93 protein-coding genes and 5 pseudogenes (1 of these 98 cut by a window edge) are annotated in these 95619 nt (G+C 59.3%); 25 read left to right on the forward strand and 73 right to left on the reverse strand.

Translation table 11 applies throughout. The features are described from left to right. The 8 genes from RNZ50_24845 to RNZ50_24880 form a co-directional block, all read left to right on the forward strand. A protein-coding gene (locus RNZ50_24845) for a hypothetical protein (protein ID MDT8858195.1) crosses the window boundary here: on the forward strand, positions 1-639 show its 3' portion. The gene continues 267 nt to the left of window position 1, outside the view; only the last 639 of its 906 coding nucleotides appear in the window; the start codon falls outside the window, past its left edge; its stop codon occupies positions 637-639. After that, positions 633-875, forward strand: coding sequence for a hypothetical protein (locus tag RNZ50_24850; protein MDT8858196.1), 243 nt, complete (start codon positions 633-635; stop codon positions 873-875). The genes RNZ50_24845 and RNZ50_24850 overlap by 7 nt, the downstream gene beginning before the upstream one ends. Then, the gene (locus tag RNZ50_24855) at positions 872-2599 is read left to right on the forward strand and encodes a DUF2326 domain-containing protein (protein ID MDT8858197.1); all 1728 of its coding nucleotides are present in this window, start codon (positions 872-874) and stop codon (positions 2597-2599) included. The genes RNZ50_24850 and RNZ50_24855 overlap by 4 nt, the downstream gene beginning before the upstream one ends. Positions 2600-2866: 267 nt before the next feature. After that, positions 2867-3958: an IS630 family transposase gene (locus RNZ50_24860; protein ID MDT8858198.1), complete on the forward strand. Its 1092-nt coding sequence runs from the start codon at positions 2867-2869 to the stop codon at positions 3956-3958. Between the two features lie 707 nt (positions 3959-4665). Next, positions 4666-6204 carry an IS21 family transposase gene (istA, locus tag RNZ50_24865; protein MDT8858199.1) on the forward strand — a complete coding sequence of 513 codons (1539 nt, stop codon included), beginning with the start codon at positions 4666-4668 and terminating at the stop codon, positions 6202-6204. Positions 6205-6216: 12 nt separating this feature from the next. After that, positions 6217-6978, forward strand: coding sequence for an IS21-like element helper ATPase IstB (istB, locus tag RNZ50_24870; GenBank protein ID MDT8858200.1), 762 nt, complete (start codon positions 6217-6219; stop codon positions 6976-6978). A gap of 54 nt (positions 6979-7032) precedes the next feature. Then, a complete protein-coding gene (locus tag RNZ50_24875; protein MDT8858201.1) occupies positions 7033-8145 on the forward strand; it encodes a hypothetical protein in 1113 nt (370 codons plus the stop codon). An 8-nt stretch (positions 8146-8153) separates the two neighbouring features. Continuing rightward, on the forward strand, positions 8154-8918 hold the full coding sequence (locus RNZ50_24880) for a hypothetical protein (GenBank protein ID MDT8858202.1): 765 nt from the start codon (positions 8154-8156) through the stop codon (positions 8916-8918). A 3-nt stretch (positions 8919-8921) separates the two neighbouring features. Here RNZ50_24880 and RNZ50_24885 read toward each other — a convergent pair whose 3' ends face one another. The 11 genes from RNZ50_24885 to RNZ50_24935 form a co-directional block, all read right to left on the reverse strand. After that, positions 8922-9266, reverse strand: coding sequence for a DUF2190 family protein (locus RNZ50_24885; GenBank protein ID MDT8858203.1), 345 nt, complete (start codon positions 9264-9266; stop codon positions 8922-8924). Between the two features lie 2 nt (positions 9267-9268). After that, positions 9269-9478 (reverse strand): hypothetical protein, encoded by a 210-nt coding sequence (locus RNZ50_24890; GenBank protein MDT8858204.1) that lies wholly within the window; start codon positions 9476-9478, stop codon positions 9269-9271. 1 nt (position 9479) lies between these two features. Further along, positions 9480-11282 (reverse strand): Mu-like prophage major head subunit gpT family protein, encoded by a 1803-nt coding sequence (locus RNZ50_24895; protein MDT8858205.1) that lies wholly within the window; start codon positions 11280-11282, stop codon positions 9480-9482. Continuing rightward, entirely contained in the window at positions 11275-12684 is a 1410-nt protein-coding gene (locus RNZ50_24900; protein MDT8858206.1) for a phage portal protein, read from the reverse strand. The genes RNZ50_24895 and RNZ50_24900 overlap by 8 nt, the downstream gene beginning before the upstream one ends. Before the next feature lie 85 nt (positions 12685-12769). After that, the gene (locus tag RNZ50_24905; protein ID MDT8858207.1) at positions 12770-14347 is read right to left on the reverse strand and encodes an Eco57I restriction-modification methylase domain-containing protein; all 1578 of its coding nucleotides are present in this window, start codon (positions 14345-14347) and stop codon (positions 12770-12772) included. Then, positions 14344-15303 (reverse strand): XamI family restriction endonuclease, encoded by a 960-nt coding sequence (locus tag RNZ50_24910; GenBank protein ID MDT8858208.1) that lies wholly within the window; start codon positions 15301-15303, stop codon positions 14344-14346. Before RNZ50_24910 ends, RNZ50_24905 begins: the two co-directional genes overlap by 4 nt. A gap of 236 nt (positions 15304-15539) precedes the next feature. Beyond that, positions 15540-17276, reverse strand: coding sequence for a phage terminase large subunit family protein (locus RNZ50_24915; protein MDT8858209.1), 1737 nt, complete (start codon positions 17274-17276; stop codon positions 15540-15542). Positions 17277-17325: 49 nt separating this feature from the next. Beyond that, complete coding sequence (locus RNZ50_24920; protein ID MDT8858210.1) at positions 17326-17781, reverse strand: hypothetical protein; 456 nt, start codon at positions 17779-17781, stop codon at positions 17326-17328. Positions 17782-18256: 475 nt separating this feature from the next. After that, positions 18257-20470, reverse strand: coding sequence for a VapE family protein (locus tag RNZ50_24925; GenBank protein ID MDT8858211.1), 2214 nt, complete (start codon positions 20468-20470; stop codon positions 18257-18259). After that, positions 20467-20712, reverse strand: a complete 246-nt coding sequence (locus RNZ50_24930) for a hypothetical protein (GenBank protein ID MDT8858212.1) — start codon at positions 20710-20712, stop codon at positions 20467-20469. Before RNZ50_24930 ends, RNZ50_24925 begins: the two co-directional genes overlap by 4 nt. A gap of 25 nt (positions 20713-20737) precedes the next feature. Continuing rightward, the gene (locus RNZ50_24935; protein MDT8858213.1) at positions 20738-21193 is read right to left on the reverse strand and encodes a hypothetical protein; all 456 of its coding nucleotides are present in this window, start codon (positions 21191-21193) and stop codon (positions 20738-20740) included. A gap of 131 nt (positions 21194-21324) precedes the next feature. Between RNZ50_24935 and RNZ50_24940 the strand changes: the two genes are divergently transcribed. The 3 genes from RNZ50_24940 (at position 21325) to RNZ50_24950 (ending at position 23601) form a co-directional block, all read left to right on the forward strand. Further along, the gene (locus tag RNZ50_24940; GenBank protein ID MDT8858214.1) at positions 21325-22428 is read left to right on the forward strand and encodes a site-specific integrase; all 1104 of its coding nucleotides are present in this window, start codon (positions 21325-21327) and stop codon (positions 22426-22428) included. A gap of 589 nt (positions 22429-23017) precedes the next feature. Continuing rightward, positions 23018-23413, forward strand: coding sequence for a hypothetical protein (locus RNZ50_24945; GenBank protein MDT8858215.1), 396 nt, complete (start codon positions 23018-23020; stop codon positions 23411-23413). A gap of 17 nt (positions 23414-23430) precedes the next feature. Beyond that, positions 23431-23601 carry a hypothetical protein gene (locus RNZ50_24950; protein ID MDT8858216.1) on the forward strand — a complete coding sequence of 57 codons (171 nt, stop codon included), beginning with the start codon at positions 23431-23433 and terminating at the stop codon, positions 23599-23601. 656 nt (positions 23602-24257) lie between these two features. Here RNZ50_24950 and RNZ50_24955 read toward each other — a convergent pair. Continuing rightward, positions 24258-24470: pseudogene (locus tag RNZ50_24955) on the reverse strand (hypothetical protein). 201 nt (positions 24471-24671) lie between these two features. On the opposite strand from RNZ50_24955, the gene RNZ50_24960 reads away from it, so the two are divergent. Beyond that, the gene (locus RNZ50_24960) at positions 24672-25043 is read left to right on the forward strand and encodes a S24 family peptidase (protein ID MDT8858217.1); all 372 of its coding nucleotides are present in this window, start codon (positions 24672-24674) and stop codon (positions 25041-25043) included. After that, entirely contained in the window at positions 25040-26317 is a 1278-nt protein-coding gene (locus tag RNZ50_24965; protein ID MDT8858218.1) for a Y-family DNA polymerase, read from the forward strand. Before RNZ50_24960 ends, RNZ50_24965 begins: the two co-directional genes overlap by 4 nt. 89 nt (positions 26318-26406) lie before the next feature. Here RNZ50_24965 and RNZ50_24970 read toward each other — a convergent pair whose 3' ends face one another. The 13 genes and pseudogenes from RNZ50_24970 to RNZ50_25030 all read right to left on the reverse strand — a co-directional run bounded on the left by RNZ50_24970 (position 26407) and on the right by RNZ50_25030 (position 33214). Next, positions 26407-27105 carry a hypothetical protein gene (locus RNZ50_24970; protein ID MDT8858219.1) on the reverse strand — a complete coding sequence of 233 codons (699 nt, stop codon included), beginning with the start codon at positions 27103-27105 and terminating at the stop codon, positions 26407-26409. Next, positions 27102-27848 carry a DNA methyltransferase gene (locus RNZ50_24975; GenBank protein MDT8858220.1) on the reverse strand — a complete coding sequence of 249 codons (747 nt, stop codon included), beginning with the start codon at positions 27846-27848 and terminating at the stop codon, positions 27102-27104. Before RNZ50_24975 ends, RNZ50_24970 begins: the two co-directional genes overlap by 4 nt. Beyond that, positions 27841-28293, reverse strand: a pseudogene (locus RNZ50_24980) (DNA cytosine methyltransferase). The gene RNZ50_24975 and the pseudogene RNZ50_24980 overlap by 8 nt, the downstream one beginning before the upstream one ends. 71 nt (positions 28294-28364) lie before the next feature. Then, complete coding sequence (locus RNZ50_24985) at positions 28365-28646, reverse strand: hypothetical protein (protein MDT8858221.1); 282 nt, start codon at positions 28644-28646, stop codon at positions 28365-28367. Beyond that, complete coding sequence (locus tag RNZ50_24990) at positions 28646-28825, reverse strand: hypothetical protein (protein MDT8858222.1); 180 nt, start codon at positions 28823-28825, stop codon at positions 28646-28648. The genes RNZ50_24985 and RNZ50_24990 overlap by 1 nt, the downstream gene beginning before the upstream one ends. A gap of 826 nt (positions 28826-29651) precedes the next feature. Then, positions 29652-30596: a helix-turn-helix domain-containing protein gene (locus RNZ50_24995; GenBank protein MDT8858223.1), complete on the reverse strand. Its 945-nt coding sequence runs from the start codon at positions 30594-30596 to the stop codon at positions 29652-29654. After that, positions 30593-30868, reverse strand: a complete 276-nt coding sequence (locus tag RNZ50_25000) for a hypothetical protein (GenBank protein MDT8858224.1) — start codon at positions 30866-30868, stop codon at positions 30593-30595. The genes RNZ50_24995 and RNZ50_25000 overlap by 4 nt, the downstream gene beginning before the upstream one ends. Then, positions 30865-31281: a hypothetical protein gene (locus RNZ50_25005; protein ID MDT8858225.1), complete on the reverse strand. Its 417-nt coding sequence runs from the start codon at positions 31279-31281 to the stop codon at positions 30865-30867. Before RNZ50_25005 ends, RNZ50_25000 begins: the two co-directional genes overlap by 4 nt. Next, positions 31278-31658, reverse strand: coding sequence for a VRR-NUC domain-containing protein (locus RNZ50_25010; protein ID MDT8858226.1), 381 nt, complete (start codon positions 31656-31658; stop codon positions 31278-31280). The genes RNZ50_25005 and RNZ50_25010 overlap by 4 nt, the downstream gene beginning before the upstream one ends. Then, the gene (locus RNZ50_25015) at positions 31655-32233 is read right to left on the reverse strand and encodes a hypothetical protein (protein ID MDT8858227.1); all 579 of its coding nucleotides are present in this window, start codon (positions 32231-32233) and stop codon (positions 31655-31657) included. Before RNZ50_25015 ends, RNZ50_25010 begins: the two co-directional genes overlap by 4 nt. A gap of 208 nt (positions 32234-32441) precedes the next feature. Then, on the reverse strand, positions 32442-32717 hold the full coding sequence (locus tag RNZ50_25020) for a hypothetical protein (protein MDT8858228.1): 276 nt from the start codon (positions 32715-32717) through the stop codon (positions 32442-32444). Positions 32718-32729: 12 nt separating this feature from the next. Next, on the reverse strand, positions 32730-33080 hold the full coding sequence (locus RNZ50_25025; GenBank protein MDT8858229.1) for a hypothetical protein: 351 nt from the start codon (positions 33078-33080) through the stop codon (positions 32730-32732). Further along, the gene (locus tag RNZ50_25030; GenBank protein ID MDT8858230.1) at positions 33029-33214 is read right to left on the reverse strand and encodes a helix-turn-helix domain-containing protein; all 186 of its coding nucleotides are present in this window, start codon (positions 33212-33214) and stop codon (positions 33029-33031) included. Before RNZ50_25030 ends, RNZ50_25025 begins: the two co-directional genes overlap by 52 nt. 287 nt (positions 33215-33501) lie before the next feature. On the opposite strand from RNZ50_25030, the pseudogene RNZ50_25035 reads away from it, so the two are divergent. Then, positions 33502-34583: pseudogene (locus tag RNZ50_25035) on the forward strand (IS1380 family transposase). A 1005-nt stretch (positions 34584-35588) separates the two neighbouring features. On the opposite strand, the gene RNZ50_25040 reads toward RNZ50_25035, so the two are convergent. Next, a complete protein-coding gene (locus tag RNZ50_25040; GenBank protein ID MDT8858231.1) occupies positions 35589-36554 on the reverse strand; it encodes an IS1380 family transposase in 966 nt (321 codons plus the stop codon). Between RNZ50_25040 and RNZ50_25045 the strand changes: the two genes are divergently transcribed. After that, the gene (locus tag RNZ50_25045) at positions 36541-36996 is read left to right on the forward strand and encodes a hypothetical protein (protein MDT8858232.1); all 456 of its coding nucleotides are present in this window, start codon (positions 36541-36543) and stop codon (positions 36994-36996) included. The genes RNZ50_25040 and RNZ50_25045 overlap by 14 nt on opposite strands. Before the next feature lie 179 nt (positions 36997-37175). Here RNZ50_25045 and RNZ50_25050 read toward each other — a convergent pair whose 3' ends face one another. The 5 genes and pseudogenes from RNZ50_25050 to istA (RNZ50_25070) all read right to left on the reverse strand — a co-directional run bounded on the left by RNZ50_25050 (position 37176) and on the right by istA (RNZ50_25070) (position 41358). Then, positions 37176-37499 (reverse strand): hypothetical protein, encoded by a 324-nt coding sequence (locus RNZ50_25050; protein ID MDT8858233.1) that lies wholly within the window; start codon positions 37497-37499, stop codon positions 37176-37178. Between the two features lie 101 nt (positions 37500-37600). Continuing rightward, a pseudogene (locus tag RNZ50_25055) lies at positions 37601-38176 on the reverse strand (transposase). Between the two features lie 29 nt (positions 38177-38205). Next, the gene (locus RNZ50_25060) at positions 38206-38991 is read right to left on the reverse strand and encodes an IS66 family transposase (protein ID MDT8858234.1); all 786 of its coding nucleotides are present in this window, start codon (positions 38989-38991) and stop codon (positions 38206-38208) included. Positions 38992-39045: 54 nt separating this feature from the next. Further along, entirely contained in the window at positions 39046-39807 is a 762-nt protein-coding gene (istB, locus tag RNZ50_25065) for an IS21-like element helper ATPase IstB (protein ID MDT8858235.1), read from the reverse strand. Between the two features lie 12 nt (positions 39808-39819). Beyond that, positions 39820-41358, reverse strand: a complete 1539-nt coding sequence (istA, locus tag RNZ50_25070) for an IS21 family transposase (GenBank protein ID MDT8858236.1) — start codon at positions 41356-41358, stop codon at positions 39820-39822. Positions 41359-42033: 675 nt separating this feature from the next. Here istA (RNZ50_25070) and RNZ50_25075 point away from each other — a divergent pair. Next, positions 42034-42630, forward strand: a complete 597-nt coding sequence (locus RNZ50_25075) for a hypothetical protein (GenBank protein ID MDT8858237.1) — start codon at positions 42034-42036, stop codon at positions 42628-42630. 103 nt (positions 42631-42733) lie between these two features. Here the strand turns inward: RNZ50_25075 and RNZ50_25080 are convergent, their stop codons facing one another. The 4 genes from RNZ50_25080 to RNZ50_25095 form a co-directional block, all read right to left on the reverse strand. Next, on the reverse strand, positions 42734-43996 hold the full coding sequence (locus RNZ50_25080) for a site-specific integrase (protein ID MDT8858238.1): 1263 nt from the start codon (positions 43994-43996) through the stop codon (positions 42734-42736). Between the two features lie 525 nt (positions 43997-44521). After that, positions 44522-46642: a UPF0149 family protein gene (locus RNZ50_25085; protein ID MDT8858239.1), complete on the reverse strand. Its 2121-nt coding sequence runs from the start codon at positions 46640-46642 to the stop codon at positions 44522-44524. A 288-nt stretch (positions 46643-46930) separates the two neighbouring features. Then, positions 46931-49069 (reverse strand): ATP-dependent RecD-like DNA helicase, encoded by a 2139-nt coding sequence (locus RNZ50_25090; protein MDT8858240.1) that lies wholly within the window; start codon positions 49067-49069, stop codon positions 46931-46933. 29 nt (positions 49070-49098) lie between these two features. After that, positions 49099-49575: a thermonuclease family protein gene (locus RNZ50_25095; GenBank protein ID MDT8858241.1), complete on the reverse strand. Its 477-nt coding sequence runs from the start codon at positions 49573-49575 to the stop codon at positions 49099-49101. 176 nt (positions 49576-49751) lie between these two features. On the opposite strand from RNZ50_25095, the gene RNZ50_25100 reads away from it, so the two are divergent. The 8 genes from RNZ50_25100 to RNZ50_25135 all read left to right on the forward strand — a co-directional run bounded on the left by RNZ50_25100 (position 49752) and on the right by RNZ50_25135 (position 64511). After that, positions 49752-51131, forward strand: a complete 1380-nt coding sequence (locus RNZ50_25100; protein MDT8858242.1) for an exonuclease domain-containing protein — start codon at positions 49752-49754, stop codon at positions 51129-51131. 87 nt (positions 51132-51218) lie between these two features. Next, a complete protein-coding gene (locus tag RNZ50_25105) occupies positions 51219-52118 on the forward strand; it encodes a WYL domain-containing protein (protein ID MDT8858243.1) in 900 nt (299 codons plus the stop codon). Beyond that, a complete protein-coding gene (brxF, locus tag RNZ50_25110) occupies positions 52115-52573 on the forward strand; it encodes a BREX-3 system P-loop-containing protein BrxF (GenBank protein MDT8858244.1) in 459 nt (152 codons plus the stop codon). The genes RNZ50_25105 and brxF overlap by 4 nt, the downstream gene beginning before the upstream one ends. 13 nt (positions 52574-52586) lie before the next feature. Next, positions 52587-56318, forward strand: coding sequence for a DUF6079 family protein (locus tag RNZ50_25115; protein MDT8858245.1), 3732 nt, complete (start codon positions 52587-52589; stop codon positions 56316-56318). Between the two features lie 27 nt (positions 56319-56345). Next, positions 56346-58985: a DNA methyltransferase gene (locus tag RNZ50_25120; GenBank protein MDT8858246.1), complete on the forward strand. Its 2640-nt coding sequence runs from the start codon at positions 56346-56348 to the stop codon at positions 58983-58985. A 3-nt stretch (positions 58986-58988) separates the two neighbouring features. Further along, on the forward strand, positions 58989-61802 hold the full coding sequence (locus RNZ50_25125) for a helicase-related protein (GenBank protein MDT8858247.1): 2814 nt from the start codon (positions 58989-58991) through the stop codon (positions 61800-61802). Next, positions 61799-63787, forward strand: coding sequence for a BREX-3 system phosphatase PglZ (gene pglZ, locus RNZ50_25130; protein MDT8858248.1), 1989 nt, complete (start codon positions 61799-61801; stop codon positions 63785-63787). Before RNZ50_25125 ends, pglZ begins: the two co-directional genes overlap by 4 nt. 4 nt (positions 63788-63791) lie before the next feature. Continuing rightward, on the forward strand, positions 63792-64511 hold the full coding sequence (locus RNZ50_25135) for a hypothetical protein (GenBank protein MDT8858249.1): 720 nt from the start codon (positions 63792-63794) through the stop codon (positions 64509-64511). A 41-nt stretch (positions 64512-64552) separates the two neighbouring features. On the opposite strand, the gene RNZ50_25140 is transcribed toward RNZ50_25135, so the two are convergent. The 19 genes from RNZ50_25140 to RNZ50_25230 form a co-directional block, all read right to left on the reverse strand. After that, positions 64553-65476: an SPASM domain-containing protein gene (locus RNZ50_25140; GenBank protein ID MDT8858250.1), complete on the reverse strand. Its 924-nt coding sequence runs from the start codon at positions 65474-65476 to the stop codon at positions 64553-64555. A gap of 41 nt (positions 65477-65517) precedes the next feature. After that, complete coding sequence (istB, locus tag RNZ50_25145) at positions 65518-66279, reverse strand: IS21-like element helper ATPase IstB (GenBank protein MDT8858251.1); 762 nt, start codon at positions 66277-66279, stop codon at positions 65518-65520. A gap of 12 nt (positions 66280-66291) precedes the next feature. Then, positions 66292-67830, reverse strand: coding sequence for an IS21 family transposase (gene istA, locus RNZ50_25150; GenBank protein MDT8858252.1), 1539 nt, complete (start codon positions 67828-67830; stop codon positions 66292-66294). Between the two features lie 133 nt (positions 67831-67963). Next, on the reverse strand, positions 67964-68275 hold the full coding sequence (locus RNZ50_25155) for a hypothetical protein (protein ID MDT8858253.1): 312 nt from the start codon (positions 68273-68275) through the stop codon (positions 67964-67966). 117 nt (positions 68276-68392) lie between these two features. Beyond that, positions 68393-69154, reverse strand: coding sequence for an IS21-like element helper ATPase IstB (istB, locus tag RNZ50_25160; protein ID MDT8858254.1), 762 nt, complete (start codon positions 69152-69154; stop codon positions 68393-68395). A 12-nt stretch (positions 69155-69166) separates the two neighbouring features. After that, a complete protein-coding gene (istA, locus tag RNZ50_25165; GenBank protein ID MDT8858255.1) occupies positions 69167-70705 on the reverse strand; it encodes an IS21 family transposase in 1539 nt (512 codons plus the stop codon). Between the two features lie 74 nt (positions 70706-70779). After that, positions 70780-70989 carry a hypothetical protein gene (locus RNZ50_25170; GenBank protein MDT8858256.1) on the reverse strand — a complete coding sequence of 70 codons (210 nt, stop codon included), beginning with the start codon at positions 70987-70989 and terminating at the stop codon, positions 70780-70782. Then, entirely contained in the window at positions 70989-71618 is a 630-nt protein-coding gene (locus RNZ50_25175; protein ID MDT8858257.1) for a hypothetical protein, read from the reverse strand. The genes RNZ50_25170 and RNZ50_25175 overlap by 1 nt, the downstream gene beginning before the upstream one ends. Before the next feature lie 2 nt (positions 71619-71620). Beyond that, complete coding sequence (locus RNZ50_25180) at positions 71621-71908, reverse strand: hypothetical protein (GenBank protein ID MDT8858258.1); 288 nt, start codon at positions 71906-71908, stop codon at positions 71621-71623. After that, positions 71898-72644 carry a hypothetical protein gene (locus RNZ50_25185; protein MDT8858259.1) on the reverse strand — a complete coding sequence of 249 codons (747 nt, stop codon included), beginning with the start codon at positions 72642-72644 and terminating at the stop codon, positions 71898-71900. Before RNZ50_25185 ends, RNZ50_25180 begins: the two co-directional genes overlap by 11 nt. Continuing rightward, the gene (locus tag RNZ50_25190) at positions 72641-73546 is read right to left on the reverse strand and encodes a hypothetical protein (GenBank protein MDT8858260.1); all 906 of its coding nucleotides are present in this window, start codon (positions 73544-73546) and stop codon (positions 72641-72643) included. The genes RNZ50_25185 and RNZ50_25190 overlap by 4 nt, the downstream gene beginning before the upstream one ends. Beyond that, complete coding sequence (locus RNZ50_25195) at positions 73543-74136, reverse strand: tail fiber domain-containing protein (protein MDT8858261.1); 594 nt, start codon at positions 74134-74136, stop codon at positions 73543-73545. The genes RNZ50_25190 and RNZ50_25195 overlap by 4 nt, the downstream gene beginning before the upstream one ends. A 2-nt stretch (positions 74137-74138) precedes the next feature. Next, complete coding sequence (locus RNZ50_25200; protein ID MDT8858262.1) at positions 74139-75383, reverse strand: head decoration protein; 1245 nt, start codon at positions 75381-75383, stop codon at positions 74139-74141. Beyond that, the gene (locus tag RNZ50_25205) at positions 75383-75610 is read right to left on the reverse strand and encodes a hypothetical protein (protein ID MDT8858263.1); all 228 of its coding nucleotides are present in this window, start codon (positions 75608-75610) and stop codon (positions 75383-75385) included. Before RNZ50_25205 ends, RNZ50_25200 begins: the two co-directional genes overlap by 1 nt. A gap of 4 nt (positions 75611-75614) precedes the next feature. Then, positions 75615-75977, reverse strand: a complete 363-nt coding sequence (locus RNZ50_25210; protein MDT8858264.1) for a hypothetical protein — start codon at positions 75975-75977, stop codon at positions 75615-75617. Between the two features lie 132 nt (positions 75978-76109). Further along, positions 76110-76358, reverse strand: coding sequence for a hypothetical protein (locus tag RNZ50_25215; GenBank protein MDT8858265.1), 249 nt, complete (start codon positions 76356-76358; stop codon positions 76110-76112). Continuing rightward, positions 76355-77287, reverse strand: coding sequence for a TIGR02594 family protein (locus tag RNZ50_25220; GenBank protein MDT8858266.1), 933 nt, complete (start codon positions 77285-77287; stop codon positions 76355-76357). Before RNZ50_25220 ends, RNZ50_25215 begins: the two co-directional genes overlap by 4 nt. Before the next feature lie 112 nt (positions 77288-77399). Then, positions 77400-77723, reverse strand: coding sequence for a phage holin family protein (locus tag RNZ50_25225; GenBank protein ID MDT8858267.1), 324 nt, complete (start codon positions 77721-77723; stop codon positions 77400-77402). Continuing rightward, on the reverse strand, positions 77720-78244 hold the full coding sequence (locus tag RNZ50_25230; GenBank protein MDT8858268.1) for a tail fiber domain-containing protein: 525 nt from the start codon (positions 78242-78244) through the stop codon (positions 77720-77722). Before RNZ50_25230 ends, RNZ50_25225 begins: the two co-directional genes overlap by 4 nt. Between RNZ50_25230 and RNZ50_25235 the strand changes: the two genes are divergently transcribed. Then, positions 78228-78464 (forward strand): hypothetical protein, encoded by a 237-nt coding sequence (locus tag RNZ50_25235; GenBank protein MDT8858269.1) that lies wholly within the window; start codon positions 78228-78230, stop codon positions 78462-78464. The two genes, RNZ50_25230 and RNZ50_25235, sit on opposite strands and share 17 nt — an antisense overlap. Before the next feature lie 12 nt (positions 78465-78476). Here RNZ50_25235 and RNZ50_25240 read toward each other — a convergent pair whose 3' ends face one another. The 19 genes and pseudogenes from RNZ50_25240 to RNZ50_25330 form a co-directional block, all read right to left on the reverse strand. Continuing rightward, positions 78477-81023 (reverse strand): phage tail protein, encoded by a 2547-nt coding sequence (locus RNZ50_25240; protein ID MDT8858270.1) that lies wholly within the window; start codon positions 81021-81023, stop codon positions 78477-78479. A gap of 14 nt (positions 81024-81037) precedes the next feature. Further along, a complete protein-coding gene (locus tag RNZ50_25245) occupies positions 81038-81445 on the reverse strand; it encodes a hypothetical protein (GenBank protein MDT8858271.1) in 408 nt (135 codons plus the stop codon). Positions 81446-81448: 3 nt separating this feature from the next. Beyond that, positions 81449-81784: a hypothetical protein gene (locus RNZ50_25250; protein MDT8858272.1), complete on the reverse strand. Its 336-nt coding sequence runs from the start codon at positions 81782-81784 to the stop codon at positions 81449-81451. Between the two features lie 40 nt (positions 81785-81824). Next, positions 81825-82010, reverse strand: coding sequence for a hypothetical protein (locus tag RNZ50_25255; protein ID MDT8858273.1), 186 nt, complete (start codon positions 82008-82010; stop codon positions 81825-81827). A gap of 1 nt (position 82011) precedes the next feature. After that, the gene (locus tag RNZ50_25260; GenBank protein MDT8858274.1) at positions 82012-82434 is read right to left on the reverse strand and encodes a hypothetical protein; all 423 of its coding nucleotides are present in this window, start codon (positions 82432-82434) and stop codon (positions 82012-82014) included. Between the two features lie 162 nt (positions 82435-82596). Further along, positions 82597-82812, reverse strand: a complete 216-nt coding sequence (locus RNZ50_25265; GenBank protein ID MDT8858275.1) for a hypothetical protein — start codon at positions 82810-82812, stop codon at positions 82597-82599. 13 nt (positions 82813-82825) lie between these two features. Beyond that, positions 82826-83332, reverse strand: a complete 507-nt coding sequence (locus RNZ50_25270) for a phage tail tape measure C-terminal domain-containing protein (GenBank protein MDT8858276.1) — start codon at positions 83330-83332, stop codon at positions 82826-82828. A 1701-nt stretch (positions 83333-85033) separates the two neighbouring features. After that, a complete protein-coding gene (locus tag RNZ50_25275; GenBank protein MDT8858277.1) occupies positions 85034-85228 on the reverse strand; it encodes a hypothetical protein in 195 nt (64 codons plus the stop codon). Positions 85229-85269: 41 nt separating this feature from the next. Further along, positions 85270-85707, reverse strand: a complete 438-nt coding sequence (locus RNZ50_25280; protein ID MDT8858278.1) for a hypothetical protein — start codon at positions 85705-85707, stop codon at positions 85270-85272. Beyond that, entirely contained in the window at positions 85704-86645 is a 942-nt protein-coding gene (locus RNZ50_25285; GenBank protein ID MDT8858279.1) for a phage tail tube protein, read from the reverse strand. The genes RNZ50_25280 and RNZ50_25285 overlap by 4 nt, the downstream gene beginning before the upstream one ends. A gap of 26 nt (positions 86646-86671) precedes the next feature. Then, the gene (locus tag RNZ50_25290; GenBank protein MDT8858280.1) at positions 86672-87088 is read right to left on the reverse strand and encodes an acyl-CoA transferase; all 417 of its coding nucleotides are present in this window, start codon (positions 87086-87088) and stop codon (positions 86672-86674) included. After that, positions 87088-87717, reverse strand: coding sequence for a DUF6441 family protein (locus tag RNZ50_25295; GenBank protein MDT8858281.1), 630 nt, complete (start codon positions 87715-87717; stop codon positions 87088-87090). Before RNZ50_25295 ends, RNZ50_25290 begins: the two co-directional genes overlap by 1 nt. A gap of 320 nt (positions 87718-88037) precedes the next feature. Continuing rightward, a pseudogene (locus tag RNZ50_25300) lies at positions 88038-89062 on the reverse strand (major capsid protein). A 92-nt stretch (positions 89063-89154) separates the two neighbouring features. Then, positions 89155-89535, reverse strand: a complete 381-nt coding sequence (locus RNZ50_25305) for a head decoration protein (GenBank protein ID MDT8858282.1) — start codon at positions 89533-89535, stop codon at positions 89155-89157. 96 nt (positions 89536-89631) lie between these two features. Next, positions 89632-91083: a S49 family peptidase gene (locus tag RNZ50_25310; protein ID MDT8858283.1), complete on the reverse strand. Its 1452-nt coding sequence runs from the start codon at positions 91081-91083 to the stop codon at positions 89632-89634. Next, on the reverse strand, positions 91083-92597 hold the full coding sequence (locus RNZ50_25315; GenBank protein MDT8858284.1) for a phage portal protein: 1515 nt from the start codon (positions 92595-92597) through the stop codon (positions 91083-91085). Before RNZ50_25315 ends, RNZ50_25310 begins: the two co-directional genes overlap by 1 nt. After that, positions 92597-92806 carry a hypothetical protein gene (locus RNZ50_25320; protein MDT8858285.1) on the reverse strand — a complete coding sequence of 70 codons (210 nt, stop codon included), beginning with the start codon at positions 92804-92806 and terminating at the stop codon, positions 92597-92599. Before RNZ50_25320 ends, RNZ50_25315 begins: the two co-directional genes overlap by 1 nt. Positions 92807-92816: 10 nt before the next feature. Then, positions 92817-94859, reverse strand: coding sequence for a phage terminase large subunit family protein (locus tag RNZ50_25325; protein ID MDT8858286.1), 2043 nt, complete (start codon positions 94857-94859; stop codon positions 92817-92819). After that, entirely contained in the window at positions 94807-95346 is a 540-nt protein-coding gene (locus RNZ50_25330; protein MDT8858287.1) for a hypothetical protein, read from the reverse strand. The genes RNZ50_25325 and RNZ50_25330 overlap by 53 nt, the downstream gene beginning before the upstream one ends. Between the last annotated feature and the right edge of the window lie 273 nt (positions 95347-95619).

The following is a 95619-nucleotide window of genomic DNA, read 5'->3' on the forward strand; positions in this document are numbered from 1 at the left end:
GTTGAATACTGGCCAAACCTTAAGGACTGGGTATTCATCCATAACAACATAGATGGCATTCCAACAAGTGTAAGCGATAAACTGGAAGAACTAAGAGAGCAGTATCCTGTGCTCAAGCTGGTGACCGCTACGCGTAATTTCTTGAAAGATGAATTACACGACAAACTTACTTTGCAGCAATTGATAGATGTCTATCCATCGGCAAGCCTAAATTTCAACGCCGTGCACATGGAGCATATCCGGCCTTTGTTGAAGGGTATAATTGAGGCTCGCACAGTTCATCCTGATCCAAACAACTTTGGTGATATTCCAGACGAGCTTAAGCTTGACTTCAATAGGCTCAGCCCAGACTCAAAACATGATATCCGGCGTGCCCGACCACACCTTGATGTAGTTGATCGTTTCCTTGTAGGTATGAGTAATCCTCAAAACGCCTCTGTTATCCAGGCTGAAATGCGCGCCAAGTACCTTGAGTTGAAGGACCTTGGATATGATCCTGATGATATCTTGGGAAAACTGCTCACCTTTTGCGGTGGCGGCGATAACGCCACCGTGACAGCCGCGGCCTATGTGATTGTGGCCTATTACCTTGATGCTTGCGACGTTTTCGAGAACGCTCTAGGTGTAACGTTATGCTAATGCCTACAAAACACATAAAGACGGAGAATGCGCTGATAGGTGTTGGTGCGGAACTTCTTGCGCTTTTGGACATGAGCAAAACTGCCTCGCGTTTGTTCCATGACCTACAAGAAGAACGACGCAGAAATGAAATTACAACGATTCATTTTGATTGGTTTTTACTCGCTGTGGATTTTCTCTTTACTATCGGTGCAATCCGTTTTGAATCCGGTCTGATAAAGAAGATGAACCAATGATTATCGAACTGACAAGTAATCTTGGAACATTTAAGACTCTTAAATTTAAAAGTGGATTAAATATTCTTGTTGCAGAGCGTCATGAAACTTCGGGCGCTAAAGAGACACGCAACGGAACTGGTAAGACAAGCTTTGTCGAACTCGTGCATTATCTTCTGTCAGACAAACGCAACGCTGATGATGACTTTCATAAACCGGAAATCATCGGCTCAGATTTTTGCGGTAAATTCTCAGACAATGGATCACACTTTTTAGTTTGCAAGAAGAGCAGTGCAAATACCGATGTACTAAAGAAAGACGGCAAAGAAATCACGCCAAAGAATCTGCGTAAAGAGTTAGGTTTACGATGGTTTGACTTAAGCGATGAAGATTCCGCGCCGACTTACGGACCGAAATTTGGTGCACTGATTGCATACTTTGTGCGAAAAGAGAGAAATGGTGGATTTGCTAGTCCTATAATGAACAGCACATCGCAACAGGGATGGGATAGTCAAGTTAGTCTGTCTTATCTTCTTGGATTTGACTGGCGGCTTCCGCAAAAGTTGCAGGTCAAGAAAGATGAGAAGAAAGACGCCGATACTTTGGCGAAGATGATTAGGAGTGGATATCTGACTGACGGTGCGCTGGACGTTAATAAGATGCAGTCACGTCTGGACTTGCTCGACACTGAGGTTGACGCGAAGCGCAAGGAAGTCACTTCCACGTCTGTATTAGATGGCTATCGTCGGCATGAAGTAATTGCGAATGACCTTACAGGTCGAATTCGTGATTTGAATGAGGCGAACCTTGAAGACCTTGACCTTGTTGAAAGTATCGATCTTGCGCTGAGGGAGGTCGAAGACGCGTCAGTTGCTGATCTCAAAAGTATGTATGAGCAAGTGGGAATTTTCTTTTCGGATCAGGTGAAGAAAAGGTTCGAACAAGTCGAGACGTTTCATAAGCAGGTAGCAAGGAATCGGGAGGCACACCTCAAGCGGGAAAGAAAGAACGCAGCAGAACGTCTTGCAAGCCGTAAGAAGGAAATAAATGAACTTCAAATCGGCCTTAGTGATAAACTAGCTTTGCTGCGCTCTGGCATGGCGATTGAACGTCTGACATTTTTGCAATCTGATTTAAACCGACTGGAAGCAGAACAGACGGACCTACGCCAACAGCTTCCACGTTTTAGAAATGTTGAGGAAGACCGCAAAAGGTTGGGGCGCGAAATAAACGATCTTGTTGACTTGATTGGTCAGGATGTTCTCGAGCGTGAGGGACCACGAAAGGCAGCGGTGCAGATATTTGCTGAGACTTCGCAGTTTCTTTATGATGAACCCGGCCAACTTATTGTCGGAAAGTCAAGCGGTGTTGCTGGGTTATCCATTGAAACAGATATTGTTGGAAAGAAGAGCGGCGGTAAAAACCATATGCAAGTCTTCTGCTTTGACTGGTTGCTGGTCGAAGCCGCTATAAAGAATGATCGGTTTCCTGGTTTTTTAATACATGACAGTCATATTTTTGATGGTGTAGATGGAAGGCAGATTGGGTTAGCTTTGAGTCTCGCAAAGGCTAAATGTGAAAAGCTTGGCATACAATACGTGGTGGCCATGAATTCGGATGATCTACAGAAGATTAAGAGCGAAGAAGAAGTGAGCGGCGAGGCTATTTTCGATCCCACCGACTTTATAATGGAGACGCGACTGTCGGATGAGCCGAACGGTGGTCTATTTGGCATCAAGTTCTGACCATCCAATTCATGTAAACTGACATTTTTTTGTTTGGGCCGTCGGGTAATGGCTTCTAGGTCACGTCGCATGCTCCTGCCAAGATGCTTTCCGTTGACTCATTGATGGAGATTTTCGACACATATTTTTTCCCTACCTTGATCGGAGACCGACCCGCGAAATGGCGATGGCGGCGTCGCAATTTTGCAATGAGCCGACATCGACGTTCTAGTGTTCCCCATCTGACGTAAGATTCCCATTTGAGTTGGCATGTGTCATTGTCGGGGCATGAGACGCGATGACATTTGCCTTTACTTGGCCCCGAATGACCGTGCGCAGCTTCAAGCTCTGCTCACCGACCGCAACACCTCGCGCAAGCTTGTCTGGCGGGCCCAGATCGTGCTGGCGACGGCAGACGGCTGCGGCACGAACGCGATCATGCGACGCGCGAACACTTCAAAGCCCACCGTTTGGCGCTGGCAGGCGCGTTACCTTGATGAAGGTATGGACGGCCTCAGGCGCGACAAGACCCGCCCCTCGCGCGTCCCGCCGCTGCCACGGGAAACGCGCCTCAAGGTGATTGTAAAAACGGTGCAGGAGACCCCGCCCAACGCCACCCACTGGAGCCGCTCGGCCATGGCCGAGGCCGTGGGCATTTCGCCGTCGAGCGTTGGGCGTATATGGGCCGAGGCAGGGCTGAAGCCGCATCTGACGCGCGGCTTCAAGGTCTCGAACGACCCGATGTTCGAGGAGAAAGTCACCGATATCGTAGGGCTTTACCTCGATCCGCCGGAGCGGGCCGTTGTGCTGTGCGTTGACGAAAAGTCGCAAATTCAGGCGCTTGACAGGACCCAGCCGGGACTGCCGCTCAAGAAGGGCCGCGCGGCTACGATGACCCATGATTACAAGCGCCACGGCACGACAACGCTGTTCGCGGCGCTCGATGTGAAGTCGGGCATGGTTATCGGCGAATGCCTGCCGCGCCACCGTGCGAAGGAGTTCCTGCGCTTTTTGCGCCGCATTGACCGTGCCGTCCTCAAGCCGCGCGACGTGCATCTCGTGCTCGACAACTACGCCACGCACAAGACGCCCGAGGTCAAAGCCTGGTTGGAAAAACATCCGCGCTTCAAGCTGCATTTCACGCCAACCAGCGCGTCATGGCTGAACCTTGTCGAACGCTTCTTTGCCGAGATCACGTCAAAGCGCATCCGTCGGGGCAGCTATACCAGCGTCGACGATCTGGAGACCGCCATCTATGACTATCTGGCCAAGCACAACACCAAGCCGAAGCCCTTCACCTGGACCAAAACGGCTGAGGATATCCTCGCTCGGGAACGACGCGCGCTGGACAAGCTCGATGAAATCAGAGGAAACAGGTAGCAAGCGTCAGACTCAGAACACTAGGTTGAGAGGCGTTCACGGTTCACATGATCATAGTTCTTTGGGCAGCTGCTCCACGCATGTCAACGCCATGTCAACCCGCATACGCCATTTTAGCGCCGTCGGTAACGGTGAATGCGGGTTAATGTCGGGCGTTGTCGGATTGGTAAATGCGCGAAATCAAAGGCTTAGCCGATAAGTCACTGAAATCACTAAGCTATTGGAATCGCTAGAGCTTTGGCTCATAACCTGAAGGTCGTAGGTTCAAATCCTACTCCCGCAACCAAAAAATATAGCAATATATCAAAAGCTTAGGCCGATGCAGGGCGCCCAATGGGCGCCCTTCTTGCGTTGCAACACAGAACAACACGTTTCTTTGCGATTCCAAATGCTTACAGCCGTTCCCGTTTCTTCCGTGCAACACACATGCGACATGGGAACCGAGGATGTTCGCGCGATGTTCCGTGTGTGAAACCTGTTGCTTGCTAGGCATCCTGTCTGACAGAGTGGCCTAGACGTCCCATAGGTTGTGTCCTTCATGCCCATTTACGAATTTGCTGCGTGTTTCGCTTGATGGTGGGCATCGATTTCACGGGATCATGGGCAGTCATTTCGCGTGAAGCTGGGCACTGATTTCGCGGGATCGCGGGCAGGTCTGGTCGGCAAATTGAGGATAGTTGCGCCTTCAGGAATGAAGGGGTGGCTTGATGCCGACAGGACGATTGAACATGCGCCGGATACGAGATGTTTTGCGATTGAAGCTTGGGCAAGGCCTGAGCGAGCGGTCCATTGCCGCTTCCCTCGGTCTGAGCAAGGGGAGCGTCGGAAGCTACACCCAACGGGCGCGTCATGCCGGGCTCACGTGGCCCTTGCCGGAGGGGATCGATGACGACAGCCTTGAACTTCTTTTGTTTCCAGCCCCGCCCACGGTGCCGGACGCGGAGCGGCTTGTGCCCGACTGGGCGGAGATTGACCGCGAGTTGCGCCGCCCTGGGGTGACGCGGATGCTGCTCTGGGAAGAATACCGTGCCGCGCACCCCGGGGGTTTTGCCTATACTTGGTTTTGCACGCATTACGAGGCTTGGAAGGGTCGGGTGCGCCCGACGATGCGCCAGACACATGTGGGCGGCGAGAAGGTGTTCGTTGACTTTGCCGGCGACACCATCGACGTGATCGACCCCACGACCGGCGAAGCGCGGGCCATGAAGCTGTTCGTGGCGGCAATGGGGGCATCGAATCACACCTATGCCGAGGCGGTGGCATCGGAGGGGTTGGAAGATTGGATCCTCGCGCATATCCGGATGTTCGCCTTTCTGGGCGGCGTGCCAAAGGCGGTGGTTCCGGACAATCTGAAGTCCGCCGTGATCAAGGCAGACCGGTTTGATCCGGGGCTGAACCGGACCTATGCCGAGATGGCGGCGCATTATGGCACCGCCGTTCTGCCCGCCCGGCCGCGCAAACCCCGGGACAAGGCGAAGGTGGAAGTGGCTGTCCAAGTGGCACAACGCTGGATTCTGGCGCGGCTGCGGAACCACCGGTTCTTCTCATTGGCCGAGTTGAACGTGGCGATCCGGCGGCTGCTGGACGAGTTGAACATGCGCGTGATGCGCGGCTATGGCGCCAGCCGCGCCGATCTGTTTGCCACTTTGGATCGGCCCAATCTTCAGCCCCTACCGCCCGAACCTTATGTCTTCGCCCGCTGGAAGCGCGCCCGCGTGGCACCCGACTATCACGTTGAGGTCGACAGCTCATGGTATTCCGTGCCCTTCGCGCTGATCAAACAAGAGGTCGATGTTCGCACAAGCGGCCAGACGGTCGAGATATTCCATCGTGGTCAGAGGGTTGCGAGCCACGTGCGCACCCCGGGGCGGCGCAGCCATGTCACCGTGGCCGACCATATGCCATCGGCCCATCGTCGCTTTGCCGAATGGACCCCGGCCAGAATGCTGGCGCAGGCAACCAAGACCGGCCCCGCCGTCGCCGCCTTTTGCGAGATGGTGATGGCTGACCGCCCCCATCCTGAACAGGGGTTCCGCACCTGCCTGGGTGTGCTGGCCTTGGTCAAAACCTATGGGCCGGAGCGCGTTGATGCGGCCTGCCAGCGGGGTGTGACCATCCGGGCCCGCACCGTCACCTCCATTCGTTCGATCCTCAAGACCGGCCTCGATCGCGCCTTCCTGGAAGGCTCCGAAGAGGTCGCCCCCCTCCAGCACGCCAACATTCGTGGCGGCAGCTATTACCATTGAGAAAGGACTAAAATGCTGACCCATCCCACCCACGACCGACTGTTGGCGCTCGGCCTGACCGGCATTGCATCGGCGCTCGAAGAACAACGCAGGTCAACCGCCTTCGACGCCCTCTCGTTCGAAGAGCGTCTCGGCCTGCTGGTCGACCGCGAGGCTGCAGAGCGCGACACCAAGAAACTGGCCTCCCGGCTCAAGTTTGCGGCTCTGCGCCAAGATGCCAGCGTCGAGGATCTGGACCTGCGCAGCCCACGTGGTCTTGACCGCAGTGTCATGGCGCATCTTGCCGATGGCGGCTGGATCGCCCGGCACGAGAACCTGCTGATAACCGGGCCGACCGGTTTGGGCAAAAGCTGGATCGCCTGCGCCCTTGGCCACAAGGCGTGCCGGGATGGGCGGCCCGTCCTCTATCAACGTGCGCCGCGCATGTTCGAGGCCCTTGCTCTGGCCCGTGGCGATGGCCGCCATGAACGCATCCTCAAAACCATCGCCCGCATGGATGTGCTGATCATTGACGATTGGGGCCTCGCCGTCCTCACCGCCCCGGAGCGCCGTGACCTGCTGGAAATCCTCGAAGACCGCCACGGCCGCGCTTCCACCATCGTCACAAGCCAACTCCCCGTTGACCAGTGGCACGAAGCCATCGGCGACCCAACGCTCGCAGATGCCATCCTCGACCGCCTCGTTCACAACGCACACCGCCTCACCCTCTCAGGTGAAAGCCTGCGCAGGCGCTCCGCCGTCACAAAAAAGCTTGACCAAATCGTTCAAGCCTGACTCCATGAAAGCGTCGGCCAGCCTGCCCACGATCCCGTGAAATGACTGCCCAGAATGGCGCGAAACGCGTGCCCACGATCGCGCGAAATCAGCGCCCATTCTCCGCGAAATCCGCAATTTGCGCCGGATCGTATCCAGCCCCTTAGCAAAACTACCTTCAGCGCCATGCAATTGCATGAGCGGCGTGATCTGCAGCGCTTGCTACGCGAAAATATCGGCGTCATTGCGCCCGACACTTTGGTGATTGCCGAAGAATACGGTGAATGGGACGAGTCACGCCGTCGCATCGATCTGCTCGGGATCGACCGCGATGCCAACCTGATAGTCATCGAACTGAAGCGCACCGAAGATGGTGGGCATATGGAACTGCAGGCCATCCGCTATGCGGCCATGGTCTCGACCATGACCTTCGATCAGGCGGTCGACGGGTTTGACCGTTACCTGCGCCAGATCGGCCGTGATGATGCTGATGCCCGGGCCGAACTTTTGGCCTTCCTGGGATGGGACGAACCTGACCACGACCAGTTTGCGCAAGAGGTGAAGATTGTTCTCGCCTCGGCCGAGTTCTCGTTGGAACTGACAACCGCCGTCCTCTGGCTTAACCAGCGCGATCTGGATATCCGCTGTGTGCGCCTGCAACCCTATAACCTATCGGGCCGGGTACTGGTCGATGTCCAGCAGATCATCCCACCGCCCGAGGCCGCCGAATACCAGGTTCGCGTGCGCGAGAAGGTGCGCAAGGAGCGTGAGGCGCGGACCAGCGGTGCCGACTATACCAAGTATGACCTGCGGCTCGGGCAGCAGGACTTCCCCCGAGAATCCAAGCGGTGGGCCATCTTGCGGACGTTCCGATACCTAGTGGAAAGCGGCATCGCCCCCGAAACCGTGGCTGAACATTGCGGGCCTCGAGCGGGCCGGGCCCTCCGGTCGGTTGATGGTGAAGTCGGGCATGCTGACTTCGTTCGATTGGCCACAGCGTCCCGCGCCGAGTTGGGCAAACGCTTCGATCCTATCCGGTGGTTCTGCGGTGACGATGAATTGCTACTCGTCGGCGGGCGCACCTATGCCTTCTCCAGCCAATGGGGTGGGACCGACTGGCTGGAAGCCATGACCAATCTGCGCGACGCCTTCCCGGATCAGGGGATCGTGTTCGTGCCCTCCGAATAGAGGCATTCATGCAGTTCCAATGGCAGGTTGAACAGAATGACGTCGCTCGTGTGAAGGCGTTTGTCGCTTCCCATGCCGACAACCCCTTTGTCGGGGTGCGGGTTGAGAGAAACCTCGCCGGAGCAAAGCCAGCAATTGATCGCTCCGAGTTCTGGAAGCAGATGGTCGGCATGCGGATGACATCTGTTCAGCGGTCGGGTCCGAATAGTGCCGTTGCTCGGTTCTTGCGCAGGGCGCCGTTCCCCCTCTTGTACAATCAGGTTGCCAGCAAACCTGAAGCGACCGACAGGCGTGATCTGATCGCGTCGACCCTCCGCGCACATGGCGGCATCCGCTTTCCAGATAGGATAGCCGAAGACTTGTCCAAGAATTTCAACAAGTTGAATGTAGATCAAGGTTGGGATACTGCGCTAGCGAAGGTGAATGTTCTCTTGTCGCCTGCGGAAGCAGGAGCAGAACGAGAGGTGGCCAGGTTTCTCCAGAACCTGCTGCACGGCTTTGGTCCCAAGCAGTCGAGAAACCTGCTTCAATCCTTGGGATTGACCCGATACGAAATCCCTATCGATAGCCGCATAACAAGGTGGCTGAACGACTTTGGCTTCCCCGTAACTTTGACCGCGACCGCGCTGGCAGATGCGGGATACTATGAGTTCGCCCTCGATGGCATCCAAGCACTTTGTTTCGCCAGCGACGTCTTTCCCTGCGTCCTCGACGCTGCGATTTTCGCATCTTTTGACGGCGATGCGTGGACGCAGGAGAACACCATCTACTGAACGTTACGCTGCCACCGTCCCCACGCCATCCAGCCGCACGACGACACTGGTGATGCCGTTCCCGGCAGCCTCCGTCGCGATGCCTACCGGGAAGCGCCCGGTGCCCGGCACGTTGATGTTTTTTGCCGTATTGTCCCAAGCGACCCGCGCGCCGACCGTCAGCACGGCGGCGGTGGCCTTCGGCAGCTGATAGACGCCCGTCGCTGCCAGTTCGAGCGGATCGCCCACGGCGGCCGCATAGGCGGCGATTCCGAAAATGTTGCCGACGATCATCCCCTCGCCAGAGGCGATGCCGCCTGCGGGAGCGGGCACGGTGATGAGGTCGCCGTTCTGGATGTAGGTCTTCATGGTCAGAGCCCTTTCGATGATTGGATGCGGACCACGGTGATGCGCGCCGTGGTGCTGGTGATCTGTCGGTTGAGGTCGCCCAGCGCGGCTGCCATCTCGGCGTCGCTGGCATATGTCACCCGCTTGCCGTCGTATTCGACGACGCGGATGCCCTGATAACGCGCGGCCATCAGGGCGTCGCGCCAGGCGGTGAGTTGGGCTAGGTCAGCCACGTCACACCCCGGCGTTCTGGAACCAGCCACGGTGGTCGATGAAGCCTGCGCCGAAGTCCAGGATCACCCGGATTTCTACGCCGTCAACGTCCCAGCCGGAGCGGCTTTCCACCTGCGGGCCTTCGTTGCCCGAGAGGTAGGCAAACTCCAAACCGTCGATCTCACCGGGATCTGCGGTGACATACCAGCGGGTGGCGCTGGAGAGGCGCGGTTCCACCACCAGCGACATTGCGCCCGAGAAGGGGTTCACGTCGGCGGCTGTGGCGGGTGCGATGGTTGCCAGCCACTTCTCGGCCACGGTTTCCAGAGCGGGCGGGACCAGAAGGTTCTTCGGCGTCACCCGGATGATACGGCCATCGATGCCCTTCTGGGTGCGCAGCGCCAGCCGGGCGGCGGACAGGGTGGCATCGGAGATCACCGCGCCGCTCGCTGTCTTGTTGCCGTGATCGACATGGAACAGTGCCTTGGTGTCCGACAGCGTCGGGCCGTTGCCGCTGTTCGCCTCCAGCAGGGTGACGAGGATCCGGGCCTCGGTCTCGGCGGCCCCCTGGCCCATGCGGCGCGCGAGGTCCGAGAAGGCTCCGAGGTCATCGTTCACCAGCACTTGCCGGGTAATGCCGATCTTCTTGGCCCAGGTCTCGATTTTGTAGGCCTCTCGCGCCTCGGCCATGGTCCCGGCCTTGATCTCGCCGTGCTCGTTCAGCTTTTCCAAGAGCGGAGCCTCGCCCAGCATGATCTTGTTCACCGAGCGGAAATCCCGGGCCGAGGTTTGGCGGCCAAGACGGCGGATTCCGGAGGGGGCGGCTTGGTAGGCATCGCGCAGCACCCGGCCCACGGCGTTGCCGAGGATGATTGGGAAGTCGGACGTCGTGTGCAGGGCGCGGGTGACCAAGCTGGCGGGCGACAAGGCCATGGTGGACTCGCCGCGCAGGGTCAGCAGTTCCTTGGCCATATCGACCGGCGTGGCATAAGCGTAGCGGCGCGCTGGTTCGGATAGCTCGTGGCGTGGATTGATCCGTGCGTAAAGCGCCTCGCCCATCTGGCGGGCGCGCAGGGCCGGGTCGTCTTGGCTCTCGCCCATCTCGACGCGCACCTGTTCGGCGCGGATCGTGGGCGCACTGCGCCTGGCCAGCGCCTCGAATGCGGCACGGCGGGCGGTATCAGCATCAGCGGCGGCGTCGATCTGGCCGTCGACCCAAGACTGGTCCAGTCCGGCGATACGGGCGATGGAGCGGATTTCCGTGTTGATCGTGGCGCGATTCTGCGCCTCGGGCGGAGTGGTGGTGATGGTCGTGTCGGGCATATTGGTCTCCATGCGGATGCGGGCACCCGGGTCAGCCGGGGTGGGGACAAGAGAAATCTCGTGGGGCGTCCACCGCACGGCGGTCAGCACCCGCACGCCGTTCTCGGTCGTCTCGGCCCATTCCTCGACCGAATAGCCGACCGAGACATGCCGCAGGATGCCCGACAGAACGTCCTGCCAGAGCGGTTCCACCTCTTGTCGGGCCGAGAACCGGATCAGCGCTGTGCCGCGCTGGCCATCGACGGCGGCGGATTGCACGCTGCCCAGCACATCACGCACGGCGGATTGACGGTGGGCATCCAGCACGCTGGCCCCTTGCAGGCGCGACAGGTCCACCGCTTCGGGCGCAAGGCTGAGGCGTTCGATGTATTGGCCCGCCATGTCGCGGCGACGTACAGGTGCCCCGGTGGACCAGATCACCTCGACGGTGCGGGCATCAGGGTTGGCGCTGGTCGGGGCCAGGTCGGCGCGACGGGTCAGCAGGACGATGGTATCATTCACTGGGGAGGTCCTCCTTGGCAACAGGTGGTGCACTGAAGCTCAGGCCCAGTGCATCGGTGCGTGCCTTGTCGGCGGCAATCTCGGCATCGACCTGTTCGGCGTCGTAGCCCCGTTCGGAAATTGCCTGCCTGCGGCTCTTGAGGCCTGCGTTGATCGCGAGGATCTCGGCTTCCACATCCTTCTTGGGATCGACATAATCGAACTTGGGCGGTAGCCATTCGCAGGCGAGATACGCCGCAGGGTCGCGGTCGAAATCGCGGGCGGGTAGATCGCCAGACAATACCGCCAGCCGCACGAAGCGTTCCCAGACCGGGCGGCAGAACAGATGAACGACGACGTTGTGCTGCAACTGCTCCACCCGGCGGCGAAACTCGATCAGCCCAGCGCGGATGGAAGAATAGGTCACGCCCTCCAGATCGCCCGACACCAGTTCGTAGGGCAGGCCCATCCCGGCTGCGACTGCACGTAGGTGGTTCTTGACGAAGGGGCCGTAGGCGTCACTCTCGGTCGGATTGGAAAAGCGGATGTCGGTGCCAGGGGGCAGAGGGATCAGGCTGCCGGGTTCCATGCCGACCGTCAGCGCGCCGTTGTTGTTGGTGCCGGTCAGCCCGCCCGCCGTGCCATCCGGGTCGGTGATGAAGCCGGTGAACAGCGCCGCCACCTTGGCCTTCACCAGTGCGGCATCCTCGAACTGGTCCAACTCATGCAGGCGCAACAGCACCGGGGCCAGCCAGGTGATCCCACGCAACTGTCCAGCAGACAAGGGCTTGAACAGGTGCAGGCAATCGGTGGCGGGGATGCGCAGCGGTTCCAGCCGCAGGGAGGTCAGTGGATCGTCTGGCCGGTCCCGCATCACCCAATAGGCGGTGCGCTGCCCAGTGCCGTTGAATTCGATCCCCGCCCGGATGCGCGCGCCACCACCGATGTCGCGGTGCAGGTCGAGCGGCACTTGGTCCCGGTCCAGCAGGTCAATGTGCAGTGGAACAGACGTGGCATCGGCAACGACCCGCAACCGAGCAAAACTCTCGCCGCCCTCAACCATCGCTCGCACCGCCATGGCCTGCAGCCCGTAGAAGTCGGCCAGCCCGCCCGGATCGGCATGATCGGTCCAGCGCAGCCAGAGCACCTGCAGCCGTTCGCGCACGGCCCGGTCGGGATGGGTGGATTGCGGCTTGATCCCCGCACCGACGACATTGCCTACCAAGCTGTCGACCGCCGCCGACACCCATGGATTGTTCCTTGCATACCACCCGGCCCGACGCGCCGCCGTTGACGCCCCCGACAGGATTGCCGTGTTCAGCCCATCGACAGTGCGCTGACCCTCCCAACGCCGCCCACCACCCGCAGCGTCAAACGCACGGGTGCCGGGGCGGCCGAACAGGCGGTGGAACAGATGGCGCATGCGGGGAGATTCGCATGACGGGGTTATAGAAAGCTATTGGGAATCTTTGGGAATGGCTTATGAGGGAGGCTAGGTCCGCGAATGTTCAGGCTACCTGTCGATTGAACGAATTCTCATGATTTGGTGAGGCAACCTTCAAGCCGAGCAAACTCATCAGGTCTTGTGCTGGGAACCCTCGCAGTTCCATGGGCTCCAGTTTGTGAAGTCCCCCACCATAGACGCGACCGTGCCCGAGAAGTTCTTCTGAATTGATAGAATTCAAAAAATCCCAGGCAATTCGTATGATATCCGGCCTCTTTACAACTTCCGCAAGCAATATGGGCTTGGGGTAAAGCATCAAGAAAACATTGCAGGCTGTCGCATTAGAATGGTTCAAGATAAAGCGGAATGGCTTTTTACCTGGCCGCCCCCTGCCCATGTAGGTGCAAATAATCGGTGCCGCGGGCCGACGCTCCTGCGAATACCATGACTTCCGTGATCGGCAAAGATACCCTTCGGCTGCGGGCTTTTCGCCCTTTTTGCCAGAATCCAAATAGGCCTTAAGGTCAGGATAGAGCCGAGAAATATCGTCTTCCGGAAGATCGGTATCGAGAAGAAAGAGTTGCTTCTCAAGCAATGGCAAGCCGTCTTCATCGGCCAAAATCTCGTTCTGTGGGATATGGCGCGATCCTGGCAGGACCGGACGGAAGCACTCCATCGGCAGTCCATTTGCTTTGATCTGCGCGCGATCCATGATGAAGAAGCTGTTGTCGCCGGTCGCCAGACCGCGCTTTATGTCGAATAGGTCACCGAGGGTAATTCCAGCCTTCGGTGTGGCTTCGCTCGCCTGTGGGTAGCGTGTCCATTTTTTTTCGTCGGCAAGTTCTGCGGCGGGAACATCACGCGTAATTGCGGGCGCCGAGAGTGTGCCGCCAAAGGAAAAAGTGACATCGTGATCTTTAGGTGGCGGAGTGTTCTTGATCCAGACCACGGCTGAGGAAACGAGTGCATCCTCAAACTGTACGTCTTGAGGGTCGTATCGGTGGATTTGCAGAAGCGTGACCTTCTCAAGCAGATAACGTTTAATCATCCGGCCATAATTCACGCCCATGAACTCGCTCGGTATCAGCCACCCAGCGATGCCGTCCTCGGCCATCCAGGCGTGCGACAACCCCATGAAATAGCAGTAAAGGCCGGACAGGCCGTTGATTTTCACGCCGCAAGCGCTTTCGGTCTCGCGCTGCAGTTCAGCTTTTTGTGCAGCATCCAAATGGTGATGGCGAACATAAGGTGGATTACAGATAAGCAGGTTTGCCCCCGGCGAGTCCGGTTTGGCCAGAGTAAAGTCTTCGAGACGGATATCGAGACGTGCATCTCTCCATATGTCGCGGGCTGGGTTTCCATAGTGCCGATCAATTTCATACCCTGTGGCGCTCTTGATTCGATCTTGAGGTGTGATCCTACGCAGGGCGGAATAGAAAGAGCCGGTGCCGAAGCCTGGATCTAGGAACCGGATCTGCTGGTTATCCGGCAGTAACCGGATCCCATGAGCCAGAATTTCTTGTGCGAGTGCTGTTGGCGTCGCAAACTGGCCCATGCGGTTGCGCTCTTCAGCAGATTTCTCGCTGTCCAACTGGGCCTGTACCAAGAGGCGTTTAGCTTCAATGTCTTGGTCAGAGATCATAGATCGAACTCCTCCAAATCGTCGATGCGGTGCTCCCACACCCAATCGATGCCCTCGGCGGCTTCATAGCCGAGATACCCGCCATCGAAGTATCCGCACAGGAACAGAATGAATTGAATGTCCTGTCCGTAGGTGTGGCGCAGTTGGTTAACTTTCTGGGCTTCTTCCTTTCGACGCTTGTTAGTGTTGGTAAAATCGCCTGCCGATTTCGCCTCGACTAAAAGCGGAAAATCCCCGTCTTTGGCAGTTTGGCGCATGATAACGGCATCTACCGGCATGTTGATCGTGTTGTTGCCGTTGTCTCCGCCAACGGGCACATTCATGCGGAATGAGTAAGTGCCGGGGGGCATGTTGCGGAAGTTGCCGTTAAAGCCATCTGGAAGCGTCTTGTATCCTCGTGCCTCAAGCCAATGTGCGATGTATGCAAGTTGCCGCCGCTCTTGAGCATTCCGGATGATCGGGTTGGCAACGCTGCCACAGAGCCTGTCCGCAACGATGGTTGCAGCTCGGTGTATTTCAACTTCCGTGGCGGGTTCATCGCGTTTGATCCAGACAAAAATATCAGGGTCTGCCATCTTCTCGATAATGTCGCCGATCATGGAAAGCTCAGTATCGAGTAAAGCGCGATCCATCCTAGCCGGAAGTTTGTCCTGTTCTAAGCTTTTCACAAGATTGGTCGATACACCGGCAAGCCCGATGAGTCGATCAACAGCCAAAGGCGGGCAAGTTGACATGCGGAGGGTTGGCAGAACGCCCGGCCACTTCTTGAGTATGTCGGGCCGCACATCCGTCAGATTCGCGGTATTCGCTAGGGCAGATTCAACGTTTTTCGTCGCCTCAATGCGGGTATCCCGGAAAGCTTTGGGCGCAAACTCCATGAACCATTTGTTATACATATCGACTGACCGCGCGATGTCAGCCTTCCAATTCAGCGGTTTGTCTAGGTTGACGGCCATTAGGTTTTTTGGTTCATTTTGTAAAGTTCCCACATTTCTTCAAAGAGCTTGCGCAATGATATGCCCCTTCGGGCGGCCTCTTCTTTTACTTCGACCGCAAGGGTAGGGTGCATAGAAAACCCAATGATCTTGCGAGGTGTTGAACTCTGTTCTGGCATAGCTGCCTCCCGTGTTCGTGACATTGTCGACATGTCGAATGCCAATGTCAATGTGAGCACAACATGTGGTGGCTAGTCTTATCGCGTCAGCCATTTGGATTTGATCGTCACTCCCGTTGCGGTCATTGTCGAGCTTGGCTGATTCTGCATACCCTCCGCCTCCTCGTTCAATCGCATCCCCATGCTGATCAACCCATGCAGTGCGGCGTGGGCGTAGACGAAGGTGTCCAGCGCCTCATTGCGTTCGCCGTCGCGCTTTGGCTGCCAGGAGCGGATCGGGCGGCCCTTCTCGAAGCGGGTGACGACGCGTTCGGCAGTCAACTGGCGGAAATAGTCGGCGTCGAGTCGGCGGGGGAAGTGGATCGCGCCGGGGCCGGGTTCGGTCAGCTTCAGGCGGGCGTAGACGGAGTCCTTCACGGAATCGACGCCGACGATGAACAGGGGGATTTTGCCTTTGTTCGTCCGCGTCGGGCGGCGTGGCCAGACGGGAATGCCAGGGCCACCACGGCCCTTGATCGCCCAGATGCGCCGGGCAAGGCGGGTGCGACAGAACTCGTAGGCCATCTTGGTGTGATGGCCGCCGGTGTCCACGGCGACGGCGCGCACGGGCAATTCGCCATAGGTGCCGTTTAGCACGCTATCCAGATCAGACCAGAGGCGCGGGCCGGAAGGATCGCCCCAGAGGACGCGGTAATCGATCACCCATGCCTCCTCATCGCGGCCCCAGCCGACAACCTGCACCTCGAGCCGGTCGCCCTGCACATCCACGCCAGCCGTCAGCACGGCCACGCCGGGGGCGAGGTCTTGGCCCCAATCCTCCCGCCGAGCCATAAGCGGATCGGCGGGAACGGTATCGCCCGCCTGGTCCTCCCACGACTCGCCCAGCTTGGTGTTGACCCAGACCTGCAGGCGGGCCGGGTCCTTGGCGACGCGCGCATGATCCATTGCAATTTCGGCCCATGTTTCCCACGGCGAATACAGCGACGACAGGTGGAACCCTGCCGTGCGGCCATCGCCCAGCGATGTCGGACGCCATTCGCCAGCGACCAGAAGCCGAGGTTTTTCGTGTTCGTGATGCACGCCTCCACAGGCATCGCAGATCATATAGGCGGCGTCGCGTTGCCCCTCGGGCCATCGGATGCGCGCCCAAGTGATCGGAGCCATGTCGCCGCAATGCTGGCAGGGGACGTGGAAATAGCGACGGTCGCTGTCCTCGAACGCAGCCTCTATCCGGGAATGGCCCTTCAGGGTGGGTGTGGACACCATGTAAATCTTGCGCCGCCCCCGGAAGGTGGTGGTGCGCTGGATCGCTAGATCGACCGGGTCGCCTTCGCCATCGGCATCGCCGGGATAGCCGTCCACCTCATCGAGGAACAGATAGCGCACCGGCGTCGAGCGCAGGCCGACAGCTGAATTGGCGCCGGTCATCACCAGCTGGCCGCCGGGGAAGGATTTGCGGAACAGGCTGTTCCCGGCATCGCGCGACCGGGGCGCAGAGACCAGATCGCGCAGAGCAGGCGTGGCTTCAATCAGAGGGTCGATCCGCACGGTCGTATTTCGGCGCACCATGTCGAGCGACGGCATGACCAGCATGGCGATGCCAGGGGCGTTCTGGATGATGTAGCCCAGCCAGTTCAGCCCGGCTTCTGACCCACCGGTCTGCGCGCCCTTCATCAGCACGACCCGTTCATACGGGCTGGAGGTGGACAGAGCGTCCATCACCGCCCGCAGATAGGGCGTGCGGTCGGTGCGCCAGCGCCCCGGTTCTGCTGACGTGGGTGGCAGGATGCGGTTGCGGTCGGCCCAGTCCGACACGGGGATGGGTGGCTCGGGGCGGATGCCGCGCCGCCAGGCGAGGTCGATCTCAGGAACCATCGCCGAAACTCCCCAAGGGCATGTCGGCCAGATATTCCAGATGCTCGCGCATCATCCGGTCGAGTGCTGCAAAGGTTGCGCGCGGATCGGCTCCGACCTCAGCGGCCAGCAGAGGAGCGGTGCGCTGTACCCATGCCATGTGCGCGTCGCGTTCGGCCCGGGCGCGGGCAAACACCGTGCGGGTGGCGGCAGCGGTTTCGATCAATTGACCCTGCTCTCGTTCAAAGGCCAACTTGGCGCGCTGCACCTTTACGATTTCATGCAGGCGTTTGGCTTCGGCCAGCGTGATGCCGCTGCGAGCAGGAGCGACAGTCCCACCTTTGTTGCGGCGGGAGGGATCAAGATTGTCCTCGATCCATGCCAAGCCCAGCGCCACGTCGATCTGACCATCAGCGCGCACCGGCAGACCCTCGGCCAGCAGTTGCGAAATGCGGCCCTTGGTCAAACCGACGCGTGTGGCGAAGGCGGTCTTGCTCTCTGAGGTGTTTAGTTTAGTCAATTCTGCCCCCTGACGCTGGAGGGGTCATGCGCTGTGCTCCCCCGCATACAAATCGGCCCAAAAGGAACCACCGCTTTCCCGACCCTTGCCAAACTGTCTGGCTTGACGTGCCCGTGCATCGTGGCGTCGCCGCGCGAACGCAACCGTGGGTCCGGGTTGCGCCGGTGTGGGTCCGGGTTGGGTCCGGGTTTGTGTGCGCTGCAACCCGTTGAAATTGTTGAGTGGGTCCGGGTGGTCCGGGTGGGTCCGGGTCTAATCGCTACCTTTTCATAGCGCGCGCGTTTTCCCCATTCTGAAAAGGTTTCTGGAAAAGACCCGGACCACCCGGACCCACCCGGACCCAGCATTGATTTTGTTGGGTTATTTGAGATGTGCAGACCCGGACCCAACCCGGACCCAAAGCTGACAGACCCGGACCCGCTCATGCCACCTGCTCTTTGTCGAGGCTGTCACGCCGATACCGACGTTCGCGCTGGGCGTCATTGCCGTGGCCACCAATGCGAGCGCGGAACTGCCGAAAGCCCATGCTGGTCAGGGTGCGTACGACCCGGTTCTGGTCTGCCTGCGTCCAGCGCCCCCTTTCCATGCCCAGCGCTTTTTCAAGGACCTCTGCCACGGACACGCCATCCTGCTGTGCTGTGGCGATTTCGAGATAGCGGCGGATGGGATCGTCCCAGGCATCGCCCTGATAGCGGTCTGCCTGCTGCTCGGCGGCCAAGGCTTCGAGGTTTTGATCATCCAGCCACCAAGGGTCGCCCGCCCGAAACCGCACACAGGCCTCTGCCCACAACTGGTTGCGGTCTCGCTCCACAGCAGCGATGTCGATGGCACCGCAGGCAACAGGCCAGAACCGGCGGCCGCCGGTGGCGTCTTTCAGATATCCGCCCTCGGGATTAACGCTGCCCGCGAACACACACTGGCGTGGCAACTCCACCAACCGCTTCCCATAGGGAGGGCGAAAGCGATCAGTGGTTCGGCTGATGAAGGCCTTGATGGTTCCGACCTCGGCGCGCGTCATCGTGTCAAGTTCGGCGATTTCAATGATCCAGACGCTTCTTGTCTCCATTGCAGCATCCTTGCTGCTGAGGTCGGACAAACGGTCGGCGAACCATGGGTGGCCCATGATTTGCAGGGCGGATGACTTCTTGATGCCTTGAGGGCCTTCAAGGATCAGGGCGCAGTCTACCTTCGCGCCGGGGCGGTAGATGCGCGCCACAGCTGAAATCAACCAGCGTGGGCCGACCACACGGGCGTATGCGCTGTCCGCCGCCCCGAGATAGGTCGAAAGCCAACCGTCGATCCGTGCTACGCCGTCCCAACGAAGGGCGTCGAGATATTCTCTGACGGGATGGAACAGGCGGTCGTGCGCCACCGCCTCGACCGCCTGGCCTGCGATAGAAGCTGGCACCAGGATACCCTTATGCTGAAGCCAGTCCGCCACCAGCAAGTCATAGCGGTCAGACCAGTCGGTCCTTTTCCATGTGTGCTGTTTGGGGTGCCAAGGCGGCGGATTGCGTGCGACAGTGGTGGACGCGAATTCATCATGCCAGAGGACGCGCTTCCATTCCGGCGCGTTGCGCAGCGCCAGAATGGCATTTGCGAGAACGGGCCGGGGCTCGCCATCCCGGTTGACCAAGAGATCGCCGCGCCAGTCGGTGGAAATCGCGGCTGCGGGGATGGATCGCTGGATCAGGTCGCGGACGGCCTCCTCTCCACTTGCGCGCAACACATCGTTGAAATCCGAGCCTGCTGGCGGATCCGCGACCCCCACGTCATGGCCCCGTGCGCGAAGCGCGGTGATTGCACTTCGGCGCTGATGGTTGGCCTTGCTATCCAATGCGTCACCGTCGCCAGCGATCATGACAGGTTTTCCTGCGGGGACCGGCGCGCGCGCAATATTGGAAATGCCAAGGCAGGCCCATGTTTCCTGCCCTGTGGCTTGCCAGATGGACAGTGCGTTCTCGACGCCTTCGCACAGGATCAGCGGCTCGATCCCCGGCAAGCGGACGGCAGCGCGATCAGACCACCCATCCACAGCCTTGTTGGTGCGCTTCACGACATCCACTGGAGCCTTTCGGCCATCGTCGGTGAGATAAACCTGCTGAACAGCGAGCACGTCTCCGGCCTCGTCCGTGGCAAGGGCGACCAGCGCGCCATACTGGCCAGCGGCAAAACGGCGGAACCTGATACCGGCTGGTGGGCTTGCGGTGATGCTGCGGTTGCGCAGATAGGCCTCAGCGGGACTCGCCTCGATCCCCTTGGAACTCGCGACGATCTCGGCCACGGATGTCTTGCGGTCCACGGTCCTTGGTGCCAGCGTTGTTGATGGGGCAGGCCGGTGTTGAATGTCACCGAGCCAATCCCGCGCCCAGCGCCGGGCCTCTGCATCTGGCAAGCCCTTGTGGTGCTTGATCAGCTCCAGCCCATCGCCACCGATCCCCGCCTCGTGGTCATACCAACGCCCAGCGCGTGGGCCTGAAATTTCAACCGCGAGGCTGCCCTTGCTGCCGTAACGCAACTGGGATTTCGTCGTGTGTCCGAGGTTTGGGTCGCCCAGAAGCGTCTGCGCCAGATCGGCCACCCGATTGTTGACGCGCGCGGCCAGGTCGGCGACCGAGGTTGGGTTGCTGATCAAAGACCACGCTCCTGCGCCTCGATCCACTCGATCAGCTTGCTTTTGCGGGCGCAGATAACATTGCCGATCCTGAACACCGGCATCCGCACCTTGGCGTCACTGGCGTAGTAATAGACCTTGCGTCGATGGCGCACGTTGCCGAAGACAAAGATGGCGATGGCTTCCGCGCCGTGCAGGAGGTCGTCGGCAAGCGATGGGCAAGCGTCTGCTGTCGCAGGGGTGACCTGCGTTTGAATGTTCATGGCTGTCTCCGTTAAGGCTGGGGGGTCAGTCGCTGCCGAGGGCTTTTGTAATCCGTCGCTCGATGTCGTTGAGGTTAACGACCGAAAAGGAGCGAACCTCCGGATCTGTCGCAATCTCCGGCAAGCGTTGGGGCGAGATGATCTTTGATGCAGGGGCGGGAATGTCGGAGTCCATAAAGGCTGCGTCGTCTTGCGACGAAAGCCTGATCGGACCTTCGTAGATCACTAGCAGGGCGTCACCGTCGGCAACGCCGTGCAGGTTGTTGATATGCGGCGCGACCCGGGCGGGTTCGAACCCAAGACGAGCGAAATTCGCGATGACACCAAGGGCGATGGCATCCCGCATGGTGAAAATCCGGGCCTTGCCACGTTCGCAGTCGTTTTGCGGAACAAGATAGCCGCGCGAAATCCAAGCGTCGATTTGGTACCGGCCAACATTGAAGGTGTCGACCAGTTTCTGGATCGTAATTTCTTGTGCCACTTCACTATCCTTTGACAGTACGCATGATGTATGGATATATAACCTCGTGCACTGCGTCAATGCTATTAGTAATCTTTGATAATCGAGGTTCACGGCGAGTTATTGATCCCAAGTATGGGAGTGAGGGCAAGATGGCTACCATTCGCAAACGGACGCTGCCTTCGGGGCTTGTGCGCTGGCAGGTGGATTTCTCTGACCAGGCTGGCAAACGCCGGTCCAAGCTGTTCCCGCGCCGCAAGGATGCGGATATCTATCTGGTCAAGGTTCGCTCGCTCGTGGCCAACCACACCTATTTGGCCGACAGCGACAGCACGACGGTGGCCGAGGCCGCGAAAAGCTGGCTCGATCATTGCGAGGTGCGCTGCAAAACGGGGCGGCGGATGGAACGCTCGACCCTGCGCGGCTACAGCGACTATGTTCGGCTGCATCTGAACGCGCCGGTGGTCGGGATCGGGGACAAGCTGATCGCCCAACTGACCCGTCGCCACGTCAACGAACTGCGCGACCGGCTGCTGCTGAATGGCCGATCCGAACACCTGACCCGCCGCGCGATTTCGGTACTGAAGCTGGTCCTCGACCATGCCATCGACAATGGCCAGTTGTTCACCAACGCTGCGCACGGCGTCCGGGTGATCAAGTCCAGTCGGATCGAGCACAAGGCCCCAGTGCCGTCGAAGGAGGCGATCCGCGCCCTGATCGAGGCCGCCGACGAGGATTTCAAACCGCATCTGATCGTTTCGGCGCTGGGCGGGTTGCGCGCCTCCGAACTGCGGGGCCTACGCTGGCAGGACGTCGATTTCGACAGGGGCTTCATTTACATCCGCCAGCGCGCCGATGCCTACAACCAGATGGGCGAGCCAAAATCGCGGGCAGGGTTCCGAGACATCCCGGCCGGGCCGATGGTGCTGAACGCCCTGCGCCGCTGGAAACTGATGTGCCCAAAAAGCGAACTGGGTCTGGTATTCCCCGCGCCGCAGGGCGGGATCCTGCAACACACCCGAACGCAGGGCCGCTTCCGAAAGCTGCAGGAAAAGGTGGGGGTGACGATGCGCTGGCACGACCTGCGCCACTTCGCCGTGTCGCTCTGGATCGAGCAGGGCTTTTCGATCAAGGAGATCATGACCTTCGCGGGCCATTCATCGATCCAGATGACCATGGAACGCTACGGCCACCTGTTCCCATCGCCGGATCACCAGAAGGCCATGGCCGAGGTCGAGGCGAAGTTGCTGGGATAACGAGTGTTCGTCACCAAACACAGGATTTTCAATGGTGAACTGGTGTGCCCTGCTTGCATCATGCTGCGCGATGCCATGTATCGTCACCTTGGCAAAACAGCTTTTTAAGAAAAGACGGCCTGAACGGCCATCACCCGTGCGTGGAATCAATGCCGAAGGCCGCTGCGCACGGCTGTTCCGTTCGTACTGCCGCCACTAAATCCGCTTGGCGACCCGTCAAGTTTGACCAAAAGTGTCAGATGACGGCTGAGAGCCCAAACGCGACTGTCGGATTGCACCCAATGCTGCAAGTGCAGCGAGCAGGTGCCAGCCCTTTGCCGCTGGTCGTCGTCCTGCGTGTCCTTTCACGTATAATAGTCACAAAGGTCGGGAACCGGATTCTCGCGATTTAAGAGTGTCTCGAAGAGGCGGGCTATTTCCACGCGATCCGGCTGGCTTTGCGGTCCAATCTACCTACCTTCGAGCGCTCCAGCGACAGCAGACGACGCTTGGATGGCAAATCACTTGATCTGCAGGCTTGATTAGGCAAGATTAACGTCAGGTGGCAGGAAACTTGGGAATGCCGGAGATAATATCTAGGAGCGCGACCATGTTTGGTAGAATGAAAAACCAATGGAAGGAAGCACGAGCGGATGTGGTGCGTAAAAGTGTTGAGGATATTCTCAAGCGTTATAACGGGTACGGCTGGTATGAACGCTACGAATTACTATCTGCTTTCGACTATACGAAGAGAGACTTGGAGGTAGAGCACGGTGCTATTTCAGAGTGGCGGCAAGAAACACAAAGCGCATTGGTTAAGCAGCTTTTTGGGGCAGCGAAAAAAGGTTTTGAATCTGCACCCTATGGAGCAAGTGGCATGGCATTGCTTAGTATGTACATCGACTCTCATACTATACCCGGGGAAAACGCTGCTCGACTTAGGAGTGAAATCGAAGCTTGGCATAGAGTAGCCGCGCAAACAGACCTTAAATCTCCAGATCCGTAGAATGAAGAGGAGCGACAATGTGGTATTTCATTGCAGGAGCAGTGCTTGGCGTGGTTTCTCTAATAGCTAAAAACCCGATTGCTTTTCTTCAGAGTAACCATCCCATACAAGGCACGGCCTTCGTAGCCGTTATTGGTGCTGCCATTTATGGAACAATATTTTGGATCATCGGAAATTGGGTTTTTTGAAATGAATGGCGGCTGACGAAGTAGCATGTTTTTGTCCTCTGAATGGCCGGTGTGCGCCGATCGCGCCATCGCACTCCGCATGACGACTGTGATTTTGCAAAGGTCACTACCTGCGCATTGCCGACGCTCTGGTAAGCCAGCGTTGCATCCGCAGCTAATTTCCGAAAAGTTCCCATTGCTGACGCTCGCTCCCTCCTCGGTGAGTCCAGATCGGAAGCAAACAGGTCCGATCCGATGTCAACGAAGACCAGATGAAGTAGAAGATCAGGTCTCTGGAGCATCAGAAAGCCATGGCCCAGGTTGAGGCGAAGCTTCTCGGATGATCGGATTCCTGTTTCCTCCCAACGGTTTGCGGCAGTTCCGTGCGACACGACGCCGACGTTGCGATATTGAAATCAGGCTAAAGTACTGAAATAACGTAGTTATTCTGGGTTCAGGGGTTACCCTCATAACCTGAAGGTCCTAGGTTCAAACCACATCCCTCCAAGCAAAGAAGAAGCCTGTTCCGGCCAAGTAGCTTGGGCAGAATGATGCAAGTATCTGTTTTTGAAAAGTAATATTATCATTGTGACCTGTCCAACGATCGACCTTCGATCATAACGAGTTTCCTTGGGTTTGGTGGGCTGAGCTGTGGTGGATAAAATGACCATGTGTGTGGCGTGTTCGCCCTCGCTAAAGACACTGTTTGTGATCTCACGCAAAAAGCTGAAATAGTGGTTCAGGGTGCCAACATTGCCCCAGTCGATCTTGTCGGGATTTGTCTCGAAATGATCATCGCTGAGGGCTTTCAGGCGAGCCAGCATTGCGTCGATCTCGCATTTGGTGGCGAGAAATGCGTTGAGGACTTTGCCGTTATCGGCGGCGGCCAATGGGGCATTGGCGTGGCTCCCAGTCTGTGTTGCATCGTTTTTGTATGACAATGATCGCTCTGATAGAATCGCTTGGATTGACACCGCAATCTGATAGGGATGTTCGAAAGCAGAACATATCAAGAACAGTGTGGTCCTATGCCAGTTCATCGAATCGAGAATCCAGTCCGTCTGCCTGGCGCGCCTCAACGGCTCGCGCTGATGACGGCGAGCGCAGGGTTTCCTTCGCCTGCAGCGGACGATCTTGAGGAGGAGATTGACCCGATCAGTTGGGTTGTGCGCCATCCGACGTCCACTTTCTGGTGGCGGGTAGAGGGAGATTGTTTATGGGATGCGGGTATTCGGGACGGAGATTTGATTGCTGTGGACCGGGCGGGTAAGCGCCGGGTCGGCCGAGCAGTTCTGGCTGTGGTCGAGGGGGCTGTGACCGCAAAGATCCTGCGCAGGGCCGCCAACCGCTATTATCTGTCCAGCGCCAACGCCAAAGAGCAGTTCCCGGACATAGAGCTTACCGCAGACAGCGAAATCTGGGGAGTGATCGCGGGCGTTGTTCGGCGTTACCCCATCGAATGACCCGGCCTATCGCAATTTCGGACAGCGCCAACTTCTACGTCAGCGCGGAACGGATCTTTGACCCCTCTCTCAAGAACGTCCCCGTGATCGTCCTGTCCAACAACGACGGCTGCGCTGTCGCCCGCTCGGACGAGGCAAAATCGCTCGGGATCAAAATGGGGGCCCCTTTGCATTTGATCCGGGACAAGATCGCAGCGCATGGGATTCGGGTGTTTTCGTCCAATTACACCCTGTACGGCGACATCTCGCGCCGGGTGGTTGAGGTCTATGAGACCTTCTCTCCGGTGGTGGAAGTGTACTCGATCGACGAGAGCTTTCTTGACTTTGGTGGTATCCGGGACCGGGATGCGCACGCACAAGCCATGCGGGCGCAAGTCCTGTTGCAGGTCGGCGTGCCGGTCCGCGTCGGGATAGGCCCAACAAAGACCCTTGCGAAATGCGCCAATGAGGTGGCCAAACGCAACCCGATCTTCAAGAGCGTGCTGGACATGATGGACCGGCACATGGCGGATTGGGTATTACCGCGCGTCCCGGTGGGGGACATCTGGGGGGTCGGCGGTAAGACAAAGGCCAAGCTTGCCCTGCTTGGCGTTCACACGGCGGCAGATTTGCGGGATTTGCCCGCTCGCCAAGCGCGCTCCCTGGGGTCCGTGGTTCTGGAGCGGACGGTTCGGGAGCTGCAAGGAGAGCCTTGCCTCGCACTGGACGAGGCACCGCCGCCGCGCAAGGGGATGGCGGTCACACGCTCCGCCGGCGCGCCGATGCGGGATATAGAGACGGTTATGAGCGCGCTGGCCGCGCACGCAACCCGCGCCGCTGAAAAGCTGCGCCAGCACGGGCTGGTTGCTGGTTCCATCACGGTGTTTTTCTACACCAGCCGGTTCAGCACCGGCAAGCCGCAGCATGCCGCGTCCAGAACGGTGACCCTCACCCCGATGACGTCTGATGCAATGGACCTTGTGCGAGTGGTTCGGGCCTGCGTGGAGGCGGCCTGGCCGAAACAGGGCGGACCCTACGCCTTCGCGAAGTCCGGCGTGATGCTGGATGATCTGGTGGCCGAGGCGGACCGGCCCCGCACCCTGTTTGACGTGATCGACGTGTCCACTGAGCGGCAGCGTGCGGTGATGCAGGCGCTGGATGCGGTCAATGCCCGGTTCGGCAAAAAGACGATGGTGCTCGCCTCCGAAGGTATGGATCGCCCTTGGGCGATGCGGTCTGCACACCGTAGCCCACGCTATACGACGCGTATTTCTGACTTGCCGGTAGTGCGGTGAAAATAGTAAAAGCAGGGTGCTGATAGTGCTTTTATTACATTTCCACATGATTGGCGTCAGTAAGCTGCCGCATTTTGCGTGTTAAGTTTTTATGATGGATCAAGGGTTGTCATTTTGGGCTGTCTCACGTGCTTTGATGTCCAAGGCCGTACCTTTGGCATTGCCGCCCCCACAAGCGTCTCCCGCAGCATCCCGCCTGCCACCAGCCCATCCCGCACCCAATCCAGCGCTTGCCACCAATCCTCATACCCGCGACGAGCGGAGGTGATCTGCTCCGGATGAGGCCGCCAGGTGACCGGACAGGCGCGCACTTCGATTGTCCGCCATTTGCCACTGACCATCACCCTTTCCGTTCCGACAGCGACGCTGACGGCACGATCTCCATGGCGGTTGCGTTTGATGTCGACGGGCACGCAGTGCGGCACAGCGCCGGGCATCCAGTTGGGCGTGATTCCGGCTTGGGCCATTTCTGCCAAGCTGATTGCCATCCGGATGCCGCCGAGGCTGTCAGGCATTCCCGCGACGGTGGCGGCGATCACCTCTGCGTCGGCATGGGTGTAACTGCCCATCTTGTGCTGCCCGCCGTCGACCTTGCAGCCCAGCGCTCCGCGTTGCAGCAAGACATATTCCAGCCCAAAGCCAAAGCCTTCATCTGAGGTATTCTTTGGCACCGGCAACTCCAGCTGTGCCCTTTCCACCCGAAACGCCCATTCCAGCGCCGCTTGTACGCCAAGCGGGCGTTTCAACTTTGTGCCGCCGATCCGGCCGATCCGTCCCTGCATGCTCATGGCTGCAATTCTTCAAAAAGGATCATCTGCGCTGGGCTTTTCGGTCCTTCGCTTGGTCGCCAGATCCACGGGCCCAAGGCCATGGGCAGCTGCGAGAGTGCGCCACGCATGCGCTGCTGCCAGAGGGTGAACTCCGTTGCCGAGCAATCGCAGAGCGCGTGCCCGATAGGCCATCCCATCAGCCATCCGACGAAGAGCGGGTTCAGCCGCCGCCGCGCCCGGGCTTTGAGGATCCGCCGCGAGACGACCCGCCCATGCGAGGCAATCATTGAAGCCCACAGCGGGCGCGAGATCGGGGCGTGCAGCGAGGACCGCCGCCCATCCGGCATGATCACTGGGGCAGGGGGGATGAAACCCTGTTCGGCCCGGTAGTGCAGGATATCCATCCGGGACTTGCCATCCGCCCGCGTGATGCTGGCTTTGCTCGATCCCTTCCAGTTCTGCGCGGCTGGTGTTGGCCACTGGATCGCTTGTGCGCTGAGCTTCGACTCGCCCCTGCTGTTGATCTTGCCACGCAGCCGGTCGACTTGATCGTCCGCCACTGGCGTTTGCCACTGCGCCGCCTGTGCAGGCAGGGGTGGTGCTCCGCCCGAGCCATAACTCTGACCTGGACCACCCTTCGCGCCGTCCGTGGCTTTCGGCGTCGACCAATTTGTGATGCCCAGCGCCAGCGCTTCCGCTTTGCGGGTAAAATCGCTGTTCCCCGCCGGGTTGTAACTCGCCGTGCCCGGATGCAGGCTCATCGGTGTGGGCCAGGATGAAGATCCGTAACCGCTGGTGCGGCGCGCCGACTTCAGCCGCGCTGAACAGGCCTGCCGCAGGCGTGTAGCCCATGCTCCAAAGGTCTCGCAGGACGGTTTCAAGGCCGAGACTGACGTGACCTGCGACGTTCTCAACAAAGACCCATTCAGGTTGGCACTCGCCAATGACGCGGGCGACATCGGGCCAGAGGTGGCGGGGATCATCGGCGCCGCCGCGTTTACCAGCCGCGCTGAACGGCTGGCAGGGATATCCGGCGAGAACCGTATCGAATGCACCGCAGAAAGGCCGGGCGTCAAAGCTGCGCAGGTCGTCCCAGATTGGCGCGGGGGCAAAATATCCAGCGCGCTGGGCGGCAATGAGGACAGTTCGGGGCCAGTCTTCCCATTCGACAAAGGCGTGGGTGTGATAACCGGGCTCGGCGAGCATGAGGCCCAGATCAAGGCCACCGCCGCCTGCGCAGAGGGATAATCCATGCCGGGGACGTGACACCAAGCCATTCACAGCCCCTTTCGCAGCAGAGGTTGCTCGCGAATGACCAGATCGCCCAGCAGCATCACGTCGCCTATTGCGGCTCTCCCAGCGGGATTGCTCCGGCCGGATGGTTGCACCGGGTGCAGCGGGCAGGGCGATTGTTGAACTTTCGGGGAGCTCGCGAGAGATTGCCCACCATAGCGCGCGGGTAGATTTTCCAGCGTGCGCGCCGGACCGTAGCCCCAAATATTCAGATGATCTTGATTGTGGGGCGCGCGGCCTTCGATCTGCGTCATCTTGACCAGCATCAAAGCGTAAACTCAGGTTCGAGGGCACCGATGGACTTCAATCGATCCACGATTGGCTTCAGATCGGCGGCGACCTTGTCCATGTCCAGCGAGGAGAGTGATCTTAAAAGTTCGGCTGAATCCCATGGGGAAAACAGCAAGCTTTTGATTTCATCCGACGGCATCATCTCGATTGGCAAGGGCTACTCCAAAGAAAGATCGCCGATGCCTTTGAAGCAACGGGCTGTGATGTGAGGCTAGCAGTGGCCTGACGGGAAGATTTAAAGCTGGTGGCAACCCAGAAATGCAAAGGTGGCACTCCACCCCGGAAACCCAGACAAGCTGTGATCGTTTGAGACCTGGCGCTCTAAAGCCCGCTCCATGCGTTGTTGGCCACTGGGAAAAGAGAGCCAAGGTCTTGGGCTGGGGACAAAAGAGGCCACGATGATCACCTGTCGTTCGATACCCTAAAACTAGACCGAAACGGGGAGTTCTGTCGCGCTCAATGTTCGACGTTTTGCGCCGTCATAACAACGTCTTGACCACGCTTTCGCGCGGTTTCGCAACGGCTTCATCCGTGGCATTTTGTCCTGCAAGAAAACGAATCACTTATTTCACGTTTATATTCAGTTGGTTAACTGTGTTTTGCACTGCTGCCACACAACGCCTCCAAGCCTTCTGCTGAACGCAGCCTGCTTGGAGGCGGATCTGCCGCCAGCGTGCGACGTGACAGTCCGCGCAAAGCCCGCGCGCAGCCAAGCAATGCGCGCATCCTCTGGGGCAACGAAGCGAAGCCAATCGGCGCAGCCCTTCATCCCTAGGATTTCGTCAGGGCTCGGGATCACACGCAGGGGCGTCTCATGGTTGCCGCAGGTGTGCTTGGCGTCGTGCATGCACCCCGGCCAGGACTGACCCGCAGCCCTTTGGCCCCGATCCCGGTGGGTTTGGTAGGCGGCGCAGCGTGCGCGCTGTTTCCTCCATGCGGTCCTTGATGGTGCGTAGGGTAAATTCCATTTGTTGCATTTTTCAGTAAACGCCCAGCTCGCGTAGCCGTTCACGCGTAACCAGCTTTAACCCAATGAGTGCGTCGCGTTTGACATTGCTGACCGCGCTTGATGGCACGGGCTGCCCAGAGTTGATCCAATCTGCCAGCTGCCTGAGAGCCGCTTCGGGATCGGGTGGAACAGCTGCAGGCGCCGTCTTGCCATTCTCAGCAATTCTCGCCGTCTCCGCTTGGCGCAGGCGTTTGGTTTTTGCGCTTCGCAAGGCATCGCGAAAGTACGTCCAACTCGTGATGCGCTGGTCCATCGGCCTTGGCACTTCGGTCCTTGCAACCAACAAAGGGATCACGTCCGCATCGAGGTCGTAACCTTCGCGTTTCCAGATCGCCAAGAGCTCGTGATTGGATGCCAGTGCGGCAGCATCGACCGCATGCGAGTTGACAGCCTCCAAGCATCGGTCAAGCCAGGGCTCGCGGGTGCCACGCGCGCCAGTAGTAGTTATTGAGGGTTCTAGTGACGGTTCAAGGGGGGCACCACGTGCCGGGGGGTCCGGCACCACGTGCCGGTTGAGACCCGGCACCACATGCCGGTTGAGACCCGGCACCACGTGCCGGGTGATAGTCGAAGGCGTATCGTCAGGCACAACATCTAGTAGAGCCAAGATCGGGTGTTCGTCCGCTGAAAGGGGGATTTTACGTTCTGAAAAACCGACGAGAAGCACCGCGTCCGATCTCCGGGAGCCATTTTTTCGGCGCCTTTGAATGCGCTTTATCCAGCCTTCGGCTTCAAGTGATTTGAGGCTTTCGCGCAGTTTTCTTTCCGAGCATGCGCATGCAGCGATTAGCGTGGATTGTGACGGCCAGCAGACGCCATATTCGTCGGCGTAATTTCCTAAAGTGACCAGAATGAACTTCTTGATCGGATCCGCGACGCTTGCTTGGAACGCCCATGTTATCGCTTGCACACTCATGGCAAACGCCAAATAAACGAGAATGATCGGCCATATTTGACGACGTTTAACGGGCCAATTGGCAGCTTCTTAAGTTTCCGGCATTCGGGAACTGATTCAGCTTCGCCAGCAGCAAATCCATGGTGCGCGGTACATCGGTGCCCGCTGATTTCAAAGTGTGATCCACAAGGGCAATCTGACAAGGCGAACAGGAGCCTGAATTCTTCATGGAAAAGAAATCTGCCCAGATGAACCAAAATGCTCATTCCAGCTGATGTTTTGTGGTCAATCATCGTGTTCGCCTCTCTTTTTGGGACGAAGTGGCGTTGGCATAAGTGGGCGAGAGGCTTTGAGGCGTGGAGATGCGCGGAAATTCATGGAAATTTTTTGCCGTGCCACTCAACCAGTTTAAAAAATCGGAATGGGCCAAATAGTTGCGGGGGCTGCGCACAAGGCCATTTCTGTGTCTGGTCCAGTAAGTTGACGGTAAGCAGCAAGAAGCATGCTGTTGCGCGTGCTGGGCGGAGCGGGCAGGCTGCACCGCGTTCATGTCTTTGGATTCGAGCCCTTGCGCGACAGCCGACCGCGCTACCCCAAGACTTCGCGCGGCCTCGTTGTGTGCTATACTGGCATCCAAATCCGTGTAGAGCACATCCGTCGTGACCTTGCGCCGCGTTTGGTGCGCCTTGATGAATGCTGCGATCATGGCGTCCCTGCGATCCGTGTAGAAACGCCGTAATGGCGTAAAGCCACCAAGGCATCGTCCACCGAGCGGACGAGAGCCCAGCCAAATCCCAGCTTGATAACGTCGTCGCGGAAAGCCTCCTGTGCCGGGCGCAGCCGACCCGAAGAGCTCTTTACCTCAAGAAACACCACTTGGCCCTGTGCGAGCACCACCAAATCAGCGAAGCCGGGATGCACGCCCATGCCCACGAGGATGGCTTGGCGCATGTGCCCAGCGCGCCCGCCCGAGGCAATCTCGTTGACCGCGTGGTGAACGATTGAGCCCTTCGGCAGCACCGCCCGCAAGAAGCTCACGATGGCCCTCTGAATGTCTGCCTCCGGCGTGCCGCGCTTTTTCACCAAACGCCCCCATTACCGAGGCCGGGGATCAGCGCGTCAATGCCTTGCCGAACGCAGGTGAACTGGATTGCCACCACTTCAGGATTGTCCGCCCAGCGCTCACTGGGTTTGTCGTGCTGTTCGTCCCATAGAAATGAAAACGCGCGACGCGGGTCTCCTCCCGCCGCCTCAAGGTGCTGTGTGGCACCGACGCATTCATCGTCGCACTGGCGATCATCGATGTGCTGCAGCCGCTCTTCATGGACCTGGACCACACGTAGCGTCAGGCGTGAGAGTTCTCGCGGCATGAAACTCGGTATGCGTGGGCCCGGCAGCGGCTTGGCCAGACGCTTTGGCCATGGCAACTCTCGCTCGAGCGCATCTGCACCATAGGAAAATACCAGCCGCCCTGGTGTGACTTTGGCTCCAGTAATATGGATTGCTTCACGCACCCACAGAAGGTCGCCAGGCCGCAGGCGCGCGAGTGAGGGCGAAGCCAGCCTGCGCGTCGTGGTCTTGCATCGATCCTGCAGCGCGAGGACCATCGGTCCAGAAAACATGATTGGAAGGATGCGTGATGGTTCAGGATGCATCATGGCTTATTCCCCGATGTTCGTTGCCGGATGGCGCGCGCGGTAGATGAGGCGCGGGCAATCTGTCCGGTCGCAGAACGGACACCAGGTCCGATGCCCGGACCCATCTGGCGTTATCAGCTGATGGCAATCCGCGCAGCGCTGGTCGATCGGTGCCTGCGGCGCTTCATTCGATCCGCCGACTGAGTTGAAACCGTCGTCCTCGACATTCTCATATTTTGGCATTGTGATCACTCCAACTCAGCTGTGCGCGAGAGCCGGGTCGGCGATCCGTTTCCACCGCCGCAGCGGTGGCGATTTGAGAAAAATGAGCGTGACGTTGGTATTCTGCCTTGAACGGCAGTTTGATCGTCAGACCACCATTGCCGCTGGTGCGCCGGACCGTATCCAATAATTCACTGAACTGCTCGTTGGCGTTGCTGTTAGGCTCACCGCAATTAAATCGCCGTAAAAATTTAACAAAGGAAAGTTCGTCTTTGGCGGCCATGTTGGTCTCCGATCAACCGGGGGTGAAAAGCAGGAAAATGTAGAGGATGCCAAAAAGGATGGCTGCGCCGATCAGGTCGCCCGCGATGGCCATTCCGCGCTGGATGCGTCCCTTGCGATTGATGTCTGCGACAGCATCCTGAACGATGGTGGCGTGCAGTGCTTTCGCGCGCTCGCGGTCCATCCTGTCGCCATAGGTTTGCAAGTGCTCGCAGGCATCCAGCACAGATGCCGCGTCTTGATGATCTGGATGAGCAATGATTTGCCGCGCGTTGGCAGTATCAATAGTTGGGAGCCGAATTGGTGGGGCGCTCATTTGCGGCGACTCGATCTGGCGTGCAGGTGCTCTTGCTGGCGTAGCCATTCCTGTACTGCAGTGCGCCGATAAAGAACCTTTCTGCCTATCCGGATGCAGGGAGGGCCGTTCCGCCGTGTTTCCCAGCGCGCCAGCGTGTCAATCGAAAGGTCCAGATCGGCTGCAAGTTCCGATCTGGTCATCCACTCGTCCAACACCCCAGGCTTATGCTGATCTGGTAATTCTTTAATTTGTTCCAATTTTTACCCTCTGTGCTTCCGCCCGATTGCGGCTGTGATTGAGGGCCACCAAACACCATCAACAGGCGATGCGACGAGGCGCGGAAATGTGTGGAAATGCGTGGAAATGCGTGGAAAAAAAGCGCACACATCTGAACCCGCATTCCCCAAGTAAATCTATGATTTCGCTGTCCTGAACTCGTTACTTCCCATATAAATCATAGTGTTGATGGCCAAGAGGGGCGTGTTTTATGGATCACCCAGAGGGTGCGGGTTCGGATCGAGGTCATCGGGTCGATTTCGACCGCCGCGTGCGGCTGGAGTTCCGGGGTGCGCAGATCAGTTCGGACGGCGGTTTGCTGGTGATGCGCGAGCTCGATGACGCGCTCGGGCTGTCGGGCCTTGCGTCAGAGGCGCTACGCGATAACCGCACCGGCAAGACACCGTCCATCGGCTCGACGGGCTGTTCCGGCATTCAGTGTTCGAACGGCTGGCCGGATACGAGGACGTCAACGATGCCGACCGTCTCGCGCTCGATCCCGTGATGCGTCAGGTTGTCGGTGGCCGGGCTGTCGATGCGCAAGCGGCCTCAGCAACGCAGATGGGGCGATTTGAGACCGAGACCTTGGCCTCGCCCACGAACCGGGCGGCGCTGGCAGACCTGAACGGCCAATGGATCGACCGCTTCCACGACAGCAACGGGCTGAAGTATATCGTGCTGGACATGGACAGCTCGGTCGGCCCCACCCATGGCGATCAGGAAGGGTCCGCCTGGAACGGGCATTTTGACTGCACCTGTTAACACCCGAATTTCCTGTTCAACCAGTTCGGCATGCTGGAACGTTGTGCCCTGCGTAATGGCAACGTCCACAGTGTTGACGGCTGGCGAGATGTGCTCGATCCTGTCATCGCCCGATATGCCAAGCGCGACCTCATGCGCTTCTTCCGTGCCGACGCCGCCTATGCGATCCCGGCGATCTACGCGCGGCTGGAAGAAGCGGGCTATTTCTATGCCATCCGGCTGCCCACGAACACGGTGCTCAAGGAAAAAATCGCGCACCGGTTGACGCGACCGGCAGGGCGGCCGTCGCTGACCACGGTCAAACGCTTTTACGAGGACTTCGAGTATCAGGCGGCGTCCTGGGACAAGCCGCGCCGCGTCATAGCGAAGATCGAATGGCACCCGGGCGAGCTGTTCCCCAAAGTCGGCTTCATCGTCACCAACCTGCCGATGGAGCCCGATTGGGTCGTGCGGTTCTATAACCAGCGCGGCACCGCAGAGCAGCACATCAAGGAAGGCAAGTATGCCTTTCGCTGGACGCGGCTGTCATGTCATGTTCCTTGCTACATCAGCCGCGCTTTGTCAGATGCCTTGAAAAACAATTGAAAAATATGCCACATCATGCAAGAACGAAGAAAAACTAACACAATAGGACAAGAACAATATGAGGCTAAGTTTAGTATTTGCAGCGTTTTTGCTGGTTGGTTGTGGTGAAGCTGATGCAGCAGTGACGCAGGTTGGTTACTTCAAATCATCAGTAAATGATAGAATTTTCACGGCACGCCTTTCCAGCGATGCAAGCGAGGAAGATGCGCGCATATTTGGCGAAAGCCGACGGCATACCGCAGGCCAGATGACCGCAGTCTACATATACGAAAACGAAGCAGTGATACCCGCTGACGGCGTGACTCTTGCGAATTCTGTTTCCGAAGTGAACGATGTCTTAGAGCTTCCAAATCTCAGTTCGTGGAGGTTCGTGTATATGAGATATCGGAACGGAAATTTTGAGTTTGTTGATTGCGAATCTACCACTTCAGTTCTTTGTCGCTAAACTGCATGTAAGCCTTTAAGGCTTTGATTCAGCATATCGGTTTCCTGCGGTATCAACAGGCTGAGGGAATAAAGATGGGTAAGTTTAGGGCTTGCCGGGGCCAAAGTTGCTATCTGTATTGCGTCCGCTTTTACGGGTCATATCGCCTCCTGTTCATCCGCCAAAGCCACCAGCGCTTCGAGGTCAGCATCGTAAAGGCCACGCGGAAATGTGCCTTGTGCCTTTGCCGCATGATGCGCGCGGCCAAATCAGGGGCAAGCCCTTTTATCCCCGCTTATTCATCGAATCCCCTTTTCGGCGTCCCTCGGGGCCGTTTTGTGGCTTTGGGGCCGGTGCGCTGCGTGCGATGAGCGGCGGCGGCGGGCATTACTGTGGCCAAAGCCCTCGGGGAGGCGGCCGTTCGGGGAGGGCGGCTCTCGTGAGGGGCTGTCCGGCGTTTGCGGCGCATGACGACGCCTCGCCCATGGGCGTTTCGCGTCTGTCGGATGCGGTTTTCTGGCCGGGCGCTACGGGTCGGCCCAGTGCAGCGCCAGTATTCCTGGCCAGAGAGCCTGCCAAAACGGTGCTGCGGCCGAAGAGATCGCCAGCGTCATGCGGCGCCCCGAGATCGTCAGCCGTGCCCCCGCCCGGAGCACCCGCTCACGCAGACGGCGTAGGCTCCAGCCCGTGCCGGTCGCCTTGGCCAGGACGCGGCGGGCGATGTGCATGACCTGGTAGACGAGGCAGGCGATAAGCAGCCTCACCTCGTTGCAGGAGAAGGCATCCACCGCAGGCGTCTTCGACTTCAGCGGCTTGCCGCGCCTGTGCGATTTCGCCCGGTTGGTCGAGGACAGCGCCGGCGCCAGCACGTCCTTTAACTCGCCCATGTGGCCCTCGGCCTTGCCCCGTTCGCGGTAATGCGCCAGCACCTCATGGCATAGCTTTACCGTCCAGCTGAGCGAGGTCACGAGGAAGAAACGGTCGAGCAGCAGATCGCCTTCGCGTTCCTTCACCACCAGGACCACCCGGCGCGGCTTGCCCCACGCCTCGGCCTGATAGCGCAATTCGTAAAGCCACACGCGCGGTTCCGCAGGCCGTCGCCCTGGCGGCCGTTTCATGCAAGGCTCAGCCAATCGGTCGAGCACGGCGTTGGCCCGCAGCCGCGAGACGTAGTCGATACCGCGCGCCTCAAGTCCGGCCAGAAGCGTGGTCGAAGGAAAACCCGCATCGATGTGCACCATCGCGACGTCGCACAGGCTCTTCTGCGCGCGGTCCACAACGTCGAGGATGACATCGAGCGCGCCGTCGGCGGTGCCAACATTGCCCGCCCGCAGACGGGCATCCAGCATGTCGCCGGTCTCGGCAATCGAGATGATCAGCGGATGGTAGATGCGGGCGTTGTAATGGCCGTTCCACTCCGCCTTCGGCTGGTGGCCGTGCACTTCGATCGGGGCGCTGTCGACGTCCAGAGTGATGCACTTGGCGCATGCCACCCCGCTCGGCCCGGATGCCGCGCTCGGCCATTTCCAGGACCGCTTCGCGCAGCACCTTCAGGTTGGCAGGTTCCGCCATCAATGCCGTAAACCGCGACAAGGTCGGCTGGGATGCCAGCCAGCCTCCGTGGGCAAGCGGCGTCAGTCCCGCCGAGGAACTTGCCGCAAGTCGCAACGCTGGATCGTGGCGCAGCGCATCCGCATCGTCATGGTCGCGCCACCCTTGCGCGACCAGCAGCAGGCTAGTGCGGATCAGAGAGGCGAGATCATGCGTGACGTCGACCTGGCTGCGCGGATCCTGCAGGTGCGCCGTCATCCAAGCCACGATGCCGCTCCGTTCCAGTATCTCGCGCAACAGCACCGCGCCGGGGTCGCCAGTCAGCCGGTCGGCGCGGCTTTCGATGCAAAGAGAGCGGTTGAACGTCGGGTTGACAGTCTGTAACGTTTCACCCATGGTCGCGTCCGATGCTGCTGCAGGTTTCTGTCTAGAACCTTGAATCTACAGCATTTTCAGGCGCACGCTACCAATATCGCCGATTTCCATGAATAAGGCGGGATGAGAATGGCCGACATCAGGAAACGTGCGCACCGGCTACTCCTTGATTGATTAACTGCCGGAAATTATTTGCACCGGGCTATGCGCTGCTCTAACGCAAGGACTTTACCTTTTGATGCCCCTAGTTCTCCAGCAACATCGCCGCCAGTAAGTTTGGAGACGGGCACAAGAATAAGAAATACACCAATTGCGTCGCCAGTTGCTGCGCTATTTTGCTGTTTTTCAAGCCGAGATAGATTCACTCTCTCCGTGGCCAAGCTGTTTTTGGCGCTAGAACAAGACATGCCATCAAATGCGCCAGTCATTGACACTGGTGGAATGGCATCTGGGCGCTCTGAACATGCTGATATTGAAATCAAAACAGCGGCAGTCATTAATATTTTCTTCAAGATGAGTGTCCATTCTTTTGATGAATTTTAGTGTCAAAAATTTCTCACACGTAAATGTGATAGCGTCAACAGATATATGGGCGAAAGTTGGTGATGCCTGATCAGGCGGCATTTTGAAGTTGGCGGATCCCATCGCGGAACTCAACCCCTTCGATGATCTCGGGCAGGCGGTTCTGTCCGTCGAGTTTGCGCAATCTCTTCTGCGCTGACATCATCAGATTGAAGGCCATGGCTAGCCCGGTCTTGCGGCTGAGGCATCCTTTGGTGCGTTTCGTGCGGTGCCGGACCGTGGCGAAGGTGCTTTCGATTGGGTTTGACGTCCGGATGTGTTTCCAGTGTTCCGCAGGAAAGTCATAGAAGGTCAGCAGCGCGTCCCGGTCCTTGACCAGCTTGGCGACCGCCTTGTCCCATTTCACGCCGTAGGTTTCGGCGAAGAAGTTGAAGGCAGCGTTGGCCTTGGCTTTTGTCTCAGCCTACCAAATGTCGTGCAGATGACCCTTGGCCTTGGCTTGCACGGATTGCGGCATCGCGTTCAGCACGTTCATGGTCTTGCGGACCCAACAACGTTGCTCCCGCGTCTTGGCAAACACCTCGCTCAGGGTTGTCCAGAACCCTAGGGCGCCATCACCGATGGCCAGCTTAGGGTCCTGCTTCAGGCCACGCCGCATGAGATCAAGCGTGTCCGTCCGGTCTGACTGGTGTTGACTTATTCGGCTGTCCAGTTCCACGGCATGAGCTCCTCGAGGCGGGTCATTTTGTGGTCTGCGACGCGGGCGAGAACCCAGCGAAGCAAGGCCTCTGGATCGACCTTGTTCATGCGGGCGGTCTCGATGAGCGTGTAGGCGATGGCCGCGGCCTCTCCGCCACCTTTTGCCCCCATGAATAGGTAGTTTTTCCTGCCAAGTGTTACCGGGCGGATTGATCGCTCGCAGATATTGTTGTCCGACTCAAGTTGCCCGTTTTCAAGATAGGCCTTGGCTTTTGGCATGCGGCCGAGCGCGTAGCGAATGGCCTCGGCCAATGTCGACTTGCCGGAGATCTTGGGCAATTGCAGCTGCAGCCATGCCTCGAGTCCCTCGAAGACCGGCTTTGCCTTTTCCTGCCGCAGGGCGGCGCGCTCTTCGGCAGGCTTGTAGCGCGCCTCTTTCTCCACGGCATAGAGGGCAGCGATCCGTTTGATCGTCTCCTCGGCGATGGCAGAGCCTTCGCGCTCGTAGATCTCGACAAATTTGCGGCGCACATGGACCATGCAAGCCTGCTCGCTGGCCTTGTCGTTCCCGAACAGACCGTTGAAGCCGGTATAGCCATCGGCATGCACGACCCCTTTGTAGCCAGACAAATGGCTGACCGGACACTCCCCCTCTCGTGCAGACCGCAGCGAACGACCGCTCAAGGCCCTTAGTGCCAATATGTGCATGCTGCGGCATCGGTGCGGATTTCGCGGAGAATGGGCGCTGATTTCGCGCGATCGTGGGCACGCGTTTCGCGCCATTCTGGGCAGTCATTTCACGGGATCGTGGGCAGGCTGGCCGACGCTTTCATGGAGTCAGGCTTGAACGATTTGGTCAAGCTTTTTTGTGACGGCGGAGCGCCTGCGCAGGCTTTCACCTGAGAGGGTGAGGCGGTGTGCGTTGTGAACGAGGCGGTCGAGGATGGCATCTGCGAGCGTTGGGTCGCCGATGGCTTCGTGCCACTGGTCAACGGGGAGTTGGCTTGTGACGATGGTGGAAGCGCGGCCGTGGCGGTCTTCGAGGATTTCCAGCAGGTCACGGCGCTCCGGGGCGGTGAGGACGGCGAGGCCCCAATCGTCAATGATCAGCACATCCATGCGGGCGATGGTTTTGAGGATGCGTTCATGGCGGCCATCGCCACGGGCCAGAGCAAGGGCCTCGAACATGCGCGGCGCACGTTGATAGAGGACGGGCCGCCCATCCCGGCACGCCTTGTGGCCAAGGGCGCAGGCGATCCAGCTTTTGCCCAAACCGGTCGGCCCGGTTATCAGCAGGTTCTCGTGCCGGGCGATCCAGCCGCCATCGGCAAGATGCGCCATGACACTGCGGTCAAGACCACGTGGGCTGCGCAGGTCCAGATCCTCGACGCTGGCATCTTGGCGCAGAGCCGCAAACTTGAGCCGGGAGGCCAGTTTCTTGGTGTCGCGCTCTGCAGCCTCGCGGTCGACCAGCAGGCCGAGACGCTCTTCGAACGAGAGGGCGTCGAAGGCGGTTGACCTGCGTTGTTCTTCGAGCGCCGATGCAATGCCGGTCAGGCCGAGCGCCAACAGTCGGTCGTGGGTGGGATGGGTCAGCATTTTAGTCCTTTCTCAATGGTAATAGCTGCCGCCACGAATGTTGGCGTGCTGGAGGGGGGCGACCTCTTCGGAGCCTTCCAGGAAGGCGCGATCGAGGCCGGTCTTGAGGATCGAACGAATGGAGGTGACGGTGCGGGCCCGGATGGTCACACCCCGCTGGCAGGCCGCATCAACGCGCTCCGGCCCATAGGTTTTGACCAAGGCCAGCACACCCAGGCAGGTGCGGAACCCCTGTTCAGGATGGGGGCGGTCAGCCATCACCATCTCGCAAAAGGCGGCGACGGCGGGGCCGGTCTTGGTTGCCTGCGCCAGCATTCTGGCCGGGGTCCATTCGGCAAAGCGACGATGGGCCGATGGCATATGGTCGGCCACGGTGACATGGCTGCGCCGCCCCGGGGTGCGCACGTGGCTCGCAACCCTCTGACCACGATGGAATATCTCGACCGTCTGGCCGCTTGTGCGAACATCGACCTCTTGTTTGATCAGCGCGAAGGGCACGGAATACCATGAGCTGTCGACCTCAACGTGATAGTCGGGTGCCACGCGGGCGCGCTTCCAGCGGGCGAAGACATAAGGTTCGGGCGGTAGGGGCTGAAGATTGGGCCGATCCAAAGTGGCAAACAGATCGGCGCGGCTGGCGCCATAGCCGCGCATCACGCGCATGTTCAACTCGTCCAGCAGCCGCCGGATCGCCACGTTCAACTCGGCCAATGAGAAGAACCGGTGGTTCCGCAGCCGCGCCAGAATCCAGCGTTGTGCCACTTGGACAGCCACTTCCACCTTCGCCTTGTCCCGGGGTTTGCGCGGCCGGGCGGGCAGAACGGCGGTGCCATAATGCGCCGCCATCTCGGCATAGGTCCGGTTCAGCCCCGGATCAAACCGGTCTGCCTTGATCACGGCGGACTTCAGATTGTCCGGAACCACCGCCTTTGGCACGCCGCCCAGAAAGGCGAACATCCGGATATGCGCGAGGATCCAATCTTCCAACCCCTCCGATGCCACCGCCTCGGCATAGGTGTGATTCGATGCCCCCATTGCCGCCACGAACAGCTTCATGGCCCGCGCTTCGCCGGTCGTGGGGTCGATCACGTCGATGGTGTCGCCGGCAAAGTCAACGAACACCTTCTCGCCGCCCACATGTGTCTGGCGCATCGTCGGGCGCACCCGACCCTTCCAAGCCTCGTAATGCGTGCAAAACCAAGTATAGGCAAAACCCCCGGGGTGCGCGGCACGGTATTCTTCCCAGAGCAGCATCCGCGTCACCCCAGGGCGGCGCAACTCGCGGTCAATCTCCGCCCAGTCGGGCACAAGCCGCTCCGCGTCCGGCACCGTGGGCGGGGCTGGAAACAAAAGAAGTTCAAGGCTGTCGTCATCGATCCCCTCCGGCAAGGGCCACGTGAGCCCGGCATGACGCGCCCGTTGGGTGTAGCTTCCGACGCTCCCCTTGCTCAGACCGAGGGAAGCGGCAATGGACCGCTCGCTCAGGCCTTGCCCAAGCTTCAATCGCAAAACATCTCGTATCCGGCGCATGTTCAATCGTCCTGTCGGCATCAAGCCACCCCTTCATTCCTGAAGGCGCAACTATCCTCAATTTGCCGACCAGACCTGCCCGCGATCCCGCGAAATCAGTGCCCAGCTTCACGCGAAATGACTGCCCATGATCCCGTGAAATCGATGCCCACCATCAAGCGAAACACGCAGCATCGGTCTCAATTGGCTCTCAACTCCCATCTGACAGTTTCGATCAGGTATTTGAGAGCCGTGTCCGACACCGTCTTCTGTCGGAAACCTTTTGCCGGATTGTGAACACCCGTCTTGCCACTTTCGTTTGATTTTGAGCAGTTTCTGCATGCGCGCGCATGACGGTGGCGCACGTAATTAATTGTTATATATGAGATTAAATCAGAACAGGTGGGCGCATCGCCCCGGAATACGCAGCCATGGCCTTGGGTCGGTCAATGCAGCACATGATGGTGGCCAGGTCGTGGCCAGCGTTTGCAGTTGCATCCGCACCTAGTGAAGGCGGAATCTCTTACGTGACGGCACTTCCCGCGAAAGGCGTATTTACCTTCCTTGATGTTCCGCGTTGACTCCCTGCTTCTTAACGTTGGCGACAGGTCTTTGATGGGTAAACTGGCTGAATAATTCCAACTTTGATTTGATGAACTTTCCGGGCTCTTTTGGCAACGGCAGGCATCACTTTGATAGGAAAAAGGAGTTAACAAAATGGATGCACTGCCAAGGGTGTTTCTTTCGGTGGCCGAAGCCGCTGCGCGTTTGGGATATACGCCTGCTGATCTTGCAGGCTGGGCTTATCAGGAAAAGTTGGAGATTTTGACAGGGATTTCCCCGGTCGAGTGCGGGGGGGAGCGTGCTGCGGGACTTGTAGTCATCTCAGTCGCCGACATACTCCCGATGTTTCGTCGGTCTGGAAGAGGCCCAAGAAAAATGCTGCTACGCAGGATCCGCACACAGGGCAAAAAAGACTGGTTGTTAATCACCGAGCCCGCCGAAGGGGTTATTGTTTGCATGGAAGATTTGCTGATCCTCGCTGCAGAAGTTGATCGATATGATGTTAAACGGGAAATCTTCGTTAAATCGCACAAAGGACAGGGGCCCGAGCCACGATTTGCATGGGATGATTTTTGGCGTGCAGTTGCGGTGCGGGTTCACGAGAAAGGCGTCCCTGCGAAACTTACGGATTTCGTCAATGAAATGGCCGATTGGTTCATGGATCAGTCCAATGGCGAAGAATGCCCGAGCAATAGCAGGATCCAGACTAAACTTTCCCCACTCTGGAACCGACTGAGGGTGGAGAAATGATCAGGCAGCAGATTTTTTGAAGACAACATTGGTGTGATCGGTCTTTTTGGTGCTCTTTGATCGCTGTTAGTGGTCACGCCATGAACGAGATTTGGGGCGGCGTTTATTCGCCGCCTTGCACGACGCGGGGGCGCGCCTTGATGATGTCCGCCACGGCGTCCACGCCTGCCCGTAGAGGACTGTCCATTAAATGCGCGTACCGTTGAGTTGTGCGCATTTGTGTATGGCCGAGCAGCTTACCAATCATCTCCAGAGACGCACCGCCGCTGACCAAGAGTGACGCAAAGGTGTGGCGCAGATCGTGGATCCTGACGTTGGGAAGCCTCGCCTCTGTCTGGATCCTAATCCAGAAGCGCCTGATTTCTTGCACTGGTTGATCCTTCAGGATGCCGTCCTCGCCCAGCGCGTCCCCCGGAAATAGCCAATCACAGCCGTTCAAGACTGCCATGCGCCTCTGGCGAACCAGCGCAGCAGTGTCCGCCGAAATAGGCACTCGGTGAACACGCCGCTGCTTGGTGTTGGCAGCAGGCTTGGACCATGTGCCAAGTTCAAGGTTGAACTGTTCAAAGCGCGCCATGCGCACCTCGCCCAGCCGCGATCCTGTCAACATGCACATCCTGATGATGCCAGCGCCACGCTGGTCCTCTGCAGCCTGCAACGCGTCGCCCAACCGAATGATCTCTTCAATCGAAAGGAAGCGTTCGCGCTCAGTCTCGAGCCGCCTTCGAAACGCTGCTGCCGGATTGTCGGGCCGCATTTTCCAAGCCACCGCAAGGTTGAACATTTTACGAAGTACCTCCCCAACACGGTTTGCGCGAATGGGGGTCGGCTTTGAAGGCTGTAACGCGCGCTTACCACGGCTCTTGGCCTTGATCTTGGCCGGGCGCGAACGACCTTCTGCGATGACGCAAAGAAGACGTTCGACGTCCGCAGCATCGATCTCGGATACGTGGCGGTGCTTCCAATGAGGCTCGACCAGTTTGCGGAGCATCGACGCTTGGTCGGCCGCGTTTAGGGGCGCGAGGTGTGCAGCGTGTTCGCGCAGGTATTGGTCGATCAGTTCAGGTATGCGCGGTGCAGATCGTGCTTCCACCCGGTCGGCCAGTGGATCGATTCTATTGTCGATATCCCGCTTCAGCTGCTTGGCACGATCGCGCGCCGCAACTACGCTCCAATCCGGCCAGCGGCCAACAGCCATGCGGCGGGAACGACCTTGGATCCGATAGTCGAGGTAAAAGCCTCGACTTCCCGTCCTCTGGATCACTGCTGAGAAGCCTAGCACCTCGTCATCGAAAAGCTGATAGGGGCGAGCACGAGGCTCTGCCGCTTTAACGATTTTCTCATTCAATCTCTGTCGGTTAGCCAATTTCATCCCCTTGTAAATACGTCCTGTGACGCCATTGAGTGCGCCACTAGTCAACTCGCATTGATCACTTCGGGGTTAGGATACGTCAGACCTTGCTGATGCGACGATGTGCGGAAAAGTGCGGAAAATTAAAAACTGCGCATCACGGTGTTTAGCCCAACGCTGACTCAACACTGACTCAACCGCCGTTCACCGTTTGAACTCCTTTTGCTGCGGTCCAGTGCGGTTTGATGCAGTCGAATGAGGACAAGGAAAGCGCGCGTTTACAATGGCTTGTGGCCTAAGTCATTGATTTTGTGGTTTTTTGGATAAGGCGCAAATTCAGGCTCATAACCTGAAGGTCGTCAGTTCAAATCTGACTCCCGCAACCAAATTACCTAAATAAAACAAACGCTTACCCTGCGGTATCCTTATACCACAGGGCGTTTTGTGTTTAACATCAACGCCACATCAACACCGGCACCGAAAAACGGCATTGGCACGCACTCGCGTGCATTCGCCGACATTGGGCTGCATTCGCGGGCATCAGACGCCGGTGTTTTGGGCATGGCGTGCTGCGATCCACTGGCTCAGCAACTTTAATTCAGGTGCGCTGATGCCCGTGGCCATCGCGTCCGAAACCTGGTTGATCATTGCGCGATCATCGGTAGTTGTCTTTTTCGTAGGCCATGACGAACTGAATTGCCCATAAGCGTAGCTGAAGCCGGTCGCCCAATCCCGCATCGCCATCTTGCTGCGCATTCCCATCGACCTGGTGAACTCTGCCGGCATGCCTGCTTGTGCGACGCATGCGTTGGCATGCAGCATGATCAGATACGCAAAGCGCTGCATGCCCTCCAGTCCGAGGTTGGCGATGACGCTCCCAGATATTTCGGGCAGCCACTTGTTCGGTGCGATCAGCTTGGGCGCAATTGTGATGGACATCAGGAATCCGTCGATCCAGTCAACAGTAAGGGCTGAATTCTTGACGAGGCGCGTTAATTCGCCCCTCTGTTCAGGAAGTGGCTTTTGCGCATTGGCCTGCTCCACTCCTTCATCACGTGTGGCGCTATGAGTAACGTTGGGATCGTCAAAGACCCATGCTTTGATCGTCTGATCGTGGACATCAGCCATGATTCGGATTTTCTTCAGATTGCGTCCTTCAAGCAGCGCAATAGCTGTCGCCGTAAAGCTCGCTGCGTCTGGATGGTCAGATGCTGACAAGACATCAGCTGCGCGCGCAACTAATCGCGCCCAGAAGTCCCGTCTTGTCTCGAGCCAGCGCCAGAGCGCAGCGTCAAGCGCCCGCTGGCTGAGCTGCCCCTCAAGCATGTCATGTGCATGATCGCTTTCCTCGAACCAGCTTTGGATGATCTTGTGATGATCCCACCATTCTTCGCTGGCATTGATTAGTTTGCCGCGCGCTTGCGCCGACATGCGCCGAATACGCTCTGCTTCGGGCAGTGCAGAGATCAGACCGTCAGTTGTGACAGCTTCGGGTCGCAACTTCTCGAACCCGCAAAGTTCTGCCACCTCAATAAGGCCTGGTGCGGGGGGCAGCCCTGCCGATGCGCCATCTGCCAGTGCGATGTGTAGGCTACGCTCGAGCCATGTAATGGAAACCTTTACCGCCCCAGTCTCTTGTGTGATGCGCTGGATAAGCGCTTTTTGCTCTGTGGCTGAGTTGCAAGGCAAGAGATATGCGTCCTTGATTCCATGTTCTTGCTTCAGGAGCAGCATTGCGATCTTACGGCTACCACCGGATTGCAACGCGATCATTATGCTCTGAGCGCCGCCGCCGTCGGGCAGCGTGGCCATGACGCTGTGGATGGTCCACGGCTTGAACGGTGTGCCGCTGGCAGTTCCCGATCGCATGGCAGCCTTCAGGGCCTGATCTACCGCAGCACGTGCGTCGTCATCGGGCATCCAGCTGCGCAGCATCACCATCTTGCCGGTCACGTCGGAGGATAACCCACCCGTAGAAGCCCGATCCGCGAGGGCTTTGGCGGCTGCGAGGCGGATTTCTGCTGCGGGATCAAGCAGCCAGAAACACGCCAGCCTGGTGTGGACAGGTTCGGGCCGTTCCACCGACCATGCGATCACTTGCGTGCGCATCTCGACTGGCATCGCGGGAAACGTCTCGGTCAGCGCAGCGTGCAGCACGAGCGCATCACCATCGGATCGCTCAATCAGATTACGGAACAGGTTGTCCAAAATCGCATCTGCTTCGATGCGGTCCTCCAGCGCTATGGCGCTGTTCGCGGCATCGATGTCATCTGTGGTGAGTTCCAGCGCCTCTGGCGCTTTCAGCCCGTTCTGTGTCCAAGCGCGCGCAAGCACCAGCCGATGGAAAGACGTAAGCCTCCCCTGACCGGCAGCCAGCTCGACAGCGTCCGTGACCGCCATTAGAAAAGCTTTGCCCCGCTTCTTGCGGTTCTCCTGCGCCATGCGCGCGGCATCCAGAACCGACCCAAGCAATTCGGCAAGCGGTTCCAACTCTGGCGCATTCTCTGGTGCTGCGCATATGCGAGCGATCAGCTGCCCGCCCAGCGCTGGCCTATGAAGCATCGAAGAGCTTGCGCGGTAGCAAATCTCTCTGCGCCCATCAAAGTCATCGTCCAACTGGGCAAGTTCGGCCAGCGTCGTCTCAAGCATGTCCTGTGCCATTATGCAGTTTGCTTACTCATTCTTGAACCAGCGGTCGGATACGTGCCAGAGCGTGGGGGTGAAAGCATCGCCTCAATGTTCGTGATGAGTTGGGGCGTGAAGCTATGCGGCATGAAGCGTCGTGATTCCTCTAAGTTGACGTGGGAAGAACATCGCCCTATTTTCAGTATACAAGGTTTTGAGTTCGCGGGTGAATAGCCTTCCACCATCTTTATTAGATCGGGTAGAAGCCCTCTAAATTTACTGAGGATGCCTTTTATTGAGCCGTCAGCCCTGCCGCCTTTAGGGTTAAATCAGCCACTCATTGAGCTTCGACCAGCGCCGCCGCCCTGAGATGTTCTTCACGGCAATCGCGAGGGCCTTCTTCTGCCCAACCAGCACCACGAGTTTCTTACCGCGAGTCACACCTGTATAGATCAGATTCCGCTGCAGCATCGCGTAATGCTGCGTCATGACCGGGATCACCACAGCTGGGTATTCCGAACCCTGGCTCTTGTGGATGGTCGCGGCATAGGCGGGCACCAGCGTGTCGAGCTCGCCAAAGACGAAGGTGACGGTTCGACCGTCAAAATTAACTGCGACCTCGCCCTCACTCAAGTCGACATCTTCGATCATACCAATGTCGCCGTTATAGACATCCTTGTCATAATCGTTCTCGATCTGCATGACTTTGTCGCCGGGTGCGAAGGTCCATCCGAACCGCTCCACCTTTTTATCACCAGCAGGGTTCAGCACTGCCTGCAATTCTATGTTGAGCGATCGCGCACCCACGCCGCCGCGATTCATCGGGCAGAGCACTTGGATGTCCTTGATCGGATCGAAGCCAAAGCGGCGCGGGATGCGCTTGGACACCAACTCGACGATCCGGGACACGGCTTCCTCAGGGTCGGTGGCCGACACGAAGTAAAAATCTGTGTTTTTGTCCGAAGACCTCAGATCTGGTATTTGACCCGCGTTAATGGCGTGGGCTGTCGTGATGATTTTACTCTGTGCTGCTTGGCGGAACACCTCAGTCAGTCGCGCCACGGTCACGGTGCCAGAACTGATAATGTCGGCAAGCACTTGGCCAGGCCCCACCGAAGGCAGCTGATCGATATCGCCCACTATGAGCAAAGCGGCTGCGCTTGGTACAGCCTTCATCAGCGACTGCATCAAAAGCACATCAACCATTGAGCTCTCGTCAACGACCAGCAGCTCGCAATCGAGGGGGTTTTCCTCGTCGCGCTTGAAGCCAAAAACCTTCGGGTCAAACTCTAGTAGCCGGTGGATTGTCTTTGCCTCCATGCCGGTCGCTTCCGTCATGCGTTTTGCCGCTCGGCCAGTCGGCGCACAGAGCAGGAGCTTTACGCCTTTGGCTGCCAGGATGCGCAGGATCGAGTTCACGATCGTGGTCTTGCCCACACCGGGGCCGCCTGTAATCACCATAACTTTCGACTTTAGCGCGGCGCGGATGGCCTCAGCCTGACTGGCGGCAAGCGTCAGTTCTGTCTTTTTCTCAATCCAAGGAAGTGCTTTGTCCGCATCAATGAGCTGCCAAGGCAGGGGCGCGTTTCGAATTCGCCTGATCTGTTCGGCGATCCCGCGCTCTGCCAGATAGAGGCCCGTCAGGAAAATGCACTCAACCTCGCCTACTAAGTCGGCCGTGACCGTTTTCTCGGCCAACTCTTCCAAAACAGCGCTCTCGATCAAAGGCGCAGGCACTTCGAGAAGTTTACCCGCCAGTCCTATCAGTTCGGCCCGGGGCAGGCCACAATGGCCATTGCCCATTGCCTCTGTCAGCGCAAAGGAAATCCCCGCGCGCACCCGGATCATTGCCGTCTTCTCTATGCCGAGTTTTTCGGCAATTAGGTCGGCCGTGCGAAACCCGATGCCGCGAATGTCCTTGGCGAGCCGGTAAGGGTTCTCGCTCATGATTTGTACGGAATCGGTGCCATAGGTCTTGAAAATCCGCACAGCGCGCGCCGTGCCAACACCGTGTTGGTGCAAGAACACCATGATCTCGCGGATAACCTTCTGATCCGCCCATCCGGTGGTGATCTTGGCGGCCCGTACCGGCCCGATACCTCCCACCTCGCGCAGACGCTCGGGCGTGGCCTCGATAATGTCGAAGACGTCCTTGCCGAAACTTTTGACCAAGCGCTTGGCGTAGACCGGGCCGATGCCGCGGATCATGCCCGAGCCGAGGTATTTTTCGATGCCTTCGAGGGTTGCAGGAGCGGATGTCTTCAAGAAATGGGCCTTGAACTGCAGGCCGTGATTGTGATCGTTAAGCCAAACTCCAGATGCCGTGATCCATTCCCCGGCCGATATCATCGCTGCATGACCCACTGTGGTCACCAGGTCCCGATGGCCCCGCGCCTTAACCCTCAGCACGCAGAAACCGCTCTCCTGACTGTGAAACGTGACGCGCTCGACCAGACCGGCCAAGACTTCTGTGACGCTGTCAGCCTGATGCCTCATGGGCTACGAGCGCCGCGCCGCCAATCCCATGGCATGACAAATGCGCCAGACCAGATATTGCGCACAGTGCGCCGTGCTTCGGCCTCAATCAGCACGTAGTCTTGCGAATATTGCTGATAAGCCACCGCCCAGCCTTCGGCGACCATCCAGCCATTGAGATCGACCCCGTTCTGCGAGCAGACCGCAATGGTACGCCCATAGCGGTCGGTATCGCGCGCCACGCAGCCGACACTGCGGCGACCAATCCGATCTGAAAGCGCCAGCGCCGCCTGCTGACCGCAGCGCCAGGATTGCCCAGACGGGCGCGTGCAGAGCTGGCGGCTCTCAGGCGCATCGATCCCATGCAGACGGATGCGCATTCCCCGGATTTCCAGGCTGTCACCATCCGTCACACTCGCAACACCCTTGATTGTCTGTGCCGTAACCGGCACGGACAAAAACAGCAGGCAGAGGATCAGGGCGAGTCGCAGCAACAAAATGTCCGTGTCTGGTTTCAGGGAATGACGATCTACGCCAAATCCCTTTTGTCACGCAGGGGGCCATGGGTCGAGTCGCGAATGTTAACGCTCTGATGTGCAGACGAGGATTTCATTCGTTTCCAGCGCACTATGGTTGCTGACGCAGGTGCAGACCCAAGCTATAGTGGGGCATGACCTTTGCCTTTTACGATCTCGAAACCACCGGCCTTTCGCCCGCCTTCGATCAGCCTCTGCAATTCGCCGCCATTCTGACGGATGACGAATTCAGGGAAATCGAGCGGGTCAATTTGCGTTGCCGGATCGCGCCGCATATCATCCCTTCGCCTTGGGCCTTGGTGGTAACTGGCGTGCGCCCAGCGCAGTTGCTGGACGCGGCCCTGCCGACGCTCTTTGAGTTCACGCAAGAGATCGGCGCACTGATCAATCGCTGGTCGCCTGCCATCTGGACGGGGTTCAACAGCATCCGCTTTGACGAGGAGATGCTGCGCCAGGCCTTCTATCAAAACCTGCAGCCTGACATTTTCGCGACGCAGCTCAACGGGAACACGCGGCTTGATCTACTGACCGCGCTCTATGCCGTCTGGTATCGCCAGCCTGATTTGCTCAAATGGCCAATCGATGAGACCGGCCGCGTGCGCTTCAAACTCGATCGCATTGCGCCGCTGAACGGGTTCACCGCCCACAACGCCCATGACGCGCTTGGGGATGTCGAGGCGACCATTCACATCGCACGCCAGATCGCCCAAGGCGCGCCGGATCTCTGGGCAGAACTGCTGTCCAATCGGGACAAGGGCAGCGTCCAAGGCCGCATCACAAGCTTCCAGCCCTTGGCGCTGGTCGAACGCTTTGGTGGCGGTCCGCCGCGCGCCACGATTGGCTGCTACTGCGGCACCTCTGCCAGCAACGCCAATCAGGCCGCGTTCCTTGATCTTGAGGCCGTCGATCCGGCCGATCTTCTGGCTGCCGACGACGCCGTGCTTTTTGCGGCGGTGAATGCGTCGCCGAAGATCATCCGGTCCCTCGCAACCAACAAGTCGCCCGCGCTCCTTTCTCTCGCCACGCCCAGCGCCGAGCATGCCCGGCGTGCTGAGATCATCGCGAACGCGCCCGAGTTTCGCGCCCGAGTCGCACAGGCTCTGGCGGCACGTTTCCCTGAGGATCCATCTGCGCCGACACCACCCGTCGAAAAGCAGATCTTTGGGAGCTTCTACAGCAATGCCGACAAGGCACTTCTTGCCGAGTTTCAGCGTGCCGACTGGCCACGACGTCAGGAGATCGCATCCTCCCTCGGGGATTCCCGTCTCCGTCAACTCGGGCGCCGACTGGTGGCATTCCATGCACCTGCGCTGCTGTCGCCGGAGGAGCAGGGTCAGTATGAGGGCTGGTTGCGCGCGCGCTGGTCGGCAGACGATGTGCCCGAGACAGAATGGTTGACGCTCGAGAGGTCCATGCGCGCGATTGCCGACATGCGTACTGGCGGCGAGGTCGATGTGGGTCTGATTGGCGAAATCGAAACCTACCTGCAGGGTTTTGATATCTCAGCACGATGATGTTCTTCGACTGTTCTCCCCTGAATCATTTTATTGCGAGAGACTACTATTTAGAATATCGGGAAGAGGGATAACGAGAGGAATGACGTGCCGCGCAGACGAGTCAAGCAGCTGAACTGGGGCGCGGAGCGGCGCAATGCGTTCATCGAGTTCAGGGCATTCTGGCACGGCCGGATCAACCGAGCTGACCTGATTGAGACTTTCGGCATCTCGCTCCAGCAGGCTTCGCTCGATCTGGCGGGCTATGCCGATCAGTGGAAGCGCAACCTCATCTATGACAAGAGCCAGCGTGCCTATGTCCGAGGCCGCAACTTCCAGCCGAATTTCATCACGCCCAGCGCCGAGGATTATCTCGCACAGTTGCGCGCGGTCGATCAGGGTCTTGTCTCGCGCGAGCAGAGCTGGATCAGCGAGTTCCCTGGCTACGGCGCAACGCCGACGCCGACCCGCGGCGTCAAAGCGGAGACGCTGCGCGAGGTTCTGAGCGCAATCCACGCCCCCGCCGCCCTGAACGTCACCTATCAGTCAATGTCCAGGCCTGAGCCCAGCGCCCGTTGGATCGAGCCTCATGCTTTGGCCTTCGATGGGTTCCGCTGGCATGCCCGCGCGTTCTGCCAGAACGACCAGGTGTTCAAGGACTTTCTGCTCTCTCGTATTGTCGAGATCGGTAAGCAGGGCCCAATCACGGCGGACCCGCAGGCTGATGCCGACTGGCACAATGAAATCGTGCTCGAGATCGGCCCGCATCCGGATCTATCCGATAATCAGCGCCGTGCGATCGAGATGGATTATGGTATGGAAGACGGGCGGGCGCAGATCCCGGTACGGCGGGCGCTATTGTTCTATGCGCTCAAGCGCCTTGGTCTCGACACCGATCCGGCAGCCAGGCGACCGCAGGATCAGCAGATCGTCCTGCTAAACGCTTCTGAAATATCCGGATGCCGGCAGCACCGCGTTCCACACAACACGGCTGGTGGTTCCACATGATCGATGATCTCGAGCGCGTGGTTGAAGACACGGTTTCTCTTAACAGCAAGCTGGTGCTGCTTATTGGTCAGCCACGCACCGGAAAGAGTGCTTTGCTCGATCAATTTTCTAAGCGCACGCAAGTCCAAGTTCTGAACCTTGGAGCTGCGCTTGGCAGGGAACTACTTTCGCTTCCGAAGTCACGACGACACTTGCTGGTGCCCGAGGTCTTCAAGAACGTGGCTGATGCTGCTTCTGCGCATGGCCTTCTCTTGGTCGACAATATCGAGTTACTCTTCGATAGGACGCTTCGTGTTGGTGTACTCGATCTCTTGAAGACGCAGTCCCGCGTCCGCCGAGTTGTCGCCGTTTGGCCAGGAGAGTTGCGTGATAATCGCCTCTCGTATGCCGCATCAGGTCATCCAGAACATCAGGATTACAGCCCAGAGGGCGTGGTCCTTTTCAGCATTAATTGAAAGGGGAACGGGGATGCCAATGCATTATGGTGATCTCATTCAGTTCGAGCCGATTGAGTCTGTCATCCAGCTCTTGGATGCTAATCGCCCGGAGGAGGCCAAGAAATTGGTCTCGACCTACGTCATTTCTGACGACATGGCAGAACGCATCGCGAACCAGATGATCCCGCAGCTTTCGTTTGACGAGAGTGTGGATCACAAGGGCGTCTTGGTTGTCGGCAACTACGGGACCGGTAAGTCTCACCTGATGTCCGTGCTGTCGCTCGTGGCTGAAGATGTGACTTACCTGCCGATGATCCGGCATCCGAAGGTGGCGGAAGCTGCCAGTGCGATTGCAGGAAAATTCAAGGTTCATCGTATCGAGGTATCCAGTCAGATGTCCCTCCGGGACATCATCACCCAGCAGTTGGAGGTATTCCTTGAGAAGCACGGGGTTACCTATTCGTTCCCCCCGGCTGACAAGGTCGTCAACAACAAGTCCGCCTTTGAAGAGATGATGGCTGCGTTTTCAGAGGTGCATCCTGACCATGGCGTTCTCCTCGTGGTCGACGAGTTCCTCGAATATCTGCGATCCCGGCGGGACCACGACCTCGTGTTGGATCTGTCGTTCTTGCGTGAAATTGGCGAGGTGACCAAGCACCTGCGCTTCCGTTTCGTCGCGGGCGTTCAGGAGGCGATCTTCGATAGCGGTCGCTTTCAGCATGTCTCGGATAGCCTTCGGCGCGTGAAGGACCGCTTCACACAGGTGCTGCTCGCTCGCCAAGACGTAAGCTTCGTGGTGGCTGAGCGACTGCTCAAGAAGACTGCGGACCAGCATAACAAGATCCGGGCCTATTTGACGCCATTCGCTAAATTCTATGGATCGATGAACGAGCGAATGGACGAATACGTTCGGCTTTTCCCTGTTCATCCCGACTACATCGGCACATTCGAGCGGCTGGTCTTTACTGAAAAGCGCGGTGCGCTGGTCACGCTTCGAGACCAGATTCAGGCCGTACTGAAGGACGAAGTTCCTCAGGATCGACCTGGGCTAATCGGCTATGATAAGTTTTGGGAGACGGTCACGTCCAATGGGGTGCTGCGCGCTGATCCGAATATCGGCCCGGTGCTGAAGGTTTCTGAGGTTCTGCAAGAACGCGTTCGAAAAGCATTTACGAGACCGCAGTACAGGCCCATGGCGCTTCGGATCATCGATGGGCTCGCTGTCCACCGTCTGACAACCGGCGGCGACATCTATGTCCCCGTCGGTCCTACGGCCGAGGAATTGCGGGATACGCTTTGCCTTTATCAGCCTGGCATCGAAGACATGGGCGGTGATCCTGAGGCCGATCTACTTTCGCTCGTCCAAACTGTCTTGCGAGAGACAATCCGGACCGTCAACGGGCAGTTCATCTCCAAGGCCGCGGACACAGAACAGTATTTCCTCGACCTAAAGAAGGACGTGGACTACGACGCACAGGTCGAAAAACGTGCTGATGCGCTGTCCAATGACGCATTGGATCGTGCCTATTACAGTGCCATCCGGCAGCTGATGGAGCGGATGGACGAGACGTCCTACGTGACGGGTCACCAGATCTGGCAGTACCAGATCGAGTGGCAAGATCGCCGCGTTGAGCGGAGTGGCTATCTGTTTTTCGGTGCCCCCAATGACAGGCCTACGGCGCAGCCGGAGCGCGATTTCTACATCTACTTCATCCAGCCATTTGAGCCACCGCGTTTTCGCGATGACCAGAAGGCAGATGAGGTGTTTTTCCGGTTGAAGAACCCCGATGACGCTTTCCGACGTCATTTGTCTTTCTACGCAGCGGCGCAGGATCTTGCCTCAACAGCCAGCGGTGGAGCGAAGTCTGTCTATCTCGACAAGGCCAAGGATGCTCTGCGCGACATGAGCAAATGGCTGCAGGAAAAGCAGATGTCGGCTTTTGAGGTTACCTATCAGGGTAAGTCGAAGGCGCTGCAGGAGTGGTCCAAGGGGGTTTCGCTTCGTGAAAAAGCACGCCTTGGCCCGGAAGAACGGATCAACTTCCGTGACGTGGTGAATGCGATCTCCGGTCTCGCGCTGAACAATCAGTTTGGCGAACTCGCACCAGAATACCCTAGGTTTTCGGCTCTTGTGACCGATTCCAATCGAAAGCAGCTGATCGGCAATACGCTTCGCGTGCTGGCCGGTGCCAACCGCACCAAGGATGCTGTCGTGATTCTTGATGGGCTCGAAATGCTGGATGGCGATCGCATAGACCCCACGCGGTCGCGTTATGCGATGGAAGTCCTGAATCGGTTGAAGGCCAAAGGTCACGGTCAGGTGCTGAACCGCAGTGAACTGATCAGCGGCGATGCCGAGGTCGAATGCTTTGCACCCATCAAGTTTCGGCTTGAACCGGATCTGCTCGCGGTTGTTCTCGGAGGACTGGTTTATTCGGGGGACATCGTCCTTGCCATTACGGGAGACAAGATCGACTCGAGCAAGATCACTGCGCTCGCCGAGCGTCCGCTCGACGAACTGAAGCAATTCAAGCACGTCGAGGCTCCCAAGGAGATCAACGTTGCAGTTCTCCGTTCCTTGTTCGAAGCCCTTGGGCTTCCCCCCGGTCTTGCCCAACAAGCGACCCAAGGCTCTGACGAGCCGGTGAAGCTGCTGCAGGAGGAAGTCGGAAAGCTGACGCGGCGCGTTTTGTCTTCGTCGAATGACATGGCAGGTCGCCTCAGCTTCTGGGGTCAAGCGCTTCTGCGGGACGAAGAAATTCGGGATTACCGTTCTAAACTCGACGAACTTAAGGCGTTCTCGGAAAGTCTTGCCCCCTACAACACTGTGGGCAAGCTCAAGAACCTGCGCGTCGGCTCGGAAGATATCGCCGCCCAGACCAAGAACCTAGACGTGCTGAAAGCTGTCGAGGCCATGCTGGAACTGATCGCTGACCTCGGCGCTGTTGCAGGCTACCTCTCACTTGCGGAGACAGTCCTGATTTCGGACCATCCTTGGGTGAAACAGGCACAGGATGCTCGCAAACAGCTTCTCGAGAAGCTGGCCAGTGACCGCACGGCCCAACATGCTGCCGAGTATCGTCAGACCCTGGCCAAGCTCAAGAAAGATTACATCGCCGCCTATATCGCTCGGCACAGCCGGGCCCGTCTTGGCGTCGCGGAGGACAAGACGAAGGCGTCCCTACGCAAAGATCCGCGCCTTGCGTCGATGCGGACTCTGATGAACGTGTCGCTCATGCCAACCAGCCAGCTTACCGGCTACGAGGACAAGCTCGAGAAGCTGAAAAGCTGCGCGTCACTCCTCGAGTCGGAGCTGTCCGCTAGTCCGATGTGCCCGCACTGCAGCTTCAAGCCCGCCAACGAGCAGGGCGACATGCTGCCCGCGGCGAATGTCCTGAAGCAGCTTGATGAAGAGTTGGACCGCTTGATCGATGGTTGGCAGCAGACGCTGCTCGACAACCTCGAAGACCCGACGATCCAGGAGAACCTTGATCTGCTGAAGCCAACGGCGCGCAGTCTGGTCGAGGCGTTCGTAACGGCGAAGGCCCTCCCCGATCCAGTAACGGGGGACTTCGCTTCCGCCATTCAGGACGCGCTGTCCGGGCTGGAGAAGGTCAATGTCGGCAGCGAAGACATCAAGGCCGCACTCCTGCAAGGCGGATCGCCTGCAACGCCCGAAGACCTGCGCAAGCGGTTCGAGGCCTTCCTGAATGACCGGTGCAAAGGCAAGGACACCACCAAGCTGCGCTTTGTGGTGGAATGAATCCGTTATGAATAAAGGAACAATGCAATGACCGATCTATTTGAGGTGGCCATCAAACCGGCTAGTGGACCAGTGGAGGTTCTCGGCATCAAGTTTAATGACGATAGCGAAAGAAGAGCATACTTCATAGAAAAGCTCCGAGAGCACATCGAAGACTCCTCGTTTCGCTCTAGCCCCGACTTTCCCAATGCGAAGAATGACGATATCCTGAGGCTGTCCAATCCGCCATACTACACTGCTTGTCCTAATCCTTTTCTTGCGGAATTTGTTTCATGGGCAAAGAACAAGGAGGCAGAACCGGCCACGACATTGCCGTTTATGGGTGACTTAGTTGTCGACAGTCGAGATCCCGTTTATTCGTTTCACCCGTATCATACAAAGGTTCCGCCAGCCATTATTCAGACACTAATTGAGCATTACACTCGTCCAGGCGATCTAATTCTGGACGCTTTTAGCGGATCTGGAATGACAGGTGTTGCTGCTCGAAACTGTGGTCGCCGATCAATTATTGTTGATCTTTCGCCGATCGCAGGTTTTGTTAGTCACATTAATACTTACACTAATCCAAGCCAAAGAGCGGCAAATTTGCTTGAGGCAGCAATTAAACAGTCCCGTGCCAAATTAGGCTGGATGTATGAAACCAAACATGGAACCAAAAATTTAGAGGTTAACTACTTCGTTTGGTCAGATATCTTTACATGCCCTGAGTGTGTCTTTGAGTTTCCATTCTTTCCGCATGGTGTCATCCATCATGGCAATAAGGTTGAAACGCGAAAATCTTTTGACTGTCCGAGCTGTGGAGCCGAGCTAAACGTTCGACGGGTTGAACGTGTCGTTACGGAGGATGGAAAGAAGAAAGCTCTTGCATGGGTTAACGCTGGGACCGGGCGTGGTCGCATCAACCGCGCGCCAAGCAAGCACGATCAGGATGTTGTTGCTCAAATCCAGAGCTTGTCTGAGTTAAGCTGGTTTCCCACTGATACAATCAATCCAATTGGCTATTCAGCAAAACTGGCGCAACTTGGCGATAAAGGCATAACCAATGTCAGTCGATTTCTTTCAGAAAGAAATAGAATTGTCTTTGCAGACCTCTGGGAGAGGGTATCTTCAGTTGACGATGTGGAAGTGCGCAATGCAGCGCTTTCATGCCTAACTTCGATTTTCACTGTCATTTCCGAGCGGCAGGGATATTTTGGTGGTGGCGGTGGCATGTCTGGAAACCTCTACATGCCAATTGTACGGATGGAAAAGAATGTTTTCGACTCTTTGGAGCGTAAGATTGCGAAAATGCTGCAATCTGACTCTGCTAAGCCAAAGAAGAATGGAACCTGCGTTGTAAGCACTCAGTCCGCTACTAGCCTGACAGGCATAGAAGATGCGACGATCGACTACATTTATACAGACCCGCCATTTGGCGCCAACATCATTTACAGCGAAATGAACCTCATTCTTGAGGGCTGGCTGCGAGTTCGGACGGCTGCAAAAAAAGAAGCTGTGATTGATGAAACACAAAACAAAGATTTCTTTGAATATGGTGCACTAATGCGTGCGACATTTCATGAGTACTACAGAGTACTTAAGCCTGGGCATTGGATTACCGTTGAGTTTCACAACACCAAAGCAAGCGTCTGGAATTTGATCCAAACTGGCTTGTCAGAGGCGGGTTTCGTAGTTGCTCAGGTGGGGAAACTCGACAAAGGTTCTACAACCATACTTGCCGATATTCGACCCGGTGCTGTTGTGCAGGATTTGATAATTTCGGCATATAAGCCAGGCACAAACGTTGATCTCATGTTTACTAATTCCGCTCCCATCACTAACAGTGTTTGGAGTTTCGTGGAAAACCATATGAAGCACGTACCAATATTCAGTGAGAATAGTACCTTGCTGAATTATGTCTCGGAGCGGAGTGGTCGAATTCTTTATGACCGGATGGTTGGTTGGTTTATACGCCACAACGTTATGGTCCCGCTTTCAGCGCAAGAATTCTTCGAAGGTCTTCGAACCCGGTTCGAAGAAAGAGATAGTATGTTTTTCTTGCCAGATCAGATCGGTACTTATGATCGAAAACGTGCACAAGTAGCGCAGCCACCACAGATGGAGATGTTTGTTGCTGACGAGCGTAGCGCAATTGATTGGCTAACTGAGTTTCTCAAGAAACGACCCTCGTCGTACCAAGACATTCATCCAGAGTTCACAACCCAACTAGGTGCCGGCTGGAAGAAACACGAAACCCGCCCGGAACTGACGGCGCTGCTTGAGGACAACTTCTTGCGCTATGACGGGTCGGCCGATGTGCCGAGCCAGATCCATAGCTATCTGTCATCAAACTTCCCCGACTTGCGTAACCTCGAAAAGCCCGACCCGCGGCTGAAGGCCAAGGCCAAGGAACGCTGGTTCGTGCCCGACCCAAACAAGGCTCAGGATCTGGAGAAAAAGCGCGAGAAGGCGCTGCTTAAGGAATTCGAAGTGTACCGCAATACGCCCGGCCGCAAGCTCAAGGAGTTCCGCCTCGAAGTCCTGCGCGCAGGCTTCAAGGCGGCTTGGGCGAACAAGCACTACCAGACCATCGTCTCCATCGCAGCCAAGGTGCCCGATGACGCCCTGCAGGAAGATGAAAAGCTGCTCTTCTGGTACGACAGCGCCCTGACCCGGACAGGGGGCTAATCAGTGGCGGTTGGCGGGGACAGCTTTGGCGTTGGTGAGTGGTGCTGGCATGCGCGGCATGCTGCACCTTGCCGTGTCGTGGATCGGGAAACCGTCTGGGGCGAAACCGCCTATCGCGTTTGGCTGCCCGGCAAGGATGCCGTCGTCCGTGCCCGGGCGCGTGATCTAGGCCCGCTCGACGCTGTCCAGCCATCTGTCGACCAGATCCTTCACACGGCTGCCTCGGCAAAGCTGTTGGACGCGCTGGAGGACAACCTGCTGCTGGCGCCGATCCAGTCGAGCGTGGTGCCGCTGCCCCACCAGCTCTATGCGATCAACCGCGCCATGAGCCGCGACAGGATCCGCTATTTGCTCGCTGATGAAGTCGGCCTTGGCAAGACCATCGAGGCCGGTCTGATCCTCCGAGAGCTGAAACTGCGCGGCATGGCTCGAAGAATCTTGGTTGTCGCGCCCAAGGGGCTGGTTCGACAGTGGCAGGCCGAGATGCGCCTGCATTTCGGCGAGCAGTTCACCTTCGTCGAGCCGTCTGAACTGGCCGCCTTTCGGCAGTGGCGGAACGATGAGGAAAACCTCTGGCGCGTTCATGACCAGGTGATCTGTTCGCTGGATTCCGTGAAGCCCATGGAAGGTCGGCGTGGCTGGAGCGTCGAGCAACTTCAGACCTATAACCGCGAACGGTTCGAAGACCTGATCTCCGCATCATGGGATCTGGTGATCATTGACGAAGCTCACCGGATGGGCGGGAGCACAGACCAGGTTGCGCGGTACAAGCTGGGTGTAGCCTTGGCCGAGGCTGCGCCTTATCTGCTCTTGCTGTCTGCAACACCCCATCAGGGCAAGACGGACCAGTTTCACCGGTTGATGCAGCTTCTCGACCGCGACAGTTTCCCGGACGTGAGCAGTATCGCGGCCGACCGCGTTCGCCCCTTCGTGGTCCGTACAGAGAAGCGGGCGGCAATCGACGCCGAGGGAAAGCCGCTTTTCAAGCCGCGGATAACCCGGCTGCAACCCGTCGCCTGGCAGGATCGCCACGCGGCCCAGCAGGGCCTGTACGAGGCAGTGACCGAATATGTGCGTCATGGCTACAACCAGGCCATGGCGACGAAGCAGCGACATATTGGCTTCCTGATGATCTTGATGCAGCGCCTTGTGACATCGAGCACGGCAGCGATCCGGACGACGCTCGAAAGGCGATTGCTGGCACTCGACGATGATCATGCCCAGCTGAAGCTTTTTCCTTCCGAGCGTGCGGAGGAGTGGCACGAACTGTCTGGTGAAGATCAGATCGACGTTGCGGTTGCGTTCGAGGCTCTCGCGGATGAACGCAAAGACGTCGAAGCCTTGCTGTTCCTCGCGAGAGAGACCGAAGCGCAGGGGACCGACGCCAAAGCGGAGGCCTTGCTGGAACTCATCTATCGGATCCAGCAAGAAGAGAACGATCCTGAACTGAAGGTGCTGGTCTTCACCGAGTTTGTCCCGACACAGGCAATGCTTGCGGACTTCTTGGAAACCCGTGGCTTCTCCATTGTCATGTTGAATGGAAGCATGGATCTGGAGGCACGGGCGCGGACCCAGATGTCGTTTTCTCAGAACGTGCGTATCCTGATTTCTACGGACGCGGGCGGAGAAGGTCTGAACCTGCAGTTCTGCCACGTAATTGTGAACTTCGATATGCCCTGGAACCCCATGCGGGTTGAGCAGCGGATAGGTCGTGTTGACCGGATCGGTCAGCCCTTCGTGGTTCGCGCTATTAACTTCGTGCTCGAAGACACTGTTGAATATCGGGTTCGCGAGGTTCTCGAGAAGAAGCTTGCTGTCATCGCTGAAGAGTTTGGCGTCGACAAAGCCGCCGATGTCATGGACTCGGTAGAGGTTGAGCCGCTGTTCGACGAGCTCTTCGTCAACGGCCTGCAGAACCCGGATGCGATCGAAGCCGACTGCGAAACAGTTGTGTCACAGCTGAGGACGGCGATAGCAGAGCACAGCCAAAGCAGTCAGCTGCTGTCCGATGGACACGAACTTGATGCGACCGACGCTCGGAAGTGGCGCGACCACCCGGCTCAATTCTGGCTTGAGCGGGCAATTACGTCCGGTCTGCCAAGTCGCGGCGGCCAAGCGGTCAGAGAGGGCGATGTCTGGCGAGTCCGCTGGTCCGGGAATGGCGAGACAAGTGCGGTCTGTTTCGATGCAAGAACCGCGGAGGGCCGCCCCGACCTTGAGTGGCTGACACTCGAGGATCCCAGAGCTCGTGCCTTGATTGCTGATTTGCCTCGATGTGTCGCGGGTCAGAACATGCCCTGCGTCCGGATATCGGGGCTTCCTGAAACCGTAAAAGGTGTCTGGTCACTCTGGGAGATCACGTTGTCTGCAGATGACTTTAGCCGCCGTCGCTTCCTGCCAGTCTTCATCAGCAATGAAGGTCGGGCGTTCCAGCCGACAGCGAAACGAATTTGGGATCTGCTTCTCACAGAGCGCTTGGAAACCATCAGCCCGACGAATGCGGCAATCAGCGCCGAGCTATTTGGCAAGTCCAAGGATGCGGCCGTAGCGCAAGGCGAACGCATGTTCACCGAACTGGTCGATGAGCACATGACCCGATTACGAGAAGAGCGGGACCGTGCAATCTACGCTTATGAGGCGCGCCATCAGGCGATCGGGCGGGTCGGGCTTGCCACGGTACGTGATTATCGCCGCAAGCGCCTGCAATCGGAACATGATGCGCGGCTTGCACGTCTGGACGCTGCTGAAGCGTTCGTTGCCGATCTGCACTGCGTTCTCTTCTTGCGCGTCGGTCACCAAGTGGATGCAGGAACATGACGTCGTGGACGGAGCGGATACTTCAGGCCTTTCCTGAAGATCTATCACCGTTCTGGATCGCAAGCGATCCGGACAACCTGCTGCTGAATGAACGCATCCTTCAGGTCTTGCGAGATCGTGGTTTTGAGGTGCTTCCCTTTGGGGACTCGATTGCCTTCCGGGTCGAGTATGAGGAGCGCTACCGTGCTGCCTGGGACAATGGCGCGACGGGTACGTCCAAAGCCCTCATCCTGCAATTCTCCGGAATGGATATGAATATTCTTCCGTGGGATTATCTTCAGCATGCGCGAAGGGTAGATTTGAGCCTTGCCGATCTGATGCCCAAGCTGAATTCCAGTGTCATCCGGCAGATCGATAGCGCCCATCTGGAAATGCTGTTTGCCGCCCACAACAGCTTTGCTTCTCAGGTTCTCGGCGAGAGCTTGACGAAGGAATTTCTTCTGACGCATCTGTTCGAGATCAGCCCACACTTCCTGCGGAAGCCCGAGAGCTTCTGGCGCGAGGCATTTAGACTGTTCTACCGCGGCGCAACATTGCCGCCCATTCTCGCGAAGCATGTCGCCGCAATCTTGTCAGGCACCGCCGTTGGGCACTTGCCCATAGAAGACCTGCTTTCATCAAAAGGCACCATGGTTCGCATGGTACAAACTGCTTGGCTACGCTTCTTGGAAGAACAAGGTGTCGAGGTCGATCATGCGGATCGTGATCCAAGGACAGAAGCCAACAACAGCGTCGAGATCCCCTTCGATCACGCGGACATCCGCGTCATCGTCGATACGTTGTTCCTTGAAGGTGCATTGCAGCCTGTGAATGTGCGCAGCACCCCGACGGTCTTGCCGGATTGGATCAAGCTCGGCGCCATTCAAAGCTCGATCAACCTGCGCGACTTGGTTCGCGGAGGGATTGGCTCGGTGGCAGCGAAACTCCCTGCCACGGAGGCCACTCACCGCGACTGGATCGATGCAGCAAAGCGGCTCGCTGAAACCATCTACCGTTTCCATGAACTGCCAAGCGAGGACGCTGCTGTCCTTCGGACAGAAATGCGTGAGCTGCAACTTGCAGCTGATGACAGGCTGAAAGATTGGGTGCAGAGGCGCTTTCAGGATCTGCCATCGTTGCCTGTCGCCAAGGCGCCAGTGATGGTTCACCACATTCCACGATATCTTTCGATGCGCCGGGATGCCGGCGAAGAAAAAATCGCGCTTGTGGTGTTCGACGGCATGGCCCTCGACCAGTGGGTGCAGATTCGAGAGTACCTGAACTCCCACGCGCCGGATTTACTCACCGAGGAAAACGGTTGCTTCGCATGGCTTCCCAGCCTCACGTCGGTGTCTCGCCAGGCTTTGTTCTCTGGGTTGAGGCCCCGTGAGTTCCAATCCTCTATCGAAACGACGGGCCAAGAGCCTGCACTCTGGGCCCGTTTCTGGTTGGAACACGGCCTGCGTGGCGGAGAAGTCTATTATCGCAAAGCCATCAAGCGGACCGAGCAGCTGCGCGAACTCGACGCGGCTATTTCCAACCCGTCGATCAAGGTCGCCGGCATCGTCGTTGATATGATCGACGAGTTGGTCCACGGGGCCATGCTGGGCAAGCGAGGTCTTGCGCGCCAGATTCACGAGTGGTGCGAAACTGGCTTCGTTGCTGATTTGCTGAACTTGCTGATGAGCAAAGGTTTCCATGTCTATGTGACCGCAGATCATGGAAACGTCGATGCTGATGGCATTGGGCGTCTCAACCAAGGCGTCATCAGCGAGTTAAAGGGGGAACGGGTTCGGACCTACCGTAATGAAACGTTGGCCGCGTTAGTTCCCGCAGATACTGACGCCTTTCAGTTCGGTGGTGCTGGGCTGCCGCCGGATTTCCTTCCGCTCTATGCGAGCGGACGCGGAGCTTTTGTTCCTACTGGCCATCAGATTGTTGCCCATGGCGGAATGTCGGTAGAGGAACTGATCGTGCCGTTCGTGAAGATCGGAAAGAAGATATAAGAAAATGCAAACTAAAGCTCCTCAGATCGGCTTTGACCGCTTCATCCGCCTAGATTGGGCGGCAGCCGCTTTACGGGTGCGGTCGGGCGCTGCCGATATCGGCGAGCTCGATCAGATCCTCACAGAAGCTCATGCCGGACTAGAAGCTAAGAAAAAGACAAGGACAGTCCTGAACCGTCTCTGGCTTGAACCGCGCGAGGAGGTCGTCGGTTTAGCGGATAGAGGGGTCGACATCTTTGGCAGAATGCCGAATGCACAAGTAGCAGTCCTAACCTGGGGGATGGCCATTGCAGTCTACCCATTTTTTGCGAGAGTTGCCGAAATCGTTGGTCGACTGACATCCATTCAAGGGGATTGTACCACCGTTGAGGTACATCGACGGATGGCCGAGATCTATGGTGAACGAGAAGGCACCCGCCGCATGACCAATATGGTACTTCAGTCCCAGGTTGATTGGTCTCTGCTTAGAAAGAGTGAAAATGGCAAAACGCTGACCCGGAAGCCCTCGATATCCGTCCAGAACCCGGAAACGGTTCAATGGCTTTCCGCGGCGCTCCTTATGCATATTGGACGTCCTCTCAGTCTTGATGGACTTGTCGGCCAGCCGACGATGTTCCCGTTTTCAGTTGGTGATAATCTTGGCTACGTGCTTTCGTCGTCTAATGCTCTTGATGTGCGGGCGGACAGTGCAGGAAACCGAATCGTTTCCCTTGCTTCCCAGTAAACTTTGCACAGGCATGGATCTGGTTATAGGATTGGGCGCGCTTATTTTCGGGAGCAGAATGAGCTCCGATTTCTGTCAGACAGCTTAATTTGACCTGACATCGCAACCACCACCATCCCTGTCAAATGCCAGACAGCCGCCATAATGATCCCCATATTAAATGCAAACTCATTAGCGCAGGACTGTGCGAAGAAGTCGCCCTCAAGGAACATGCAGGACCCTTTGCAGAGCTGGACAACTGGGCAGGCTATGCATTCGGGGCGGAAGGCAAAATGGGTGGCTGTATTCAGCGCAATTTCATCAAACGCTTCTACATGGCCAATTTTATGCGCTCCCTTGGCGCCGGTGTTCTGACAGGTCATGACATTACCGCGCAGATCGACGGCGATGGTATCCTCGCGGTCCATCCCGCATTTCTGGCCAAGCGCTTCGATTGGTCGGCGGCGCTGGATGGAGGCGTAGAATTCGTCAAGGCGCGCACCAAGTCCAAAGGCGTTTGGATCCTCGACCAGCGCCTCAAAGATTGACCTTGTGAGGCTGTTCAACTGCGCAGGCTCGAAACGCCCCGTACCAATGGCCGTCGCCGCATCATAAACGTTTACCACACCTTCCAGCCCGACGAAGACATCCGGGCCGACCTTGTCGGCGAACCAAGCCTTAAGCGCGCCGAGATCATGATGTGCACGTGTCAGCACTGTATTGAAGGACGTCGTGTCCGGGCGTTCGGCCACCAAAGCCTCAATCCAGCGGCGTTTCTGCGGATCCGCAAGCGGATCAGGCCCGCGCAGATGCTGGCCGGGCCCGTCATGCGAGATCGTGATGGCAATGTCGTGCGCCGCGATGAAGTCCAGCTTTTCACGTGAGAGGAGCGATCCGTTGGTGATGATGGATGCGGATTTCGCGGAGAATGGGCGCTGATTTCGCGCGATCGTGGGCACGCGTTTCGCGCCATTCTGGGCAGTCATTTCACGGGATCGTGGGCAGGCTGGCCGACGCTTTCATGGAGTCAGGCTTGAACGATTTGGTCAAGCTTTTTTGTGACGGCGGAGCGCCTGCGCAGGCTTTCACCTGAGAGGGTGAGGCGGTGTGCGTTGTGAACGAGGCGGTCGAGGATGGCATCTGCGAGCGTTGGGTCGCCGATGGCTTCGTGCCACTGGTCAACGGGGAGTTGGCTTGTGACGATGGTGGAAGCGCGGCCGTGGCGGTCTTCGAGGATTTCCAGCAGGTCACGGCGCTCCGGGGCGGTGAGGACGGCGAGGCCCCAATCGTCAATGATCAGCACATCCATGCGGGCGATGGTTTTGAGGATGCGTTCATGGCGGCCATCGCCACGGGCCAGAGCAAGGGCCTCGAACATGCGCGGCGCACGTTGATAGAGGACGGGCCGCCCATCCCGGCACGCCTTGTGGCCAAGGGCGCAGGCGATCCAGCTTTTGCCCAAACCGGTCGGCCCGGTTATCAGCAGGTTCTCGTGCCGGGCGATCCAGCCGCCATCGGCAAGATGCGCCATGACACTGCGGTCAAGACCACGTGGGCTGCGCAGGTCCAGATCCTCGACGCTGGCATCTTGGCGCAGAGCCGCAAACTTGAGCCGGGAGGCCAGTTTCTTGGTGTCGCGCTCTGCAGCCTCGCGGTCGACCAGCAGGCCGAGACGCTCTTCGAACGAGAGGGCGTCGAAGGCGGTTGACCTGCGTTGTTCTTCGAGCGCCGATGCAATGCCGGTCAGGCCGAGCGCCAACAGTCGGTCGTGGGTGGGATGGGTCAGCATTTTAGTCCTTTCTCAATGGTAATAGCTGCCGCCACGAATGTTGGCGTGCTGGAGGGGGGCGACCTCTTCGGAGCCTTCCAGGAAGGCGCGATCGAGGCCGGTCTTGAGGATCGAACGAATGGAGGTGACGGTGCGGGCCCGGATGGTCACACCCCGCTGGCAGGCCGCATCAACGCGCTCCGGCCCATAGGTTTTGACCAAGGCCAGCACACCCAGGCAGGTGCGGAACCCCTGTTCAGGATGGGGGCGGTCAGCCATCACCATCTCGCAAAAGGCGGCGACGGCGGGGCCGGTCTTGGTTGCCTGCGCCAGCATTCTGGCCGGGGTCCATTCGGCAAAGCGACGATGGGCCGATGGCATATGGTCGGCCACGGTGACATGGCTGCGCCGCCCCGGGGTGCGCACGTGGCTCGCAACCCTCTGACCACGATGGAATATCTCGACCGTCTGGCCGCTTGTGCGAACATCGACCTCTTGTTTGATCAGCGCGAAGGGCACGGAATACCATGAGCTGTCGACCTCAACGTGATAGTCGGGTGCCACGCGGGCGCGCTTCCAGCGGGCGAAGACATAAGGTTCGGGCGGTAGGGGCTGAAGATTGGGCCGATCCAAAGTGGCAAACAGATCGGCGCGGCTGGCGCCATAGCCGCGCATCACGCGCATGTTCAACTCGTCCAGCAGCCGCCGGATCGCCACGTTCAACTCGGCCAATGAGAAGAACCGGTGGTTCCGCAGCCGCGCCAGAATCCAGCGTTGTGCCACTTGGACAGCCACTTCCACCTTCGCCTTGTCCCGGGGTTTGCGCGGCCGGGCGGGCAGAACGGCGGTGCCATAATGCGCCGCCATCTCGGCATAGGTCCGGTTCAGCCCCGGATCAAACCGGTCTGCCTTGATCACGGCGGACTTCAGATTGTCCGGAACCACCGCCTTTGGCACGCCGCCCAGAAAGGCGAACATCCGGATATGCGCGAGGATCCAATCTTCCAACCCCTCCGATGCCACCGCCTCGGCATAGGTGTGATTCGATGCCCCCATTGCCGCCACGAACAGCTTCATGGCCCGCGCTTCGCCGGTCGTGGGGTCGATCACGTCGATGGTGTCGCCGGCAAAGTCAACGAACACCTTCTCGCCGCCCACATGTGTCTGGCGCATCGTCGGGCGCACCCGACCCTTCCAAGCCTCGTAATGCGTGCAAAACCAAGTATAGGCAAAACCCCCGGGGTGCGCGGCACGGTATTCTTCCCAGAGCAGCATCCGCGTCACCCCAGGGCGGCGCAACTCGCGGTCAATCTCCGCCCAGTCGGGCACAAGCCGCTCCGCGTCCGGCACCGTGGGCGGGGCTGGAAACAAAAGAAGTTCAAGGCTGTCGTCATCGATCCCCTCCGGCAAGGGCCACGTGAGCCCGGCATGACGCGCCCGTTGGGTGTAGCTTCCGACGCTCCCCTTGCTCAGACCGAGGGAAGCGGCAATGGACCGCTCGCTCAGGCCTTGCCCAAGCTTCAATCGCAAAACATCTCGTATCCGGCGCATGTTCAATCGTCCTGTCGGCATCAAGCCACCCCTTCATTCCTGAAGGCGCAACTATCCTCAATTTGCCGACCAGACCTGCCCGCGATCCCGCGAAATCAGTGCCCAGCTTCACGCGAAATGACTGCCCATGATCCCGTGAAATCGATGCCCACCATCAAGCGAAACACGCAATGATGGAGAAGCGTGCCGCCGGGAACCGCTCCGCCAGCACGGGGATCAGCCGCCTAATCTTGGCCCAGTAGAGAAACGGCTCGCCACCCCAAAGCTCAATGCTTTCCGGGGCACCAGTGATCCAGCCGTCGAGCTGGACCAGAAAGTGTTCAACATCCACCAGTTTCGAGACAGTGGCATCCGCAATCTGGAACGCTTGGTTGCAATAGCTGCAAGCGTAGTTGCACGACAGACCCAGCTGGATTTTCAGAATACGGGGTGCGCGGGACTTGCCAAGGGGCTTGTCTTTCGCCACCTGCGGATTTCGCGGAGAATGGGCGCTGATTTCGCGCGATCGTGGGCACGCGTTTCGCGCCATTCTGGGCAGTCATTTCACGGGATCGTGGGCAGGCTGGCCGACGCTTTCATGGAGTCAGGCTTGAACGATTTGGTCAAGCTTTTTTGTGACGGCGGAGCGCCTGCGCAGGCTTTCACCTGAGAGGGTGAGGCGGTGTGCGTTGTGAACGAGGCGGTCGAGGATGGCATCTGCGAGCGTTGGGTCGCCGATGGCTTCGTGCCACTGGTCAACGGGGAGTTGGCTTGTGACGATGGTGGAAGCGCGGCCGTGGCGGTCTTCGAGGATTTCCAGCAGGTCACGGCGCTCCGGGGCGGTGAGGACGGCGAGGCCCCAATCGTCAATGATCAGCACATCCATGCGGGCGATGGTTTTGAGGATGCGTTCATGGCGGCCATCGCCACGGGCCAGAGCAAGGGCCTCGAACATGCGCGGCGCACGTTGATAGAGGACGGGCCGCCCATCCCGGCACGCCTTGTGGCCAAGGGCGCAGGCGATCCAGCTTTTGCCCAAACCGGTCGGCCCGGTTATCAGCAGGTTCTCGTGCCGGGCGATCCAGCCGCCATCGGCAAGATGCGCCATGACACTGCGGTCAAGACCACGTGGGCTGCGCAGGTCCAGATCCTCGACGCTGGCATCTTGGCGCAGAGCCGCAAACTTGAGCCGGGAGGCCAGTTTCTTGGTGTCGCGCTCTGCAGCCTCGCGGTCGACCAGCAGGCCGAGACGCTCTTCGAACGAGAGGGCGTCGAAGGCGGTTGACCTGCGTTGTTCTTCGAGCGCCGATGCAATGCCGGTCAGGCCGAGCGCCAACAGTCGGTCGTGGGTGGGATGGGTCAGCATTTTAGTCCTTTCTCAATGGTAATAGCTGCCGCCACGAATGTTGGCGTGCTGGAGGGGGGCGACCTCTTCGGAGCCTTCCAGGAAGGCGCGATCGAGGCCGGTCTTGAGGATCGAACGAATGGAGGTGACGGTGCGGGCCCGGATGGTCACACCCCGCTGGCAGGCCGCATCAACGCGCTCCGGCCCATAGGTTTTGACCAAGGCCAGCACACCCAGGCAGGTGCGGAACCCCTGTTCAGGATGGGGGCGGTCAGCCATCACCATCTCGCAAAAGGCGGCGACGGCGGGGCCGGTCTTGGTTGCCTGCGCCAGCATTCTGGCCGGGGTCCATTCGGCAAAGCGACGATGGGCCGATGGCATATGGTCGGCCACGGTGACATGGCTGCGCCGCCCCGGGGTGCGCACGTGGCTCGCAACCCTCTGACCACGATGGAATATCTCGACCGTCTGGCCGCTTGTGCGAACATCGACCTCTTGTTTGATCAGCGCGAAGGGCACGGAATACCATGAGCTGTCGACCTCAACGTGATAGTCGGGTGCCACGCGGGCGCGCTTCCAGCGGGCGAAGACATAAGGTTCGGGCGGTAGGGGCTGAAGATTGGGCCGATCCAAAGTGGCAAACAGATCGGCGCGGCTGGCGCCATAGCCGCGCATCACGCGCATGTTCAACTCGTCCAGCAGCCGCCGGATCGCCACGTTCAACTCGGCCAATGAGAAGAACCGGTGGTTCCGCAGCCGCGCCAGAATCCAGCGTTGTGCCACTTGGACAGCCACTTCCACCTTCGCCTTGTCCCGGGGTTTGCGCGGCCGGGCGGGCAGAACGGCGGTGCCATAATGCGCCGCCATCTCGGCATAGGTCCGGTTCAGCCCCGGATCAAACCGGTCTGCCTTGATCACGGCGGACTTCAGATTGTCCGGAACCACCGCCTTTGGCACGCCGCCCAGAAAGGCGAACATCCGGATATGCGCGAGGATCCAATCTTCCAACCCCTCCGATGCCACCGCCTCGGCATAGGTGTGATTCGATGCCCCCATTGCCGCCACGAACAGCTTCATGGCCCGCGCTTCGCCGGTCGTGGGGTCGATCACGTCGATGGTGTCGCCGGCAAAGTCAACGAACACCTTCTCGCCGCCCACATGTGTCTGGCGCATCGTCGGGCGCACCCGACCCTTCCAAGCCTCGTAATGCGTGCAAAACCAAGTATAGGCAAAACCCCCGGGGTGCGCGGCACGGTATTCTTCCCAGAGCAGCATCCGCGTCACCCCAGGGCGGCGCAACTCGCGGTCAATCTCCGCCCAGTCGGGCACAAGCCGCTCCGCGTCCGGCACCGTGGGCGGGGCTGGAAACAAAAGAAGTTCAAGGCTGTCGTCATCGATCCCCTCCGGCAAGGGCCACGTGAGCCCGGCATGACGCGCCCGTTGGGTGTAGCTTCCGACGCTCCCCTTGCTCAGACCGAGGGAAGCGGCAATGGACCGCTCGCTCAGGCCTTGCCCAAGCTTCAATCGCAAAACATCTCGTATCCGGCGCATGTTCAATCGTCCTGTCGGCATCAAGCCACCCCTTCATTCCTGAAGGCGCAACTATCCTCAATTTGCCGACCAGACCTGCCCGCGATCCCGCGAAATCAGTGCCCAGCTTCACGCGAAATGACTGCCCATGATCCCGTGAAATCGATGCCCACCATCAAGCGAAACACGCACGCCACCCGCGGCGCGGGCGCGAAGATGCCGGGATCGACCGGCAACGGCAGCCCTTCGGCCTCAGAAGTGTGGGGGTTGTAGCGCATGGTGTGACGGCTGCCGTCACGCGCCTCAAGGGTCAGATCAAACCACATCAGTCAAATAACCTTTCTTCAAGATCGCTGGGCAAGGTGACGCGGAAGTTTGCGACGACCTGCACATGCGGTTTGCTCCCCAAGTGGGGATGCTGGTTGTGGGGGATATGAGAGGGGAAGAACACCGAGAGCCCCGGCCTTGGATTGACCGAATAGCCGTGGCGGTCTTCAAACGGCAGCCGACCCTCGTCGAAGTAGCGCGAAGGATCCTCGATCACAAAGCGCGGAGAACCGACGCTGTTGATCGGTTGCCCCGCACCGCCACCGGTCAGGAAGTGCACGCAGGTCAGATCGCCCTCGCGGCTGTCTTTATGGGTGGAGATGAACGCGCCGGGCTGCAGGACCAGCGCGCGGTTTTCGCAAAGGTCGGGATCAAGATATTGTGCCCAAGGACCAAGCATGGTTCTGGCACAGGCAAAGAGATGCGCCTTCAATGCAATACCGGCTGTGCTGCGCTCCAGAATGCCACGAACGCGTCGCTTGGCAGCGGAAGGGTTGGCCCCGTCCTCCAACCCTGCAACGGCAATCGCCTCATCAGCCAATTGCCGGTTCACTGCCCAGTCGATGGGAGCCTCAAAAAAGGCGATGCGGGTTGGCCATAGATCGAGCGATGTGTTGCGAACTTCCATTCTCAACACCTGCAATTGCAGTTGCAGTTGAACGTCTTGCGGTTTGCCGTGACTGACACAGCACCTGACGTCCCTCCGCCGGAGAGGCTTTCGACGTAGCAGTTGCCCACATAAGCGCCAGCATAACCGCTTGCGGTGCCCGACACAGACGCACCAGCCGAAGGTGTACCATTTGTAATGGTCACCGCTGTGATGGTCCCAGATCCGATCACCGGCTTATTGGCGATGCGCGACCAATCCACTGTACCGCTGTCATCAATCACGATGGTCGTTCCAACCTTATAGGCCATGTGGGCCTCCTGTTGCTTGATGTGCCAGGATCTCTGCGAGTCCGGCTTTGCAATGAGAATTGGGAAGGGTGAGTGAACACAGGACCGGAATGCACATCCGCTCTTCGCCCTCAAAATACGTGCTGTCGTGGGGCACATGACCCTCAAAAATCAGCATTGAGCCGGTTTTCGGCTCCACGGCGTACCAGCCGCCTACATAGGCGTCCGGGTTGTTGCAGGGCCAGAGTCGTTTGCCAACATTGGCAGGATCGTAGAAACGCACGGCACCGCGATGGAGCGATGTCTCGGGGCAATCCACGTCCAGCACCACGCGCGGGTAATAAGTGCAGACGATATCGGTCTGCATATGGGTATGGGCGTTGATGCCCACATTCTCGCGCGAACTGCGGCGCTGCCAGAAAGTGTCCGACATCATCTGAATGTCGCCCGCATGATCATAGCCGTAGGCCAGCTGCAGATACTCCCGCACTGCCGCTGCCACCATTTGCGCCAGCACGGCGATGGCCGGATCGCGCTGATCCATCAGAAAGTTATGGCGCAGATGGCCCAGATGATTGGTCTGATCGCCAATGTTGCGGCCGTCGCCTGCATTTTGTATCCGATTTGCCGCAGCGTCCTCAGCCGCCAGCGCAAAAAGCCGGTCGTTATAGCCTGGCGGCATATCCCAATGCTTGTGCATGACAAACGCCGGATAGATCATCTGCAACTCAGTGCTGGTCGCAATTTTGAGGCTCATGCCACCACCTCAACGCGCAGCTTGCCAATGGCTGTGTAATGCTCGGTGTTGATTTTGACCGCGATCACATCGCCAACCGCAAGGCCTCGGGCCTCGACGCTGATCACGCCATGCCCATTTGCATCCGTGGTGACGCGGCGGCGCGGCAAATAACCGGCATCGGCCTCCAGCTTGAAGGTGGCGGACCGCATGACGGTGCTGCCGTTCGAGGTCCAGACCAGCTGGAACGGCACATCAACCCGACCATCTGGCGCGACCGTGACCACCTCAGTTGTGACTGCGTGGAAGTAGAATTGCTTGAACCAGACGCCATCCTTGGGAATGGTTGCATCATCAATCCGCCCGGCAATCACCGTGCCGTTCAACAAGATCGGGTCGGTCTGACACAGTACCTCAATGCGGGCCTGATCAAAGGGCACCTTAAACGGCAAAAAGACCACCAGCGCATTGGCAATGCCCTCGCGGGCCCGATGCCGGAACGACAAATCGATCTTTTCGCGGGCGGATTGCGCAAAGCGGTTGCGCCAGGATAGGGGTCTTCCGCCCTGACCGACCGCGATATCCAGCAAGGAATAATCGACGATCTCATCAACGCCGTTCATGCCATCGGCAAAAATAAAGGATCGCCCCTTGTAGATCGCCCCGGCGTCAGTACCCGGCAGGTCAGGGATCAGGGTTTCATTGTGGGAGAGATCCACAAAGCCCGCCTTGTTGCCAAACGCAGGCGGCACCTCGAGTATTGCCTTTAAATCCGCCCAAGCCATCACACCGGCCATGCCAGCGCCAGATCCTGCGGGCATCCGTTCAAAAACAGCAATCCCCGCATAATCTGGTTTGATATCCACTGCATAATGCAGCGCCCCACCGCAATTGGTGATGGCAAAGAGTCCGATCTCGATCACGGTATATTCCTTTTCAGCTGCTCGACCTCGGCCGCGAGGTCCTTGATGGCCTCGACCAGCAGGCCGATGAGATTTCCATACGCGAGGCGCAACACGCCCTCGGCCTCGACCACGGCTTCCGGGGCCACGCGCTGCACATCTTGCGCAATCAACCCCATCTGGCGTCTGTCAGACCCCAGCATTTGAAAGGTCACACCGGTGAGGCTTTGCAGCTTGCTGAGCGCATCCGGGATCAGGGCTATTTCCGATTTGAGCCGCAGATCGGAGGTGGTGACAAAGTCGGGCGCCGTCACGGCGCCTGTGAAGCTTGCCCCCGCCAGCTGCGCAAAAGCGCTGGCTTGGATCCCGTCCAGAACATCGGCGTTCAGGCCCGATCCGGGTCCATCTTTGGCCAGCACCTTGGCAAAGAGCTCGGCGTCGCTCAGCGCTGCGGTTGTCACATCGACGATGCTTTCTGCGCCGCTGAGGTTGCGCTTGAAGTACAGCTTGCCGTCTGCGGTGTTCACCGCCAATTCGCCAAGAGCCAGCTGCGCGGTCGTTGGCACGCGCCCTGCCACGGTGGTGCGTTTGACCAAGAGCGTGTTTGCCATGATCAGAATGTGCCCCCGTCCAGCGCAATGCCGTTGATCGTACCGCCGGTGATGGCGACAGCGTTTGCGGCTTGCGTGGCAAGGCTACCAAGGCCGAGGTTTGCGCGGGACGTCGTCTTGTTGGGCAGGTCTGCGAGGTTTGACGCGGCAGCGAGCTTGCCTGCCAAAGCATTGGTCACGGTGGCCGCAAAATTTGGGTCATCGCCCAAAGACGCTGCCAACTCGTTCAGCGTGTCCAAAGCACCCGGAGCCGCATCAATCAGCGCCCCGATGGCCGCGGCGACAAACCCTGTCGTCGCCAGCTGTGCGGTATTGGTGCCAGAGGCAGCGGTTGGTGCTGTGGGTGTGCCGGTCAGGCCCGGCGAGGCAAGCGGGGCTTTGGCATCAAGCGCTGCCTGAAGACTGGTCACCTGCGAGATCGGATGGCTGTGGGTTGAAGGCGTAAAGCTGGTGGGCTTACCGGTAATGCCCGCCCAAGGCGCAGCGTCGGCCAGTTCGGCCGCATCGACCTTGCCATTGCTGTTGGTGTCATAGGTCGCCGCCAGCATATCGCCGGGGCCAAAGGCGACGATGGCCTGCTGCACAAAGGCCGTGGTTGCGAGCTGGGGTGTGCTGGTTCCGGTGTTGGCGGTCGGTGCGACGGGCACACCTGTCAGGGCAGGCGATGCCAAGGGCGCTTTGGCGTCCAGCGCTGCTTGTAGCCCGTCCACGTTGGCAATGATGTGGTTGTGGCTGTCATCGACCACGGCCGCCGTGAGGGTCACGTTGGCCGCGCCATCAAAGCTGATCGCGCCCGAGAGATCGCCAGCCAATGCAATTGTCCGTGCGGTCGCGAGTTTGCTTGCCGATACGGCATTGGCCGATGCGCCGAGTTTGCCGTCTAGCGCACCCTGCAAGCCCGTCACATCGCCGATGATATGGCCGTGCACAGCTTCGGCCTTGGCGGCAAGCCCCGCATCAAATTGCGATTTGCGCACCAGATCTGTCGCGGTACTGGCGTCTTGGGAGGACTTTGGAACGAGGGTGAAGGTTTTGGAGCCAGCGAGGGTCTGCCCACCGGTCAAGGCAACAAAGGACCCCGCACCCGCAAGGGCCGCGATGGTGGTTGCATTGCCGGTGCCATCGTCCCCTTTGCCAACATAAAGTGTATCATCGACCTCGTTATGGGCAAGCTCGCCCGATTTAAGCGCTGCAGGCGCGCCTGCCACGCCGGAGCCGCGGCGCTTGAGCTGGATTGTATTGGCCATCAGAAAAATCCTCCGTTGATGGGCGCGTCGGTGGGCATAATGGTCACGCCAGGCTCACCCTGATTGCCTTGCGCGCCTTGAGGTCCGCGCAAACCGTCTGGCCCGGGCAGACCCAGCAGGCGGACAGACACCGGCGCTGTGGCCAAGCGCAGGGTGATCGGCGACATGGCCGAGACGCGAATACGAATAGGTCCGGTCTGGAGCCGGAGATCGATCGCGGCGGTCATGGCGTCAAAGTCCCCGCGTCACCGGTTGCTGAACCGGGATTTCCAGCGAGAAGCCAAGCGGGCGCTCCGGGGTGAGATCAATGCGGACAAAATCCACAACCACACTGCCGGGAATGAGGGCAGCCGTCACATCCGCTGCCACCACAATCTCGAGGGTCCGCTCATCGTGACGCAGCACGCTGCCGTTCGCCGTTGATAAGGTGGCAAGGACTGTGCTGTCGGTTACCGTAGAGCGCAGCTGTCCCGTGAAGGTGGCGGATTCAGGAAAAAAATCAGCCTCAGCCTGAAGCTGCAGCCGGTATTCATAGCCGATCAGAATGACCGGACCTTCCTGCGTGGAGACCCCGCCTGTCGACAGACCCATCATGGCCGCCACCCGCAAAGCCGTGCGCCGGTCTCATTATGGGTCAGAATTTGGAGTGCAGTGCCATCCGTCAGCTGATCGGCGCGCGAGGGCAGGATGGGCATGGCCCAATCGCAATCGGCGGGGGTGCGCAGATCAATCCCGCATCCAGCGAGCAAGACGGCGCTTGCGCTCAGCGTCAGGTAAAACCTCAAGCTCATGGCGGATGTCCTTTGCAAGGGTGAGAGAGCGAATGCGGGCCTCTGCCTGTTTGACGGCAAGATGCGCGCGCGCTTCCGCCCGACCTCGGGCGAAGGCAATCCAAAGGGCGGAGATCGCAATTGCCGCCAGCGCCAGACCCAAGCGCAGCCGGGTCCCCAAACGGAGCATTGTGCCTAGGATCATGGCGTTTTCCCCAACCGGTGATCCTCGATCCGGGCGGCACGGGATTTAACCGCAAAGACGATGATGGCGAGAAAGATCAAGGCGCCAAGGATCGGTAACACCATGGCTGCATGTGCCCCAAGCCCGACCAGATCGAGGACCCTTGTTGCCAGATCACGTCCGTCTTCGGCCTGCGACACCAGGGGGGCGATCTCGCCCAAAACCATCCCGGTAGAGCCCACAGCCCCAAGCGCAATCTGCACATTGGCGGCGGTGACAATGCGCGAGGCGTTGGGCTGCCCGAGGGCTCGCTCAGGGCTGACCGCGCGCGGCTTTGCTGTCTCCAAGGCAGCGATAAAAGCGGCGTCAATCACCGGCTCCAGCGGCAGGCCGTGGTCAGCGCGAAAGGCCAGAACAGCGCCCCTGGTGCGACTGCCCATCACACCATCAGCCGCGCCCACTTCATGATAGCCAAGATCGCGCAACATCGATTGCACTGCCTTGATCGGGGGTGGACGACGTGATCCAGCGGCTGGCGCGCGGCGAAGGCCGATCAGCTTTGAGACCGGATAGCGCTGCACGCTGACCGCATCACCCTGATTGCCGCCCAAGGCAAACAGCCACTTGCCTTCAACACAGTCGATAAAAAAGACATGGCCCTGCCAGGCCGAGGTGCCACGCGGGATGATGCCAATATCGCCCGGACGCACTGCGGCGAGATCCACGGCCTCACCCCAGTCCAGATAAGAGCGCGCGGTCAGTTTGCGGGTGGAGCGGATCCCTGATTTCTCAAGGCAATGCCCCACAAAGGCCGCACACCAGGCCACGTCGTCATGCTCGACCCAATCTTGGCCTATGGTGGCGTACATCTCAATGATCTTGGGGTTGTTTGCGGCCCCCGGTCCTTCTGTGGTGCCGATGTAGCTTCGGGCGATTTCAAAAGCGGTCATGTCGTTGTCCCATGCAAAAGGAAACGCCGCCCGAGGTTGGGCGGCGCTTAGGGTGTTGGTGTTTGTGCAAAAATGCCAGAACACGCGCCGGAGCACGTGCCAGAACGGGCAATTACTTCTTGCGGCCCAGCCAGGACGCCAGCAGCGCCTCAGCCCCGCGGGGCCCAAGATAGGCCAGCGTTGCCACAAAGCCTGTCGAGACGGGTTGCGCGAGGCCGATGTAATTCGCTGCAGCCTCACCAATCAGCGCCATACCAACGGCAACGGGAATTTCCCAGAGGAGCTCCTTGCCAAAAAAGCGGCGCCGTCCGAGTTTCACCTCGCCCGAATGCCACATCAGACGTCCGGTCAGCGCACCGATCAGGGTGGTGACAGCGCCGCCAAACATGGAATTGATCAGATCAATAAATCCACCGTCAAAACCACCATCATTCATCGGCGTGCCTCCTCTAATGCCGCAACACGCGCGGTCAGTTCCTTGACGGCCTCGATGAGAAGGCCTGTGATATTGCCATAAGCGACAGACAGTTGCCCTGCCTGATCTGCCCGCACGACCTCAGGCAGAACCGTTTCTACCTCTTGCGCCACCACGCCGATCTGGCGGGTTCCATCCATGGTGAACCGCACGCCACGCAGCGCGCAAACCAGCGCCAGCGCATCTGGGATGATCATAATGTCAGATTTCAGCCGTGCATCTGACGAGGATACGAAGTTTGGCGCGGTGACCACCCCGGTGAAGGTCGCGCCAGCAAGGTTGGCCTTGCCTGCAATCGTGGCGTCATACTCCACTGCGGCTTTGGTCGCCATTGTGCCAAGCCCGAGGTTTCCCCGCGCCAGCGCCGTATTTGCCAACCCTGCCAAATTGCCCGCTGCATCCAAAAGCGCGTCCCAGCCTGTGTTCGTCGCATTGCGCCGCCGCAGCACCGGCGGGGATGCAGAGGTGTCGACCCAGAGCATGCCCGCAACGGCTGCGGTCGGTGCCGACGCCCCGGCGCTGGTGGATTGTAAGGCGGCGATCACCTCGTTGATCCGGGCCCGAACGGCGGCTCCGGCGTCGTTGGTGATTGCAAAACTCGATGTCTGGGGCATTCAGGGCTTTCCGTTCTGTATCAAGTCTTCTTGCGGGGTTTCGCGTTGGGGGCGCAGCCCACAGGCCGCGAAAGCGCGCGCGTTGTGAACGCAAAGCCCCTCAGGCGACCTCATCGGCATAAAGCCGCAGTTGGGAGACGATGGGCGTGTAGGACGCATCCTTGGTGGAGAGATAGGCCCGGGCCTCAACGGCGCGGGCTTCGATTTCATGGTTGTCGAGCCGACCCCAAGGGCCCCAGGTGGGGCTGCTGTTTGGGTCGTCATCAGTTTCGCGGATCTCGAACAGCACGTCGATTTCAGCCCCGGCCGCGCCGTCAAAGTCGGCCCAGCTGTCCATCAGTGCTGTGCGCGCATCGATCCGGTCGTTCAGCGCCAGGGCCGCAACACCAATCTCTGAGCGCAGGCGCACGCGTTTGACGGCCCCAAGATCGAGCCCGGCGGCAAAACCGTATTGCCCCTCCATTGCCGTGACCTGCGTGACCCCGCCAGTTGTTGCGGTCGTCAGTGTCAGGTTTGAACCCACAACCTGCAGACCCGTCTTTGCGCCCACGAACCCCGGATCGGCCTGCAGATAGGCCAAGGTTGAGAACGCAAGCACTTGTGCACCCTTGGTGGACACTCGGGTTTCCGGACCCGCTCTGCCGCCACTGTCCTCTGCCCGAATGAGGTATGTCCCAGGCTTCAGCGGCACCACTGCAATAGCCTCACCGCCGCCCACCCGGTCCATCGAATAGCTGTCCGACCAAGTCGCCGTGACTTCTTTCGAATGGCGGATCACGATATTGCCGCCAACCCGCACATCAGGATCAACGGAGCGGGCCCATTTCAGGATGGCAAGACCACCGGCGGTCTGCAGCGTCACGCTGCCCAGCCCGGCTGGGGGTGCTGTCAGGCCCAGAATTTCGACTGAAGCGCCTTGCCAGACCGACGATACGCCCAGCACCGAGACCGCTTTCACCCGGAATTGCCACGCGCCCGGCGCTATATCGCGGATCTCAAGGCTGGTGCCATCGGTGCGGCCATAATCCAGCCAATCACCGCCTGCACTCTGCCGTGCCTGCAATTGATAGCCAGCAACAAAGCCCGAAGGGGCGGCCTCCCAGGCAACGCGCGCGAGAACCTTCAACCCGCCACCATCGCGGGTGACATAGAGATCCTCTGTAACTGTGGGCGGCCCCGGCGCTGGAATATCATAAGCATTTGGCAGCGCCGTGCGCGGGGCGGCCGCATATATCTGTGCCTCGCTTGCCGACCAGTCGTACACCAGCGGCGAGGTTTCGCGCAGGACCAGTTCTGGCAGCAGCAGTGCCGCATCACCCGAGGCCGCAAGATCAAGACTGACGCCCTGCACTTCAAACGGTTTGGCAGCAAAGCCCCAATGGGCGTAGGACAGTGTCACCACATCACCGACTGTGGCCGCCCAAGCGGACAGCTTGCCCGACAGCCGTACCGTCATCTGACGCCGCGCACGCTCCAGCTCGATCTTGGCCAGCCGCTGCGCCATCGCAGCAGAGATGGTAAAAGGCAGCGAGATATCGCGCCATTTCTGCTCTCCGCCGTCCTCCGCCAAATAGGCCGCACTGGCATAGGCCGGAAAGTCGTCGGGCTGCCAGTCATTCTCTGGGGAAACGAACTGTCCGCGCACCCCGTTGAAGTTTGATGACATCGTCACGCGCGTGGCCAAGGTCAGACCAGCCTCGCGAACATGATCTGCAGTCAGCGCCACGGACGGTGCGCGCCACGCCCCTGCATGAATGCGCCAAGACCCGCCCGAGAAAGCGCAGCGCCCGGCGAAGGATGTCAGCAACCCCTCGATAACGGTTTTGGGAACCTCGGAGAGCGTGATGACACCGTTGCAGGCATAGCGCTGCTCCACCCCACCCCCTGCGAGTGCCACCGGCTCGTCGCAGATATTGGCCGCCTCAATCAGGGCCATCTCGTCAATGCCGTCCGGCTGCCCAACCCGCACCCCGATGCCCCAAGTGGTGTTTGCCATATAATCGGCCAAGCAAAGTGCGGGGTTTTCGCAATAAACGGACGCTTGGATGCGCGGATCCCAGACATCGTTCTTGCCCTCAACATCAACTGTGATGTTTGGAATGCCGCCCGGGTAGGCGTCTTGGTCATAGGTCAGCCGCAGATGGATGGCAGCGCAGCCCCGCAAGCGATGGTTCTCGGTCCACTTGTCGGGCAGTGCTGCTTTCAGCCCCGCAAACGCGGTCTGGTTGGCATCGCCCAGCTTCTTCTCGATGCTGACTTTGCCCGCCCAGCGACCTTGCGCAGCCCCCGCAGCATTCAGCGCGACCTCGCCTTCAAAATAAACAGCCCCGATGGATTTAACCCGGTGTGTGGCCAGCACGATCACCAAATCAAGGACTGCGTTGTCAGATCCCGAGGAATGCAGGAATACGATAACCCCGCCCTTGCGGGTGCGGCCGTACACCAGATCGCGCGGTACCACGGGTTCGCGGATAGTCACCGTGCGGTTTTGCAGCGTCGTCTGCGGCTTTGGCATCAAAGCCTGTGCTGCATAAGACAACAGCAGCGTGCCACCGATGCGGATCAGGGCCGCGCCAATGCCGCCTGCGGCCAATACTCCACTGATCGCCCCCGCTACGGCGACGACGGCTGAGACGATGAAGGGCATGGGGTTATCCCGTGTTATGTTGGCCAGGCAAGCCGGCAAGACGTTAAAGCTGCAAAAGAAAGCCCCTCTGGCGTGATGCCAACGGCTGTGGCGCCAATCACCACACCAAAACCAAGGCCTGTGTCCGCCAGCACAATGTCACCCCGCTGGGCCAGCAGCGGTGTCTCGCGCGGTGCACCGAGCAGTGCGAGCCCCATGTCTTCCAGCGAGCCCCAGCCAAGACGGCGCATGACGCGCGCGCTGCCAAGCGCAGTGCTGTAGCGTCCGCGCCAGAGGGCGGCCATATCCTCACCGTCCGTGAGCAGGCTTCGGATCCCAAAAGCAAATGTTGCGCAGTCGTGAACGCCCCAAACGAAGGGTTTTACACGTGCGACGTCGATTGCCTCTGTGAGGTGGCGTTCCCAATTGTCGATGCGGGCCATGGTCTATCCTCGTCCCCAGGTAATCTCGCGGTCTTGAATGGCGGTGACATATTCAAAGCCAAGATCGCCCGGATATAGCACCTGCTGGCTTTCATGGGTGTAGCGCCAGGTTCGCGCCACGGTCAGGTCGATCAACCGGCTCTCATAGCTGATGGTAATCGTGCAGCTGTCAGCATCATCCTTGATTTCTGGCACATCAAGACGGCCCGAGAAGGCCTGCACCGGGTCGGCGATAACCTGACCTGTTTCAGACAAAAGCCCAAGCCAGATCCGGCCTGGCAAACCCTGACGCGCTTCCTCAATCGCCATTTGAACCAAATCAAGCGGTACGCCAGACAACGAGACCACCGTGCCACCCGCCACGACCTCGCCGGTTTCATCAAGAGAACCGATGCCCAGAAGCGACCCCGCGCCAGCCCAAGTTTGGCCGTTCCAGCACGATCTCGCCCAGCCCCGACCAAATCCGCACCCAGCCCGTGGCGAATTGGCCCTCGAAGAAGATCACCGGGCGAAGGTGTTGCTCCGCCAGTGCCGCAGCAAAAGCGGCGGTTACATCTCGGCTCATGTCAGAGCGCCTCTCGGGCTGAGATCGTAAACCGGTGCTGATCCGCCCGGCCAATGACCGTCGGCACCGGCGCCGTTAGCCGAAGAAGAACGGATGGGGCATTCAGGCCGATCGGCGTGCCAACCTGAACGGTGCTGCGCAGGGAGGGCACAAACATGATCTCCGCCTCGCTACCAACCGGCGTCACATCCGCCGTCAGTTGATAAAGCCGTGTTGTCGCGTCCAATCCCAACTGGAAAAAATCCCCTGCGCGCAAACCAAGTCCCCAGCCCGCGGTGTGCAGCGTTGTGCCTCCCGCCGCCTGCGTCTCGGTGACATAAGGATTGCCCAGCCCCGGCCAGCACTTCAATCGTTGGGTCAGGAAACAAAAACCGCCCCCGCAAACCGCCCAAAGCGGCAAAGAACGCAGACAGGCTGCGGCCATTGGCACCTTGCGTTACCGCCATCTCAATCTGGTACTCCCACCATGATGCGCCCCAGTCTTGGATTTGCGACGTGCCGGTAAAGGGTGAGCGTGCCTCGGCCACGGAGGTAACCAGACGCCGTTCAAGTGCGGACACCAGCACCAGTGGCAACACTGCAATTGTCATATCGCCTGACCCCGTCGCCGCCCATCCGCGACGCTTTGCTTGGCGATGCGCGCGATTTCAGGAAGTGCCGCGCGCAGGCGGGCCTCAATCTGTTCGGCCACGCCAATTTGTGCGCCGCGCGCGTCAATTGAGATCGACATGTTTGGTGCCGCCCCGCCTGCGCCATAGCCCGCTGCCTGCCTGCGGCTTAACACCCGCTCGCCGCGCTGCAAGATTGCGGGCACCTCATCGGGTTTCAGACCCGCCCAGCCTCCAGCATGCATGCGCGGTGCTGCGGCAAAGGCCAGCGCTGGAACCCTGCGGCTGGTTCCGCCAGTCCCGACCATGCCGCCTGCATGCAAAACCGAGCCAAATATATCTCCACCCCCAAACGACCCCCGACAGCGCGTTGGCGATGGGGCCCAGAACCGCGCGCTTGAACGCCAGCGTGGCCAGGTCAGCAAGGATGGAAGACACCAAGGACTTGAAGTCGAACTTGCCAGTGGTGATAAATTGCTTGAACGCAGTTTCCGCTGATTGAAAGCCGCTGACCAAAGTGCTGCCAAGGCCCTTGCCCCAGTCCATTGCCTGCTTGGAATAGTCCGCCAAGGATTGTGAGACGGCCGCCCAGCCGGTTTTGGCCACTTCGGCGGCAGCTCTTGACCGCCCCACCTGCAGAGTTGGCCGCGTTTGTGGCAACGTCCAAGGCCTCCGCAACGCCTGAGGCCGACGCCTGTGCCTCATCAAGCGCATCAGCCCCCGCAGCACCACTGCCGCTTACGGCATCTTTGAGCGCCTGCCAACTTGCAAGCGGCGCTGTGGCCCCTGCGGCAAGATCGCTCGCGGCCTGGCGGTAGCTGTTCGCGGTCGCAAGCGCGTCAGTGGCAAGGCCGCTCAGACCAAGATCAGGGGCGGTCAGGGGATTTTTGGCAAAGGCGCGCTGAAACGCTTCAGCCGCCGCCGTGCCCGCCTCGGCTGAGGCCCCGGCAAAGGGGTTTGCAATATCGCCAAGGCTGATCTCGCCAATCTGACCAAAGGCTGTCTCGATCCCAACAGCTGCCAGCGCATCCCGGATTTTGCCGGTAAAAGCATCAATTTGCCCGAGGGCCCCATTCAGCATCGCCTCAATGCCGTCGAGCATGCGGTTCGCCGCTGTGAACACCAGATCGCCAATCACGCTGGGCAGGCGCGACCAGATTTCTTTCACGGCCAAAAGAGCGCCTTCAAAGGTATTGGCTGTCGCATTGCCAAACCCCACCACGCTTTCAATTGCGGACGCCATGCCCATGGCCGCATCCGCTTTCAGATCGTAGAACATCGCGGTGGCCGCGGCCCCGGCCGAGCTGGCCGCCATTTTGATCCGGCCCCAGACCTCGACCGCGACGTCGTTCAAAAGGCCCATCGCGGCGCCAAAGCCGCCAGCACCCGCAACAAGCCGGGTGAACCAATAGACCAACTCACCAGCGCCCACGATCAGCGCGCCAACGCCGGTGCGGATCAGCGCGCCCCGCACGATGACAAGGGCTGTGGCAAGCCCGCGCACCGACAGCGCCGCTATCGCCATTGCGGCAACCCAGCGCCCGGCAAAGAAGGCCGCAAAGGTTGCAGCATAAGCGCCAAGCCGTCCCAGATTGTCGAAAACACCCGCAATCGCTTGGCCCAGCGGTCCCGTGGTTTTGGACACCGCCGCCAGTGCGTTGGCCACCGCTTCAAGGGCTGGTGCCGCTGCCACCGCCAGCTGGTTTGATACACCCCGCCAGATCAGCCCGAGGCGTGACAGCGCATCATTGGTGCGCTCAATCTGGTCTGCGTCCTGCTCGGAGACAACAATGCCAAAATCAGTCACGTCAGCGGTGGCTTGGCGCAGCGTGGCGGTATCGATGCGCGTAAACACGAGGGCTGCGCGGTCGCCAAAGAGCTGTGACGCAACCGCCGCGCGCTCGGCCTCGGGCACAAACTCCGCCAGCCGGTCCTGGATCAAGGCAATACGCTGATCAAGCGGCAGGCTTTGCAGCGCGCTGACTGACAGACCAAGGCGGTCAAGCGCTTCGACGGCAGGGCCAGCACCTGCCGCTGCCTGGCTCAGACGCCTTGTCAGCTGCACCGTGGCCTGCTCAACATTGCCCATCGAGACGCCAGAGAGATCAGCGGCCCGGTCCAGCACTTGCAGGCTTTCCACCGTGGTGCCCAGAGATTGCGCCATTTTGGCCTGCGCATCGACGGTTTGCAGGCCAGAGCGGATCATGGCCACCCCCGCCACCACTGTGGCCGCAGCCATAACGCCCGCGGCAAGGGCCGCCCGGCGCGATAAGGCCGCAAGCCGCGCATTGGCCAGATCCATCTCGCGGGACAAACGCCCAAAGCCACGCGTGCCCGCATCGCCCACACCTTCCAGTTCAGCGCGCACTTGCCGCCCGCCGCTGGCCGAGAGGCGCACAGAGACCCGTTTTTCGGTCATAGCCCTTGTTCCATCCTCTCGTTAAGTTTCTGAACCATCACCGCCTCAACGGGCGGTAACATCTCGGCCACAGCCAGCGGCGAAAGCCCAAGCGCAGAGGCCAGCGCAAAGGCCGCCGCCATGTCCCAGCCAATCACCGCATTGCCTGACGCCCCTTGCACCAAACGCAGCTGGCCGCCCAAGCGCTGCACCAGGTCCCAAACCTGCCAGCCTTCATAAGTCTGCGGTGCGTTTACGCGGCTGGGGCAGTCGAGGCAGTCTTGCTCACAGGCGGCGCAATAGGCGTCACCCCCGCCGAAGGACCACTCGGCAAGGGCGCAAAGCCGTTTTTTTCCGCATCAATCAACAGGCCTTTGGCAACATATTGGGTCTGAAACGCTTCAAACACCGGCCAAAGATCCAGCAGGGCATCAATGGCAGCCTCCGAAGGTGCAAGTGGCACGCCGTCCGCATCGCCCACCCCCTCCCAATCGAGAATGGCCAAGCGGGCCAGCGCTTTGGCAAAGGCCACCGCGCGTTCATCATCACTGGCACCAGTGGCAAGGTCTTGGATCGCAGGGTCCGCGCGCGCGGCCACCATCAGCGAGGTGGTCAGCGGGCGCAGCTGCAAACGCAGGCCTGCGATGAGATCAAGCCACTTCGGCCCGTTGGAAAGGTTGAGTTCTATCATGCATAGCTCGCGACTGAGTTGGTGAGGACAATGGTGCAAAGACGTGCAGGCGTTGTCCCCTTCGCCGCCTGCCAATCAAACGAGGCCTGAATGCCCTGCGGCCCTTGGATCTCGATCCGAGGCCGGGGCAGATAGACCGCATGGGCCGTAAAGCTGAGGCTGGCACTGGCCCCAAGGCTGTAGCTGAACTCCAACTCGCAAGGTGCGCCGTCAATGGCTTGGGTCACCAGCGCGCTGTCAGCAAAGCGCACATCAATCTTGCCCGTCAAAGCCGCCATCGCCGGATCCGCCCCATCGATCTTGCCATCTGCGCGGATGGTCTCCACCCGCTCAAGGTTGTTGGCATAGCTAATCTCTGCCGAGACCACATGGCCAAGGGCGGTGCCATTGCGCTTGATGGAGCCGTTAAAGTGGCCAAAGCGCTGCAGCGCGATTGCGGCTGGCGTGCCCGCACCTGAGACTGTGGCAATCGTCTCGCCCTGCGCGATGATCTTGGCCGTTGCTGTCAACAGCCCCGAGCGCTGCATGGTCCAGCTCAGTTGATCCAGCATGCAGCCCGAATACATCGCATAGCGTGGCACTTCCGGCATGCCGATTTCCACCGAGAAGCTCGGCAGCGCCCAAGACCCTGAGGTGAAGGTGTGGGTTTTTGGCGTGGTGCCGCTGGTGACGGGCGCGCCAAAGGTGGCCTTGAGCCAAAACCCGAACGCCTCGATATCAATCGGCACCGAGACATCACCGTCCGCCGTCACCGCATCTTTGATCGGGGCCAGCGGGTCGCGACCATAGCCCAAAAGGTCCGAGGCCAGCAGCGGTTGCTCAGCCCCCAGCGAGGTGCTGGCAAAGGGCATCAGCTTGAACCCCGTGGTCGGGGCGGTGCCATACGTCGTCTCAAAGGCAAGCGCCATCTGCGCCCGCGCGCCTTGCGCTCGTGCCATGGTAGTCTCCTCATTATGGTGGGGTGTCAGGCCAGAGGGCCGGTGGTGGTGTAATGCAGGACGATGGTGATCACCGCCGCCTTGAGGCTTGCCGCGCCCTCGACGGGCAGATCGACCGGGCGCGGCGCTTCCGCCTCAACCCAATCGCAGAGGCCACCAAGCGTGTGGTCGCCAGAGATCACAGCGCCAATCTGGCCGCAGAGCGTGGCAAAAGCCGCATCTCGGGCCACACCCTGCACGATAATCTCCAGCTCCGCGCGATGCTGGAAGTGATATAAAAGCGGCGACAGCGTCACCGCCGGATCGCCCGGATCGCCATCACGCAAGATTATGAGGCCAGAAGTTGGCACGCGTTCCGGCAGGACCTCGCCGCGCAGAACCGGGACAAACGGGATCAGCCGCAAGAGATCCGCAAGGGCGGTTAGAATGGTTTCACGTGTCATTAGACCTTGCCCTCAACCCAGTTCGCTACAATCAACCCTGGCACGCGGTCCACGGCCCGCTCGGCATCCCGCGCCAGATCAAGGCGTTTTGTGAGCTTCACTTGGGGCACCAACAAAAAGATCGGCATGGTCGCCACATTGCGCCCGGTCTTTGACTTTGACGCAACACCCAACCCACGGCTGTTCAACCGCCCTTCAGCCACCAGCAAACTGGGTCCCCGCCTGCGATAGACAAACCGCAACTTCAGACCTTGCCTGCGTTCCCATTCCCCGGGTGTGATGCGCCCGCCACGGGCTGATTTGCCCGCGGCCGCTGTCGGGATCGCCAGCCAAAACCCGTCCTTGGACCGGATCAACGGTCCGGTGTCATGCGCGCGCAGGATCACCGGCGCTTGCGACCACACCAAGGCGGCCGCACTTAGGCTGTCACCAGATTTTGGGTAAGTTTGGCTACGGATCGAGTTGGCAAGCCGCCGCCCAAGCCCCGCACCAGTGATCTGAGCACGCCAAGCGGTCTTCAGACCTGTACCCGCCTCACGCATGGCGGTTGAGACAGCCTTTTCGCCTGCTTTGATCTCGGCCGCCATCGCCGCGATCAGATCAGGCGCAAGATCGAGTTTGATCTTCATGCTGGGGCCGCCTCAATGGTCCAGATCAGCCGGTCCCGGTCGCGCACGGCTTCCCCTTGGATCAGAAACGTCTCACCCCCGATCTGGATTTGCTCTTGCGGGCGGGGATTGGGCAGTTCTGATACGCGCACATCAAAGCGGAAGGTCTCTGACCAGAGCCTTGCGGCCCCAAACTGCGTAATGCTGTCGGCACTGCGCGTAATGATGCGGAGCTTGGTGAACTGTCCCTCGCAATCACGATACCAAGCTTCCTGGACAAGGTTTGGGATCCGCAAAAAGCAGATCCAGGGCCATTGCAAATGCGTGCATATCAAACGGCCTTAGGTTGAACTTGTCAGTCGGATTGCCATGCGCGGCCGCTTGTTGACCGGCAGGATCGAGCTTTCCGTCATCAGATCAATCCAGCGGCCTTTTTCATCGAGATGCTGGCGGGCATAGAGGGGCAGACCGATGGTGTTGGCCGCTTCCAAGCAGATTGGCTGGCCCGCCATAGGTGGTGAAGGTGTCAAACGTGCCCAAGGGAAAGGCAATGCCGTCGCCCGCCGGGATCAACCGTTCGGCCGTCCCATTCGAGAGGGTGACAGAGCCGTTGTACTCTTCAAAAAGCACGCCCGCGAAGGGAAACGCGCGGCGCATGTCTTCGCGCAGGGGCTGCCCGCCCGTTGCGGAGAAGAACTTGTAGGCTTCTTCGGTTTTGGGATGGCTGATCAGCTTGTCAAAGAACTCCGAGCTGACCAGCGCATGCGCGGTGGTCATGGTCTCGCCCAAAAGGTTGTCCTCAATCGCGCGCAACACGGAGCGGACCTTTCCCTGCACGTTTGTGCCCGCAGTGCCAAAGATAAAGTCGATGGCGAGTTGCTCAAGGCCAAACTCGGTGAAGTAATTGTAAAGCGTGGTGCCAGCACCATCCTTCACAATGCCGCGCAGCGCGTTCATCTCCATATATTCGCGGGTCTGGGCATGCTTGCGGCGCATCAGCTGCAGCTTGCGGTTCATCACCTCAACCAGCGGGTCGGCTGCGTCCGAGGCGCCGAGTGCGGGCATGGCCCTGAATATCCGAGGGCAGGATCACATCATCATGTGGGATCCAAGGCAGCGCAAAGCTGCGCATGGAGCGGGCCTCGCGATTGCCGACGGTGGCAGGGGCACCGAGGGGGACCGAGGGCAGGAGGCTCAACACGCCTTGATGCTGTTCGATCACGATGGCGCGTTGCGAGACACCCTCAAAGCGAAAGAGGCCGATCTGGCCAAGGCGGGTGTAAAGATTGGGCAGGATGTTGATCGCCTGCGTCATCTCGGCGAGCGAATAGCCGCCTGCGTCAAACGGGTTACGGGTGAGGGTCATAGGAAACTCCGGCAAAAAGGGTGGGGATAGCCTTGGTTTGGGGATCATGGGCAGCGAAGCCGCCCGGCTGATGCGCCGTTGCGCGATCTGCTTTAAGCGGTATTGCGCGCAATGATGCCAAGGGCAGCGAGTTGGCCGTGCTTGGTCGCGGTTTTGGCGGCATCATCGACGGTGGTGTCAAAGACGAGGGCGGCTTTGGAGACGATGGCGGGGCCGCGCATGATCACCACGCCGATGGCATCGGCACCGGTGGCATCGACCGGGTAGAGCAGCATGGCGGCAGCTGTTTGCGCGCCATCCGTGCCGCCCGAAGTTGCCAGCTTATATTTGCCACTCGCGGTGATGCGGCCAAGCACAGCGCCGACGGTATAGGTGGTGCCCGCAAGAAGTGTCACGCTCTCGCGGGTGAAGTTCGGGTTGACCTCATATTTGAGAACATCGCCCATGGTGGATGGCTGGCGGAGCACGGTCATATCGGGGATCCTTGTGAACTGGTTGCAAAAAGAAATCCCCCGCCGGGGAGGAGCGGCGGGGGATCAGGGGGCAGGGTTTGAGGGATGAAAGGGTTTTCAGCCCTTTGCACCTGCAGAGGCCGCGCGTTTTGCGGCGGCGACGATGGGGCTTTCTGCACTTTTGGGGATGACCGGCGATGGCGGCGCTGCCACGATATCGCGGGCATCCGCCGCAGCGCTGGCGCGTTCCAGAACCATGCGGCGCAAGGCTTCGGGGGCCGTGCCTTCGCGCAGGGCCTTTGCGGCGTCTATTGCAATACCAAGCCGTCCCGCTTGTGCTGCGATTTCAGTAATGTCTGCCGCTTCAAGGCGAAGCTGGGCGGAAAGTTCGGCCCGCAGGGATGTCTGAAGGGCGGAGATGGGGTCAGCTTTTGGGGAGTTTGAAGCTGCGGGAGGGGCTGCGAGCGATTGGGAAACAAGGGCTGTAGTGGGCGGCGCTTGGGGATCCGTGCCGCCATTTGTGGCAATATCACTCTGCGATTGGCTATCTTGAGCTTCATCGGTGACGGGTTCGGTCTGTGGCAAGGTGTCGTTGCGCATGAGAGGATCCTTTCGGGATTGAATTTGGGCCGTGGTGGCCATGCGGGATGAGACGGATGCGCGGATCGGAGACAAGCTTTGCCGAAAACTGGCAAACCCACGCGCAAGATCAATGACTTCGTCGGCAAGACCCGCCGCCACAGCCTCAGCGCCGCGAAAGCTGGCAGCCTCAGTGGCGAGTGCTACCGCTTGGCTAAGTCGCGCGCCGCGTCCCGCGGCCACCGTTTCCGCAAAGAGAAACCGCAGCACATCGATTTCGCGCTGGATGTCGTCTCGGATATCAGCGGGCAGGGGCGTGTAGGGATTGGCATCGACCTTGTGCGATCCTGCGTGGATCAGCGTGACGCGCACCCCGTCTTGATCCAGCTGTCCGCTGAGATCGGCGTGCATCACCACAACACCGATGCTGCCCACCGCCCCTGTGCGCGGCAGTAAGATGCGGTCGGCCTGGCTGGCCAGCGCATAACCTGCAGAGAAGGCGTGTTCTGCCACAAAAGCCCAGACCGGTTTGCTAGCGCGAACCGCACGAATGCGATCTGCTAGGTCAAAAACACCCGCAACTTCGCCACCAAAGCTATCAATTTCCAATGCAAGGCCGCGCACGGACGGGTCGTTTGCAGCCGCCTCGATCTGGGCTGCGATCCCTTCATAGCTGGTCTGGCCCGAGGACTGTCCGATCCAGCCCCCACGATGGATAAGCACGCCAGAAATTTCAATCACAGCGATGCCATCCACCACCGCGTAGGGGGCCTCACCATGCTGGCGGTAATCGTCCAGCATCCCACCGATAAGGATGCTGGCGCGCGCTGGCGGGACGCCGGTGCTTTCCAAGCCGCCGTTTCCGTCACCAATCTCGACCCGGCGCCCAAGGATACGTGGCCCAAGGCCGGAAAGAAACGCCATGGCTTTGGAGGGCTCAACCAGCAGCGGGGTGTTGAAGGCGCGCGCGGCAATGCGGGCATGCAGCATCAGGTCTGGTCCTCAGGCTTGCGCGAAGGGTCTTGCGCGTCATCGGTTTCATCTGTTGGGTCATTATCGTCTTCTTCTTCCCCATTCTCTGTTGGGCCCGACAAAGCCTGCACACCTTGCGCGGGCGATCCGGGGCGGCGGAAGTCGAGGCCGAGCAATCGCTCGCGGCGGCGTTCGGCGGCGATTTCGCGGTCGACCTGTTCCGCGTCATAGCCACGCTCGGCGATGGCTTGGGTGCGGGATTTGAGCCCTGCCTCGATCTGGGCAATCTCGGCATTGGCATCCTTCAGGGGATCAACCCAATCCCATTTGGTGGGGAGCCAGTTGGCCGCAAGGAACTGCGACCGGTTGGCCTCATAGCCGGGCAGAACCAATGCGCCCGATAGCACGGCAGCGTCCATCCAGCGCGCATAGACGGGACGGCACAGTTGAAAGACCATCACCGAGTGCTGCCAGGCCGAAACGCGACGCCGAAATTCGATAAGGGCTAGTCGCGAGTTCGAAAAGTTCCCCTTCACCATGTCATTGGTCAGATAAGGATAAGGAATGCCCAGCGCCGAGGCGACCTGCAGCAGCGTGCGGTATTGGAACGGCTCGTAGGTTGCCCCTGAATCCGCAGGCTGGCCCACGGTCACATCCTCGCCCGGATCCAGCCGCACGACCTGGCCGGGGCTGATCTCGAAGCCACCCAACATGTCGTCATCCTCGGACGGCAGCAGGGGGTTTTCCGGGGCGGGGGAAGTGACAAACATCGCATACATTGCCGCCACCTTTTTGCGGTCCAGCTCGGCATCGTCGTATTGATCGAGCAAAAACAGCTTCACGATGGCCGGTGCCAGCTTTGACACTCCGCGCAATTGACCCGCTTCCACCGGATCGATCACATGGATGACCTCGCTTGCTGGAACCCGCACCATTTCGCCCGCCAGCCCCGGATCAGTACTGTCGCCGGGGTGCCGCCGGAGGAAGTGATAGGCCACGCGCCGCCCAACCCGGTCGAACTCGATCCCCTGACGGACGGCATTCCCATTTGCAGCCATTCCCGTTTGGTGCAGTGGCAGCATCTCGGCGGGCAACATTTGCAATTGCAGGGGCACGGAGAGCCCATCGTTTGCGCGGCGTGGCCTGATCCTGACGAAAACCTCACCGGCCAGAAACACCTCACGTGCCGCGCGCCGCTGCAGCCCGTAGAAATCGGTCAGACCTTCGCTGTCTGCTTCATCGGTCCAGGCCAGCCAAAGGCGTTGCAGCTCTTCCTTGCGCGCTGCGTCCGCGATTTGCGAGATCGGTTTGATCCCATCGCCCACGGTATTGGCAGCCCAGCTTTCAACAGCATTGGCCGCATAGCCATTGTTGCGCACCAACCAGCGGGCGCGAGCGGTGATATCAGGTCCTGACGCCGCAATCAGCGCATTCACATGGGCGCGCGTTGCTCGAAACCCGCGCAGACGGCGATGATGCTGGCCTGCATCAAAGCCACCGACAAAAGCACCGAGGCGCTGCCGCCAGTTCATCACAGGTCCTTTACGGCATGGGGGCGAGAGATCCGCCCGGCGCCGCGCTCGGCCTTTGCAATGCGCCGTTCTATGTCGAAGATGGCAGCCGCTAATTCAGCATCAGTGCCATAGGTCAGGGTTTTGCCATCATAGCTTACAGAGCGCGTGCCGCTATACCGGGCCGCGAGCAACGCGCTGTGGCGGGATTTGAGATCATCGAGGGTCATTGGGGATCCATCATTCCATGTATTTGGGCGTGCTTACCCGCCAACCGCGCTTGCGCGGGGCGGCAATCCGCCCGGCCTGAGGCTCGGACGGTGTTTCAGTGTCGGCTTTGGCTGCAACCGTGGTCGTTTCAACTCCGGCTTGTTTTTCGAGTTGTCGCCACATCCGCTCATCGAAGCGGTCGGCCCCTAGGATCCAGACGGCGGCACGGGCATAAACCCGAGTATCCAGCGCCTCGTTGCGTTCGCGCATCTTTTGCCATTCCTGGCGTGCATAGCCCCGCTTGTTACGGATCGTGACCAGTTGCTCGGCCACCAGCTGTTTCAGCCATTCGCTGTCTGCCCAGTCTGGCAGGTGGATCGTGCCCGCAGGATTTGGCGCGCCACTGGCACGGTCTACATCGCTCGGCCGCTCCAGCCGCAGATAGCGATAGGTCTCCGCCTTGAAAGTGGCGGTGGCCACCGTCCAGAGACGCGCGCCCCGCTTGAGCTTTCGACCGTTTACTGTCGCATCAACAAAGGTTGGCCCCGAGACTGGCGTTGTTCGGTTGAAGCCTTCCATGCCTTTGACGGGGGCCACCTGTGCGATGCCTTGGGTGCGGGCCCAAGCGTAGACGGCTGCCGTTTCATACCCTGTGTCGATGGCCAGCTTCGCCAGGGGCATGACAGCGCCGTGTTCATGAACCCATGTCTGGCCAAGAAGGGCCGTCAGCTTGTCCCAGCAGGCAGGATCATCCGGCCCGCCAGGAATGACGATGTGATCGACAAGCCAGCTTTCCAAACCACGGCCCCAGGCCCAGACATCGACCTCGATGCGGTCCTTCTGCACGTCCGCCCCAGCGGTCAGGAACAGTCCTCGCGCTGGGATTTGGGCCACGAACGTCTCGCGGCGATCAGCAAGGCGCTGCCATTCCGGTGCATCGCCGCTTTCAACCCATGTCTCGCCCAGCAGGGTGTTGCGCGCAGCGCGCAGCATCTCTTCCGAGCCTTGGGCCGCCAGCCACTCGCGCGCGATCTGCTGCCAGCTCTTCCAGCCCAAAGGCGAATAGAGCGCGGAGATATGGAAGCCGATGGAATGCGGGTCGGACGACACGGCCGTTGCGCGCCATTCGCCGCGCTCCAGCATCTGCGTCTTGTGGTGCTCGGCGATGGGCTTCTCACAACCCTCGCAATGATAGGCGGCGGTGTCGGGTCGCCCTTTGTCCCAGCGCAGGCGCTCAAACTGCAGCCATTGCATCGCCCCGCAACGTGGGCAGGGCACGAAGTAGCGCCGCTGGTCTGATGCCTCATACTCGCGCTCGATCCGGCTGATGCCCCGGATGGTCGGGGTGGAAACCATGAACACCTTGCGCCGGTGCGAGAATGTCGTGGTCCGGGCTTCGGCCAGCGTGACCGGATCGCCTTCCTCATCGGCAGAGGCTGGATAGGCGTCAACCTCGTCCAGAAAGATATAGCGCGCGGGCATTGAGCGCAGGCCGGTGGCAGAGTTCGCCCCGGTCAGCACCAGGATGCCACCTTGAAATTCCTTCGACAGCATCGAGTTTCCCGCGTCGCGTGACCGGGCCGGATTGACCAGCGCACGCAGCACCGGGCTTTCCGAGATCAAGGGGTCCAATCGCCCGCGCGAGGTGCGTTTTGCCATCTCCACCGTCGGCAGCACCGCCAGCATCGGGCCCGGCGCGTGGTGGATCACGAAGCCGATCCAGTTGTTGCCAGCCTCCGTCGCGCCAACCTGCGCTGCTTTCATGAAGCTGATCCGTTGCGCCGGATGGCGGGGCGACAGGGCATCCATGATTTCGCGCAAATAGGGCGCCCGCGCGGTACGATACCGCCCCGGCTCGGCCGCGCCGCGCGACGACAGCCAGCGATGTGCATCCGCCCATTCCGATACCGTCAGGTCAGGATCCGGGCGCATGCCTTTGCGCCAGCTGCGCAAGATATCCTCGGCCCCATCAAACCCAAGGTCGAGGTCTGCGGTCAGGTCATCGCTGGCGGTGCTGTCGTTATCCGAGGCTGACCCTGAGATCGGCGAGGGCTTCGAGGTGCTGTCTGACATGGGCTTCCAGCACCCTCTGCAGGATCGCGGCCTCGATTGTCACCGGTTTGGCCGTTTGTTTCTCCACCTCTGCCGCCACTTCGGCGGCCATTAATGCCGCCACCCTGCTGGGCCAGGTGATCCATGTGTCGCGTTCTTGACGCGCCAACCGGAACACCAGCGCTTCGGCGCGGGCGCGGTCGACCAGCGTACCCTTCTTCTTCTGGATGCCAAGTTGCTTGTCCTGCGCCTGGTAGACGGTCAGCGCGGTGCGGGCCTTCAGGTATGACGAGCTGTCGGCGGGGCCGCTGAAACTGCTATCGCCGCCGCCAGTGCTGCGCCGCTGCTGGTCGGGGTCGGTCATGTCGGCCCGCCGTACATCGGACGCCGCCGCGTTGATCGACCCGTCGCTGTAGACCACCAAGCGGCTGGCCTTGCGTGCCTTCTGGATCGCCCCGCGCGACAGGCCGGTATGAGCGGAATACTCGCGTTCTGACATACCTTCCATGGCGATTTCATTAACCTCAAGATATTGTAATTAAACGAAAATAACGACCTTATTCAGTTGATTACACTCCTCGATAGAGCGATTCATGGTGCAAGGCAAACGGGTGCATCGCACCCCTTAAATGAGGATCGGAGACCACCATGCGCGCACAGGAAAAGATGGGACACAGCTCGATGAGCGACGGATGGCGGGACCACACCAGCCCCGCGCAAGAGCGGGTGAACTGGGTGATGGACGAAGTCATGTCGGGGCGGATGAGCCAGGAAGGCGGAA

Source organism: Paracoccaceae bacterium Fryx2 (assembly GCA_032334235.1).
Classification (GTDB): Bacteria; Pseudomonadota; Alphaproteobacteria; order Rhodobacterales; family Rhodobacteraceae; genus JAVSGI01.

Excerpts from the sequence above, each read along its gene's own strand:
- RNZ50_25120 (MDT8858246.1), top strand. The coding sequence starts at position 56,346 with ATGACCGATCTATTTGAGGTGGCCATCAAACCGGCTAGTGGACCAGTG.
- RNZ50_25295 (MDT8858281.1), bottom strand. The coding sequence starts at position 87,717 with ATGAAGATCAAACTCGATCTTGCGCCTGATCTGATCGCGGCGATGGCG.
- RNZ50_25220 (MDT8858266.1), bottom strand. The coding sequence starts at position 77,287 with ATGACCGCTTTTGAAATCGCCCGAAGCTACATCGGCACCACAGAAGGA.
- RNZ50_25255 (MDT8858273.1), bottom strand. The coding sequence starts at position 82,010 with ATGAGCCGAGATGTAACCGCCGCTTTTGCTGCGGCACTGGCGGAGCAA.
- RNZ50_24930 (MDT8858212.1), bottom strand. The coding sequence starts at position 20,712 with ATGAACATTCAAACGCAGGTCACCCCTGCGACAGCAGACGCTTGCCCA.
- RNZ50_24960 (MDT8858217.1), top strand. The coding sequence starts at position 24,672 with ATGACGGCGAGCGCAGGGTTTCCTTCGCCTGCAGCGGACGATCTTGAG.
- RNZ50_25315 (MDT8858284.1), bottom strand. The coding sequence starts at position 92,597 with ATGAACTGGCGGCAGCGCCTCGGTGCTTTTGTCGGTGGCTTTGATGCA.
- RNZ50_25245 (MDT8858271.1), bottom strand. The coding sequence starts at position 81,445 with ATGGCCCGCATCGACAATTGGGAACGCCACCTCACAGAGGCAATCGAC.
- RNZ50_25170 (MDT8858256.1), bottom strand. The coding sequence starts at position 70,989 with ATGTGGTTTGATCTGACCCTTGAGGCGCGTGACGGCAGCCGTCACACC.
- RNZ50_25100 (MDT8858242.1), top strand. The coding sequence starts at position 49,752 with ATGACCTTTGCCTTTTACGATCTCGAAACCACCGGCCTTTCGCCCGCC.
- RNZ50_25305 (MDT8858282.1), bottom strand. The coding sequence starts at position 89,535 with ATGACCGTGCTCCGCCAGCCATCCACCATGGGCGATGTTCTCAAATAT.
- istB (MDT8858235.1), bottom strand. The coding sequence starts at position 39,807 with ATGCTGACCCATCCCACCCACGACCGACTGTTGGCGCTCGGCCTGACC.
- RNZ50_24970 (MDT8858219.1), bottom strand. The coding sequence starts at position 27,105 with ATGAGCATGCAGGGACGGATCGGCCGGATCGGCGGCACAAAGTTGAAA.
- RNZ50_25225 (MDT8858267.1), bottom strand. The coding sequence starts at position 77,723 with ATGAATGATGGTGGTTTTGACGGTGGATTTATTGATCTGATCAATTCC.
- istA (MDT8858255.1), bottom strand. The coding sequence starts at position 70,705 with ATGCCGACAGGACGATTGAACATGCGCCGGATACGAGATGTTTTGCGA.
- RNZ50_25115 (MDT8858245.1), top strand. The coding sequence starts at position 52,587 with ATGCCAATGCATTATGGTGATCTCATTCAGTTCGAGCCGATTGAGTCT.
- RNZ50_25185 (MDT8858259.1), bottom strand. The coding sequence starts at position 72,644 with ATGAGCCTCAAAATTGCGACCAGCACTGAGTTGCAGATGATCTATCCG.
- brxF (MDT8858244.1), top strand. The coding sequence starts at position 52,115 with ATGATCGATGATCTCGAGCGCGTGGTTGAAGACACGGTTTCTCTTAAC.
- RNZ50_24985 (MDT8858221.1), bottom strand. The coding sequence starts at position 28,646 with ATGCTGGTCAAGATGACGCAGATCGAAGGCCGCGCGCCCCACAATCAA.
- RNZ50_25200 (MDT8858262.1), bottom strand. The coding sequence starts at position 75,383 with ATGGCCAATACAATCCAGCTCAAGCGCCGCGGCTCCGGCGTGGCAGGC.
- RNZ50_25270 (MDT8858276.1), bottom strand. The coding sequence starts at position 83,332 with ATGCGCTTGATGAGGCACAGGCGTCGGCCTCAGGCGTTGCGGAGGCCT.
- RNZ50_24945 (MDT8858215.1), top strand. The coding sequence starts at position 23,018 with ATGTTTGGTAGAATGAAAAACCAATGGAAGGAAGCACGAGCGGATGTG.
- RNZ50_24885 (MDT8858203.1), bottom strand. The coding sequence starts at position 9,266 with ATGAAGACCTACATCCAGAACGGCGACCTCATCACCGTGCCCGCTCCC.
- istA (MDT8858252.1), bottom strand. The coding sequence starts at position 67,830 with ATGCCGACAGGACGATTGAACATGCGCCGGATACGAGATGTTTTGCGA.
- RNZ50_25230 (MDT8858268.1), bottom strand. The coding sequence starts at position 78,244 with ATGCTCTGGGTCGACACCTCTGCATCCCCGCCGGTGCTGCGGCGGCGC.
- RNZ50_25285 (MDT8858279.1), bottom strand. The coding sequence starts at position 86,645 with ATGGCACGAGCGCAAGGCGCGCGGGCGCAGATGGCGCTTGCCTTTGAG.
- RNZ50_24950 (MDT8858216.1), top strand. The coding sequence starts at position 23,431 with ATGTGGTATTTCATTGCAGGAGCAGTGCTTGGCGTGGTTTCTCTAATA.
- RNZ50_25325 (MDT8858286.1), bottom strand. The coding sequence starts at position 94,859 with ATGTCAGACAGCACCTCGAAGCCCTCGCCGATCTCAGGGTCAGCCTCG.
- RNZ50_24940 (MDT8858214.1), top strand. The coding sequence starts at position 21,325 with ATGGCTACCATTCGCAAACGGACGCTGCCTTCGGGGCTTGTGCGCTGG.
- RNZ50_25140 (MDT8858250.1), bottom strand. The coding sequence starts at position 65,476 with ATGACTGCCCAGAATGGCGCGAAACGCGTGCCCACGATCGCGCGAAAT.
- RNZ50_25280 (MDT8858278.1), bottom strand. The coding sequence starts at position 85,707 with ATGATAGAACTCAACCTTTCCAACGGGCCGAAGTGGCTTGATCTCATC.
- RNZ50_24855 (MDT8858197.1), top strand. The coding sequence starts at position 872 with ATGATTATCGAACTGACAAGTAATCTTGGAACATTTAAGACTCTTAAA.
- RNZ50_24905 (MDT8858207.1), bottom strand. The coding sequence starts at position 14,347 with ATGATCTCTGACCAAGACATTGAAGCTAAACGCCTCTTGGTACAGGCC.
- istA (MDT8858236.1), bottom strand. The coding sequence starts at position 41,358 with ATGCCGACAGGACGATTGAACATGCGCCGGATACGAGATGTTTTGCGA.
- pglZ (MDT8858248.1), top strand. The coding sequence starts at position 61,799 with ATGACGTCGTGGACGGAGCGGATACTTCAGGCCTTTCCTGAAGATCTA.
- RNZ50_25175 (MDT8858257.1), bottom strand. The coding sequence starts at position 71,618 with ATGGAAGTTCGCAACACATCGCTCGATCTATGGCCAACCCGCATCGCC.
- istB (MDT8858200.1), top strand. The coding sequence starts at position 6,217 with ATGCTGACCCATCCCACCCACGACCGACTGTTGGCGCTCGGCCTGACC.
- RNZ50_25310 (MDT8858283.1), bottom strand. The coding sequence starts at position 91,083 with ATGCTGCATGCCCGCATTGCCGCGCGCGCCTTCAACACCCCGCTGCTG.
- RNZ50_25205 (MDT8858263.1), bottom strand. The coding sequence starts at position 75,610 with ATGACCGCCGCGATCGATCTCCGGCTCCAGACCGGACCTATTCGTATT.
- RNZ50_25240 (MDT8858270.1), bottom strand. The coding sequence starts at position 81,023 with ATGCCCTTCATCGTCTCAGCCGTCGTCGCCGTAGCGGGGGCGATCAGT.
- RNZ50_25030 (MDT8858230.1), bottom strand. The coding sequence starts at position 33,214 with ATGACCAGATCGGAACTTGCAGCCGATCTGGACCTTTCGATTGACACG.
- RNZ50_25260 (MDT8858274.1), bottom strand. The coding sequence starts at position 82,434 with ATGGCCGCAGCCTGTCTGCGTTCTTTGCCGCTTTGGGCGGTTTGCGGG.
- RNZ50_25215 (MDT8858265.1), bottom strand. The coding sequence starts at position 76,358 with ATGATCCTAGGCACAATGCTCCGTTTGGGGACCCGGCTGCGCTTGGGT.
- RNZ50_25210 (MDT8858264.1), bottom strand. The coding sequence starts at position 75,977 with ATGATGGGTCTGTCGACAGGCGGGGTCTCCACGCAGGAAGGTCCGGTC.
- RNZ50_25330 (MDT8858287.1), bottom strand. The coding sequence starts at position 95,346 with ATGGAAGGTATGTCAGAACGCGAGTATTCCGCTCATACCGGCCTGTCG.
- RNZ50_25290 (MDT8858280.1), bottom strand. The coding sequence starts at position 87,088 with ATGACACGTGAAACCATTCTAACCGCCCTTGCGGATCTCTTGCGGCTG.
- RNZ50_25135 (MDT8858249.1), top strand. The coding sequence starts at position 63,792 with ATGCAAACTAAAGCTCCTCAGATCGGCTTTGACCGCTTCATCCGCCTA.
- RNZ50_24965 (MDT8858218.1), top strand. The coding sequence starts at position 25,040 with ATGACCCGGCCTATCGCAATTTCGGACAGCGCCAACTTCTACGTCAGC.
- RNZ50_25085 (MDT8858239.1), bottom strand. The coding sequence starts at position 46,642 with ATGGCACAGGACATGCTTGAGACGACGCTGGCCGAACTTGCCCAGTTG.
- RNZ50_24860 (MDT8858198.1), top strand. The coding sequence starts at position 2,867 with ATGAGACGCGATGACATTTGCCTTTACTTGGCCCCGAATGACCGTGCG.
- RNZ50_25075 (MDT8858237.1), top strand. The coding sequence starts at position 42,034 with ATGGATGCACTGCCAAGGGTGTTTCTTTCGGTGGCCGAAGCCGCTGCG.
- RNZ50_25005 (MDT8858225.1), bottom strand. The coding sequence starts at position 31,281 with ATGATCGCAGCATTCATCAAGGCGCACCAAACGCGGCGCAAGGTCACG.
- RNZ50_25195 (MDT8858261.1), bottom strand. The coding sequence starts at position 74,136 with ATGGCAAACACGCTCTTGGTCAAACGCACCACCGTGGCAGGGCGCGTG.
- RNZ50_25025 (MDT8858229.1), bottom strand. The coding sequence starts at position 33,080 with ATGGCTACGCCAGCAAGAGCACCTGCACGCCAGATCGAGTCGCCGCAA.
- RNZ50_24880 (MDT8858202.1), top strand. The coding sequence starts at position 8,154 with ATGCAGTTCCAATGGCAGGTTGAACAGAATGACGTCGCTCGTGTGAAG.
- istB (MDT8858251.1), bottom strand. The coding sequence starts at position 66,279 with ATGCTGACCCATCCCACCCACGACCGACTGTTGGCGCTCGGCCTGACC.
- RNZ50_25180 (MDT8858258.1), bottom strand. The coding sequence starts at position 71,908 with ATGGCCTATAAGGTTGGAACGACCATCGTGATTGATGACAGCGGTACA.
- RNZ50_24875 (MDT8858201.1), top strand. The coding sequence starts at position 7,033 with ATGGCGCGAAACGCGTGCCCACGATCGCGCGAAATCAGCGCCCATTCT.
- istB (MDT8858254.1), bottom strand. The coding sequence starts at position 69,154 with ATGCTGACCCATCCCACCCACGACCGACTGTTGGCGCTCGGCCTGACC.
- RNZ50_25320 (MDT8858285.1), bottom strand. The coding sequence starts at position 92,806 with ATGACCCTCGATGATCTCAAATCCCGCCACAGCGCGTTGCTCGCGGCC.
- RNZ50_24910 (MDT8858208.1), bottom strand. The coding sequence starts at position 15,303 with ATGGCCGTCAACCTAGACAAACCGCTGAATTGGAAGGCTGACATCGCG.
- RNZ50_25060 (MDT8858234.1), bottom strand. The coding sequence starts at position 38,991 with ATGGCGCGAAACGCGTGCCCACGATCGCGCGAAATCAGCGCCCATTCT.
- RNZ50_24995 (MDT8858223.1), bottom strand. The coding sequence starts at position 30,596 with ATGAGTGTGCAAGCGATAACATGGGCGTTCCAAGCAAGCGTCGCGGAT.
- RNZ50_24900 (MDT8858206.1), bottom strand. The coding sequence starts at position 12,684 with ATGCGCCATCTGTTCCACCGCCTGTTCGGCCGCCCCGGCACCCGTGCG.
- istA (MDT8858199.1), top strand. The coding sequence starts at position 4,666 with ATGCCGACAGGACGATTGAACATGCGCCGGATACGAGATGTTTTGCGA.
- RNZ50_25015 (MDT8858227.1), bottom strand. The coding sequence starts at position 32,233 with ATGATGCATCCTGAACCATCACGCATCCTTCCAATCATGTTTTCTGGA.
- RNZ50_25000 (MDT8858224.1), bottom strand. The coding sequence starts at position 30,868 with ATGATTGACCACAAAACATCAGCTGGAATGAGCATTTTGGTTCATCTG.
- RNZ50_24850 (MDT8858196.1), top strand. The coding sequence starts at position 633 with ATGCTAATGCCTACAAAACACATAAAGACGGAGAATGCGCTGATAGGT.
- RNZ50_24975 (MDT8858220.1), bottom strand. The coding sequence starts at position 27,848 with ATGAGCCTGCATCCGGGCACGGCGAGTTACAACCCGGCGGGGAACAGC.
- RNZ50_25020 (MDT8858228.1), bottom strand. The coding sequence starts at position 32,717 with ATGGCCGCCAAAGACGAACTTTCCTTTGTTAAATTTTTACGGCGATTT.